The organism is Raineyella sp. (assembly GCF_034933565.1).
In the GTDB taxonomy this organism is placed as follows: domain Bacteria; phylum Actinomycetota; class Actinomycetes; order Propionibacteriales; family Propionibacteriaceae; genus Raineyella.
The window spans coordinates 1-81,995 of sequence record NZ_JAYFNG010000027.1; the positions used below are offsets into that span (position 1 = coordinate 1).

Genomic DNA, 81,995 nt, shown 5'->3' on the forward strand with positions numbered 1-81,995 from the left:
GCCGGCCGGGACGGGACAACTGTTCCCCTCCCGGCCGGCGGCCGGCCGTGTTCCCCCGGGACCGTTCCGGCGCCGCCCCGGACCGCTCCGGCGTTATTCGGCCGCGATCGCGGCGAGCCGGCCGACCGTCTCCCGGAGCGAATCGGCCGTCGGCGGACGGGTCGTGTAGCTGCTGTCGGCGTGCAGGTTCATCGCGCTGAAGACCAGCGACACGGCGAGCCGGGCCTGCACCGGCGTGGTGCGGCGTTCGGCGAGCGCCAGCACATCGTGGCGCACCCCGGAGGTCCACTGGTGCAGGGCGGCGAACAGGTCCGGCTCGCACTTCACCAGGGTGCGGATCCGGGCCAGATGGTCGTCGCCGTCATCGGCGAGGTGGGCGACGACCTCACACAGGTCCCCGACCAGCGGGCCGGTGCTCTCGAGGAAGCGCCGCTCCACCTCCGCGCTGACCGTGGTGCCGGGGAGTCCCAGGGTCGCCGCGGCCTTGGACGGGAAGTAGTTGAAGAACGTCCGGTCCGAGACGTTGGCGCCGGCGCAGATGTCGGCGACGGTGACGTGCGCGTAGCCGCGGTCGGCGACCAACGCGTACGCCGCGAGGTGGATCGCCTCACGCGTCTGCTGCTTCTTCAGCTGGCGCCACGAGCACGGCCTCTCCGCCCCCCCGGGGCCGCCCGCCGACGCACCGCCCGCCGACGCGGAGCCGGGGGCGGCGCCGGTCGCGGTGTGGCCGGCCGCGGTGGAGCCGGCGGCAGTGGTCGGGGCGGGCGCTGTGGGATCGACGATCATCAGGATCTCCTCCCGGCGGGACGCCGGTGCCGGTCGATCGGTCTCAGGCCTGCTGGGCGGCGGGGGCCGCCGTGGCCTGCGCGCCGGCCCTGTCGGCCTGCTCCTGCAGGGCGGACCGGGTGCGCAGCGGCGGTGTCCGGAAGAACCAGGTCAGCACGAACGCCAGCAGCGCGACACCCAGACCGACCCAGTAGATCGTCACGGCCGAGGCATTGAAGCCCGCCATGAACGGCCGGGTGAGGCGCGGGTCGGCACCCTTGAGGAAGGACGTGTCCGAGGTGGCCGAGGACGACGTGGCGGCCTGCTGCGCATTGTCGATCCGGTCGATCATCGTCGGCACGACCTTGTCGACGACGGTCGTACGCTGCGCCGGGTCGGTGTAGTCGACCGCCAGCCGGCCGTCGATGACCGAGACTCCGGCCTGCCGCGCGGCGGCCTCGAGCGCCTTCTGCTCGGCGGCCGGCCGGGCGGCCGCGACCTGCTGCTGGATGATCGTGGGCGCGGCGGCGGCCGGGATGCGGCCGGCGGCGACCTGCTGCTCGACCGCGGCCGTCACCTGCTCGGTGACCGCCCGGTCGGCGGCCTGCTCAGCGGCGGCGGTGCCCTGGTCGAGGCCGGTCCGGACCTGGGTGGTGATCGGGGTGACGATCGGGGTCCAGATCTGCTTCATCACTCCCGCGTTGGCGGGGGCAGCGGCGACCGACGGGGTCAGCGCCGCGTCGAGGGCCTTGCTGAGGTCGTCCTTGTTCGTCATCGCGGCGGTGATGTTGGTCGGCATCAGGGCGAACAGCACCGACAGCAGGACGGCCGTGCCGAGCGTGCCGCCGATCTGGCGGAAGAAGGTCGACGAGCTGGTCGCGACACCCATGTCCCGCACCGGCACCGCGTTCTGCGTGGCCAGGGTGAGCGCCTGCATCAGCTGGCCCATGCCGAGGCCGATCAGGAACATCCCGATCATCATGAACCAGAGCGGCCGGTCGATGGTGAGGAAGGTGAGGAGGTAGTAGCCGGCGCTGAGCACCAGGGTGCCGGTGATCGGGAAGATCCGGTAGTGGCCCGTCCGGGCGATGAGCTGGCCGGACACGATGGAGGCGATCATCAGGCCGCCGACCATCGGCAGCGTGGCGAAGCCGGACTCGGTCGGGGTGAGCCCGGTGACCAGCTGCAGGTAGAGCGGCAGCGTCAGCATGGCGCCGAACATCGCGAACCCGACCAGGAAGCCGAGCACGGTGGCCATCGAGAAGGTCTGCGAGCCGAACAGCCGGATCGGGATGATCGCGTCATCGCCCATCACCGACTCGATGACGATGAACGCCACCAGGCCGACGACACCGATCACGTAGCAGGCGATCGCCGCCGCGGAGCCCCAGCCCCACTCGCGGCCCTGCTCGGCGACGAGCAGCAGCGGGACGAGCGTGAGGATGACCGCGGTGGCGCCCCACCAGTCGATCCGGGCGACCGTACGGTCATGGAACCTCGGCAGGTGCAGGAAGGCGATCACCATGGCCAGGGCGATGATGCCGATCGGCACGTTGATCAGGAACACCCAGCGCCAGCCGGTGATCCACAGGATCCGGCTCGCGCCGGAGAAGACGCCGCCGATCAGCGGGCCGACGACGGCCGAGACACCGAAGACCGCCAGGAAGTAGCCCTGGTACTTCGCGCGCTCACGCGGGGCGAGGATGTCGCCCATGATGGCCAGCGGCAGCGACATCAGCGCGCCGGCACCGATGCCCTGGAAGGCGCGGAACGCCGCCAGCATCTCCATCGAGGTGGAGAACGACGACAGGAACGACCCGAGGATGAAGACACCCAGACCGAAGATGTAGAGCGGCCGGCGGCCGAAGAGGTCGGACAGCTTGCCGTAGATCGGGGTGGAGATCGTCGAGGTGATCAGGTACGCGGTGGTCACCCAGGCCTGGTGATCCAGGCCGTGGAGGTCGTCACCGATCGTCCGGATCGCCGTCCCGACGATGGTCTGGTCGAGCGAGGAGAGGAACATCCCCGCCATCAGCGCGTAGATGACGAGCAGGATCTGCCGGTGGTGCATCACCGGGTCGGACGGAGCTGCGCTCCGCGCGTCGGCCGTGGGCGGGGCGACGACGTCGGTCATGGGGAGAACCTTCCGGGACACGGGAAACGGGCGAGGGACGCCCACACGGGATGCCCGCGCCGTTGCAGACCCTGAAAGATTACAGGCTCTGCAAAAAGACGTCCACGACACACGCCTCGTCGGTGGCACGCCCCGATGTCAGCCCTCCGGACGCGGCCCCCGCCCCTGCGTCAGTCCTCCAGGAGCGCCTCGTCGGCCCGTACGTGCTCCATCCCGTGGGCCGCGGCGACGGCCGCGTTCGTCACCATCCCCCGGTGCACGTTGAGCCCGGCGCGGAGCTGGTGATCGGTCGTCAGGCCGTCGATGCCGCCGTTGGCCAGCCGGACGAGATAGGGCTGAGTGGCGTTGGCCAGCGCCCGGGTGGCCGTCGCGGCCACCGCGCTGGGCATGTTCGCCACGCAGTAGTGCAGCACGTCGTCCACCCAGTAGGTGGGGTCGTGGTGCGTGGTCGGGTGACTGGTGGCGAAGCAGCCGCCCTGGTCGATGGCGACGTCGACCAGCGCCGCGCCGCGCGGCATCAGTCGGAGCTGGTCGCGCGAGACCAGCTGCGGGGTCAGCGCACCGGGCACCAGCGCGGCACCGATCACCAGGTCGGCCCGGGCCAGTGACTCCTCGACGGCGAGCCGCGACGAGTGCCGGGTGGTCAGGGCCGCGCCGAAACGGGCGTCCAGGTGGGCCAGCCGGTCCAGGTCGACGTCGAGCACGGTGACGTCGGCGCCCATCCCGAGGGCGACCCGGATGGCGTTGCTGCCCACCACCCCGGCCCCGATCACCAGCACCCGGGCCGCCGGGACCCCGGGCACGCCGCCCATCAACAGGCCCCGGCCGCCATGGATGCCCTCGAGCAGCCGAGCGCCGATCTGGGCCGAGAGCCTCCCCGCAACCGCCGACATCGGCGCCAGCAGCGGCAACCGGCCCTGGTCGTCGGTGACTGTCTCGTACGCCACGCAGCTCGCCCCGGAGGCGAGCAGGCCACGGGTCTGGGCCTCGTCGGGGGCCAGGTGGAGGTAGGCGAAGAGCACCTGCCCCTCGCGCAGCCGGGCGATCTCCGGCGGCTGCGGCTCCTTGACCTTGCAGATCAGGCCGGCCCAGTGCCACAGGGCGTCCACGTCGTCGGTGATCCGGGCACCGACCCGCCGGAAGTCCTCGTCGGTGATGTCGGAGGCCAGTCCGGCACCCGCCTGGACCACCACCTCGTGGCCATCGGCCACCAGTTCGCGGACCCCGGCCGGGGTGACCGCCACCCGGTACTCCTCCGGCTTGGTCTCGGTCGGCACAGCGACGCGCATCGTCCACTCCGTTCAGCCGTTCGGGCGGGATCATCCGGTGAGGATGGGTCCGATTCTGCTCCCGCGGCCCTGTCCCCGCCGACGTTTCGCTGGTTAGGGTGAGCCATGCGTACGGTCTTCTACACCGCCAGCACGCTCAACGGCTTCCTCGCGGGCACCGGCGACGACCTGCAATGGCTGTTCGACGTCCCCGAGGAGGACGGCGGACCCGACCCGGCGGCCTTCATCGGCTCCACCGCCGCCGGGGTCTGCGGAGCCGCCACGTACGCCTGGGTGCTCGCCCACGAGGCCCCGCCCGACGTCCCGGGCAGCTGGAACGACGCGATGATCGGCACCAGCCCGCTGTTCCTGTTCACCCACCGTCACCCGCCGATCCCGGAGGGCGCCGACATCCGGATCCTGTCCGGCCCGGTCAGCGACCACCTGGCGACCCTGGCGGCCGAGGTGGGCGACGGCATCCTCTGGGTGATCGGCGGCGGGGACCTCGCCGGTCAGTTCCTCGACGCCGGGGCGCTGGACGAGATCCGGGTCGACATCGCCCCGGCCACCGTGGCGGCGGGCAAACCGCTGCTCCCCCGCGACCTCGGCCCCGACCGGCTACGTCTGGTGTCGGCGCAGCGTTCCGGGCAGTTCGCCCACCTGACGTACGAGGTGCTGCCGGCCGATGGCCCGGAGCGACCGATCGGCACGGACTGACCAGGCACGCCACGCGCCGAGCGGGCAGGCCGGGCCGGCCGAGGCCGGCTCAGGCACCGCCGAGCGGTGCCGCCGCCCGGTGCACAGCGGCGCTGAGCCGCTCGATCCGTGAGGAGCCGAGCTTCCACACCTGCCAGTAGAGCGGGACGTCGCGGTGGCCGTGCGGCACGATGATCTCCAGCGACCCGTCCGCCGGCGCCGCCCCCATCTGCACCTCGGGGACCAGGCCCCAGCCGAGGCCGGCCCGGGCCGCCTCCAGGTACGCCTCCGAGGACGGGATCTGGTGGGCGAGCGGCAGCTGCTCGACGCCCCGGGCGCGGAGGAACTTGTTCTGCAGGTCGTCCTTCGGCCCGTAGCGCAGCACCGGCATCCGGCCCCACTCGACGATCCGCTTGCCACCCCGCAGCCGGGTGTGGCGGTCGAGCAGCGCGGGGGCGGCCACCGGCTGGTAGCGGATCGCGCCGAGCTTCTCCGTACGGCACCCGGTGACCACGCGCGGCGCGGCGGTGACGGCACCGACCACGTCGCCGCGCCGGAGCAGGTCGCTGGTGTGCTCCTCGTCCTCCAGCTGCAGGCGCAGGACGGTGTCCGGCCACCCGGCCGCATCCCGCAGCACCGGGCGGAACCAGGTGGCCAGCGAGTCGGCGTTGACCGCCAGCGGCAGCATCGCCTGGCCGGGATCACCGGTGCCGAGGGCCTCGCGGGCCTCGGTCTCCAGCAGGGCGACCTGGCGGGCCATCCGGAGCAGCACCGCGCCCGCCTCGGTGGCTGTGCAGGGCACCGTACGCCGCACCACGACGTTGCCGACCGACCCCTCGAGGGCCTTGATCCGCTGGCTGATCGCCGACGGCGACACCTTCAGTTCGTCCGCGGCGGCCTCGAACGTGCCCTCGTCGACCACCGCCAGGAGTGCCCTGAGCTGCTCGAAATTCATGAAGCAATACTAATGCGACTGAAGAATCCCACGTTTGTCTTATGATCCTTCGGCCCCTAGCGTCGGAGGTGAGGGGCCCTGCGCCCCGGCCCGCCGGTCGCTCCGACGGGTTGATCGGACGCCGGTCGCACCGGCGCAATGGACCGCCGGTCGCACCGGCCAGGGCAGCTGTGCCGGCCGAGGCCGGCCGGAACGTCGGAGGTGGATGATGATCGGGATCGGCACGTGGGTGACCGGGTTCGTGGCGAGCTTCACGCTCGTGGCGATGATCGGCGCGCAGAACACGATGGTGATGCGGCAGGGCATCCGCCGCGACCACGTGGGGCTGGTCGTCCTGATCTGTATCCTCAGCGAGATCGTGCTGATCACCTCGGGCACGGCCGGGGTCGGCGCGGTCGCCGCGCACCATCCGGTGGTGATGGAGGTGCTCGCCTGGGTCGGCGCGGCCTACCTGCTGGGCTACGCCGTGATGTCCTTCCGGTCCGCGGCCCGGCCCCGGGCGATGGTCGTCACCGGCTCGGGCTCGACCCGGGCGGTCGTCCTCGCTGTGCTCGGCGCGACCTTCCTCAACCCGCAGACCTACCTGGACACGATGGTGTTGATGGGCAACCTGGCGAACCACTTCGGTGACCCGGGGCGGTGGGTCTTCACCGCCGGCGCGCTGTCGGCCAGTGCCCTGTGGTTCGTGATCCTGGGGTACGGCGCCCGGGCCCTGTCCGGGCCGCTCGGCCGGCCGAGCACCTGGCGCTGGATCGACACCGGCGTGGGCGTGATGATGCTGGGCCTGGCCGGCAAACTGGTGCTGGCCGCCTGACCCGGCCTCCGGTACGGCACTGCGCGACGCAGCAGCACTGCACGTACGACAACTGCGCGACAGCGCAGGGCAGCGCGTACGGCACCACAGGCACGCACCATGCGGCATGGCACGGCAGCGCACTGCGCGGCGGGACACCGTACGACACCGGCCGAGGGGGGAGGACAATCTCGGCATGAGCCCGCTGCGCCGCCTCGCCGTCTTCGCCGCTGCCCATGACGGCACCGACCCCGCCCTGCGGGGCGCCGCGTACGACGTCGGGGCCGAGCTGGCCCGGCGCGGGATCGGCCTGGTCTACGGGGCGGGCGGGGCCGGACTGATGGGCGCGCTCTCCCAGGGCGCCCTCGACGCGGGCGGTGAGGTGATCGGCGTGATCCCCGAGGAGATGATCCAGCGCGAGTGGGGCCGCCACGACCTCACCCAGCTGCGGGTGGTCCGGACGATGCACGAACGCAAGGCGATGATGGCCGAGCTGGCCGACGCCTTCCTGGCGATCCCCGGTGGGCTGGGGACGCTGGAGGAGATCGTCGAGGTGTGGAGCTGGAACTACCTCGGCATGCTCGACGAACCGGTCGGCTTCCTCAACATCGGCGGCTTCTGGGACCCGTTCCTGTCGACCGTGCGCGGGATGGCCGAGGCCGGCTTCGTGCAGCGCTCCGCCGTCAGCCGGCTCGTGGTCGCCCCCGATCTCGACCAGGCGCTGGCCGGCCTGGAATCGCTGGCCGGCTGACCGTTCCCGGCCGACCCGGTCCCGGCCCACCCCCGTCCGGCGGAGCCATCTCCCGGCCGACCCGTTCCCGGTCGCACGTTCCCGGTCGCACGTTCCCCGGCCGGGCCGGGCGGCGAGCCGCAGGGGCCGACCGGCTTCGGCCCCGGGGCAGGATGGGGGCATGGCTGAGACGATGCGCGCGATGAAGTACGACACCTACGGCGGGCCCGAGGTGCTGCGCCTGACCGACCTGCCGCTGCCCAAGGTCGGGCCCGGTGAGGTGCTGGTGCGGGTCAGGGCCGCCGCGGTCAACCCGGTCGACTGGAAGCTGATGAAGGGTGGTCTGGACGCCCTGATGGACGTACGGTTCCCCGTCGTCCCGGGCTGGGACGTGGCCGGCGTCGTCGAGCGGGTGGGCATCGACGTGCCCGAGTACGCCGTGGGCGACGAGGTGTTCGGCTACGCCCGCAAGGACTACGTGCACGGCGGCACGATGGCGCAGTACGTGACGCTGGCCGTCCGCCACCTCGCTCGCAAGCCGGCCGGGCTGTCCTGGCCCGAGGCGGCGGCTACGCCGCTCGCCGGCCTCACCGCCTACCAGGTGCTGACCCGGCTCGGGCTGCGCCGGGGCGAGACCGTGCTGGTCCACAACGCCTCCGGCGGCGTCGGCTCCGCCGCGGTCCAGATCGCCCACGGCCTCGGCGCCCGGGTGCTGGGCAGTTGCTCCGCGGCGAGCGCCGCGCGGGTGCGGGCCCTGGGTGCCGAGCCGGTGGCGTACGGGGCGGGGCTGGCCGAGGCGGTCCGGGCGCTGGCCCCGGGCGGGGTGGACGTGGTCGCGGACTTCGTCGGAGGCGTGTTGGACGTGACCCGCGCGGTGCTCAAGGACGGCGGGCGCCACGGCTCGATCGCCGATCCCGGGGCGATCGCCGCCGGCGGTCAGTGGATCTGGGTGCGCCCCGACGCCGCCGACCTCGCCACCCTCGCGACGATGCTGACCGAGGGCCGGCTGCGGGTGGAGGTGGCCGAGACCTTCCCGCTGGAACAGCTGGCCGAGGCCTACCGCCGCAGCATGACCGGCCACGTCCACGGCAAGATCGCGATCACCGTCGACTGACCGTACGGATCGGCTGCCGGTCACGCCGTCCCGTCGACGGGTCGGACCCCGGCCTGGACGGCGGCCCGGTCGGCCAGGCTGTCACCGGCGCCGTCGTAGAGGTGGAAGACCGCCTCGACGCCCAGCGCGCGGATCTCCCGGACGTCGTCGTCGTTGTGCGCGACGACCGCGACGGTGCCGCGGAACCCGCTGGCCTCCACCTGGTGCAGCGCGAACAGGTTCGACCCGTGCTCGGGCATCGCGAGCACCACGATGGCGACGGTGTGGCTGGGGTGCAGGCGTCGCCAGAACTCGGCGTCGGTGGCGTCCGCAACGATGACGTGCATCCCGCGACGTTGCAGGTCCGCCGCACGGTCGAGATTGTTCTCCACGCCCACCACGCTGAGCCCGTACTCGTGCGTCAGGTGGCCGTACGCCGAGGCGCCGATCCGGCCCATGCCGAGCACGATCGCCCGTACGTCGCCGAGGGCCACCGGCCGGTCCTCGGGGATGATCCGGGTGGCGGCCCGGCTGGGCAGCGCGTCGGTGAGCCACTCGATCAGCCGGGTGCCGCGACGGTTGGCGACCGAGGCGAGGATGAAGCTGCCCGCGACCGCCACCGACAGGGCCGGCAGCCAGTCGGCGCCGACCAGACCGTGACCGGTCGCGAACGAGGTGACGATCAGGCCGAACTCCGAGTACGTGCCGAGGATGAAGCCCGACAGCACGGCAGTGCGGTTGCGCAGCCCGAAGAGGCGTTGCAGCACGATGTAGAGCAACGCCTGGACCGGCAGCAGAAGCAGCAGCACCAGGCCCATCAGCACCGACGGCACGGTGAGCTCGCTCGTCACCCCGATGGTCAGGAAGAAGCCGACGAGCAGCACCTCCTTGATGCTGAACAGGGCGGCCGACAGGTCCCCGGCCCGCTTCGACGAGGCCAGCAGCAACCCGACCACCAGGGCACCGAGGTCACCGGTGAGGCCGGCCCAGTCGAACAGCCAGGCGCCCGGCCCCAGCGCGACGGCGATCCCGAACAGCACCTGCAGCTCGTCACGGCCCAGCCGGTTCCAGATCCGGCGCAGCAGCAGGGTCAGCGGCCACAGCAGGGCCAGCGCAAGGATCCGCGGTCCCGGCTGCCAGCCTTCGCGGGCCGCCAGGAAGCCCACCGCGACGATGTCCTGCAGCACCAGGATGGCCAGGGCCGTCCGGCCGTAGAGGGATCCGTCGTCGGAGCGCTCCTCGAGCACCTTCGCCGCGAAGACCGTGCTGGAGAAGGACAGGGCGAAGCCCAGCAGGAACAACGACCCGGCCGCGGTGTCCTGCAGCATCGGCGCGCCGATCACCGCCAGCAGGCCGAGGAACCCGGCACCGATCAGGGTGCTGAACAGCATGTGCGGCAGCGAGGTGCCCCACGCCACCTTCCGCAGCAGCGTACGGGGATCGAGCCTCAGGCCGATGGTGAACATCAGCATCGTCACCCCGAGGTCGGACAGCAGTTGCAGGTACGGCAGTGTGCCGACCCCGAGCGCCCTGAGCACGAAGCCGGCGGCGAGGAAGCCGACCAGCGGCGGCAGCCGGAGCAGGGTGGCCCCGTACCCGAGCGCGAACGTGAGCGTCAGGTAGACGACCGCCGTGTCCATCCGCCCCACCCCCGTCGAGGTCCTGCCGGGCCTGCAGCGGGCCCGCCGGTGTCGTCGGCCGCCGTGCCGGCCGGTGCCCCATTCTACGGAGCGGCGGTCCCACCACGGGGCCGCCGGAGCGGCGGCCCCGTGCCCGAGGGCGGCGGAACGGCCCCGCGACACCGCCCCCTCGCCCGAGCAGGCGTCCCGCGGGAACGGGACCCGGTTCCGGCATGACCGAAGCGCCCCCCTCGCCCCAGCAGGCGTCCCGCTGGTCGCCCGGAGGCCGTCCCGCGGCCCAGTGGCAGGATGGCCGATATGACGAGCGGCACCCGACAGACACCCGGTTGGCCGCTCGCCCTGGTCCTCGCCTCGATCATCTCGGTCCAGTTCGGCGGTGCCCTCGGCGCGACGCTGATCCCGCTCACCGGGGTGATGGGGGCGGCGCTGCTCCGCCTCGCGCTCGCGGCCGTCGTCATGCTGGCGCTGGTCCGGCCCTCCCCGCAGGGCCATCCCGCCCGCGACTGGTGGGTCGTGGCCGGGTACGGGCTGAGCCTGGCGGTGATGAACTCGGCGTTCTACGGCGCGATCGCCCGCCTGCCGATCGGCGTGGCGGTCACCCTGGAGTTCCTCGGCCCGCTGACCCTGGCCGCGGTCACCTCGCGGAGCGTACGCGACCTGCTGGCGGTCGCCCTGGCGCTGGCCGGGGTGGTGCTGATCTCCGGGGCACTGTGGACCCCGTGGGCCGATCTCGACCTGCTCGGTATCGGCCTGGCCCTGCTGGCCGGGGCCGGGTGGGCGGCGTACATCCTCGCGTCGGGACGCACCGCGCAGCGCTTCGGCGGGATCGACGGGGTCGCCTGGGCGATGCTGATCGCGGCGGTGCTGGTGACGCCGTGGGGGGTGGCGGACGCCGGCGGGCGGCTGTTCGGCGGCGCGACCGTCGTCCGTGGCCTCGGTGTCGCCCTGCTGTCCTCAGTGATCCCCTACTCCCTGGAGAACGTCGCCCTGCGCTGGATCGCGCCCAACGTGTTCGGGATCCTGCTGTCCGTCGAGCCGGCTTTCGCCGCCTTGGCCGGACTGGTCGTCCTCGGCCAGCAGTTGTCCGCCCCGGAGTGGGCGGGAATGGGGCTGGTGGTCGCGGCGAGCATCGTCATCCGGTCCACCTCCCGCCCACCGCACGACGCGGCCCGCCAGTGAGCGTCGCGCCCGCCGCCGGACGCGGCATGCCGGTGCCTGCGCCCACCGGCGTCGGCGACCGTGCCACCTCGACCGTGCCACCGCGACCACGCCGGGCCGACCGTGCCACCGCGACCGTGCCGGCCCGGCCCACCGGATCCGCGCCGACCCGGGCTCGCCCGCCCACGGCCGAGTCAGCAGAATGGGGAGCCAGCACCACCGTACGAACATCATGAACCGCCGTGCGAACACCACAACCAGCACACGAACACCACAATGGGCGAACATCACAATGGGAACGCCATCACCGATCCGCCTGCAGGAGGCCCGACATGTCCACGACCCGGAGTCTCGAGGCGACCACCCTGGCCACCCCGTTCGGCGCCTTCACGGCGTTCTGGACCCCCGACGACGATGTGCTGCGGGCGTGCGGCTTCGGGGAGCTCAGCGACATCGCCGAGGTGCTCCCCCGGCCCGCCCGCCGGCTGCCGATCCACCCCCACGACGGCGACAGCCCGATCCGCCGGGCGGTGGGCGACATGCTGGACGGCGACCTCGGCGCCTTCGACGCCCTGCGGGTCAATCAGCCCGGCACCCCGTTCCGGCAGAGCTGCTGGTCGACGCTGCGCGGCACCGACCCGGGCGACCGGATCACCTATCGTGACCTGGCCGACCGGGCCGGACGGGCCCGCAAGGTCCGGGCCGCGACCCGCGCCTGCCTGCACAACCGGCTGGCCTGGATCGTCCCCTGCCACCGGGTCGTCCGGTCGACCGGCGGACTGGGCGACTACCGCTACGCGATGGAGATCAAGGCCGCCCTGCTGGACTGGGAGTCCGACCACTGCTGAGCCGTGTTCTCGTAGGATGTCGACGACATGACGTAGTACGCGCGCCGTAGGAATCGTGTCGTCGTACGCGACGACGCAGGCACGTACGACGTAGGACCTCGCCTCGCGGAGAACTCCATGAACGCCAGCAGCACCCCCGCTCCCGCCACCGTCACGCTCTATCGTGTCGCCGCCGTGATCACCTTCGCCGCCGTGGCGCTGGGGTCGCTGGTCTGCGCCACCGACTCGAGCGCCGCGTGCCCGAACTGGCCGGGCTGCTACGTCGGCCAGTTGATGCCGCAGGCGGCTCTCAACCCGGTCATCGAGTTCGTGCACCGGGTGATCGCCGTGAGCACCGGCCCGGTCCTGCTCGCCGCCGCCCTCGTCGGGCTGCGGCACCGTCGTGACCTGACGGTCTCGGTGCTGCCGTGGGTGGCCCTCGCCGGCGCGTTCGCCGCCGGGGTGTTCGGCATGCTGACCATCCGGGTGGGCCTGACCACCCCGCAGGCGGCGTCCGACCTGGGCGCTTCGCTGATCGCGATGATCGCCATGACCACTGCGGCCGTCGCCCTGTCCCGCACCCCGCGCCGGGCCTGGCTGACACCGACCGGCCGGTACGCCTGGGCGGCCGTCGGCACGCTGTGGCTGCTCCACGTCACCGGCGTGTTCGCGGCGGGCAAGGGCTCGCTGACCCGGTGCGTCAGCTGCCCGGTCTGGGGCATCGTCGAGATCGACGGGCCGGTCTGGCTGCAGGCCGCCCGGATGGCGCTCGCCGCCGTCGCGATCGGGCTGATCGTCGCGGCGATCGGCACCGGCGTCCGGACGTCGGGGCTGCGTCCGCTGACCCTCCTCGCCGGGGTCCTGCTGGTGGTCGAGCTCGGGGTGGGCCTGGTGATCCTGGCCCGCGGGACCACCCACGCCCTCTCGTCGATCTATGCGGTGAGCATGGTCTGCCTGCTGTGGACCACCGTGCTGATCGCCGCCCGGGCGACCTTCACCCGGGTGTCCGGGGACGGGGCCCCGGCGGCGACGCGGCCGGTGCAGGAGTCGGCGCCGGCGGCCTGACGCCCCTCGGGGCTGGGCTCCACCGCGGGTACGTTGGACCTATGAGCACCACCTCGGCCAGCACCGATTTCACCCGCCGCCTGCACGAGGAGTGCGCGGACGACTGGGCGGACGCCACGGGGCACCGCTTCGTCGACGAGCTGTTCACCGGGACGCTGGCGGATCCGGTCCTGGTGGCCTACCTCGTGCAGGACTACCAGTTCTTCGACCCGTTCATCCGGCTGCTCGGCGAGGCCGTCGCGACCGCCCCCACCGCCACCGCCCGGCTGCGGCTGGGACGGCAGTTGGGCATGATCACCACCGAGGAGAACGGCTACTTCGAACGGACGCTGAACGCCTTCGACGTCAGCCTCGACGACCGGCTGCACCCGCACCTGAGCTGCGCGACCGTCGACCTGCTCGACCTGATGTACGAGGCGATCGAGTCGCACTCCTGGCCGCAGGTGCTGTCGGTGCTGCTGGTGCTGGAGTGGGTCTACCTGGACTGGGCCGAGGCACCGCAGCGTACGGTCACGGCCACCCGCAGCGAGCACGTCGAGTGGATCGACCTGCACCGCGGCCACGAGTTCCGCGACTGGGTCCGGTTCCTACGCCAGCAGCTCGACGCCGCCGAACCGAGCGCCGAGAGGGCGGTGGACCGGTGCCGTTCCCTGTTCCGCCGCACCGTACGGGCCGAGGTGGGCTTCTTCGACGCAGCGTACGCAGCGGTCGCGCCGTGCGAGGAGTCCCCGAAGCACGGGCCGGTCGGTGTCCTGGACACCGACTTCAACCGGATCGTCCCGCCCGCCGGCGCGTGACCCCGGGCCGGGACCTCCGCCGGGCCGGGCCCCCGCCCGCTCTCGACCCGGGCGGGCTCTCGACCGGGGCGGGCTCTCGGCCGGTCCTCAGACCCCGGCGAGCACTTCGGCGATCGCCCGCAGCTCGACACGTAGCTCCTCGGGCTCGATGACAGTGAAGACCTCGGGCAACAGCAGGAGCTGTCGGGCGATCCGGGTGGTGCTGGTGCCGCTGATCATCACCCGGGACCAGCCGCTGTCGAGCGGCTCGATGAAGCCCACCCCGTCCGGCAGCCCGGCCCGGACCCGGGTCGGTGGCGCCTGCACCTCCACCACCGCCACCACCGGGGCGGGCAGGTCGTCCGGGACCACGTCACGGGCCCGACGCGGCCGGCGGTGCCGCTCGGCGTCGAACGCGATGGTGGTGACCTCGGAATCGATGATCCGCTCCACCGGCCAGGTGACGATCCGACGCAGATCCCGGTCGTAGCCCATCAGGAACCACTGGCCCATCCTGGCCCGCACGACCAGCGGCTCGATCCGGTGCGGCGCGCCCAGTCCGTGGTCGGTGAGCACGGCGAACCGCAGCACGCGGCCGTCCCGGATGCCCTCGGTGATCACCGCCAGGGTGGCGGCAAGGTGCTCGCCCAGGACGGTCTGCTCGGTGTCGTGGGCCGCCACTGCGGCGCGGACCCGCTCCGGGAGCACCTGCTCGATCTTGGCCAGCGCCCGCAGCGTCCCGTCCTCGGCGAGCGGGGTCGGGGCCAGCAGCGAACGGCGTAGTGCGATGGCGGTCGCGGTGGCCTCCTCATCGTCCATCACGAGCGGCGGCATCGCGCGCCCGGCGGTCAGTCGGTAGCCACCGCTGTCCCCGCGGACGTGCTCGATCCCGTAGCCGAGGTCGCGCAGCCGGGTGATGTAGCGGCGGATCGTCGGTGGCGTCACGCCCAGTGACGCGGCGAGATCGCCCGCCGGCCATCGGGTCCGCGACTCCAGCAGACGCAGCAGGGTGATGAGGTTGTCGGTCAGGTCCCCCATGTCTCCATGGTGGACGTGGCCTCTGACAATTGTCCGGCCGACCTGGCCGGCGGGTCCGGCCATCGGGTCCGGCCGGCGGGCCGGGTAGGTCGGGCAGGACGGGCAGGCCCGGCCCGGCGGGATCGGGCGGGGCGACGGATCGGCCCCGCAGAGCGGCCCGGGCTCGGCCCGCCGGTCAGGTGCGTCGCAGCCGGACGGCCTTCGGCGAGGTGTAGGCACCGGCCTCGACCAGGGCGACCCGGGCCGCGGCCGCGGCACCGGTCACCGCCATCGCCGGTTCGCCGTTCACCGTCTCGATCGACAGCGTGTCGACGGCCCCGCACTGCACCCCGGCGGCGAGGGCCTCGGCGGCCTCGGCCAGCCGCCGCCGGTCGGTGTCGAAGGCGAGCAGCGTACGTCCCCCGCGCTCGACGAACAGTACGGGTGAGCCCGCGACGAGCACCACCAGAGCACCGGAACGGCGGCCGGGCCGGGCACCGGCCGCGAATCCGGCCGCGGGTCCGGTCGCGGGTCCGGCCGTGGATCCGGTCGCGGGTCCGGCCGTGGGCCCGGCGGCGGGCTCGGGCCAGGCGAGGGCGGCACCGTACGGGTTGGCCGGATCCGTCGCCGCGAGCAGCACCGCGCCCGGGGCCTCCGCCCGACGCAACAGGTCGACGGTGCCGGCCTCGGCGAACTGCGCCGGCCCGAGGTCCGCCACGAAGTAGCCCCGCCGGCACCGACCGTTCTCCTCCAGCGTGGTGAGCACCCGGTACTGCCCGGCGAAGCCGCCGGCCAGTCCCTCGCATTCGACGCCGCCGCGGGTCACCACGCCGTGCCGGTCCAGGAGCAGCTGGGCGAGCTCGCTCGCCCGGACGGTGGCATCGAGCGGCCGGGGCCGGACGACGGACCAGCGGCCCGGCAGCGGAGATCGCGTCGCCATGGTCGGCCGCATCCGCATCCGGGCCGGTCGCCCGGGCCGCCCTCGGGTCGGGACGGGCACGGTCCGGTGGGTGCTCCGGCCGGCCCGCAGCATGGCTCGCACCGACGCGTACGTGTCGGAGGTGACCAGACCGGCCCAGGCCAGCGAGGTCACCGCCTCCGCCACCGCGGCCACCGTCAGCGGTGCCGGGGTGCCTCCCGGGGCCCCGACCTCGCCGGCGGACAGCACCTCACCGGGGCGCGCATCGCGCCGGCCCACCCCACCCGGGTGGTCCGGATCGGACGCCCCGCCCGGAGGCGGCGCCGGGCCGCGCTCGGCGGTCTCCCGTTCCAGCGCGTCGAGGATCTCCTCGACGCGGAAGGCGCCGCCGCGTTCCTGCAGCAGGCCGTGGATCCGCCGGGCGAGCGGGTCGGTGATCGCGTCGGCCCGCTCCGCCAGGTCCTGGGGCAGGGTGAGATCACCGGCCTCCGCCAGGTGCAGGGTCAGCCAGCCGTCGCCCCCGGCGAGCGCACCGTCGCCGACCCAGATCACCTCGCCGCCGGCCACCAGCCCGTCGAGCAGGCCGGGGCTCCAGTCCTCGAGGCGCACCGGCAGGACGAGCGATTCCCACGCCGAGGCGGGCAACCGGACCCCGGCCAGCTGGTCGATCACGGTGAGCAGGCCGTCGGCACCACCGACCCTGTTCCCCGGCCCGACATGTTGCCAGACCTGGAGGAAGGACGCGTAGCGGTCGGCCGCGACGGGGCGCACCTGGGCACGCAGCGCGGTCAGGGAGCGCCGCCGGATGACCCGCAGCACCTCGGCATCGACGTACTGGGAGTCGGCGAAGCCACCCGGCGGCCCGGGCCGTCGCCGGAACTCGCCGGCCACCAGTCGCCCCTCCTCGACCAGCCGGTGCACCGTACGCTGCACGACCGCGACCCCCAGCCCCACCCGCGTCGCGACATCGGGGACGACGAACGGGCCGTGGGTGCGGGCGAACCGCGCCACCAGATCACCCACCGGGTCGGCCACCGTGGCCAGGTGTGCCGCGGGGACACCCGCCGGCAGCACCGTGCCCAGGGCGTCCCGCAGCCGGGCGGCGTCCTCGACCGCGGCGACCCGCGACAGGCCGCCGATCTCCACCCGGACGGCCCGGCCCGCCGCCAGCAGCGCCGCGAGGCAGGACCCGGCGTCGACGTCCTCACCGGTGAGCCGGTCGGCCAGTTCGTCCTCGGTGAGCGGCCCGAGCAGCCGCAGCAGGTCCGCGGTCCCCTCCACGCCGCGCAGCCGACGGTCGGTGGCGGTGTGCTGCAGCTCGGCCTCGACCCGATCGATCACCGCCGGGTCGAGCAGGTCGGCCAGGTCACCGGTGCCCAGCAGTTCACCGAGCAGCTTCTGGTCCAGGCCGAGGGCCGCCGCCCGACGCTCGGCCAGCGGCACATCGGTGTCGTACAGGAACTGGCCGACATAGCCCATCAGCAGCGACGCCGCGAACGGTGACGGTCTGACCGTCTCGACCGGCACCAGCGCCACCTCGCGACGGTCGATCCGGGCGAGCAGGTCCTGCAGCGCCGGGATGTCGTACGCGTCGAGGAGGACCTCCCGGAGCGCCTCCAGCACGATCGGGAACGTGGGGTGGCGGGACGCGACCCGGAGCAGCTGCGCGGAGCGGTGCCGCTGCTGCCACAACGGCATGCGTCGGCCGGGGTCGCGGTGCGGCAACAGCAGCGCCCGGGCGGCGCACTCCCGGAACCGGGCGGCGAACAGCGCCGAGTGTTCGGCCTCGGCCGAGATCGTCCGGGCCAACTCGTCGGGGTCGAAGCGGAACAGGGCGTCGTCCGGCGGGGCGGCGTCGGTCGCGGCGACCCGCAGCACGATGCCGTCGTCGGCGGCCATCGCCTGCGGGTCGACCCCGTACTCCTCGCGGATCCGGCGGGCGACCGCCAGCGCCCACGGTGCGTTGACCGGCTTGCCGTACGGGCTGTGGCAGACCACCCGCCAGTCGCCCAGCTCATCGCGGAAGCGCTCCACCACCAGCCGGTCGTCGGCCGGGACCACGCCGGTGGCACGGCGCTGGTCGCGCAGGTAGTCGAGCAGGTTGTCCGCCGCCCAGGCGTCCAGGCCGGCCTCGCGCAGGTCGCCGCGGACCGGCTCCACCCCCTCGGCGGCGGCACGACCCTCCAGCTCCCGCACGTACGCCCCCATCGCGGCGCCGAGGACGGCGGGCCGGCCGTCGTCCTCGCCGTGCCAGAACGGCAACCGGCCCGGGATGCCGGGGGCGGGCAGCACGGACACCCGGTCGGGGGTGATCTCCTCGATCCGCCAGCTGGTGGCACCCAGCGCGATCACATCGCCGACCCGCGACTCGAAGACCATCTCCTCGTCGAGCTCACCGACCCGGCGCGGGCCGCGGGTCTCGTCCCCGGCGACCAGGTAGACCGGGTAGAGGCCCCGGTCCGGGATCGTCCCTCCGCTGGTGACCGCCAGCCGCTGCGTCCCGGGCCGGCCGGTCAGGGTGCCGCGGGCGCGGTCCCAGACCACTCGGGGCCGTAGCTCGGCGAACTCGTCGGAGGGGTAGCGGCCGGCCAGCAGGTCGAGGGTGACCTCGAAGGCGCTGCGGGGGAGGTCGGCGTACGGTGCGGCCCGGCGGACGGTGTCCCACCACTTCTCGACGTCCAATGGGCCCAGCGCGCACGCGGCGACGGTCTGCTGGGCGAGGATGTCCAGCGGGTCGGCGATGACGTGCAGCGGCTCGATCGCCCCGGCCTTCATCCGCTGCCCGACCACCGCGGCGTGGATCAGGTCGGCCCGGTGGGTGGGGAAGATGATGCCGCGCGAGACCTCCCCCACCCGGTGGCCGGCGCGGCCGACCCGCTGCAGTGCCGACGCGACGGAGAACGGTGCCGCCACCTGGATGACGAGATCGATGGCACCCATGTCGATGCCGAGCTCGAGGGAGCTGGTGGCGACGACGCAGCGCAGCCGCCCGGCCTTGAGATCCCCCTCGATCCGGGCCCGTTGTTCCTTGGCGACCGACCCGTGGTGCGAGCGGGCCAGCACCGGTGGGTCCTCATCGTCGCCGAGCTCGCCGGCCGCCCGCAGCCGCTCGGCGTACAGCTCGTTCATCCGGGTGGTGATCTTCTCCGCGGAGCGCCGGGAGTTGGCGAAGACCAGGGTGGACCCCTGGGCCAGCACCAGGTCGACCAGCCGCTCCTCGATGTCGGGCCAGATCGAGTGGATCCGCTGCGGGTCGTCGTCGGCCGTACGGTCCCGCGACAGGTCGGCCATGTCCGGCACCGGCACGGTGATGGTGAGGTCCCAGACCTTGTCGGAGGGGGGTCGGACGATCCGGACCGGGCGGCGACCGCCGAGGAACCGGGCCACCTCCTCGGCCGGCTCGACCGTCGCGGACAGCCCGATCCGCTGGGCCGGGGTGGGCAGCAGGTCGTCGAGCCGCTCCAGGGACAGCGCCAGGTGCGCGCCGCGTTTGGTGCCGGCGACCGCGTGGACCTCGTCGACCACCACGGTCCCGACGCCGGTGAGCGTCTCCCGGGCCGATGAGGTCAGCATCAGATAGAGCGACTCCGGGGTGGTGATCAGGATGTCGGGCGGCTCGCGCACGAGGCGGCGCCGATCGGTGGGGGTTGTGTCGCCGGAGCGGACGCCGACCCGGACGTCACGCACCGGCTCGCCGCGTTCGGCGGCGACCCGGCGGATCCCCGCCAGCGGGTGGTGCAGGTTGCGCTCGACGTCGACCCCCAGCGCCTTGAGCGGGGAGATGTAGAGCACCCGGGTCCGCGGGGTCTCCGGGTCGTCACCGGAGTGGCCCTGCTCGGATGGCCGGCCACCGGACGGTCCGTCCACCCCGGGCCCGGCCGGGTCGGCGCCCACCCGGGGCCCGGTCCCGGCCGGGTCGGCCAGCATCAGCCGGTCGATCGCCCAGAGGAACGCGGCCAGTGTCTTGCCCGAGCCGGTCGGGGCGATCACCAGGGCGTGGTGCCCGGAACTGATCGCCGACCAGGCCCCCGCCTGGGCCGGCGTCGGCTGCCCGAACTCGCCCTCGAACCACTGACGGGTCGCGGGGGCGAAGCGGTCGAGCGCGGGCATGGGTCCAGTGTGGCACCGGCCACTGACACCGGCCCCGGGGTGCCGGGCACTCAGGCCGGCACGTACTCCCCGGCGCCCAGCTCGCGGAGAGCGGCGCGCAGCTCGGTGGTGGCCCGGTCCATCTCCGTCTCCGAGACGTCGATGGCCCGCAGGGTGTATCCGCTCATGTCGTCGGCACCGAAGACGTGGATGTGCAGGTGCGGCACCTCGAAACCGGCGATCAACAGGCCGGCGCGGGCGGCCCCGGTGACCTTCACCATCGCCTGCCCGATGAGCCGGGAGACCTCGGTGAGGTGGGCCCACAACGCCGGATCCGCCTCGGTCCACCGGTCGACCTCCTGGATCGGGACGACCAGGGTGTGGCCCCAGGCGACCGGGCCGATCGACAGGAAGGCGGCCACCGTGTCGTCGCGGTAGACGAAGCGGCCGGGCAGTTCACCGGTGATGATGCGCGTGAAGACAGTTGCCATGCAGTGAGCCTACGGATCCGCGGCCGTTCCGGGGAGGGGGACACGGTGGTCCGTACGGTCCGCGGCACGCGACGATGCGCTGACGAACGACGCACCGGTGAACGACGCACTGACAGCCGACGCACCAGCAGACGATGCCCGACGGACCGGACCCCACCGACCGGACCCGACCGGCGCGACGACCCGCCCGACGGAGGACCCATGACCGAGACCGCACGCCGCGAGGCGATCATGCCGAACACGCTCCCGGCCGCCCCGGCGGTGAACAACACCTACTCCTACGGCGTGCGGGCGGGTGACACCCTGTACATCGCCGGGATGGTGTCCTTCGCCGCCGACGGGTCGATCGTCGGCGAGGGGGACATCGCCGCCCAGGTCGACCAGGCGCTGCACAACATGGCCGAGGTGGTCACCGCCGCCGGCGGCACGATGGATGACGTCGTCGCCACCACCACCTATCTGGTGGACGTGACGGCCGCCCCGGTGGTGAGCGCGGCGCGGGCCCGCTGGTTCACCGGCCCGGTCAAGCCGACGCACACGGTGGTGGGCGTCGCCGCCCTCGGCCGCCCGCAGTTCCTGGTCGAGATCGAGGCCGTGGCCCACCTGGGCTGAGAACACCTGGCTGAGAACACCGGGCAGAGGACCGTCCTGACGCCCACCGGCCGCACCGGAGGTGAGCGATCTCACGGGCTGCGCCGGGAGGGCACGATTCCACCGCGGGACAGCACCCCGGAACAGCACCTCGAGACGCGGTCGCCAGGTCGCACCCCGTATGCTGCGGGCCATGCCAGACAACGCGCAGCAGACGACCAGCAGCGGCACCACCCCTGCCGACGAGTCGCCCACGACGGCCCACCGCGAGAAGGGCCCGGCCGGCACGCCCACGCATCCTCTCGCCCTGGCCCCGGTCAAGTCGCCGCCGCATTCGGTGGACGGCTTCGTCGCGGCCTTCCTCGGTGAGCTGAACACGACGCAGGGCGTGCAACTGTCGCATTCCAGCATCAACGACCAGTACCTGGCACTGGCCGGCACCGTCCGCCAGTACCTGATGGCCCGCTGGCTGGAGACGAGCCGCAAGACGCACGAGGCCAAGGCCAAGACGGTCGGCTATCTCTCCGCGGAGTACCTGCTCGGCCGCCAGCTCGGCAACGCCCTGATGGCCTCCGACCTGAACGAGATCGCCGAGAAGGGCCTCGAGCAGTGCGGCATCGATCTGGCCACCCTGCGCAGCCAGGAGGTGGAGCCCGGCCTCGGCAACGGTGGCCTCGGGCGGCTCGCCGCCTGCTTCATCGACTCGCTGGCGACGATGAACGTGCCCTGCATCGGCTACGGCATCCGCTACGAGTACGGCATCTTCCGCCAGACCTTCGTGGACGGCCGTCAGGTCGAGCAGCCCGACACCTGGCTCGCGCTCGGCTCGCCGTGGGAGTTCCCGCACCCCGAGGAGTCGGTGCAGGTGAACTTCGGCGGTCACACCGAGCGGACCGTCGACGAGGACGGCCGGGAACGGACCACCTGGGTGCCCGCCTGGAACGTGCTGGGCGTGCCGTACAACTACATGGTCCCCGGCTACCTCAACGGCCGGGTCAACCCGCTGCGGCTGTGGAGCGCGCAGGCGACGAAGGCCTTCGACCTGTCGATCTTCAATGCCGGTGACTACGCCGAGGCGGTGCGGGCCCAGACCTTCGCCGAGAACATCTCCAAGGTGCTCTACCCCGAGGACTCCACCCCGCAGGGCAAGGAGCTGCGACTGCAGCAGCAGTACTTCTTCGTGGCCTGCTCGCTGCGCGACTTCATCGACAACGAGCTGGAGGAGGACTTCGACCTCCACAACCTGCCGGACCGGATCATCTTCCAGCTCAACGACACCCACCCGGTGATCGCGGTGCCGGAGCTGATGCGCATCCTGATGGACGAGCGCGGCTTCGAGTGGGAGGAGGCCTGGGAGGTCACCCACCGGTGCTTCGCCTACACCTGCCACACGCTGCTCCCGGAGGCCCTCGAGGTGTGGTCGACCGACCTGCTCGGCCGCCTGCTGCCGCGCCACCTGGAGATCATCTACGGCATCAACGAGCACTTCCTGGCCGAGGTCCGCGAGACGTTCCCGGGCGACGAGCTGCGCGCCGGCCGGATGTCGATCATCACCGAGTACCCCGACCGGGGCATCCGGATGGCCCACCTCGCCACCGTCGCCGCGACCAAGGTCAACGGTGTCGCCGAGCTGCACAGTCAGCTGCTGCGCGACAAGGTGCTGCCGGACTTCTCCGCGCTGTGGCCGGAGCGGTTCACCAACGTGACCAACGGTGTCACCCCGCGCCGCTTCGTCAAGATGGCCAACCCGAAGCTCTCCGACGTGATCACCGACGCGATCGGTTCCGGCTGGGTCACCGACCTGGAGCGCCTCAAGGAGCTCGAGACGTACGCCCTGGACGAGGACTTCCTGGTCGCCTTCCGGGAGGCGAAGGACTGGAACAAGCATCGGCTCACCACCCTGCTGCGGACGCGGGACGGGATCGATCTGCCCGACGGCCACCTGCTCGACGTGATGGTCAAGCGGCTGCACGAGTACAAGCGCCAGACGCTGAAGCTGCTGCACGTCGTGTCGCTCTACGAGCAGGTGCTCTCCGGCAAGGTGGCCGCCGCCGACCTGACGCCGCGCACCGTGGTGTTCGGTGCGAAGGCCGCTCCCGGCTACCGGATGGCGAAGGACATCATCCACCTGATCAACCGGGTGGCCCACACGATCAACACCGACCCCTGTGTCGAGGGCCGGCTGAAGATCGCCTTCCCGGCGAACTACAACGTCACCCTCGCCGAGAAGCTGATCCCGGCCGCGGACCTGTCCGAGCAGATCTCCCTGGCCGGCATGGAGGCCTCCGGCACCGGCAACATGAAGTTCGCCCTCAACGGCGCCCTGACGGTCGGCACCGACGACGGGGCGAACGTCGAGATCCGCCGCCTGGTCGGCGACGAGAACTTCTTCCTGTTCGGGATGAGCGAGCCGCAGGTCGCCGAGCTCGGCGCCCACGGCTACAACCCGGGCGAGTACTACCAGCGCAACGCGTCGATCCGGGCCGCGATCGACCTGATCAACTCCGGGGCGTTCAGCGACGGCGACCGCGGCATGTTCGACTCGGTGACGGTGTCGCTGACCCACCACGACCGGTTCATGGTGCTGGCCGACTTCCAGTCGTACGTCGACGCCCAGGCGAAGATCGAGGAGAAGTACGCCGACCAGGACGCCTGGACCCGCTCCGCGGTGCTCAATGTGGCCCGCTGCGGCTACTTCAGCTCCGACCGCTCGATGCGGGACTACATCCGCAACATCTGGCACACCCAGCCGATGCTCTGAGCGGACCGTGCGTGTCGTCCCGGTCGCCGGGACGACACGCACCGGACGGCCGTCCGGATGCCACGGGACAGTCCGGGACTGTCATCCCGGGCGACGCGTACCCGGGCGACACGTACGGGACGGCGCCACCGCGCCGCGGATCGGCGGGTGGCGGGTGGCGACAGGTCAGCGGGTGGCGACCGCCTGCAGCACTGCCTCGCGCGCATCGGCCGAGCGGGCCGGCAGCACCGGAATGCCCATCTTGCCCAAGGTGTGCAGCATGCCCTGGCCCATGTGGTCGACGACGACGGCCTCAACGGCGTTCTCCCGCAGGAACCGCACGATCCGGGCGTGGTGCGACCCCTCGGTCCCCTCGTCGTGGGCGACGTCCCAGCCGACCCGGTGGACCACCCAGTCGGTGACCTGCCCGGCATCGACCGTGGCGACGGCGACCATCGGCGCCCGCCCCCAACGGGGCTCGACCTGACCGTCCGACGTGACCGGGATCGCGATGTTCATGCCCTCACTGTAGGACGACACTGTCGTGACGGCGCTGCAGGGGACGGCAGCGGGGCAGGGCACCGCGCCGGGCGGTCCCCTGCTGTCCGGAGCGCGCGGACGCCAGCACCGGCACGGCGGGCACGGCAGCCCCCGCGTGCCCGGTGCTGCGGCACCTGACGGCTCCCCCCGTTCCGTGGCCCGATGCTGCCCCTGTCGGCGCACCGGCCCGGAAACCTAACCTGGCGGTCATGTCGTCGCCCCTGAGTCCTGCCCGTCCACGCGTCTGGCCGCTGTACGTCGGCGGATTCCTCGGGCCGTTCGGCGGGGCGGTGACCAACACGATGCTCCCGGAGCTGGCCCACGGGCTGGGCACCGACCTCACCGCGGCGTCCTCGGCGGTGACCTGGTACATGCTGCCGTTCTGCCTCGCCCTGCTCGTCTCCGGCTCCCTCGCCCAGCGCTGGGGACGGGGCCGTACGATCCGCGGCGGGTACGCCGTCTACCTGGCGGCCTCCCTGGTCTGCGTCCTCGCCCAGGGCCTCCCCGCGGGGGCGGTGGTCCCGGTCTTCATGGCCGGGCGGGCCCTGCAGGGGGTCGGCAATGCCTTCACGACCCCGGTGCTGGTGTCGCTGCTGAGCGAGTTCGTGCCCGGGGACCGGCTGGGACGTTCGTTGGGCCTGTTCGCCTCGATGCAGGCCGCGGGGCAGGCGTTCAGCCCGCTGGTCGGCGGCGTGGCGGCGGACACCGACTACCGGTTCGCCTTCGTCGTCACCGGGCTGGCGGCGCTGGTCCTCGGGCTGGTCACCCCCTCCGGGCGGGCCGGCAGCGGCCGGGCGGGCGGGCCGACCGACTGGCGGGCGCTGGCCAACCCGCGGGTGGCGCAGTCCTCCGCGGTGGCGTTCGCCGCCCAGGTGAGCGCCACCGGCGTCACGGTGCTGGCGGCGCTGATCGCCACCGACCGGTTCGGGCTCTCCCCCACCACCCGCGGCCTGGTGGTCGCGTTCTACGGCGTCGCGGGGCTGGCGAGCGGTAATCTGGCGGGCCGCCTCGCCGACAGCTGGGGGATCCGGCGGCTGGGTGTCCTCTCGCTCCTCGTGCTGGCCGTCGCGATGGCCCTGGTCGGGCTGGCGCCATGGCTGGCGCTGCTGGTCGTGCTGGTGGGGGCGATCGGCGCCGCGGGCACCGCGAGCCGGATCCTGACCAACACCCTCGCCCTGCGCAGCACCCCGCAGAACACCGGCGGCGCCACCTCGGTGACGATGGCGGTGCAGTTCCTCGGCTCCGCCGTGGTGCCCGCGCTGCTGCCGCTCTACGCGATCGCGCCGGCGCTGGCCACGGCGGCAGCCGGTGCCGTCGCCGCGCTGGGGGCGGTGGTCGCCGCCGTCCCCGTCCGTCCGGCAGCCGACGACGGAGCCGTCCGCCGGTCCTGATCGGCGGCCCGACGGGAGTGACCGTACGGCCCCGAAGGCCCCCGTACGGTCCCCGAAGGTCCGCCGAGGGGGTGAAATCGGCCCGGAACCCACCGGAAACCCCTGGGAAACGGCGTGTCTGCGCGGTTCTCCGTTGCAGTGACCCTCTGCGGTCACTAGCATCCTGCGTTGTTACGACATGTGCGTTGTGTCGATGCGCAGCGCCGAACCCTGACGAGGTCGCCTGCGACCGCGTCACGGACCATCACTGAAGGAGACACATGAACCGCACCGAACTCGTGGCGGCCGTCGCCGAGCGCGCCGGACTGTCGAAGGAAGACGCCAACCGTGCCATCACCGCCCTCGACGACGTCCTGCAGGAGGCCGCACGTGGGGGCCAGAAGGTCCAGATCCCGGGCCTGCTGACCCTTGAGGTCGTCGAGCGCGCCGCCCGCAGCGGCCGCAACCCCCGCACCGGCGAGACCATGGAGATCGCGGCCAAGCGGGCCGTCCGCCTCACTCCGGGCGCCGCGCTGAAGCGCGCCGCCAACGGCGAGGAGTGATCCCCTCGGGCGTCACCCCTGACGTCCACCCCTGATCCTCCACAGCGGCGGGTCCGGCCAGTGCCGGGCCCGCCGCTGCCGTTCCCGGACCGTACGCGCGGCCGCGAGCCGGCGCTACGCGCATCCGGCCGGACGAGAGCCGGTCGGACGAGAGGCGGTCGGACGAGAGCCGGTCGGACGAGAGGCAGCGGTCGGATGCAGCGGCCGGGCCCGCTCCGGGCCAGCCGCGCCCGTACGACCCTCAGGCCGTCCGACGGCGCAGGGTCGGCGCGGCGGCCAGGGCGACCACCAGCGCCAGGCAGGCCCCGGCGAGGGTCACGGCGAAGCCACCCGGGGAGCCGGCGCGGTCCAGGCCCACGCCGGCCAGGCTCGACCCGAGCGAGACGCCGGCGTTGATCGACGTCGCCACCCAGGCGAACCCCTCGGTGACCCGGTCCGCCGGGACGAGGTGCTGCACCAGCGTCTGGCCGGCGACAAAGGTCGGCGACAGCGCCAGGCCGGTGAGGAACATCAGCAGCGCCAGCATCTCGATCGAGGTCGCGAAGAAGAACGACCCCGCGCCCAGCCCGATCAGCACCGTCCCGGCGGCGAAGTGCTGCCACGGTGCCCCACGCCAGCGCCGGCCCCCGTAGACCAGCCCGGCGAGGAACGAGCCGAACGAGAACACCATCAGCGCCGGGCCCGCCGACGACGGACGGCCCAGCTCCTTGGCGTACGCCACGGTCGAGACGTCCACCCCACCGAAGACGATCCCGAGCATCAGGTACGCGGCGAAGACCAGCCACAGCACCCGGATCGACAGCAGCGAGCCGGCCGTCCCCCTGACCGGGGCGCCCGAGGCGGGCGGTTCGGTCGCCCGCTGGGTGAGGAACAACCAGCCGCCGAGGATCTGGATGCCCCCCGCCAGGACCAGCGGCAGCCACGGCGCGACGGCGGTGGCCAGCCAGGTGGCCAGCACCGGCCCGACCATGAAGGCGATCTCGTCCAGCGCCGCCTCCATCGAGAACGCGGTGTGCAGCTGGGAGGCGTTCCGGGCGACATGGGTCCACCGGGCCCGGACCAGGGTCGGCATCGATCCCTGCGCCCCGCCCGCGACGACCGCCAGCACGATCAGCACCGCCCCCGGCGCGTGCTGCGCGGCGGCGTACGTCAGGCCCAGGCCGGCCAGTCCGGACAGCGTCACCGCGGGCAGCATGACCCGGGACTGGCCGTACCGGTCCACGGCACGCGAGATCTGCGGTGCCCCGATCGCAACCGCGAGGACGTAAGCCGCGGTCGTTGCGCCGCCGAGGGCATAGGATCCGTAACCGGAAGAAATCAGTATGACCATCGCCAGGCCGGTCATGCCGATCGGAAGACGGGCCATCACGCCCGCCAGGGAGAACCGCCACGCACCGGGTAGACCTAGGACTTCTCGGTATCGCTTGAGCACCCTCACATGGTGCCACCACGGTGATTCACCCTCCCGATTCCTCCCCGGCCCCGCTCACCCCGGGAGCCTGCACGACGCGGTGATCCCGCGTACGTCCGGGGAGGCCGCCGGCGCTCTTTGCCCCCATGTCCGTCTCCGGGCCGCCGCGCCACCGTGGTCGCGGCCACCCGACGACTCCAGGAGTTGTCATGTCAGTCACCCGCGACGCGGGCCAGAAGCTGAAGACCGACCCGTCCCTGCCCCCGGTCGCCGTGATCGAGCCGCCGGGGATCTCCACCGGGCAGAAGATCCTCTTCACCGTCCTCGGCATCGTCGGGGCCGTCGCCTGGTACTTCATCGCCACCCTGCGTGGCGAGCACGTCAGTGCGGTGTGGTTCGTCCTTGCCGCCGTCTGCACGTACCTGGTCTTCCTGCGCTTCTACGCCAAGCTGATCGAACGCAAGATCCATCGCCCCGACGACACCCGGGCGACCCCGGCCGAGGAGTTCGCCAACGGGCGTGACTTCGAGCCGACCAACCGTGCCGTCCTGTTCGGCCACCACTTCGCCGCCATCGCCGGTGCCGGCCCGCTGGTCGGCCCGGTCCTCGCCGCCCAGATGGGCTACCTGCCCGGCACGATCTGGATCATCGTCGGCGTGGTGCTCGCCGGGGCGGTGCAGGACTACATGGTGCTGCACCTGTCGATCCGCCGGAACGGGCGCTCGCTCGGCCAGATGGCCCGCGACGAACTCGGCACCGTCGGCGGCTGGTTCGCCATCGTCGGCGTGTTCACCATCATGATCATCCTCATCGCGGTGCTGGCGATCGTCATCATCGGCGCCCTGGCCTCGTCCCCGTGGGGCGTGTTCTCGATCGCGATGACGATCCCGATCGCCTTCCTGATGGGTGTCTACATGCGTTTCATCCGGCCCGGCAAGGTCGGCGAGGCGTCCGCCATCGGCGTGGTGCTGCTCGTCCTCGCCATCGCCGGCGGCTCGATCGTCAACACCCATCCCGCCCTCGCGCAGGTCTTCACCCTGACGCCCGTCCAGCTGGCGTACGCCATCGCCATCTACGGCTTCCTGGCCGCGATCCTGCCGGTCTGGCTGCTGCTGGCCCCACGCGACTACCTGTCGACCTTCATGAAGGTCGGCACCATCGTCTTCCTGGCGCTGGCCATCCTGGTCGTCCGCCCGGTCATGTCGATGCCGGCTGTCACCCACTTCGCCCTGGACGGCAAGGGCCCGGCCTTCGCCGGCAACCTGTTCCCGTTCCTGTTCATCACCATCGCCTGCGGCGCACTGTCCGGCTTCCACTCCCTGATCTCCTCGGGCACCACCCCGAAGATGATCCAGAAGGAGTCGCAGGCGCGGATCATCGGCTACGGCGGCATGCTCACCGAGTCGTTCGTGGCGATCTCGGCACTGATCACCGCCGCGGTGATCGACCAGCACCTCTACTTCGGCATGAACGCCCCGCTGGGCCTCACCGGCGGCACTCCGGCCACCGCTGCGGCGTACACGAACGGTCTGCACCTGGTCAGCGGCTCCGGCGCACCGTTGCCGGCCGCGACACCGGATCTGTTCTCCCAGGCAGCGGCCGAGGTCGGCGAGAAGTCGATCATCTCCCGTACGGGTGGCGCGCCGACCCTCGCGCTCGGCATGGCGCACATCCTCAGCCAGATCCCCATCGTGGGTGCGGCGAAGGCGTTCTGGTACCACTTCGCGGTGATGTTCGAGGCGCTGTTCATCCTCACCACCGTGGACGCCGGCACCCGCGTGGCGCGCTTCATGCTCTCCGACTCGCTGGCCAACATCCCCGGCTGGCGCAAGTTCCGGGATCCGTCCTGGCGCCCCGGCGCCTGGATCTGCACCGCGATCGTCGTCGTGGCGTGGGGCTCCATCGTGGTGATGGGTGTCACCGACCCGCTGGGCGGCATCAACATGCTCTTCCCGCTGTTCGGCATCGCCAACCAGTTGCTCGCCGCCATCGCGCTCACCGTCGTCTTCGTCGTGGTGATGAAGAAGGGCCTGTTCCGGTGGGCCTGGATCCCCGCCCTGCCGCTGCTGTGGGACCTGTTCATCACGATGTGGGCGTCGTGGCAGAAGATCTTCTCCCCCAACCCCTCGCTCGGCTACTGGGCGCTGAACGCCGCGGCCCGCGCGGCGAAGGCGAAGGGGGCACAGACCTTCTCCACAGCGAAGAGCCCGCACGAGATCGACATGGTCATCCGCAACACCGCCGTGCAGGGCACCCTGTCGATCCTGTACGCGGCCCTGGTGCTGATCGTCTTCCTGATCGGCGTCGCGATCGCGATCAAGGCCTTCCGCAAGGGTGGCCTGCCCGACGCGGAGGCCGAGGGGGTGGCGTCGAAGATCTTCGCGCCGACCAGTTTCGTCCCGACTAAGCTGGAGAAGGAAGTGCTGGCCGAGTGGCAGGCGGCCGGCCTCAACCCTTTCGGCGACGACCGGCTGCCCGGCATGCACCACGCCAGCCAGCAACAGACGGTCCAGGAGGAGAAGGAACTGTGACCGACATTCGCCCCGAGCGGGCCGGTGGCCGCTTCGCCGTCGTGATCGAAGCGGCACGTGCCGACGGCTCTGCCCCGGTGCACGAGCCGTCTGAGGGTGACATCGTCCAGCGCGCCTGGCGTGGCACCGTCGCCGTCGTCCGCGGGCTCGCGGGGCTGGACAAGTACGACCGCTACGTCGGCCACCAGCTGCGCACCCACCCTGACGAACCGCTGCTGACCGAAGCGGAGTTCTGGCGCTGCGCCTGGGAGTCCGAAGGACGCAATCCCAGGGCCCGCTGCTGCTGACCACTCCACCACCCACCGGGAACGGGGGCGGCTCCCACCGTAGGAGCCGCCCCCGTTCCGGTCCGCCGCCCCGTTCCGGTCAACCGTCTCCGTTCCAGCCAGCCGCCGCCGTTCCGGTCAGCCGCGGCCCGCCGGCCGGCCGCAGCTGACCGGAGGCGCAGCGGCTGCAGGAAAACTCGGCGGCCGTCCCCAGTCGCCGTCCTCTCGTCCCCAGCCATCCTCTCCGGACAACCGTGAAGGTATCCGGTGGATCCCCGCCGAGCACCGCGCTCCGCGGGGAAGCGGCATCGTCCCGGCCCGAAGGACGGCCCGGAGGCCCCCTCCACCGTTCCGCCCGAAGATTGTTGGTGATTTACTGTCACCATGTCGTCGACCAATGAAGGTTCCGTGGACACTTTCGGTCCAGGTGGCTCCCAGTCGGCACTGCGCAGCGCCAACGAGGCGCGGGTCCTGGAGACCTTGCGCAGCCGCGGCGCCCTGACCCAGGCCGAGTTGGCCCGGCGTACGTCACTGGCCCCGTCGACCGTGTCGAAGATCGTCCACACGCTGCTCGAGGCGGGCGTCGTCGACATGGAGGCCGACAAGCAGGGCCGCCGCGGCCAGTTGGTCACCCTGTCCTCGTCGGCCGGCCTGGTGGTCGGGATCGACATGGGGCGCGACCACGTCCACGTGGCCCTCGCCAACCTTGCCCACCAAGTGGTGGCCGAGCAGCACCGTACGCTCCCCCAGGGACACTCGATGGCGAAAGGGCTCGGCTCCGCCGACGAGACCATCACCGAGCTGCTCGACGGTCTCGGGATCCCCCGCGAACGCGTGGTCAGCGCCTGCCTGTCCATCCCCGCCCCGGTCGATGCCGAAGGCATGATCAGCGCCACCGCCCTGATGCCGGGCTGGACCGGGGTGAGCCTGGCCACCGCCGCCGAGCGCGCGCTCGGCCTGCCCGTCCTGGTCGAGAACGACGCGAACCTCGGCGCCCTCGGCGAGGCCACCTGGGGTGCCGGCCGCGACATCAGGAACGTCGTCTATCTCAAGCTCGCCGCCGGCATCGGCGCCGGCCTCATCCTCAACGGCGAGATCTTCCGCGGCGCCACCGGCACCGCCGGCGAGATCGGCCACACGACGGTGGTCGAGAACGGCGCCGTCTGCCAGTGCGGCAACCGCGGCTGCCTGGAGACCGTGGCCAACGCCCCGCACGTGATCGACCTGCTCACCCCGACCCACGGCCGCCTCGGCATCCCCCGGATCGTCGAACTCGCCCGGGCCGGCGACCCCGGCTGTCGTCGGGTGCTCGGCGACACCGGCCGCGTGGTCGGCCTGGCCGTCGCCAACCTGTGCAACCTGGTCAACCCGCAGCGCCTGATCGTCGGCGGCGAACTGTCCGCGGCCGAGGACCTGCTGCTGCGCCCGATGGGCGAATCCGTACGGCTCAACGGGATCCCGGCGGCCGTACGGTCCCTCGAGATCGTCCGGGCCGAGCTCGGCGCCCGGGCCCACGTGCTGGGCGCCGTGGCGTACGCCCTGGCCCACGTCACCCCGGAGGCCCTCACCGCCACCGCGACAGGGGCGGCCACCGACCGGGAGGCCGTGGGTGAAGACGGCACCGACCGGGAGGCCGTGGGTGAAGACGGCACCGGCCCGGATGCCCACGACAGGTCGGTGGCCGAGCCGGCACCGACGCACCGCTGACCACCGCTGACCACCCGGAGACACCGATGTCCACGCTGCACACCCTGCACCCCTCGCCCGACGCCACCACCGCTCCGACGACGATCGGGGTGGACATCGGCGGGACCAAGATCGCCGCCGGCGTGGTCAACGCGTCGGGCACGATCCTCGCGACGGTCCGTCGCCCGACCCCGGCCCGCGACACCGGCGAGGTGGTCACGACGATCGTCGCCCTGATCGACGAGTTGCTCAGCGGCCCCGGCGCCCCCGGCGACGTCGGGGCGATCGGGATCGGCGCGGCCGGGTTCGTCGACTCGACCCGGTCGACCGTGCTGTTCGCCCCGAACCTCGCCTGGCGCGACGAGCCGCTGCGCCGCGCGATCGAGGACCGCTGCGGGCTGCCGGCGGTGGTGGAGAACGACGCCAATGCGGCGGCCTGGGGCGAGTTCCGGTTCGGCGCTGCCCGGGGCGCCGACTCCGCAGTGGTGATCACCGTCGGCACCGGCATCGGCGGCGGGGTGATCCTCGACCACCAGCTGGTCCGCGGCGGCCACGGCGTCGCCGCCGAGATCGGCCACCTGACCGTCGACCGGCGCGGCCGGCGCTGCGGCTGTGGCCGACGCGGCTGTCTGGAGGCGTACGCGAGCGGTCGTGCGCTGGTCCGGGAGGCCAAGGAGATCGCCGCCACCTCACCGCACCACGCCGTCCGACTGCTCACACTCGCCGGCGGCGACCCCGACCGGATCACCGGCCCGCAGGTGACCCAGGCCGCCCGGGAGGGCGATCCCGCGGCGCTGGAGTGTTTCCGGGAGATCGGCGACTGGCTCGGCGCCGGCATGGCCGACCTCGCCGCGGTGCTCGACCCGGCGATGTTCGTCCTCGCCGGCGGGGTCAGCGAGACCGGTGACCTGCTCCTCCGACCGGCCCGCGCGGCCTTCCTCGAGTCGCTCACCGCCCCCACCCATCGCCCGGTGGCCGAGGTGCGCCTGGCCACCCTGGGCAACGCCGCCGGCATCATCGGCGCCGCCGACCTGGCCCGTACGCACTGACCACGGGCCGCCGACCGCGGCGCGGCCGGGCAGGATGCGGCTCCATACCGGCCGGGCCGGACCACGAGTCCATGCCGGTCGGGCCGGGGTCGGGTCCATACCGGCCGGGCCGGGTGCGGCTCCATACCGGCCGTTTGCCGCCACAGTGACCCCGCTCGCGGGGTCCCGACCCGGGCATCCGTCCGGGGGTCGGGGCCGCCCGTCCGGTCCACATGGCGGGAGGGCCGCGACGAGATGTTCGCCACAGCCCGCGTGACAGTACGACGTGATCCGTACGTCACGCCGAGCCGGTGGACCACCCGGGAAGGTGGTCCACGCTTCCCCCCGCCCGGCACCGCGTCCGCCGCCGGAAATCCCATACGACGGTCCGTAGTAATCTGACCCCATGCAGAGCCGCAAGGACGTCACCAAGCTCCCCGACCTCGGCGCTACGCAAGGACGGGTCACCCCCCAGCGAACTCGCCGACCGGTCTATGTGGACCTGCTCCCCCCGTGCAACGCGGGGTGCCCTGCCGGTGAGAACATCCAGAACTGGCTGTATCTGATCAAGCAGGACCGCGCGCACGACGCCTGGCGCCAGCTGACGGACGACAACCCCTTCCCGGCCATCCACGGCCGGGTGTGTTATCACCCCTGCGAGGTCGCCTGCAACCGGGCGGAGCTGGACCAATCCGTGTCCATCCACGCCGTCGAGCGTTACCTCGGCGACCTGGCGATCGAGAACGGCTGGGAGTTCGACCGGCCGACCCATCCCACCGGCAAGAAGGTGCTGATCATCGGCGCCGGCCCCTCCGGCCTGTCCGCCGCCTATCACCTGGCCCGGCTCGGCCACCAGGTGGAGATCCGCGACGCCTCCGACAAGCCCGGCGGCATGATGCGCTGGGGCATCCCGGAGTACCGCCTGCCCCGCCACGTCCTGGACGCCGAGATCGACCGGCTGGTCGATCTCGGCGTGACGATCTCCTGCCACCACCCGGTGCACGACCTGGCCCTCGAGATGGCCCAGGGCGCGTTCGACGCCTGCTTCATCGCGATCGGCGCCCACCTGTCCAAGAAAGTCGACATCCCGGCCCAGGACACCTCCAAGATGGTCGACGCCGTCTCCTTCCTGCGCGACGTCGCGGGTGGCGAGCGCCCGCTGATCGGCCGCAAGGTGGCCGTCTACGGCGGCGGCAACACGGCCATGGACGCGGCCCGTACGGCCCGCCGGCTGGGCGCCGACGAGACCACGATCATCTACCGCCGCACCCGCGAGCAGATGCCCGCCCACGCCGACGAGGCGGAGGCGGCCGAGCGCGAGGGCGTCCGGATCAACTGGCTGCAGACCATCACCGAGGTCGGCGACGACCTCACCGTGGAGATCATGGAGCTCGATCCCGACGGCCGCCCGCGTGGCACCGGCCGGTTCGAGAAGCTCGACGCCGACACCGTCATCATGGCCGTCGGCCAGAAGCCCGACACCGGCTTCCTGCACAACATCCGCGGCCTGCGGTTCGTCGACGACACCCTGCAGGTCGACCCGAAGACGCTGATGTCCGATGTCCCCGGCATCTTCGCCGGCGGCGACGCGGTCCCCTCGGAGCGTACGGTCACCGTCGGCACCGGCCACGGCAAGCGGGCGGCGCACAACATCGACATGTACCTCAGCCAGGGCCAGGTCGCCGAGGCGCCCAAGCATCCCACGGCCAGCTTCGACAAGCTGAACCTGTGGTACTTCCGTGACTCCGACTCCCAGCGCACCCAGCCCGAGCTCGACCCCGAGACCCGGCTGTCCGACTTCGGCGAGATCGTCGGCGGCCTGACCCCCGAGCAGGCGATGTTCGAGGCCCAGCGCTGCCTGTCCTGCGGCAACTGCTTCGAGTGCAACGGCTGCCTGGGCGCCTGCCCGGAGGACGCCGTGATCCGGCTCGGCAAGGGCCACCGCTACCGCTTCGACTACGACAAGTGCACGGGCTGCGCCACCTGCTACGAGCAGTGCCCGGTCCATGCGATCGAGATGGTGCCCGAGGGCGTCGCCCTGCCGCCCGACCTGGCGGCCGCCGCACAGTCCCACGAGGCCTCGACCAGGATTGGACTCTGAGCCATGCGCAAGATCATCGACGGTAACGAGGCCGCCGCCTCGGTCGCCTACCGACTCAACGAACTGTGTTCGATCTACCCGATCACCCCGTCCTCGACGATGGCCGAGCTCTGCGACGAGTGGTCCGCCCGGGGCCTGCGCAACGTCTGGGACACCGTGCCCAGCGTGATCGAGATGCAGTCCGAGGGAGGCGCCGCCGGCGCCATGCACGGCGCGCTCCAGGGCGGTGCGATGAGCACCACCTTCACCGCCTCCCAGGGCCTGCTCCTGATGATCCCGAACATGTACAAGATCGCCGGCGAGCTGACCTCCACGGTCTTCCACGTCGCCGCCCGGGCGCTCGCCACCCAGGGCCTGTCGATCTTCGGTGACCACCAGGACGTGATGGCCGTACGTCAGACCGGCTTCGCGCTGCTGGCGTCCTGCTCCCCGCAGGAGGCGCACGACATGGCGGCCGTCGCCGAGATGGCGACGCTGCGCTCCCGGGTGCCGTTCCTGCACTTCTTCGACGGTTTCCGGACGTCGCACGAGCTGAACACCGTCGAGATGCTCTCCGACGACGACCTGCGGGCGCTGGTGCCCAAGGAGCTCGTCCGCGAGCACCGCCGCCGGGCACTCGACCCCGAGCATCCGTTCATCCGCGGCACCGCGCAGAACCCGGACGTCTACTTCCAGGCCCGCGAGTCGGCCAACCCGTTCTACCAAGCGGTGCCGGGCATCGTCGCCCGGGCGATGGACGACTTCGCCGCCCGGACCGGCCGGCGCTACGACCTGGTCGAGTACACCGGTGCGCCCGACGCCGACCGGGTGATCGTGCTGATGGGGTCGGCCGTGCACACCGCGCGGGCCACCGCCGCGTACCTCAACGCCCACGGGCAGAAGGTCGGCGTCGTCAACGTACGCCTCTACCGGCCGCTGCCGACCGCCGAGCTGCTCGCCGCGATCCCCGCGACCGCGCAGCACGTCGCCGTGCTGGACCGCACCAAGGAGCCGGGCGCCGGCGGCGAGCCGCTGTTCCTCGACGTGGTCACCGCGCTGGGCGAGGCGTACGCCGCCGGCACCCGGGCGACGATGCCGAAGGTCCACGGCGGCCGCTACGGCCTGGGGTCGAAGGACGTCACCCCGGCGATGCTGGTCGGCGTGTTCGACGAGCTGCGCGCCGACCAGCCCCGGCCCCGGTTCACCGTCGGCATCGACGACGACGTCACCCACCTCTCGGTGTCGTACGACGCCGACCTGGACATCGAGGACCCGCAGACCCGCCGGGCGGTGTTCTACGGCATCGGCTCCGACGGCACCGTCGGCGCCAACAAGAACACCATCAAGATCCTCGGCGCGGACGACGACCGCTACGCCCAGGGCTACTTCGTCTACGACTCGAAGAAGTCCGGCTCCCGGACGACCTCGCACCTGCGCTTCGGCCCCAAGCCGATCGACGCGCCGTACCTGGTGGCGAAGGCCGACTTCATCGGCATCCACCACTGGTCGATCCTGGAGAACGTCGACACCCTGACCTTCGCCCGCCGCGGCACCGTGCTGCTGCTCAACAGCCCGTACGGCACCGAGGAAGTGTGGGACCGGCTGCCGCAGCCGATGCAGGAGAAGATCCTGGCCAAGGACATCGAGGTGTACGTCATCGACGCCACCGCGGTGGCCCGCAGCGCCGGGATGGGCAACCGGACCAACACCGTGCTGCAGGCCTGCTACTTCGCCATCTCCGGGGTGCTGCCGCGCGAGGAGTCGATCAAGCGGATCAAGGACTCGATCACCAAGACGTACCTGCGCAAGGGTGAGGAGGTGGTGAAGAAGAACCACGCGGCCGTCGACATGGCCGTCGAGCACCTGCACAAGGTGACGACCCCGGGCCGGGTCACCTCCACCCACGGTCTGCGCAACCCGATCCCGGCCGATGCCCCGGAGTTCGTCCGCACCGTCACCTCGGTGATGATGGCCGACCTCGGCGACACCCTGCCGGTCAGCGCCCTGCCGGTCGACGGCACCTACCCGTCCGGCACCACGCAGTACGAGAAGCGCAACGTCTCGGAGATCGTCGCCGAGTGGGACCCGGAGACCTGCATCCAGTGCGGCAACTGCTCGATCGTCTGCCCGCACGGCGTGATCCGGTCGAAGTTCTACGCCCCCGAGCTGCTGGAGAACGCCCCGGCCGGCTTCCGGTCCGCGGAGCTGGCCGCCGCTGGTCTGCCCGACACCCGCTACACGCTGCAGGTGTTCGCCGAGGACTGCACCGGCTGTGGTCTGTGCACCGAGGCCTGCCCGGTCTCCCCGCTCGGCCAGCCGCACCGCAAGGCGATCAACCTCTCACCGGTGCTGGGGCGCCTGGAGCAGGAGAAGGAGAACATCGAGTTCTTCGAGACGCTGCCGCAGAACAACCGCACCCGGGTGGACTTCGGCACCGTCCGCGGCACCCAGTTCCTGGAGCCGCTGTTCGAGTTCTCCGGCGCCTGCAGCGGCTGCGGCGAGACGCCGTACATCAAGCTGCTGACCCAGCTCTTCGGTGACCGCGCGACGGTGGCCAACGCCACCGGCTGCTCCTCGATCTACGGCGGCAACCTGCCGACCACCCCGTGGTCGAAGAACGCCGAGGGCCGCGGCCCGGCCTGGTCCAACAGCCTGTTCGAGGACAACGCGGAGTTCGGCCTGGGGCTGCGCCTGGCGGCCGACGTGCACACCGCGCAGGCCCGCAAGATGACCGGTGAGCTGCGCGAGCAGGCCGGCCCCGAGCTGATCGACGCCCTGCTCGACGCACCCCAGTTCAGCGAGTCCGACTTCGCCGCCCAACGGGCCCGGGTCGACCTGCTGAAGACCCGGCTGGACGAGCTGGAGGCCGACGGCCTGGACGAGTACCACCAGGAGAAGGTCAACAACCTGCGCTCGGTGGTCGACCACCTGATCCGCCGGTCGGTCTGGATCGTCGGCGGCGACGGCTGGGCCTTCGACATCGGCTCGGGCGGCCTGGACCACGTGCTCGCCTCCGGGCGCAACGTCAACATCCTGGTGCTCGACACCGAGGTCTACTCCAACACCGGCGGCCAGGCCTCGAAGGCCTCCCCGCTCGGCGCGGTCGCCAAGTTCGCCACCGCGGGCAAGGTGACCCAGTCGAAGGACCTGGCGATGCAGGCGATCGCGTACGGCAACGTGTACGTCGCCCGGGTCGCGATGGGCGCCGACCCGCAGCAGACGCTGAGGGCGTTCCGCGAGGCCGAGGCGTACGACGGGCCGTCGCTGATCCTGGCCTACAGCCACTGCATCGCCCACGGCATCGACATGCGCAAGGGCCTCGACCAGCAGTACCTGGCGGTGAACACCGGCCACTGGCCGCTGATCCGGTACAACCCGGTGATCCGCGACGAGGGCGGCAACCCGTTCCTGCTCGACTCGCCGCGGCCGCGGATCCCGCTGCGCGACTACCGCGCCAAGGAACTGCGGTTCCGGATGCTGCAGAAGGCCGACCCGGCCGAGGCCGAGCGGCTGCTCGCCCTGGGCCAGGAGGCGGCCTCCCGACGCTGGCAGTCGTACGAGGAACTGGCCACCCGCGGCGCCGACGAGTTCGCCGCCGATGCACGGAAGGGACTGTGAGATGAAGCTCGCGACGACATACCTGGGGCTGCCGCTGCGCAACCCGCTGGTCGCCTCGGCCGGCCCGCTGTCGCAGACCGTCGAGGGGATCAGGCGCCTCGCCGACGGCGGCGTCGGGGCGGTGGTGCTCTACTCGGTGTTCGAGGAGCAGATCCGCCGCCAGGCCGAGGCCGACCGGGCCCTGGAGGAGCTGCACGCCGATGCGTTCGGGGAGGCCCTGTCGTACTTCCCCGACCTGCCCGGGCTGGCCGACGGTGACGTGCCCGCCGACTACCTGCGCCTCCTCGAGGACGGGGCGGAGGCGGCCGGGGTGCCGATCATCGGGTCGATCAACGGGTCGACCCGGGGCGGCTGGACCCAGTACGCCCGCCAGCTGCAGGACGCCGGGGCGGCGGCGATCGAGCTCAACATCTACTTCGTGGTCGGCGACATCTCGCTGTCCGGCCGCGAGGTCGAGCAGCGCCACCTCGACATCGTCCGGGCAGTCAAGCAGGCGGTGTCGATCCCGGTCGCGGTGAAGCTGTCGCCGTACTTCAGCTCGGTCGGCAACATGTGCCGGCAGCTGTCGGAGGCGGGCGCGGACGGCCTGGTGCTGTTCAACCGTTTCCTGCAGCCGGAGGTGGACGTCGACGCCCTCGACGTCGAGCCCGAGGTCGAGCTGTCGTCCCAGTACGAGGGCCGGCTGCCGCGCACCTGGATCGCCGCCCTCCGCGGCAAGGTGTCCGCGTCGCTGGCCGCGACGTCCGGCGTACGTGACGCCGACGACGTCGTGCGCTACCTGCTCGCCGGGGCCGACGTGGTGATGAGCACCTCCGCGCTGGTGCGCAACGGCACCGAGTACAGCGGGCAGATGCTGGCCGGTCTGGAGGACTGGATGGCCGCCAAGGGCTTCGACTCGGTGGACGACTTCCGGGGCCTGCTGGCCGTACGCCACCAGGACGAGAACGCCTACCAGCGCGCCGGCTACGTCACCGCCCTGGAGAAGGCGAAGAGCACCTACGGCTCACTCTGACCCTCGGACCGACCGGGTCCGGCCCCGCGGCCCGACCCGGTCGGTCCGGCCCGTCGACCTGGTCGACCGGCCTGACTCGGTCGGTCCGGTCGGTCGACCTGGTCCCTCGGCCGGACGATCAGCGGGAGGCGCCCTGTGCGGCCGCGACCAGCTCGCGGAGGGCCTCGAGGTGTCCGTCGAGGGCGCGACGGCCGGCTGGGGTGATCCGGACCCAGGTACGGGCGCGTCCGGACTGCCCGGCGGGCTTGTCCAGGACGACGTAGCCGGCCTCGGTGAGGACCTTGAGCTGCTTGGACGCCACCGAGTCGGTGACGCCCAGGTGGTCGCGCAGGACACCGAACTCGACCGTGTCCGCTACCGCCAGCAGAGCCAGCGCCTTGAGCCGGTGCGGGGCGTGGACGATGTCCGGATCGGACAAATGTGGCACAGACCACACTCCACCCCGTCTGCGTCACCTAGACTCGCAGCGCTCCCGAACCCTGGCCGTCCTGGTCGTACCCATGACTTGAGCGGCCACTCAATTGAGCATTCACTCAAGGTCTCAGCCGAGACTCGCCCCTCTGATTCACAGGAGAACCATGAGCGCAGTTCATCCCGACCCGACCGTCACCGCGCGGCAGCGACGCGACAGCCGCCGCGCGTACGCCGCCAGCTTCCTCGGCACCACGGTGGAGTTCTACGACTTCCTGCTGTACGCCTCCGCCGCCGGCCTCGTCTTCCCGAAGATCTTCTTCAGCGACCTCGACCCCCGCCTCGGCGCCACCCTCTCGTTCGTGATCCTGCTGTCCGGCTACCTGGCCCGCCCGATCGGCGGCCTCGTGTTCGGCCACTTCGGCGACCGCTTCGGCCGCAAGAACGTCCTCTTCGTCACCCTGCTGCTGATGGGCTTCGTCTCGGTCGGCATCGGCCTGCTGCCCACGTACGCCGCCATCGGCGTGGCCGCGCCGCTGGCACTGGTCGTGCTGCGGATCGTCCAGGGCCTGGCGATGGGTGGTGAGTGGGGCGGCGCCACGCTGATGTCGATGGAGCACGCCGGTCAGAAGTCCCGCGGGCTCGGCGCGAGCATCGCCACCGTCGGCGGCCCGGCCGGTGCCGTGCTGGCGACCGTCGTCCTCGCCCTGTTCTCCCGGATGCCCGACGCCCAGTTCCTCAACTGGGGCTGGCGCATCCCGTTCCTGTTCTCGGCCGTCATCGTGCTGATCGGCCTCTACCTGCGACTGCGCGTCACCGAGTCCCCTGATTTCCAGAAGGCCCTCGAGGCCGCCGAGGACGCCCATGACAAGGCCCTCCCGCTCGCGACCGTGGTCACCCGGTTCCCCGGCCAGGTGCTGCTCGGCACCTTCGCCGGCGCCGCCCCGCTGGCCATCCAGGGCCTGCTCGGCAGCTTCATGGTGCCGTTCGTGGTCTCCCAGCACCTCGTCGACCGGCAGACCGCGCTGCTGATGCTCGCCGCCGGCTACCTGGCGCAGATCCCCACCCTGCTGCTCTTCGCCCATCTGTCGGACCGGTTCGGCCGCCGCCCGGTGATGATCGTCGCCGGCATCGTCAGCGCGCTGCTGGTCTTCCCGGTGTTCGCCCTGTTCACCTCGGGCCGCCCGGCCCTCGTCCTGGTCGGCTTCCTGCTCGGCCTGATGGTGCTCCAGTCCTCGATGTTCGGCCCGCTCGGCGCGTTCCTCAGCGAGAAGTTCTCCACCGAGGCCCGCTACACCGGTGCCTCGCTGAGCTACCAGCTGGCCTCGATCGCCGGCGCCGGCACCATCCCGCTGATCGCCACCCGGATCGTCACCCCCGAGCACGGCCTGTCCTACCTCGGCTGGTACCTGATCGCCCTGTTCGCGCTGGCCGTCGGCGCGGTGCTGCTGTCCCGGGAGACCGCCGGGCGGACCCTGGACGCGGACACCACGCCCGCCCGGGTCCAGGGCGACGACCCGGAACTGGAGACCGTCTGATCACCGCCCGCTGATCAGGGCCGGCTGATCACGCCCCACCGATCAGGACGCGCCGCCTGCGGTGCACTGATCACGGCGTACTGATCACGGCGTACCGACCCACGACTCGCGGCCGCACCTCCCGTTCACCCGAGCGGGAGGTGGGGCCGCGGCGTACGAACGGGGACGCCGGACAGGCCGGCGGATCGGTTCAGACAACGGGGGCCGGGTGGACCGGGCGGACAGCCGGGTCAGAAGGTCGAGGCGTCGATCGCGAAGCGGTACTTCACGTCCGACCGCATCATCCGGTCGTACGCCTCGTTGATCCGGTCGGCCGCGATGACCTCGACCTGGGCGCCGATGGTGTTCTCCGCGCAGAAGTCGAGCATCTCCTGGGTCTCGGCGATCCCGCCGATCAGCGACCCGACGAAGGAGCGCCGCTGGTTGGTGAACATCCGCACCGGCGCCTCGAACGGCTGCTGCGGCAGGGCGACGTTGCACATCACCCCGTCGACCCGCAGGGTGCTCAGGTACGCGGCGAAATCCAGCGGAGCAGCGACTGTGTTGAGCACGAAGTCGAAGCGGCGCCGGGCACCGGCCAGGGCGCCCTCCTCGGAGGTCGCGACGTAGTCCGTGGCACCGAACCGGAGCGCATCGGCCTTCTTCGACGGGCTGTGCGAGAGCACGGTGACCTCGGCGCCCATCGCCGCGGCGATCTGGACGCCCATGTGGCCCAGCCCGCCCATCCCGACGACGGCGACCCGGCTGCCCTCGCCGATCCCCCAGTGGTGCAGCGGGGAGTAGGTGGTGATCCCGGCGCACAGCAGCGGCGCGGCCATCTCCCGCGGCAGGGTCTCGGGGACATGGACCGTGAACGCCTCCCGGACGACGATCTGCTGCGCGTAGCCACCCTGGGTGTACTCGCCGTCGGGCATCGTCTGGCCGTACGTGAGGACGCGGCGGTCGCAGAACTGTTCCTCCCCCGCCAGGCAGTACTCGCACTCCCCGCAGGAGTCGACCATGCAGCCGACACCGGCCACATCGCCCACCCGGAACCCGGTCACCTCGGAGCCGACCGCGGAGACGACGCCGACGATCTCGTGGCCGGGCGCCAGCGGCCACTGCCGCTCCCCCCACTCACCGGTGACCGTGCTGACATCGGAGTGGCAGATGCCGCAGTAGGAGATGTCGATCCGGACGTCATCGGGGCGCAGGTCGCGACGCTCCACGGTGAAGGGCTCGAGTGGCTTGCCGGCCCCGGGCGCTCCCCAGGCACGTACGGTGGTGGACATCTGGCCTCCTGTCGGTGCGGACAGCTTGCACGTTAGTCGCCACCGGCCGACGCGGCCAGCCCCGACCGACGGTGCACCATGCCGATCAACGGACCACCGACCGACGGCCCCCCGACCGACGGCCCCCCGGCCGACCGGCCACCGGAACCACCCCGGGCCGACCGGCCACCGGAGCACCACGGCCCGGTCAGCGCCAGGGGGCCAGGATCTCCTCCAGGTAGCGGCGCGCCCCGACCATCGCCGGGCCGTACCAGGTGATGCTGCGCCCGTCGAGGCAGACGCTCGGGACCGGATGCTCGCCGCCGCGGAAGACCTCGGGCCCGTCGTCGGGGCCGAACGCGTACGGCTCGTCGGGCAGCAGCACCAGATCGGCGGCGGCCCGGATGGCCGCGACGTCGACGTGCGGGTAGCGGTCGGCACCGCCGAACGCGTTCGCGAAGCCGAGTCGCTCCAGCACGTCCGAGGTGTACGTACGCCCACCGACGACCATCCACGGATCACGCCAGATCGCGATGGCCACCGTGGGACGCGATGCCGTCGGCTGCGGGCCGGTGGGCTCCGAGCCGGTCGGCTCCACGCCGACAGACTCCGGGCCGGTGGACTCCACGCCGACAGACTCCGAGCCAGCCGACTCCACGTCTGCAGACTCCGCGCCGGCATCGCCGGCGACAGCTGACCCGGTGTCGCCGGACGGGCCCCAGACCCGGGCCGCCTCCACCAGCCAGCCCGGCTCCCCGACGCCCAGCGCCGCCACGAACAGCCGTCGCATCGACGCGATGGCCTGGTCCACCGACTCGATCACCGTCACCCAGACCGGGATCCCCCGTTCCCGGAGGCGCTCCACATCGAGGCGGCGGTTCTCCTCCTGGTTGCACACCACGAGATCCGGCTCGAGGGCGGCGATCGCGGCCAGATCGGGGTTCTTGGTGCCGCGCACCCGGGCCACACGCAGGTCGGCCGGCCGGGTGCACCAATCCGTGGCACCGACCAGGCGCTCCGGGAGCGTCGTGGCGATCGCCTCGGTCAACGACGGCACCAGCGAGACGATCCGGCGCGGCCCGTCGGCCGGCAGCGGCACCGGCGCGCCGAGGTCGTCGAGGAGCGTACGGGCCGCGACAGTCATGCCACCGAGCCTAGTGACACCACCGTGATCCTGGGACCGTGATCGTGGGTCCGTGGCCGTGGCCGTGGTCGTGGGCAGCCGGCCCGGGCAGCCGGCCCGGTATGGCCGATGCGGCCGGGCAGCCCGGCCACGTCGGCGGTCGGCGGCAGGTCGGGCGCAGGTCGGCGACAATGGGCGCATGCAGAGCACATCCGGCCCCCGCACCCCCGGCCAGGACCCGCAGGACACCCCGCCCGGCGCAGCCGACGACCCGATCAGCAGCGCGGCCGACGAGCAGACCATCAAGCTCGGCCAGTTCCTCAAGTGGGCCAACCTGGCGGAGTCCGGCGCCGAGGCCCGCGAACTGGTGCAGGGCGGCTACGTACGCGTCGACGGGGAGGTGGAGACCCGTCGCGGCCGGCACCTGCATGTCGGCCAGCAGGTGACCCTGGCCTACCCGGGCGAGGACGAGATCACTGTCGTCGTCGAGGACCTCTGACCGCGGCGCGGACCGGACCCGGAGCCGGGCCCCGCACCCGGAACCGGAACTGAGCCCGGCCGGAGCCGGCAGAGCTATGCGTCGACGGAGCCGGCCTCGGTGGCGCCCGGCCGATCGGTCGCCTCGGCGGCCGCCAGGCTCTGGCCGGTGACGGCGATCGCCTCGTCCTCGTTGCCGAGCACACCGGTGCTGCGGATCCGGTCGACGTACTGCTTGGCCTCGGCCAGCCCCGCCCCGGTGCGCTCGCGGTAGAGCATCACGGCATCGATGTAGCTGCGGTGGACGAGTGCTTCCTGCACCGCCTCCCCCAGGGACTTCTCGCTGGCGTCGCGACCGGCACGCCCCAGCAGCCAGGCGACCTGCTGCTCCAGCTCGTAGACGCGGTCGCGCAGGCGCTCGATCTCGGCACGCACGTCGAACATCCCTTCGGGACCAGAAATCTCCACGGGCCCACATTAGAGGGGAGGGGTCCCCCTCGACACCCCTTCCGGCCGTGTCCGGCCGCGACGCTCGACCAGACACACACCCCGCTCACAGCTCACCCACAGGATTATTGGCCCCACCCATCGTTCGCCGTGGCAGTCTCTGACTATGACCGACCGTTCCCACGGCACTCTGTCCCGTCCCGACGGCTCGCCCATCCGTATCCTCGCGGTGGACGACGAGCCGGCGCTGACCGAGCTGCTCTCGATGGCGATGCGCTACGAGGGCTGGGAGGTGTGGACCGCCGCCAGCGGTCAGGAGGCCGTACAGGTCGCCCACGAGATCCGCCCCGACGCGGCGGTCCTCGACATCATGCTCCCGGACTTCGACGGCCTCGAGGTGATGCGCCGCATCCACGACGACCAGCCGGGCCTCCCGGTGATCTTCCTGACCGCCCGCGACGCCGTCGCCGACCGGATCGAGGGCCTCACCAGCGGCGCCGACGACTACGTCACCAAGCCGTTCAGCCTCGAGGAGGTGATCGCCCGGCTGCGCGCCCTGCTGCGCCGGACCGGCGCCTCGCAGGCGCTGAACGCCTCCACCCTCGTCGTCGGGGACCTGACCCTGGACGAGGACTCCCACGAGGTCACCCGCGGGGGCGACTCGATCCACCTCACCGCCACCGAGTTCGAGCTGCTCCGCTATCTGATGCACAACCCGCGCCGGGTGCTGAGCAAGGCGCAGATCCTCGACCGGGTCTGGAACTACGACTTCGGCGGCCAGGCGAACATCGTCGAGCTCTACATCTCCTACCTGCGCAAGAAGATCGATGTCGGGCGCCAGCCGATGATCCACACCCTGCGCGGCGCGGGGTACATGCTGCGCCCGGCCGACGAGTGACCGGGCAGATGAGCGACCGGACCCGTGACCGGGCAGATGACTGAGCACATGACCGGGTCGAGGGGTGAGGGGCCGAAGAGCGACCGGGCCGATGGGTGACCGGCCGGCCCGGGCCCTGGAGGACACCGGCAGCCACCGGCTGGCCGTCACGCTCCCCGCCCGCGGCACCCTGGCCCGCCAGCTGGTGGTGCAGGTCAGCGTCATCATCGCGCTGGTCGCCATCACTCTCGGCCTGGTCACGACGATCGTCGCCCAGCGCGTGCTGATGCGCCAGCTCGACGACCGCCTCGCCGGCGTGCTGACCCGCCAGCAGAACGCCGTCAACAATCCCGGCCAGGGCTACCCCGGCGGGGTGGACCTGCCCGGTCAGCCGATCGGCACCGTGGTCGTCGTCGTGCCGCCGACCAAGATCGCCCAGCAGGGCATGCTCACCCCGGAGGGCATCCGGCCGGTCCCGAGCGAGGCGGCACTGGTCGCGCTCTCCGCCGTGGCGCCGGACTCCGGGGCCCACAGCCTCGTCCTGGACCAGCTCGGCCCCTACCGGGCGATGGCCGTCACCGATCACCGCGATGTGGTGGTCGTGGGTCTCCCGCTGACCGAGACGCGGTCGGCGGTGATCAAACTGGTCTGGACCGTCGCGATCCTGTCCGTCCTGGCCACCGCGGCGAGCGTGATCACCGTCTACGTCGTCGTGGTGCGCAAGACGCGGCCGCTGACCGACCTGGCCGCGGTCGCGCGCGAGGTCTCCGCCATGCCGCTGGAACACGGCAACGTCGACCTGGGGCTGCGGGTCCCGGCGCCGCGCTACGCCCACGCCGCCGAGGTGGCCGAGGTGGGCGACGCCTTCAACCAGATGCTGGGTCACGTCGAGTCCGCCCTGCAGGCCCGCCAGATCTCGGAGTCCAAGGTCCGCCGGTTCGTCGCCGATGCGTCCCACGAGTTGCGCACCCCGCTCGCGGCGATCCGCGGCTATGCCGAGCTCACCCGGCGCGGGCGGGCGACCATGCCCGCCCAGATCGCGCACTTCCTGGACCGGATCGATGCCGAGGCCGAGCGGATGTCCGGCCTCGTCGAGGACCTGTTGCTGCTGGCCCGGCTGGAGAACCAGGTCGCACCGGAGGTCGAGCCGGTCGATCTCACCGAGATCGTCGTCAACGCCGTGACCGACGCCCAGGCGGCCGGCCCCGACCACCGCTGGTCGCTGGACGTCCCGACCGACCCGGTGACGGTGATCGGCGACCACCGCCGGCTGCACCAGGTGGTGGCCAATCTGCTGGCGAACGCCCGGACGCACACTCCGCCCGGCACCCGGGTGATGACCCGGGTGACGGTCGCCGCGGCACCCCCGATGATCGGGACACAGGCCCGGACCGCGGCGTTCGGGGAGCCGTCCCCCGGGACCGTACGCGAGGCGGTGCTCACCGTGCACGACAACGGGCCGGGGATCCCCAACGCGATGATCAAACAGGTCTTCGACCGGTTCGTCCGGGCCGACTCCTCACGCGCCCGGATCCGGGACGCCTCGGCGGCGCACAACGGTGGTAGCACCGGCCTGGGCCTGTCGATCGTGGCCGCCGTCGTCGCCGCGCACGGCGGGCAGGTCACGGTGACCTCCCGCTGTGCCGAGGACCTGTCCGGCCCGGCGGCCCAGCATCCCGACACCTGGACGACCTTCACCGTACGGCTCCCGCTGGCCCCGGTGCCGCGTCCGACTCCGGCCTGATCGCTGGGCACGGGGCGGCGCCCGGATCCGGATCGACAGGCCGGGCCGGGCACCCGTCGGCCCGACGGCCCCGATGGGCCGAGCGGCTACTCCGCTGCCGGTGCGGCTCCGGGCGCCGCGTCCGGCGGGGCCTGCTGCTCGAGCCGGTGCTGTTCGGCGGCGATGTTGGTGTGCGCCGGATCGGTCCACCAGGCCCGCGCGGGTCGCGTACGGTACAGCGGGTCCAGACCGTCCAGGTGCTGCAGCACGGCGAGGCGGCCGCGGCGGAAGTCCTCGGCCGACACCCGCTGGTACTCCGCCCGGACCTGCCGGGAGTACTCCAGGTAGCGGGCGTCGTCGGCACCGAGGATGGCAAGGTCCGCATCGACCAGGACGTTGCCGGCCGGGTCGTCGTCCGCCGGGGTGTGGTCGGCGGTGAGCCGCACCAGCCGGGCCACCTCGGCGACCTCGGCGGCCGGGACGAGCCCGTCGAGCGACCGTTCGGCGAGCTGGGCCGAGGCCTCCTCGTCCTCCCCCGGGCGGCACTCGTACACGGCGTCGTGGAACCAGGCGGCCAGCCGGAGCGTACGTCCCGGGTCGGCGCCGTGGCGCAGGTCGGCGACCAGCCCGTCCATCGCCTGCTGCAACTCGGCCAGGTGCTGCGGGGTGTGGTAGCGCCGATGCGGCTGGGACCAGCGGTCCAGCAGCTCCTCGCCGAGATCGACGGCGTGCGGCAGCAGGGCGGCCCAGCCGGCCCGGAGCCGGTCGTCGCGGCGTCGGGCGGCGGCCAGCACCTGCGGCTTGGGCCGGCGCAGCCGGGCCCGACGCAGGGCCCGGACCACCTCGGTCGGGCTGACCTCGCGCGCCCCGGCGGCCACGGCGGCCGGATAGTGCGAGGCCGGCAGGTCGTAGTGGTCGCGGTCGAAGGCCCGCGCGGACACACCGATCCGGTCGGCGAAGGCGTGCAGCTCGGCCAACGAGGTGTCGGACACCAGGTGGGAGAACATCGTGCCGTGGGCGGGCCACAGCGGCGGGTCGACGAGGAGCATCGGATTCCTGCGGGTCAGGGTCGGGAGATACGTACGGGCTGGCGCCAACCTACCCGCCCGGTGTCGGAGGCGTGTGCGACGCTGATGGCATGGAGCTGACCCGGATCACCCTGGCACGGATGATCGACCACACCCTGCTGTCCCCCACCGCCACCGACGCCGATGTGGCCGCGGCGGTCGAAGAGGCCGCCCGACTGGGCACCTGGTCGGTCTGCGTGTCGCCCGCCCGCCTCCCGTTGGCCGTCCTGCCGCCGCAGCTGCACCTGGCCGCCGTCGCCGGGTTCCCCTCGGGCCAGCACACCCCGCAGGTCAAGGCGACCGAGGCCGCCGCGGCGGTGGCCGCCGGCGCCGACGAGATCGACATGGTGATCGACATCGGCCGGCTGCTGGCGGGCGACGAGGCGCACACCGAGAAGGAGGTCCGGGCCGTCCGGGAGGCGGTGCCGGCCCCGGTCGTGCTGAAGGTGATCCTGGAGACCGCCGCCCTGCCCGACGAGCGGATCGTCGCCGCCTGCGCCGCCTGCGAGCGGGCCGGGGCCGACCTCGTCAAGACATCCACCGGCTTCCACCCCAGCGGCGGGGCGACCGTCCACGCGGTCGAGGTGATCCGGGCGGCGGTCGGCGATCGGCTCGGCATCAAGGCCTCGGGCGGCATCCGCGACTACCCGACCGCCCTCGCCCTGGTCGAGGCCGGCGCCACCCGACTGGGGCTGTCCCGCAGCCGAGCGGTGCTGGCCGGCGCCGCCGGCTGAGCCGTCAGCTGAACCAGACCAGCTTCACCACCGCCACCACGCTGACCAGCACGATGAAGACCCGCAGCAGGGTCGGCGACAGCCGGCGGCCGATCCGGGCGCCCAGCCAGCCGCCGCCGAGCGCGCCGACGGCGAGCAGCCCGGCGACCTCCCAGCGCACCTGGTGCCAGGCGACGACGAGGAAGACCAGGGCGGCGAGGAAGTTCGCCGCCGGGGCGAGGATGTTCTTCACCACGTTGATCCGCAGCAGCGACAGCCCGGTCAGGGCGCTGAGCAGGCCGATCAGCAAGACCCCTTGCGCGGCACCGAAGTAGCCGCCGTACATGCCGGTGAACAGCGCGCCGACCATCAGCCCGCTGCGGCGCCCGCCGGTCAGCTCGGCGTCCGCGTGGTGGGCCCCGATCCAGCTGTTGATCCGTCGCCCGAAGATCACCAGCAGGGCGGCGAGGACGATCAGCACCGGCACGATCGCGGCGAACGCCTGCGGCGGCAGCACCAGCAGCAGGCCGGCGCCCACAGCCGACCCGAGCAGCTGCAGCGGCAGCATCAGCCGGACGACCGGCCCGACCGCAGGCATCTCCTGCCGGGCGCCCTGCGCGGCGGTGAGACCGCTGAAGCTCAGGCCGAGGCTGTTGGAGATGTTCGCGGCCACCGGCGGGTAGCCGAGGAACAGCAGGGTCGGGAAGGTGATCAACGTCCCCGACCCGACCACGGTGTTGATGGTGCCCGCGGCGAGGCCGGCCGCGACGATCACGATCATTTCGAGGGGCGACACCGGGCCACGGTAGACCGGCAGGGAGTCATCGTCTACGACGTTATGTAGACTCATCACCCGGAAGTCCCACTGCCCGGGAAAGCCGGTCGAATGCCGGCGCTGACCCGCAACCGTAGGCCCCACCACCGGATCCCGGCGACGACGCTGCCGGCGGCACCGGGGCGAGCCGGATGACCGGACCGTGGGCTGCTCATGAACTCGTCGTGGACTGCGAGAGAGCCGGCCGTCCTGGCCTGCGCGCATCCACATCGTCGCCAGGAGGCCCGATGTCCGTACGTCATCCCTCGTCCCTGCGTCGCTGGGTGCTTGTCGCACTCGCCGCGCTCGCCCTGCTGGTCGCCCCGTTCGGCACCGGTGTGGCACGCGCCGAGGACGGCTACCGGTTCTGGGGCTTCTACCAGGTCGACAACGGCCAGTGGGCCTTCGCCCAGGGCTCCCCGGGCACCACGGATCCGGCCGACGGGTCGGTGCAGGGGTGGCGCTACGCCGTGGCCGGCATGACGACCAGCCGCCCGCCGCGGACCGGCCCCGACTTCAACGGGATCTGCGGCAAGGTGCATCCGGTCGACGGGCAGAAGCGGGTCGCCGTGGTCATCGACCCGGGCACCGCCGAGGACGCCCCGCGCGGCTCGGCCCCGGGCACGGTGACCGCGACCTGCGTCGTCGCCCCGACCACCGCGACCGCCACCCAGGTGCTGCAGACCGCCACCACCGTCCGGGCCGACTCCGCCGGGATGATCTGCGGCGTCGCCGGCTACCCGGCCAACGGCTGTGGCGACCCGGTCGCCGACATCAACGTGCCGGCCACCGATCCCGGCGTCGTCGCCGAGCTGACCGCGCCGGCCGGCAATGTCGCCAAGGGCACCCCGGTCTGGGCCTGGATCGTGGTCGGCGGCATCGTCGTCGTCCTGGCCGGTGCCGGCATCGTCGTCGCCCGCAAGCGGCGTACGGCCTGACGCCCGGGTCCGCGGACACGATCACGACAGCCACGATCACGACACCCAGCGCCACGGCCGCGACCCCCGCGCCACGCACCGCCACGATCACGACCCCAGCGGCCGCGACACGCGCCACCCCAGCCACCACCAGCACCCGTCAGGACACCTGCCCGTGACCATCGGCCGGCCAGCCGGCGCCCACGACCCACGCCACCCCCGGGACCTGCACCCGGCGGCGTGGTGGTCCTGGGCGCTCGGCCTCGGCGTGGCGGCGAGCCGCACCGACAACCCGGTGCTGCTCGTCCTGCTGGCGCTGGTCGCCGGACTGGTGGTGACGCTGAAGCGCACCGACGCCCCCTGGGCCAGGGCGTACGCCCTCTTCGTCCGGATCGCCCTGGTGGTGCTGGCCCTGCGGGTGCTGTTCCAGGCCGTCCTCGCCACCCAGACCCAGGGCACCCATGTCCTGGTCGACCTGCCGCTCGTCCCCCTGCCGGACTGGGTGATCGGGATCAAGCTCGGCGGCGAGGTCACCTGGGAGGCGCTGCTGTCCTCGCTGTACGCCGGCGGGCAGCTGGCGGTCATCCTGGTCTGCTTCGGCGCCGCCAACGCGCTGGCCGCCCCGCGCCGGATGCTGCGTCTCGCCCCGGCGGCCCTCTACGAGGTGCAGGTCGCCCTGGTGGTGGCCCTCACCTTCGCCCCGCAGCTCGTCGTCGACGCCCGCCGGGTGCACAACGCCCGCCGGCTGCGCGGACGCCAGGTGCGGGCCCGCGACTTCTTCCGGACCACGGCGATGCCGGTGCTGGAGTCCGCCCTGGACCGCTCCGTCGACCTCGCCGCCGCAATGGACGCCCGCGGCTACGGCCGGATGCGCCACCTCGGCCGGCGGCGCCGGCTGGTCAGCGGGCTCAGCGTGCTCGGCTCGCTGGGCCTGCTGATCGGCCTCTACGGGCTGCTGTCCGCCTCGATCGCCCCGGCCCTGTCGCTGGGCGGCGTCCTCGGCGGCACCGCCCTCGTCACCGCGGCACTGCTGGTCGGCCGCTCCCGGGCGATCCGCACCCGCTACCGGCCCGATCCCTGGGCGCTGCCCGAATGGCTCGTCACCGGCTCGGGTGTCGTCGTCGCCGGCACGCTGCTGTGGTGCTCGTTGCGCGGGGTCGGCGGGCTCACGATGCCGAGCGCCCTGTCGGTCCCCCCGCTGCACCCGGTGCCGCTCACCGCGGTGCTGATCGGGCTGCTGCCCGCCGTGGTGGCGCCCGATCCGCCGTACGCCACCGTCCCCGAGCCGGATCCTCGCGCCCCGATCGCCCCCGCGGCCCCCGGCGACCCGGCGACACCCCAGGCCTTCCGTCACCCGGCGACGCCCGCGGCCCCCGACGACCCGGTGGCTCCCCAGGCCTCCCGCACCCCGACCGTACCGACCACGGAGGTGGTCCCGTGATGCTCGATTTCGACCACGTCTCGCTGCGCTACAGCGGCTCCGGCGCCCCGACCCTCGACGACGTCGACCTGCACCTGGAGGAGGGCGAGCTGGCCCTGCTCGTCGGCCCCACCGGGTCGGGCAAGTCGACCCTGCTGCGCGCGGCGAACGGGCTGGTGCCGCACTTCACCGGCGGCCTGCTGACCGGCAGCGTACGGGTCGACGGGCGTGACACCTCCTGCTGGCAGCCCCGCGACCTGGCCGACGTCGTCGGTCTGGTCGGGCAGGACCCGGCCGCCACCTTCGTCACCGACACCGTCGAGGACGAGCTCGCCTACACCATGGAGTCCCTCGGCGTCGGCCCCCAGACGATGCGGGTGCGGGTCGAGGAGACCCTCGACCTGCTCGGCCTGGCCGACCTGCGCCGCCGCCCGCTCGGCACACTGTCCGGCGGGCAGGCCCAACGTGTCGCGATCGGCGCAGCGCTGACGGCACACCCGCGCATCCTGGTCCTGGACGAGCCGACCTCGGCGCTCGATCCGCAGGCCGCCGAGGAGGTGCTGGCCGCCGTCCGCCGCCTGGTCGACGACCTCGCGATGACCGTCCTGATGGCCGAGCACCGGCTGGAGCGGGTGATCCAGTACGCCGACACCGTCGCCGAGATCGCCGCCGGCCGGATCGTCCGGGCCGGTGACCCCCGGGAGGTGATGGCCTCGGCCACCGTGGTGCCCCCGATCGTCCGGCTCGGCCGGCTCGCCGGCTGGGACCCGCTGCCGCTGTCGGTCCGCGACGCCCGGCGCCACGCCCGGGCACTACGGGCCCAGCTGCCCGACGTGCCGCCGCAGCGCCTCGAGGGGCCTGCTGCTCCGGGCCGGGTGCTCGCCCACGCCGACGGCCTGTCCGTACGGTACGGGCGGGTGGAGGCCCTGCGCGGCCTCGACTTCGAGGCCCGGGCCGGCGAGATCTGCGCCCTGATGGGCCGCAACGGCGCGGGCAAGTCGACCCTGTTGTCGGTGCTGGCCGGGCTGACCGCCCCCACCACCGGGACGGTCGACGTCGACGGCCTGGTGCCGCGGCGGGCCGCCCCCCACGAGCTGGTCCGGCGGGTCGGCATGGTGCCCCAGGACCCGGCCGACCTGCTGTACGCCTCGACCGTCGCCGAGGAATGCGCCACGGCCGACCGCGACATCGACGCGGCACCGGGCACCACTGCGGCGCTGCTGGCCGAGCTGGCTCCCGACGTGCCCGCCGACCGCCACCCCCGCGACCTGTCCGAGGGGCAGCGGATGTGCCTCGCGCTGGCCGTCGTCCTCAGCGGCGCCCCGGCGCTGCTGCTCCTCGACGAGCCGACCCGGGGCCTGGACTACACCGCCAAGGAGCGGCTGTGCGCCGAACTGGCCCGCCTCGCTGCCGAGGGCCACGGCATCCTGCTGTCCACCCATGACGTCGAGGTGGTCGCGGCGGTGGCCGACCGGGTGGTCGTCCTGGCCGACGGCGAGGTGGTGGCGGACGGGCCGGCCCAGCGGGTGGTCACCGGATCCCCGATGTTCGCCCCACAGGTGGCGAAGGTCCTCGCACCCCTCCCCTACCTCACGGTGGGCCAGGTCTCCGCCGCCCGGGCGGCGGCATGACCCGGCAACCGGGCGGCACTGCCGACGGCCCCGACGGCACCACGACACCGGAGCCGAACGACACAGCACCGGAGCCGAACGACGGGGCGCGTGCGGCCACCGGAGCGTCGGCACCGCGCCGTACGCTCATCGTCCTCGGCGCCCGGTCGACCGCGGTGCTGGTGGCGGCCTCGCTGGTCGGGCTGCTCGGCTTCGCCTGGCCGTTCCTCGCCCCGGTCGCCCAGGCGGGTGGCGCGAGCGCGGTCAGCCACAGCCAGGACGCGCCCTGGCTGTTCGTCCTGGTGCTGCCCCTGCTGGCGGGCGTCGTGCTGGCCCAGTTGTCCGAGGGCGGGATGGACGCCAAGGTCGTCGCGCTGCTCGGGATGCTGACCGCGGTCGGGGCCGGGTTGCGGGCGATCTCCCCTGGCGTCGCCGGGCTGGAGCCGAGTTTCTTCCTGTTGGTGCTCGCCGGATACGCGTTCGGGCCGGGCTTCGGCTTCGTCCTGGGTGCCCTGGCCATCGTCGCCGGCGGCCTGATCACCGCCGGGGTCGGGCCGTGGCTGCCGTTCCAGATGTTCGCGGCCGGCTGGGTCGGCGCGTTCGCCGGGCTGCTGCCCGGCGCCGGGCGCCTGCCCGGCACGGTCCGGCACCGGCACGTGGCGCTGCTCGCGGCGTACGGCCTGGTGGCGGGCCTGGCGTACGGCGCGGTGATGAACCTGTGGTTCTGGCCGTTCACCACCAACGGCACCGGCCTGTCGTACGTCCCCGGCGATCCGGTCGCCGCCAACGCGGCCCGTTACCTGGCGTTCTGGGTGGCCACCTCACTGGGCTGGGACCTGCCCCGCGGGGTGGTCACCGCGGTGCTCGTGCTCGCGTTCGGCCGTGGTCTGCTGCGGGCCTTCGCCCGGGTGGCGCGCCGGGCGGCGTTCGGGGCCCCGGTGTCCTTCGGGCCCGACCCGGGCAGCGGACCCCGGGCCGGGTGCATCTGACCGTGAATGTGCCCTCCGACCGCTCCGGACGGTACGATACAAAGTGCTGACAAGCGTCGATTCCGCGGCTGGGGGCCGAGGTCCGAGGAGTCCTGAAATGCCGAACCTGCGTGTCGACCGGCGACGGGAGCTGCTCCTGGAAGCCGGCGAACGGGTGATCGCCCGGGTGGGGCTCGAGGGAGCCACCACCCGCGCCGTCGTCACCGAGGCGGGGATGCCGTTGGCGTCCTTCCACTACGCGTTCAGCAGCCGGGCGGAGTTCATCCGGCTGCTGATCAACCGACACATGGCACCGCAGCCGGCCCCGCTGCCTCGGGACGGGAGCTTCGACGAGGCGCTCACCACCTTCCTCACCGCGCTGGCCGGGCAGGACGCGGTGGACGGCGACGTCCCCGCCTCGCTGGCGTTCCACGCCATGCGTCACGACGAGCTGCGCACCATGGTCACCGAGGGTGCCACACAGTTCGACAAGGAGCTCGCCGGTGGCTTGGCCACGCTCGCCGCCGAACACGGCCGGGAGTGGCTGGTGGATCCGCACCGGCTGGCCACGCAGCTCAACTGCTGGCGCTTCGGGTCGGCCATCCGCAGGGCGTTCTTCGGCCGCATCCGGGAGTCTCCGGAGACCGCAGAGCCCCCCGAGATCCCGGAGACCCGGGACGAGTCACCCGCGCCCGCACCCGGGGCAGCCGCCCAGAGGACGGCCGCCCCGCACGACGAGCTGGACGTCTCCATCTGCGTGGCGATGCTGCTCGGCCTGAGCCGACCGCTCGACGCCCCGGCGTCCGCCTGAGGCGCCGCGCGGGATCAGCCGCGCCGTACGAGGTCCCGTCACGGGATCAGGTGAGCCGCAGCGGGTTCCCCGTCCGGGATCAGGCGATCGGCGTGCGGTGGAAGTTCAGGTACGAGCGGCTCGGGGTCGGGCCGCGCTGGCCCTGGTAGCGCGAGCCGTACTTCGTCGACCCGTACGGCGCCAACGCGGGTGAGGACAGCCGGAAGAAGCACAGCTGGCCGATCTTCATCCCCGGCCACAGCTTGATCGGCAGCGTCGCGACGTTCGACAGCTCCAGCGTGACGTGCCCGCTGAAGCCGGGGTCGACGAAGCCGGCCGTCGAGTGCGTGAGCAGTCCCAGCCGGCCGAGCGACGACTTGCCCTCCAGCCGTGCCGCGAGCGTGGTGCCGAGGGTGATTACCTCGTACGTCGAGGCGAGGACGAACTCCCCCGGATGCAGGATGAACGGCTCGTCGGGGCCCTCGGGCTCCACCAGCCGGGTCAGTTCGGCCTGCTCGACCGCGGGGTCGATGTTCGGGTAGCGATGGTTCTGGAAGATCCGGAAGAACTTGTCGAGCCGTACGTCGACACTGGCAGGCTGGATCATCGCCGGGTCGTACGGGTCCAGGCAGATCTGTCCCGACTCGATCTCCGCGGCGATATCACCGTCCGACAGCAGCATGGTCCGAGCCTAACGCCACACCGAGGGGGCGGTGGCAGGCCCCCGATCCGTGGGCGTCCCGGCGTCCTCGCTGCCGTCCGCACCCGGCTCGGCACGGTCATCCGCGACGTCGGCATCGGCATGCTCCACGACCTCGGCATCGTCACCGTCACCGTACGGAACGTCGGCATCCGCATCGGCATCGTCACCGTCCGGCTGCCCGTCCTCGCCGGGACGCTGCGGGTCGTCCTCGCCACGCAGCCACCGCGCCGGGTCCAGGATCACCCGGTCGAGCGCCTCGTACGCGGCACCGGTGGCCGACAGGGCCGGCCCCATCGGCGCGAGCACCACCTCGGGGGCGGCCAGCGGGTCGGACAGCAGCCGGTGGCGCATCTCCTCGGCGATCGGGGCACGCAGGTGCTCCCCGATCACCGCCAGGTCGCCGCCGAGCACCAGGGTGGGCAGGTCGAGCAGGTTCACCACCCCGGACAGCACCGACCCGAGCGCGTGGCCGGCCGCCTCGACCGCCTGCACCGCGGTCGGGTCGCCGCTCTCCACCCGGCCGAGCAGAGTGTGGACCGAGGCCCGCGGTGGCAGCCCGGCGGCGTGCAGCAGGCTGTGCCGGCCGATGTACTGCTCGAGGCAGCCGTGCGACCCGCAGCGGCAGGGCGGCCCGGCCGGGTCGACCGTCATGTGGCCGATCTCACCGGCCCAGCCGTGCGCGCCGAGGAACTCGCGGCCGTCCAGCCGGATCGCCGCGCCGACGCCGATCTCGCCGTGCAGGTAGACGAAGCTCGGCCACGGGCCGGGCCGGCCCGGACGGGTCTGGGCGACGGCCCGGGCGGCGAGGTTCGCGGAGTTGCCGATGCTGAAGTCGACCCCGGGACCGATCACCGGCGCCAGCAGCGGGTACGGGTCGAGATCGGTCCAGCCCAGGTTCGGGGCGACCAGCAGCCGGCCGTCGCGCCGGTCCACCAGCCCGGGCAGGGACAGCGTCGCCCCGGCGAGCACCAGGCCGGGAGCCAGGTCGTCGAGGATCTCGCGGATCATCACGCCCAGGTGGCGCAGCACCTTGCCCGGCTCGGCGCCGACCAGCGCTCCCTCGTCGAGGCTCTCCGCCAGCACCCGGCCGGACAGGTCGACCAGCCGGGCGGCGAGCATCCCGACGCTGATCTCCATCCCGAGCCCGACGTAGGAGTTGCGGGCCGGGATCAGCGGCACCGCAGGGCGCCCCCGGGTGGCGGTGTTGACCGGCGGCAGCGCCTCGATGATCCGGCCCTCGATCAGGGCGTCGACCAGCCGCGAGGAGGTCGACCGGGTCATCCGCGCCTCCACGGCGAGCCGCGCCCGGGAGATCGGCTCACCGTCCTCGCCGTGGGCGAAGACGTGCCGGGTGATCAGTTCCAGATTGGCTTCCCGCAAGGACCCCTGTCGCACTCCCCGGTCCACGCGGTGCCGTTGCCCGGCCATGGTCAGGCGCGGTCGATGAGGATCGTGACCCCGTCCCCGAGGTCGAGGATCCACCCCGGCTGCACGGCCACCGGCTCGCCGGGGACCAGCTGGTGGCGCTGCCCGGCCAGCGACGGGTCCCCGCCGATCGGGCCGGTGATCAGCACGGTGCCGTTCGTGGAGTGCAGGTCGGTGACCTGGACCGTACGCCCCACCGGCTCGACCTTCACGTGCGTACGGCTGATGTCGTGCGACGGGCTCGGCACGGTCATCAGCTTCGCCACCACGCCGGGGCCGGCACGGTCCGGGCTCGGCGCCCGGCCGATCAGCACCATCCGGTCGACGGCCACCGGGGCACCGGTGATCGGGCGCAACAGGGCCATCACCGGCGACGGCTCGACGCTCGGCCCCTCGCCGGTGCGGTCCGCGGCGGACCGGTCGGTCGGGGCGGACGGCTGGCCCGCGGCGGAGGTGTCGAGGAGCTGGGTCGAGGCCTCGGCGGCCGCACCACCGAGCACCTGGGTGGCCGAGTCCGGCCCGACGGGTGCCGGCGCGACCGGTGCCGGCGGGACGGGTACGGGGACGACGGGAACCGGGGCGGGTGCCGGCGGGACGGGTGCCGGTGCCGGCGGGACGGGTGCGAGACCCGCCGGGGCACCGGTGTGGTGGGCGGGTTCGTCGTTCTCGGGGTGCATCGGGTCGTAGACCTGCCCGTGCTCGGTCTCCGCCTCCGGATGGTCGACGGCAGGGGCCTCGGGGACGGTGGGGAGAGCTCCGGTCGTCCGGCCCGGACCGGCCGGCTCGACCACTGCGGCCCGCGGGGGCGGGACCGGGACGGTGACCAGGCGGTCCTGACTGGTCTCGACCAGCAGGGAGTGGGCGCGGACCGCGCCGACCACCAGCGGCAGCACCAGCGCATCCTCGGGATCGGGGCCCCCGTCGGCGGCCTGGATCCGCACGGAGCTGACGTCACCCAGACCGCTCTCGCTCCAGGTGCGGACGCCTTCGCCGCTGGCGATGACCTCGCCGGTGGCGGTGTCGACCACCTGCAGCCGGCCACGCACCAGGCTGTGCATCGACCCGGCGTCCCAGAACAGCGCCGCCATGTCCGGCATCTCGGTGACCCCGGCACGGCCCAGCTCGGTGACCAGGTCGTCGATCGACACGGTCGGCACGATGCTCTCCCACACCGTGGTGACGAACTCGGCCACCCGGGCCGGGGCGGGGGGCATCACGACGAGAGCATCGGGGCCGGCGAGCACCACCCAGTCACCCGGTGCGTACGTGACGCGCCAGGAGCCGATGGTCGCCCCACCCTGGGGGTCGCTGCTCTGCTGCGGGTCCTGAACCGTCATCACCCATCCTGTACGTCGACGACAACTACCGACACATTGTCACGAGCACCGTAACCCAACGCGAGATCGAGCAGCGTCTGACAGGCCGATTCCGCCTCCGGACGGCCGATCAGGACGTCCTCGATCTCGGCCAGCGGGACCGCGTTCACCAGACCGTCGCTGCACAGCATCAGCCGCTGCCCCGGCACCACCGGCAGCAGCCGGACGTCCGCCTCGGACTCCTGCTCCGAGCCCATCGCGCGGGTGATCACGTTGCGCAGCGGCATCAGCTCGGCCTCCCGGGGGTCCAGCACGCCGGCATCGATCATTTCCTGCACCAGCGAGTGGTCGACGGTGACCTGGCTGACCGCACGGCCCTGCGGTCCGTCGTTCACCAGGTAGCACCGGGAGTCCCCGACGTTGAGCACCATCCAGGTGTCCTCGCCCGCCACCCGGACGCCGACCACCGCGCAGAGCGTGCTGCCGGCCCCCGGGTTGTCATCGTGCAGCGCGACGACCCGCTGGTGGGCGGCCCGCACCGCGGCGGACACGGTGTCGACGTCGAGCTCGCGGCCCACCAGTGAACCGAACTCCTCGACGATCGCCCGGCTGGCCAGTCCGCCGCCGGCCTGGCCTCCGATCCCGTCGGCGACGAGGAACACCGGTGGCGCGGCCAGGACCGCATCCTGGTTCTCCTGGCGCACCGGTCCCTTGTCGGTCCGTGCCGCGTAGGTCAGTGTCTGCACTCCCGTGATCCTAGTGAAGGCCACGAACCGCCCGGACGGATGACCGGGCGATGGAGACCCGACCGTGACCACCCGGGCACGTACGTCCCCCGGACCGGCGGACGCCACAGGGGCCCGGGGTCACGATCGGCGAGCAGATCCGTACGTCCCGCGGACCGGCGGACGCCATCCACGCCTGCGTACGCACGCAGCCCGCCGAGAACGGGCGTGGCGCCGCCCCGGCCGGTTCCCCGGCGGGGGCGGCGCCACCTGTGCAGGGCATGTCTCGTGGATGGTCCGGACGTGCCGGCTCAGGCGCGCTGCTCCAGTGCCGCCCGGGCCGCGGCGAGGCGGGCGATCGGGACGCGGAACGGGGAGCAGGACACGTAGTTCATCCCGATCTCGTTGAACAGCTCGATCGACTGCGGGTCGCCGCCGTGCTCACCACAGACACCGGTCTTCAGGCCGGGCTTCCTGCTGCGGCCCTTCTCGACGCCGATCCGGACCAGCTCGCCGACACCGTCCCGGTCGATCTGGGCGAACGGGTTGGCCGGGATGATGTCGTTGTCGATGTAGGCGTTGAGGAACGAGCCCTCGGCGTCGTCACGCGACAGGCCGATCCCGGTCTGGGTGAGGTCGTTGGTGCCGAAGCTGAAGTAGTCGGCGTAGTCGGCGATCTGGTCGGCGACCAGAGCGGCGCGCGGCAGCTCGATCATCGTGCCGACCGTGTAGTCGAGCGGCACCCCGCCGGCGGCGATCTCCTCGTCGGCGACCCGGACGATGATCTCCCGCAGCCGCTTGAGCTCCTCCGGGTAGGCGACCAGCGGGACCATGATCTCCATGATCGGCTCGAAGCCGCGCTTCTTGACCGCGACGGCGGCCCGGACGATGGCCTTGGTCTGCATGTCCGGGATCTCCGGGTAGAGCAGCGACAGGCGGCAGCCGCGGGTGCCGAGCATCGGGTTCGCCTCGGAGAGCTTCTTCACCCGGGCCAGCAGCGCCTCCTCCTTGGCCAGTTCGTCGGCGGGGGCGCCGGTGAGCCTGAGCTCCTGGACCTTGAGATTCTGCTCGACCAGGCCGGGCAGGAACTCGTGCAGCGGCGGGTCGAGCAGCCGGATGTTCACCGGCAGGCCGCTCATCGCCTCGAAGATCGCCTCGAAGTCGGCCTGCTGGAGGGGCAGGATCTCGGCCAGCGCCGCGGCCCGGTCGGCCTCGTTGTCGGCCAGGATCATCCGCTGCACGGCGGGCAGCCGGATCTCATCCATGAACATGTGCTCGGTGCGGCACAGGCCGATGCCCTGGGCGCCGAACTCGCGCGCCTTCGCGGCGTCGTGGCCGTTGTCGGCGTTGGCCCGCACGGTCAGCGACCGCACCTCGTCGGCCCAGCCGATGATCCGCTCGAAGTCCTCGCTCATCGACGGCGGGATCAGCTTCACCGCCCCGTCGAACACCTCGCCGGTGGTGCCGTCGATGGAGATGACGTCGCCCTCGTGCCAGGTCCGACCGTTGACCGAGAAGACCTTGTTGGCGGCGTCGATGGACAGCTCGTGGGCGCCGGCGACGCAGGGCCGGCCCATGCCGCGGGCGACCACCGCCGCGTGGGAGGTCATGCCGCCGTGCGAGGTCAGCACGCCCTGGGCCTGGATGACGCCGTGGATGTCGTCCGGGGTGGTCTCCCAGCGGACCAGCACGACGTCCTCACCGGCCTTGCCGCGCGCCTCGGCGGTGTCGGCGTCGAAGACGACCACGCCGACCGCGGCGCCCGGGGAGGCGTTCAGGCCGACGGTGACCGGCTCGGGCTTGGCCTCGGGGTCGATGCCGGGGTGCATCAGCTGGTCCAGCTGGTTGGGCTCGATCCGGCGGACCGCCTCGTTCTTGTCGATGATGCCCTCGTCGACCAGGTCGCCGGCGACCTTGATCGCCGCCCGCGCGGTGCGCTTGCCGTTGCGGGTCTGCAGCATGTAGAGCTTCTCGTCCTGGATGGTGAACTCCATGTCCTGCATGTCCCGGTAGTGCTTCTCCATCCGGTCCATGGTGTCCAGGAGCTGGTGGTAGGCCTCCGGGAGGACCTGCTCCATCTCGGCCAGCGGCCGGGGCGTACGGATGCCCGCGACGACGTCCTCGCCCTGCGCGTTGGTGAGGAACTCCCCGTAGAGCTCCTTCGCGCCGGTGGAGGGGTTGCGGGTGAAGCACACCCCGGTGGCGGAGGTCTCGCCCATGTTGCCGAACACCATCTGCATCACGTTGACGGCGGTGCCGAGCTCGGCGGAGATGTTGTTGGCGCGCCGGTAGACCTCGGCACGCGGGTTGTTCCAGGACCGGAAGACGGCGTCCACGGCGCGGCGCAGCTGCTCCATCGGGTCGGTCGACCAGGCGCCGCCCAGGGCCTCGGTGGAGAGCTGCTTGAACTCGGCCACCAGCTCCTGCAGGTCCTCGGTGCTCAGGTCGGTGTCGCTGGCGGCACCCTTGGCCTGCTTCATGGCGGTGAGGGCGTCCTCGTAGATGTGCGGGGCGATGCCCTCGACGACCTCGCCGTACATCTGGATGAAGCGGCGGTAGGAGTCCCACGCGAAGCGGGCGTTGCCGGCCTCGGCAGCCAGCGCCTCGACGGAGGTGTCGTTGATGCCGAGGTTGAGGATGGTGTCCATCATGCCGGGCATGGACTGCACGGCACCGGACCGTACGGAGACCAGCAGAGGCTTCTCGGCCCCGCCGAGCGTACGGCCCGTACGCTCCTCGAGGCGGTGCATCGCCTCCTCGATCTCGCTCCACAGAGCCGCCGGCCACTGACCGGTCTTCATGGTCTCCACGCACGCGGTGGTGGTGACGGTGAACGCGTCAGGGACCGGAACCCCGATCCGGTACATCTCGGCCACACCGGCGCCCTTACCACCGAGGAGCGGCTTCATGTCAGCGTTGCCCTCGGCGAGGTCGTAGATGTAGCGGCTGTGTGGGGCCTGATCAGTCATCAGCTTCTCCTCGTTCGTGCCGGACCTCGATGTCCGGCGACGTTCAGCCCGGTGGTCAGCCGGTGATCAGCACTCTAGGCGAGCGCCGGACCATGCCCCTCTCGAGGCGGCCATGGGGTGCCCGGGCGCTCCGACGGGCACGGGGGGAGGCCCTCCGAGGCGGTCCTCCGGGCGCCCGACGTGGGGACCGGTACGCCGGAAGCAGGGGCCGACACGCCGACGGCGGGGGCCGGCGCCTCGGAGGCCGGAGCAGGCCCCTCGGAGGCCGGAGCAGGCGAGCCCTGTCGGACCGACAGGGCCGAGCGCGGCGTGGCCCGCGGCTCGCCGGGGATCTCCCGCAGGTGGCCGCCGGCCTGCTGGGCCCGGCGCTCGGCGATCTCGATGATCTTCGCGGCGTTCTCCTCCAGCGCGACCGAGGTGGTGTTGACCACCACGGCGCCGAGCCGGCGCTCCATCGCGACGATCTGGTCGACCTCGTCGTACACCCGGGCCAGGTCGGCGTACCCGTCCTTGCGGGAGCGCAGGCCGGTGCCCATGCCGAGCCGGCCGATCCGCTCGCGGCGGATCTCGACCAGCCGCTCGGGGTCCATCGTCAGCCCGACCAGGCGCCAGCGGTCGACCAGGGCGAGCTGGGGCGGCGGGTCGATGCCGAGCACCAGCGGGACGTTGGCGGTGCGGTAGCCGAGGTAGCCGAGGTACATCGACAGCGGGGTCTTGCCGCTGCGCGACGCGCCGAGCAGGACGATGTCGGCCTGACCGAGGGACTCCAGGTGCTGGCCGTCGTCCTGCTGGATGACGTACTGCATCGCCGAGATGCGGGTGAAGTAGTCAGCCTCGACCCCGACCGGACGCATCGGCACCAGGTCGGCCTCGGTGCCGGTGATCTCCTCGATCGCGGCGAGGGTCGGGCCGAGCAGGTCGGAGTGCCGGATGCCCAGCCCGTCGCAGGCCCGGTTGACCAGGTCGCGCAGGTCCGGGTTCACCAGGGTGGTGATGACGATCCTGGCGGCCGTACGACCCTTGAGGCTCTCCACGACCGAGACGACGCTCTCGACGGAGCTGATCCGCGGGTGGCGGATGATCCGGAAGCGTCGGGACGGGAACTGGGCCTGCGCCGCGCGGGCAAGGCGAGCCGCCGTCTCCCCGGTGGAGTCGGCAATGACATGGACCTCAAGGACTTCGCCCGCCACGATCAGCACATTAGCGCTCGCCCCCGAGCGACCTGCAGGGACTCCCGCCCTCACGAACGTCCTCCGAGCGCCCTCCCCATGTCCGCTCCGCCAGACCGGCCCCCGGGACCAGCCGCGCGTCCGGCACCCGCCGCACCATGTGGCTCCGACAGGTCGGGCTACCGCCCGCCCGGCACTAGGCTGGCCCCGTGCACACCCCGGACGCCGTCGACGAGCTGATCCTCACCGAAGCGGCCACGGTCGACGGCTCCCCGACCGGCTCCCGGGCGACCGGCACCCCAGCGACCGGCGCCACGAGTGGGGCCGATGCCCCGGTGCTCTGCCTCGACGCGCCCGCCCTCGCGGTGGCCCTGGCCGGGCAGGGACGTACGGTCCTGCACCGGGCCGACCTGCTGGCCGACGAGCTCGACGTGGCGGCCGGTGCCACCGACGCCGGCGCGGCGGTCGCGCCCCGGGTGGTGGAGTCCTGGGACGACCCGGGGCTGGCCGACGTACGCCTCGTGCTGCTGCGCCTGCCGGCCAACCTGAACGCCCTCGACGAGCTGGTCGAGGCCGTCGCCGCGCACTGTCACCCCGAGGTGCGGATCGTCGCCGGGGCCCGGGTGAAGCACATGACCCGCGGGATGAACGAGGTGCTCGCCGCGCACTTCGCCGAGGTCCGGGCCAGCCTCGGCGTCCGCAAGTGCCGGGTGCTGCACGCCGCCGCGCCGCTGCCCGCCGCCCGCACCGCCGCGGCGGCCTGGCCACGGTCGGCGGCACTGCCCGAGGCCGATCTGACGGTCGTGACGTACGGCGCCACCTTCGCCGGCAACCGGCTCGATCCGGGCACCCGGCTGCTGCTCGACCGGGTCGACGGCCTGCGGCCCGCCGCCGGCGCGGACCGGGCGGTCGACCTCGGCTGCGGCTCGGGGATCCTCGCAGCGGCCCTGGCCCGGCACGGCTGGCGGGTCACCGGCGTCGACACCTCCCGGGCGGCCGTCGCCGCCACCGCGGCCACCGCCGCGGCGAACGGTCTGACCGTCGCGGTCCGCCGCGCCGACGCCCTGGCCGACTGGCCCGCCGCGGACCTCGACCTGGTGGTGTGCAACCCGCCCTTCCACGTCGGGACCGCCAAGGACTCCACCCCGGCGTTCCGGATGATCCGGACCGCCGCGCGGGCGCTGCGGCCCGGCGGCGACCTGTGGTGCGTCTACAACGCCCACCTGCCCTACCTGCCGACGCTGCGCCGCGACGTCGGCCCCACCGAGATCGTCGCCCGCGACCGGAGCTACCTCGTCACCCACAGCGTCCGGGCCCGGTGACCGACGACCCAGTGGCCGACAACCCACCCACATTTCTCCAGGCCTCATCGGGTTTAATGGCGGGGTGAGCTCTCTCGTCACCCCCCGCACCCACACCCGCGCCCGCCGGCACGGGACCAGCGGCTGGGTGCCGAACCAGCACGGCGCCTGGGCGATGGTGACGGTCCCCTGGTTCCTCGGCACCTGGCAGCGCTTCCGGGACGGCGAGGGCGCTGCGTACGCCCTTGTCCTCGGGCTGTTCTGGCTGGTCGGCTACTTCGCCTTCCACGCCGCCTCGCAGTGGCTGAAGTCGCGCCGCCAGCAGCGCTACCTGCGCCCGCTGGTGACGTACGCGGCCGTGGCCGGCGTCCTCGGGCTGGTCACCTGGTGGCTGGCCGGGCCCGGCTTGATCGGCTGGGCGATCCCGTTCCTGCCGGTCCTCACGGTCGCCCTGGCCCTGGCGGCCCGACGGCACGAACGCGCACTGATCGGCGGGCTGCTGACCGTCGCCGCCGCCAGCCTGGTGGTGCTGGTCGCCCGGTTCGCCTCGCCGATGGCAGTGATCGACGGCTGGGGCAGCCCGCAGGTCGACCGGGCGGTGGCCCTGGCCCTGGTCTGCTTCGCCTATTTCGGCGGCACCGTGTTCTTCGTGAAGTCGATGATCCGCGAGCGCGGCAACGGGGGCTTCCTGGCCCTCTCCGTCGGCTGGCACCTCGCCGCCACCGCCGTCGCGCTGGCCGGTGCGGCCCTCGGCGGGTACGCCGGCTGGGCCTGGTTCTTCGCCGTCACGGCCGTACGTTCCCTCGCGCTGCCGCTGGCCGGGCCGATGCGCCGCGACGGGCTCCGCCTGACGCCCAAGCAGCTCGGGCTGGCCGAGGCGGTCTTCAGCGTCGCCCTGGTCGCGCTGGCGATCGTGAGCGCCTGAGCCGACCCCGCGACGGTCCGGGCGCACGACCAGCCCGGACATCCGGGACACGCCGACTTTCCTCCCTCGGTGACCCCTGCTACTTTCGAAGTGTTCGTGGGGGAGTATCCCGACACATCAGACGTCAGCACGTCGCGGTCGTACGGCCGGGGCCGGATGGTGTGGTCGACCGCAGGCAAGCACCTGGCGGCTCGGCGGAGAGACTCGCGAGACCGACATCCGTCGTCTCCGAAAGGACCCCTCATGGAGGTCTCCTCGCTCATCCGGGCACTCCCGTCCGCGTCGTCGGTGTCGTGCCGGCCACCACCGGGGAGGCCCACCGCGCGTCGATCCGACCGCCCGCCGAAGCGGATGCCTCGCCCACCCCGAGCGGACGCCGGCCCATCCCCGATGACCCCAGGGGCGAGTTGCTCGACAGGCGCACCCCCTCGGTCCGCACGGCCCGTCACCCAGCTCGACCCCACGCCCCCCGCAGGCACGACCCATCAACCCGCCCACCCCGGGCCCACCAGCCACCGGACCGCTCCGGTTCTCGACACCGGTCGGACACGCGTGATTGGTAGGATCCCAGGGTTCCGCCCGGCGAGCGCTCGCCCGGACGGCGGGACCGGCGGTCGATGGTCGTGGGCCCGGCTGTGAAAGCCCGCCCACCCTTCCCGAAAGGACCATTGCATGGAGGTTTCCGGCCTCACCTGGGCACTCACCACCCTCTTCGTGGTGGGGATGCTGTTGTTCGACTTCCTCTTCCATGCACGCCGACCGCACACCCCGAGCATCCGCGAGTCGGCGCTCTGGTCCGCCCTCTACGTGTCGATCGCCCTCGCGTTCGGCCTCTTCGTCCTGGCCAACTGGGGCGGGCACTACGCCACCCAGTACTACGCCGGCTACATCACCGAGCTGTCGCTGAGCGTCGACAACCTCTTCGTCTTCCTGATCATCATGGCGTCGTTCAAGGTGCCACGACAGTCCCAGCAGGAGGTCCTGCTCTTCGGCATCGTGGTGTCACTGATCTTCCGGTCGGCACTGATCTTCGTCGGCGCCGCGGCGATCAACGCGTTCTCCTGGGTCTTCTACATCTTCGGGCTGATCCTGCTGGTCACCGCCGGCTCCACCCTCAAGGAGGCGATCGGCTCGGACGAGGAGGATGAGTCGGAGAACTTCTTCATCCGCCTCGTCCGCCGCCTCTTCCACACCTCCGACACGTACGACGGCAACAAGCTGTTCACCGAGGTCGACGGGAAGCGCGCGCTCACCCCGATGCTGCTGGTGATGATCGCCATCGGCGGCACCGACGTGCTCTTCGCCCTCGACTCCATCCCGGCGATCTTCGGCCTCACCCAGGAGGTCTTCCTGGTCTTCACGGCGGTCGTCTTCTCCCTGATGGGGCTCAAGCAGCTGTTCTTCCTCATCGACGGGCTGCTCGACCGGCTGATCTACCTGTCGTACGGGCTGGCGGCGATCCTCGGCTTCATCGCGGTGAAACTGGTCCTGCACGCCCTGCACCAGAACAACCTGCCGTTCATCAACGACGGCGAGCCCGTCACGGTCGTCGAGATCACCACCCAGATGTCATTGGTCTTCATCATCGGGGTGCTGGCCGTCACCGTCGCCTTCTCACTGCTCAGCCCGCGGGGCCGCGCCATGGCGATCATCCGCGCCACCGAGGACCTGGCCGAGAAGTACCTCGCCCTGCCTCCCGAGGCATCGGCCGAGGAACGGACCCGGATCAACAACCAGCTCGCCGCCAAGCTCAGCAAGATGCCGCAGATCCCCGACCAGCTGAAGTCCGAGCTGATCGAGAACGAGCAGCACTACCGCGACCTGCTGCGCCGGGCACACGGCCGCCACGAGAAGTTCCTGGCCCGGGCGGCCGAGGAGGACTGACCCCGTCCGGCCTTGTCAGACACGCCTGACCGGCCACGTCATCAGACCGCCCGCTCATCAGGCAGGCCTGTCCGGCCACCTCACCGGGCCGCAGGGTCAGACCATCGGGCCCCGCGGTCCACTCCACGGCACACTGCGGGGCCGGGCGAGGGCCCGGCCACCGTACGTGGCCCCGGCGAGCGGGCATGTCCTGTTCCGGCACGAGGAACCGTGTGGCACAGGACACATCCGCATCGTTTTGTCCGCCCCAAGCAGTCAGGCAGGATACCGACCAGTAAGTTTGGACTGCAAAGCCGCGCCTGACTTGGAGGACATTCATGGGCAATCGGATCCACAACGCCGCGTACCAGAGCAAGGTGATGAGCGCTGAGGACGCCGCCGCGCTGGTCAATGACGGAGACATGATCGGGGTCTCCGGCTTCACCGGCTCCGGCTACCCGAAGGCGGTGCCGATCGCTCTTGCCGCCCGCGCCAAGGCGCTGCACGCCGCGGGCAAGCCGTTCCGGGTCAGCCTCGGCACCGGCGCCTCGACCGCTCCCGAGCTGGACGGCGAGCTGGCCGACGCCAGCGCGGTGAACTTCCGGACGCCGTACCAGTCCGATCCGGAGACCCGCAAGAAGATCAACACCGGTGAGATCCAGTACTCGGATGTCCACCTCTCGCACATCGCGCCGCAGTTCCGCAACGGGTTCCACGGCAAGATGCACCTCGCCATCATCGAGCTGAGCGCCATCAAGGCCGACGGCTCGCTCGTCCCGTCCTCCTCGATCGGCAACAACCAGGCCTGGCTCGATCTGGCCGACAAGGTCATCCTCGAGGTGAACTCCTGGCAGTCCGAGGACCTCGAGGGCATGCACGACATCATGAGCGGCCTGCACCAGGTCCCGCTCGACTTCGCCATCCCGATCTACCACCCCGGTGACCGGATCGGCGGCAAGTACCTGACCGTCGACCCGGCCAAGGTGATCGCGGTCGTCGAGAACGACACCCCGGACCGCAACTCGCCGTTCAAGCCGCTCGACGACGTCTCCAAGTCGATCGCCGGCCACCTGCTCGACTTCCTGGATCTCGAGGCGAAGGCCGGGCGCCTGCCCAACCCGATGCCAGCGATGCAGTCCGGCGTCGGCAACGTCGCCAACGCGGTCCTCGCCGGCCTGCTGCACGGCCAGTTCGAGAACCTGACCTCCTACACCGAGGTGATCCAGGACGGCATGGTCGACCTGATCGACGCCGGCAAGCTCGAGGTCGCCTCGGCCACCGCGTTCTCGCTGTCGCCGGAGTACGCGGCGAAGATGAACGACAACGCCAAGTTCTACCGCGAGAAGATCATCCTGCGTAACCAGGAGATCTCGAACAACCCCGAGGTCATCCGCCGACTCGGCGTCATCGCCATGAACGGCATGATCGAGGCCGACATGTACGGCAACGTGAACTCGACCCACATCATGGGCTCGCGGATGCAGAACGGCATCGGCGGCTCGGGCGACTTCGCCCGCAACGCCGGCCTGACCGTCTTCGTCAGCCCGTCGACCGCCAAGGGGGGCGCCATCTCGGCGATTGTCCCGATGGTGTCGCACGTCGACCACACCGAGCACGACACCGACCTGGTCATCACCGAGTACGGCGTCGCCGACCTGCGCGGCAAGTCGCCGCGTCAGCGCGTCCCCGAGATGATCAAGGTGGCCCACCCGGACTACCGTCCGATGCTCCAGGACTACTACGACGTCGCGGTCAAGGTCGCCAACGGCCAGCACACCCCGCACGACCTGTCGCAGGCGCTCTCCTGGCACCAGCGGATGCTGTCCACCGGCACGATGAAGGCCTGAACCACCAGCACGACCACCCGTTGACGGCCGTACGGCCGCCGACGACCGCCAGGGGCGGGATCCGGACGCCGGGTCCCGCCTCTGCGGCGTCCACCGACGGACTAGGCTGTCGGACGAGCGGCCCCGGGGGGACGGGCTCGCCAGGACGCGCCCCGGGCGGGCCCGGGTCGTACGCCCCGTACGACGCCGATCCGCACACCACGGCGCCGACGGTCCTTGCGGACCGGACGCACCGGCGCGGATCTCGACAGACAGGACGACCACGACCGCTTGGCCCGTGTCGGGGACGCGGGCCGCACGATCCCCCGGAGGCAGGATGGCCAGGAGCATCTTCCAGATCGAGCTCAGCAGGGCCGTCGACCCTCTCGTCCTGGCCGTGGACATCGGGTCCACCGCGAGTCGTGGCTCGGTCTACGACGCGCACGGCCGACCGGCCGGGCAGCGGGTCAAGGTGGCGCACTCCTTCACCAGCCGCCCCGACGGGACCTGCATCATCGACCCCGACCAGGTGCTGGCCGAGGTGATCGAGATCATCGACAGCCTCGCCACCAAGGACCTCAAGGGCCGGATCAAGGGCGTGGCACTGGACAGCTTCGCCTCGTCGCTGATCGGGATCGACCGGCAGGGCCTCGCGCTGACCCCCTGCATCACCTACGCCGACGCCCGGTCGGCCCAGCAGGTCGATGAACTGCGCCGGCTGGTCGACGAGGACGCGATCCATGAGCGTACGGGCGTACGGCTGCACTCCTCCTACCTGCCGGCCCGGCTGCGCTGGCTCTCCGCCTCCGACCCGCGCACGTTCGACAAGGTCGACCGTTGGGTGACGCTCGGTGAGTACCTGCACCTCCACCTGCTCGGCCGCACGGCGGTCGCGACCTCGGCGGCGTCGTGGAGCGGGCTGCTCGACCGGCGCACCGGCCAGTGGGACCCGGAGATGCTCGCGCTGTGCGGGATCACCCCCCGGCACCTGTCCACCGTCCGCGACCCCGACCAGCCGCTGGAGGCCGCCGACAACCGGCTGGACGCCCGCTGGCCGGCCCTGAAGGGCGCGTTGTGGTTCCCCGCGATCGCCGACGGGCTGGGGGCCAGCATCGGCGCCGGGGCGACCGACAACCGGACCATCGGCGCCTCCGCCGCCACCTCGGGCGCGCTGCGGGTGATGGTTTCCGGCCCGCTGGACCAGGTGCCGACCGGGCTGTGGTGCTACCGGGTCGACCGGCGCCGCTCGTTGCTCGGCGGCGCCGTCAATGATGTCGGTCGCGCCCTCAGCTGGGCCACCAACACCCTCGCCCTGCCCCCCGAGCCGCTGCTCGGCCGGGCCCTGCTCGCCGAACCGTCCGAGGCGACGCCGCTGGTGCTGCCGTTCTTCACCGGCGAGCGCTCCACCGGCTGGGCCTCGCACGCCACCGCGCTGATGGCCGGCGTGCACGCGACCACCACCCCGGTCCAGCTCTACCGCGGCGTGGTCGAGGGGATCGGCCTGACGTACCGCCGGATCGCGGTCCAGCTCGTCACCCACGCCCCCGGCGCGGTCCGTGTCCTCGCCCAGGGTCGGGTCACCCAGGACCGGCCCGAACTGCTGCAGATCCTCGCCGACGTGATGGGCCGCCCGGTCGCCCCGGTGACGATCAAGCGGGCGACGCTGCACGGCTCGGCGCTGCTGGCGCTGGAGATGCTGGCGCCGGGCCTGGAGCGTACGCCCCCCGACATGGGCACGATCGCCGAGCCGCACCGGGACCGGGCGGCGTACTACGCGGAGCGGATGGCCCGCTTCTCCGAGCTGTACGACAAGGTGATTGCCGAACGCTGGTAGGCGCGCGACGGGGCGAGCCCTTCCGGGGCTCGGACACTCTGCGCCGGACATCCTCGGGCGCCGGACATCCCGGCAAGCTGGACATCCCCGGGCGCCGGGCGTCCCCGGGCGCCGGACATCCCCCGCGGCGTCTCCGCCCTGCGCGATCAGGGAGGCTGGACATCCCCGGGCGCCGGGCGTCCCCGGGAGCCGGACATCCCCGTCCCCGGGAACGGCTGTGCCGTGCAGCAGTGCGTCCGGGTCCGGTGCCCGGGCCCCGGACCCCGCGGCGGAGCAGAATGCGGCCTGTGAGCGAGACCGGCGAACTGACCCTGCAGATCCACGGCGCGACGGCGCTGATCACCATCGACCATCCCCGCAAGCGCAATGCGATGACCACGCAGATGTGGTCCGCCTGGCCGGCCCTGATGGAGCGTGTCGTGGCCGATGACTCGGTCCGGGTGGTGGTCGTCACCGGGGCTGCCGGGCACTTCTGCGCCGGTGCCGATATCAGCGAGCTCGACGCGATCCTCGACAACGACCGCCCGACCGACGCCCACGAGGCGATCGCCCGGTGCCCCAAGCCGACGATCGCGGCGATCAACGGGTCCTGCGTCGGCGGCGGCGTGCTGATGGCGGGAGCCTGCGACATCCGGATCGCCGGGCTGTCGTCGCGGTTCGGAGTGCCACCGGCCAACCTGGGGCTGGTCTACCCGCCGATCCCGCTGGAGCGGTTGGTCCGGCTGATCGGCCCGGCCGCCACGAAGTACCTCGTTTTCACCGCCGAGCTGATCGGCGGGGAGCGGGCGCGTCACATCGGGTTCATCGACGAGCTGCTGCCCGACGACGTCGTGCTGCACCGTGCCCTGGCCCTGGCCGACGACATCGCCAGGCGTTCCCAGCTGTCGATCCAGGCGACCAAGGACCTGGTGGACCGGATGGTCGGTCATACGCTCACCGACGACCGGGTCGCGGCCTGGATGGACCAGGTAGCGTCCAGCCCGGACTTCGCCGAAGGGACCTCCGCGTTCCTCGAGCGTCGCAAGGCGCACTTCACCTGGAACGGCGCCGGCCTGCCGGAGTGAAGCGCGATCCGCCCGCCTGCCGACGTGCGCCGCGATCCGCCTGCGGGAGACCCTGACCCGCCGACCTGCGCCGCGATCCGCCCGCCGGAGACCCCGACCCGCCGACCTGCGCCGCGATCCGTCTGCTGGAGATGCCGACCGAACCGGGGCGTCGGCCGGGTGTCAGCGACCGGCGTCCGGCGTGTCCCCGAAGCGGAAGCTGGCCGAATCGACAGCGCCCATGAAGTCGGGCTCGTGGTAGACGCGTACGCCCGGCTCGTCCTCGGCGGCCCCGACCGCGACCATCAGGGGGACCAGGTGGTCCTCCGACGGGTGGCTGGCCCGCGCACCGGGCGCCTCGGCCCAGTGGACCAGCCGCTCCGTACGCTCCGCGATCGGGCCCTCGACCAGGGTCGTGTTGAGCCAGTCACCGAACGCTGTGGAGGCGGGACCGGCGCCCGGGCCGAAGTTGCGCAGGTTGTGGTAGGTGAAACCGCTGCCGAGGATCAGCACGCCTTCGTCGCGCAGCGGCGCCAGCGCCCGGCCGACGGCCAGATGCGCGGCGGGGTCGTAGCCCCGCTTGAGCGACAGCTGGAGCATCGGCACGTCGGCCTCGGGGTAGGCGACGTACAGCGGGGCGAACATCCCGTGGTCGTAGCCGCGCCGGCCGTCGTACCGGATGGTGATGCCGGCGTCCTCGAGCAGCTGCCCGACCCGCGCGGCCACATCGGGGGCCCCGGGCGCCGGGTAGCGGATCCGGTAGGTGAACTCCGGGAAGCCGCTGTAGTCGTAGACCATCGGCGGGTGCTCGGCGGTCTGGACGGTGAACTCGGGCTCCTCCCAGTGCCCCGAAACCACGAGGACGGCGCGCGGCGTGAGGCCGAGCGCGACCGGGATGGCCTGCAGGGAAGCCTCCAGCTTGTCCATCCCCGGCATCAGGCCCTTGATCCACGGCCACGGTCCGCCGCCGTGCGAGACGAAATAGGTGGGCAATCGCATGCTCATGCTGACTCCTGACGTCGTCGGCCGTACGGTGTCAGCGTAGGAGACGCTCATTCAATGATCAACCATCTCGCACGCACCGGGTCTTGAGGGCACCGGGTCTCGCGCACCGGGTCAGAGCGCCCAGTAGGGGCCGGGCCGACGCACCGCCTCAGAGCGCCCAGCCGGGGCCCGGCCGACGCACCGCCTCAGACGCGTCCTGGAATATCAAACGCGACCGAAGATCCGGTCGCGAACAGTATCTGCGGCAGCGTCTGTATCTGCCGCAGCGTCTGGCTCTGCACCCGCACCTGCACCTGCACCTGCACCTGCACCTGCGGCAGCGTCCGGCTCTGGGGCAGCGTCCGGCTCTGGGACGCCCGCGCCGGCGATGCGATCTACCCGAACCGGCGACGTGATCCGTGGACGTTCCCGCGGGAACGTCCACGTCGCACCGCAGCGCCCTGTGGTGCCTGCGGTGTCAGCAGCCAGGCCGCGCCGGCGCCTGAGTCCCCGGTGCCCTCGGCGCCCGGACCGGACCTGCGCTCAGAAGCCGCCCAGCCCCCGGACCCGAAGTTCGTCGGCGACCACCGGCGGGATGCCCGCCTGGGCGGCCAGCCGCGGCCAGGAACGGCGCAGCACCTGGCGGACGTCACGGGGGTCGAGACGGCCGAGCGCCGCGAGGGACGCGCCCGAGGGGGCGGCCGGGCACTCGGCCAGGAGATCCGCCCAGTCCTCAGCCGGCAGGCCCCGCCATGCGGCGAGCCGGGCCCGGACGTCGGCCGGGTCGGCGCCGGGGTCGGCGGCGACGGCCCGCAGGGCCGCCTGCAGACCGGCCACGAACGCGGGGCGGTCGTCGGCGAACCGGGCCAGGTCCTCGGGGGCGTCGGTCCAGCCGGCGAGCCAGGCGACCACCGCGGCATGGACGACGGGGCCCCACTCTTCGGTGAGGACCCGCCATTCGTACGCCTCCAGCGATCCTTCGCGTGACCCGTCGAGCGAGGCCAGAGCCGAGGCGAGCTTGCGGTCGGCGACGACCGGACGGTAGTCGGCGGCGTCGTGGCTGAGCGGACGGGCGACGAGCCGCAACAGGTTGCGGGAGTCCATCGTCGCGCAGATCACCCGCTGCGCCCGGGCCTGCATCGCCGGATCGCCCTGGACCGGCGCGAACCAGGCGTACATCTGGTCGGTCAGCACCGGCACCGCGGTCCACAGCGTGCGGTACGGCAGCCGGCGGCGGGCCCGGACCACCTCGGCCAGCCGGGTCATCGCGTACGGGCCGGTGAGCAGCCGGGCGAAGACCGACGGGCCGACCTCCTCGGCGAGCAGGTCGAGGGCGCGGCCGTCGAGCGGCACCGCCGGGTCGATCACCAGAGCGTCGAGCCGGGCGACGAACGTGTCGACACCGTCCGCCTCGGCGCACTGCCCGGGATGCTCCAGATAGGTGCGCGCCAGCGCCGCGGCCCGGTCACTGACGTCGATCGGCCCGCCGTCCAGGTCGATCGGGCCGGCGGGCGCTGCCGCCGGGCGCCGGTCAGGCTCCGCTCCCGCCGCGCCGAAGGCGGCGGCCGGTCGGTCGGTCGCGTAGGCCTCGCCCGCACGGGCGCCGTACGGGTCGCCCGCACGAGGGCCATACGGGTCAGCCGCACGAGTGCCGTACGGGTCGCCCGTACGAAGGCCGTGCCCGTCGCCCGGACGGTCGGTGCCGTACCGATCGGCCACCGTCCCCGAGCCGGCACCGGAGAACGGCGCGACCAGCAGCCCGACCCCCGGCCCGCCGGTCTCCGCCGGATCGTCGGGCTGGGCGACGAAGGTCGACCACCACAGGTCCGCCGCGACCTTGCGGGGCAGCGCGTGGGCCAGCGCGGACAGGGTCTCCACCCCGGCCGCCCGGTCCGTCGCCCGCAACAGCAGGGGCGTACGGTCCGTGAGGTGGCCCAGCAACGCGGCGAGCAGGTCCTGGCGGACACCCTCCGGGTCGGGCCGGGTGCGGCGCGCCGGCAGCCCGAGCACCTCCAGCACGCCACCGACGGGCTGTTCCTCGCGGCGCAACAGTGCGCCGTCGCGGGCGAGGTCGAGCAGGTCCTGGGCGCACTGGCGGCCGGTGGGATCCAGCAGACAGTGCGCCGCGAACGTGCCCGGCCGCCCGACCCGACCGAGGTAGACCTTGGAGACGAGCAGGGTGCCGTGCTCGGTGGGTCGCGCCTCCAGACCGCAGGGCGGCTCGGTGCCGCGCATCACCTCGGCGTCCGAGCCCCGCGGCAGGAACGCCCGCGCGGCGTCCGGCAGCCACGCCACCCCGTCGACGAGCGGCCAGCCGGCGGAGCTGCCGAGCACACCGAGCCCGTTGCTGGTCGGGCCCCAGCCGATCACGGCCTGCTGGATCTCAGCCATGGACCCGCTCCGGTCCGAAGAGGGCGGCCGCCCCGGCCAGCAGGCCCATGTCGTGCAACAGGCCGAGCAGCGGCTCGTGCACCCGGATCGGGGCGATGGTGTCGAACATCCCGAGGTTGTTCACCGGGCAGCCGGTCGCCGACACCGCGTGGTAGCGGATCAGCAGCGAGAAACGCTCCGCCTCGGCGAGGATCGCCGGCCCGTGCTGGGCCAGCAGTTCGTACGGCCAGCGCGACTGGCGGCGCAGATAGCCGTCCTCGTGCCCGTAGAACCGGGGATCGAGGGGGATTGACTGGCCCGGCCGCGGCTGGCGGGCCTCCAGCGGGGCGAGCTCGTCACATTTGGCGACCACCACCCCGGTCGGGACCGGCTCGCGTCGGCCGTCGGCGACGGCCCGGGCGGACTGCAGGGCGGCGACCACGGTGCCGGCACCGGGAGCGGTGGCCCCCTCGATCCCCGGCGCCAGCGCGAACCCGGTCTCCGGGCCGAAGGCGAGGTTGACCGGAGAACAGAACACCAGCGCGCCCGACATCACCGACAGGTACGGGTTGAGGTCGGCGCTGGAGCGGGCGTCCCGGTAGCCCTCCCCCGCGGCGTCGAAGAACAACAGGTTGACGTCCTCGTCCGGGGCCCAGTCGCGGTGCATCCGGACGACCAGGGGGGCGGTCCGTTCCAGCCGGGTCTGCTCCGGCGGGCGACGCATCGCCAGCGGGGTGACGTAGTCACGCTGATAGACGCCCTTGGACCGCTCCTCGACGGTGAACGTGAGGCCCATCGCAGCCAGGTCGGTCATCGCGACGATCCGCTGCAGCAGCACCGCCAGGTAGGTCGACTTCGACACCGACGAAGGCCCGACCAGGCCGATCGGCAGGGTCTCGCGGCGCAGGAACTCCGCCGGCATCACATGCCCGCGGGGGCAGCGGTGGTGGACGCCGAGGCGCAGCATCTCGAGATGCTCGGCCCGCTCCCGGTCCCGGTCGGGCGCGGTCGCCCCCAGCAGCGAGCGCACCCCCCGGACGACCGTACGGACCGCATCGCGGCGCGGCGGGCTCCACGGCTCACTCTGCGCGGTGTAGGTGGTGAACTCGTGGGCGCGGTAGTGCGCGGCGCACTGGGGACACAGATAGCGGGTCATCAGCGCGCCACCACGAGGACCATCACCAGCACAGCGACCCCCACCCCGACCAGCCGCAGGATCCGCAGCCGGCGGCCGTAGCGGACCTGGGCGGTGTGCCGGGCCAGCTTCGCCAACCGGCGTCGTTCCGCCTCGTCGAAGGACGACACGCTCATGGGAACACCAATCTTCCGAGGGCCAGCAGCGCCACCCCGGCCACCAGACCCAGGGCCGTGCCGGCGAGTGCGGCCGCGGCGAGGTAACCGGCCCAGTGGCCAGGGCCGAACCGTTCGGCCCCCAGGTAGCCCTCGACGCCGAACAACTGGCGCCACCAGGCCGCGAGCTGGGCCGGCACCGAATCCGGGTCGGCCGTGTCGGCGGGCAGCCCGGGCCGAGGTGGAGCGGCGGGCGGCAGCGGAGGCTCGTCCGCGGCCAGCGGCAGGTAGACCGCCTGGGTGGGCGCGACCCGGGTCATGCCCGCGTCCTGGGGCGTGGCCGGCCCGGTGCCATGCCCGCTCGGCGAGGCGTACGCCCCGGGCCCGCTCGGCGAGGCGTACGCCCCGGGCCCGTTCGATGGGGCGTACGGTGCCCCGACGGGCGGGAAGCCGTAGCTGCGCATCGCCGTGGCGTCGGGGTCCTCGGGGTCACGGCGGGGCAGTTCGAAGGTGGTGGTGGGCGCCTGCACCGGCCCCGCCGGGCGGGCCGTGCTGCCCGAGGTCAGCCGGCTGTGCAGGGCGCGGGCGCTCGGCCGGTTGTCGGAGCGCACGGTGAGCGCGAGGCGGACGCACTCGCGGACGACCGGATCGGTGATCGTCGCCAGCACGGCCTCATCGGCGCCGCGGCCCGTGCCGTACGCGTCCTCGTACTCACGCGGATCGTCGAGGGCCCCGACGAACGGGTGACGATTGGGCGCGTACATGTCGAGGACGGTCAGGCCCCAGGAGAAGACGTCGGCGGCCTGGTCGATCCGCGGGGAGAGGAAGTGCTCGGGACTGGCGAACTGGAAGGTCGCGTGCCGCCAGGCCGGGCCGTCGTCCCCGGTCGCGCCGCCGGACTCGTAGTCGATGAGCTCCACCCCGGTGATCTCCCGGCCGGAGACCTGGACGATGACGTTCGCCGGCTTGATGTCGCCGTGGTAGAGCGGATGGCCGTTGTAGGTGCGGGTGTGCAGCTCGACGATGCGCTCCAGCATCAACCGCGCCAGCACGGCCCGGTTGCCCTCCAGCCCGCCCTGCGTACGGGTCTGGGTGAGGGTGAGGCCATGGATGTAGCGCCGGACCACCCAGGCGTACCCGCCGCCGACCCCGGTGGCCGGCACCCCGCCGGGGAGCAGCCCGTTGCGCCGGGCCGCCTCCTCCTCGTTCGCCAGCAACCGGGCGGCCTGCGGCCCCACCACGGCGGCGCCCGCGTCGGGGCGGCCGACCGGGGAGGTGGCGGTGCGGATCACCTTGATGACGTACGCCTCGGGGCTCTGACCGGGCCGCAACTGGCCCCAGTAGCCGAGGAACGGGGTGAGCTTCTTCTCGTCGATCGGGGTGGACGCCGGCCGCAGCCGCCGGGTCAGGTCGATCACCGGCTGGCGCCCCGCGGCGTCGACCAGCGCACCGGGATCGTCCGCGCGGGGCTCGAAGAGCACCCCGGTCGCCTCGACGGTGGTCGTCTGACCGGGAACCATCGCCCCACCTCCCGTCGGTGTCCCACCGTGTCGTCTCTCGAGGCCCCATGCTAGGTTCCCCGGTGGCGCCGGGCCCGGTCCAGCGGCGCCGGACGGGACGTCGGAGGGACCGTTCAGGGATCCCCCTGGGGCCCCGTCGGGGACCCGCCCGGGACCCGCTCGTCGATCCCTCGTCGGCACCGCCCGGCTGCCCGCCGATCCCGTCCGCCGGATCGTCAGATCCTGTCCGACCGCTCGTCAGATCCGCTCGTCAGATCGTCGACCCCGCCCGGCGCAGCCGTCAGGAGTTCACAAGAACGCCGGGGGGACGGGCACAGAATCGGCACAGCATCCGGTTGTGGTCTGTAGTCATGCAGGAGCCCACGTACCGATCAGCCACGACGACCGCCTTCGGCAGCACCGGGGCCGGCGCCCGGGCCGACGTCGCCATGGCCCCGGGCACTCCCCCACAGGTCGGTGCCGAGCCGCCCCGCCGCGCGATCGGGCCCGCACAGGTCCCGACGCGGCCGGCCCGGGGCCGGCGTACGCCGCTCAGGGTCGAGGCCGAGCGGGACAACGCCCACGGCCGCGCCTCCACCTGGTTCCTCACCGCGGTCGGCGCGATCGGCGGGGTGGTGCTGGGCCTCACCCTCGAGGCGGTGCTCCCGCTCACCGGGACGCTGTCCAACCTCATCTACGTCGTCTCCGTGCTGGCGGCCTCCGTCGGCACGTACGGCGTGCTCGTCCTCCTGCTGCTGATCGCCAGGCTGCCCGTGCTGGAACGCTCGATCGGCCAGGACCACCTGGTCACCTGGCACAAGCGGATCGCTCCCTGGGCGATGTGGCTCGTCTTCGTCCACATCGTCCTGGTCGTGCTCAGCTACGGGATGGACGCCAGGCACAACTGGTTCGCGGAGCTGTGGAGCCTCACCACCACCACGCCGTGGATCCTGCCGGCCCTGGCCGGCACGGCAGCGATCGTCGCCGCCGGGTACACGTCCTGGAAGCGGGTGCGGCGCACCCTCAGACACGAGACCTGGTGGACCATCCACCTCTACACCTACCTCGGTGTCGTGCTGGCCTTCGCCCACCAGATCACCGCCGGCGGCCCGTTCCTGTCCGGCTGGTCGCGCGCCCTGTGGGTGGCCCTCTACATCGCCGTCTTCGGCGCCATCATCGGCTTCCGGGTGCTGCGCCCGCTCTACCGTTCCCTGCGCCACGGCCTGCGGGTCGCGGCCGTCGTCCCCGAGGCACCGGGGGTGGTCAGCATCTGGGTGCGTGGCCGTGACCTGCACCGGCTCGGGGCCCAGGAGGGGCAGTTCTTCAACTGGCGCTTCCTCCACCCCGGCCTGGGCTACGACGCCCACCCGTACTCGATCTCGGCGCTGCGCGGCGACACGATGCGGCTCACCGTCAAGGCGCTCGGCGACGCGTCGGCCGCGATGGCCGGTCTGCGGGTCGGCACCCGGGTGCTCGTCGAGGGGCCGTACGGGGCGGTCACCCCCGGCCGGGTCGCCCCCGATCCCGAGGACCGCACCCGACGCACGGTACTCGTCGCCGGCGGCGTGGGTGCCGGACCGGTCGCCGCCCTGGCCGACCGGGTGGCCGGCGAGGCACCGCTCGACATCATCTACCGGGCCCGGTCGATGGACCAGATGCCCCACCGTGACGAGCTGTGGGAGCTGCAGTCCAGGCCCCACGTCCGGGTGCACCTGATGCCCGGTCATCGCAGCGCCTACCCGCTCAGCCCCGAGCACCTGCGGGCCACGGTCGGCCGGCTCGACGACGCCCAGGTGTACGTCTGCGGCCCGGCCGCTCTGAACCGGCAGGTCGTCCGGTCGGCCCGAGCGCTGGGTGCCCGCCCCGAGAACATCCACCACGAGATCTTCGACCTGTGAGGCGACCACGATGAAGTCCGCGATCACCACCGTCCTGGTCACCGGGGCCACCGTCGCCGGCGTGGCCGGCGTCCTGGTCCTCAGCCCGGGCCACGCCGCCCTGTCCGCACTCGGTGGGACCATCAGCCGGCTCGGCACCGACTCCGACCGGTCCGCAGCCGACCAGCAGTCCGGGTCCCGGCTCGCCGGCTCGGCCTTCCCCGGCAACAGCGCCCGGTACTCCGACGACGAGAAGTCCGACGACTCCGACTCCGACTCCCACTCCGATTCCCACTCGGACTCCGACTCCCACTCCGATTCCCACTCGGAGGACTCCGAGTCCGACGCCCACTCCGGCGCCAGGACCTCCCGGTCGGCGGGCTCCGGCACCACCACCGGCACCGGTTCAACAGGCAGCACCGGGGCCACAGGCAGCACCGGGGCGACCGGCTCCGGCACCGCCTACACCGGGTCGGCGTACCAGTCCCCGTACGGCCCGATGCAGGTCGCCATCACCGTCTCGGGCACCCGGATCACCGGGATCCGGTGGGCCCAGGTTCCGATGAGTGACAGCCACTCCTCCCGGATCAACAACTACGCGGCACCGCTGCTCGTCGAGCAGGCGATGACCAGCCAATCTGCCACGGTCGACGGCGTCTCCGGCGCCACGTACACCACCGATGGCTTCCGTACGTCCCTCCAGTCCGCGATCCAGAAGGCAGGTCTGTGATGTCCGACGCCACCCCCGGCACCCCCCGCCCCGAGCCCGCTGCTGGCCCCGGCGACGCGTCCCACCTCGAGTCCGGCGCACGACCCCGGCCCGGCGCCCATCCCGGGTCCGGGGGACGTCCCGAGTCCGCCCCCGGTGCCGCGGGCCCC

The 81,995-nt window shown here is 72.5% G+C and carries 64 protein-coding genes, 1 pseudogene and 1 riboswitch; of the genes and pseudogenes, 37 read left to right on the forward strand and 28 right to left on the reverse strand.

Features of this window, described 5'->3' with window-relative positions; genetic code table 11:
• Positions 1-93: 93 nt before the first annotated feature.
• From VB059_RS08610 to ald, 3 genes are all read right to left on the reverse strand, one after another.
• Positions 94-786, reverse strand: a complete 693-nt coding sequence (locus VB059_RS08610) for a TetR/AcrR family transcriptional regulator (protein ID WP_323421608.1) — start codon at positions 784-786, stop codon at positions 94-96.
• 43 nt (positions 787-829) lie between these two features.
• Entirely contained in the window at positions 830-2,899 is a 2,070-nt protein-coding gene (locus VB059_RS08615; RefSeq protein ID WP_323421609.1) for an MDR family MFS transporter, read from the reverse strand.
• Positions 2,900-3,069: 170 nt separating this feature from the next.
• Positions 3,070-4,188, reverse strand: a complete 1,119-nt coding sequence (gene ald / locus VB059_RS08620) for an alanine dehydrogenase (RefSeq protein WP_323421610.1) — start codon at positions 4,186-4,188, stop codon at positions 3,070-3,072.
• Positions 4,189-4,293: 105 nt separating this feature from the next.
• Between ald and VB059_RS08625 the strand changes: the two genes are divergently transcribed.
• Complete coding sequence (locus VB059_RS08625) at positions 4,294-4,884, forward strand: dihydrofolate reductase family protein (RefSeq protein WP_323421611.1); 591 nt, start codon at positions 4,294-4,296, stop codon at positions 4,882-4,884.
• 49 nt (positions 4,885-4,933) lie between these two features.
• Here the strand turns inward: VB059_RS08625 and VB059_RS08630 are convergent, their stop codons facing one another.
• The gene (locus VB059_RS08630) at positions 4,934-5,818 is read right to left on the reverse strand and encodes a LysR family transcriptional regulator ArgP (protein ID WP_323421612.1); all 885 of its coding nucleotides are present in this window, start codon (positions 5,816-5,818) and stop codon (positions 4,934-4,936) included.
• Positions 5,819-6,026: 208 nt separating this feature from the next.
• Between VB059_RS08630 and VB059_RS08635 the strand changes: the two genes are divergently transcribed.
• The 3 genes from VB059_RS08635 (at position 6,027) to VB059_RS08645 (ending at position 8,455) form a co-directional block, all read left to right on the forward strand.
• On the forward strand, positions 6,027-6,632 hold the full coding sequence (locus tag VB059_RS08635; RefSeq protein ID WP_323421613.1) for a LysE/ArgO family amino acid transporter: 606 nt from the start codon (positions 6,027-6,029) through the stop codon (positions 6,630-6,632).
• Positions 6,633-6,807: 175 nt separating this feature from the next.
• Positions 6,808-7,362 carry a TIGR00730 family Rossman fold protein gene (locus VB059_RS08640; RefSeq protein ID WP_323421614.1) on the forward strand — a complete coding sequence of 185 codons (555 nt, stop codon included), beginning with the start codon at positions 6,808-6,810 and terminating at the stop codon, positions 7,360-7,362.
• Positions 7,363-7,522: 160 nt separating this feature from the next.
• A complete protein-coding gene (locus VB059_RS08645) occupies positions 7,523-8,455 on the forward strand; it encodes an NADP-dependent oxidoreductase (protein ID WP_323421615.1) in 933 nt (310 codons plus the stop codon).
• Between the two features lie 20 nt (positions 8,456-8,475).
• Here VB059_RS08645 and VB059_RS08650 read toward each other — a convergent pair whose 3' ends face one another.
• Entirely contained in the window at positions 8,476-10,074 is a 1,599-nt protein-coding gene (locus VB059_RS08650) for a cation:proton antiporter family protein (RefSeq protein ID WP_323421616.1), read from the reverse strand.
• A gap of 297 nt (positions 10,075-10,371) precedes the next feature.
• Between VB059_RS08650 and VB059_RS08655 the strand changes: the two genes are divergently transcribed.
• The 4 genes from VB059_RS08655 (at position 10,372) to VB059_RS08670 (ending at position 13,921) form a co-directional block, all read left to right on the forward strand.
• Complete coding sequence (locus tag VB059_RS08655) at positions 10,372-11,253, forward strand: EamA family transporter (RefSeq protein WP_323421617.1); 882 nt, start codon at positions 10,372-10,374, stop codon at positions 11,251-11,253.
• 311 nt (positions 11,254-11,564) lie between these two features.
• Entirely contained in the window at positions 11,565-12,080 is a 516-nt protein-coding gene (locus tag VB059_RS08660; RefSeq protein ID WP_323421618.1) for a methylated-DNA--[protein]-cysteine S-methyltransferase, read from the forward strand.
• Positions 12,081-12,197: 117 nt separating this feature from the next.
• Complete coding sequence (locus tag VB059_RS08665) at positions 12,198-13,124, forward strand: cytochrome C oxidase subunit I (RefSeq protein WP_323421619.1); 927 nt, start codon at positions 12,198-12,200, stop codon at positions 13,122-13,124.
• Positions 13,125-13,165: 41 nt separating this feature from the next.
• On the forward strand, positions 13,166-13,921 hold the full coding sequence (locus VB059_RS08670; protein ID WP_323421620.1) for a TenA family protein: 756 nt from the start codon (positions 13,166-13,168) through the stop codon (positions 13,919-13,921).
• An 87-nt stretch (positions 13,922-14,008) separates the two neighbouring features.
• On the opposite strand, the gene VB059_RS08675 is transcribed toward VB059_RS08670, so the two are convergent.
• The 3 genes from VB059_RS08675 to VB059_RS08685 all read right to left on the reverse strand — a co-directional run bounded on the left by VB059_RS08675 (position 14,009) and on the right by VB059_RS08685 (position 20,416).
• Positions 14,009-14,938: a helix-turn-helix transcriptional regulator gene (locus VB059_RS08675; RefSeq protein WP_323421621.1), complete on the reverse strand. Its 930-nt coding sequence runs from the start codon at positions 14,936-14,938 to the stop codon at positions 14,009-14,011.
• A gap of 175 nt (positions 14,939-15,113) precedes the next feature.
• A complete protein-coding gene (locus VB059_RS08680) occupies positions 15,114-19,946 on the reverse strand; it encodes an ATP-dependent helicase (RefSeq protein WP_323421622.1) in 4,833 nt (1,610 codons plus the stop codon).
• 50 nt (positions 19,947-19,996) lie between these two features.
• Entirely contained in the window at positions 19,997-20,416 is a 420-nt protein-coding gene (locus tag VB059_RS08685) for an HIT family protein (RefSeq protein ID WP_323421623.1), read from the reverse strand.
• A gap of 201 nt (positions 20,417-20,617) precedes the next feature.
• Between VB059_RS08685 and VB059_RS08690 the strand changes: the two genes are divergently transcribed.
• Entirely contained in the window at positions 20,618-21,028 is a 411-nt protein-coding gene (locus tag VB059_RS08690; protein ID WP_323421624.1) for a RidA family protein, read from the forward strand.
• A 172-nt stretch (positions 21,029-21,200) separates the two neighbouring features.
• Entirely contained in the window at positions 21,201-23,768 is a 2,568-nt protein-coding gene (locus tag VB059_RS08695; protein ID WP_323421625.1) for a glycogen/starch/alpha-glucan phosphorylase, read from the forward strand.
• A 165-nt stretch (positions 23,769-23,933) separates the two neighbouring features.
• Here VB059_RS08695 and VB059_RS08700 read toward each other — a convergent pair whose 3' ends face one another.
• Positions 23,934-24,266: a NifB/NifX family molybdenum-iron cluster-binding protein gene (locus tag VB059_RS08700; protein ID WP_323421626.1), complete on the reverse strand. Its 333-nt coding sequence runs from the start codon at positions 24,264-24,266 to the stop codon at positions 23,934-23,936.
• 230 nt (positions 24,267-24,496) lie between these two features.
• On the opposite strand from VB059_RS08700, the gene VB059_RS08705 reads away from it, so the two are divergent.
• Together VB059_RS08705 and VB059_RS08710 are read left to right on the forward strand one after the other, a co-directional pair.
• A complete protein-coding gene (locus VB059_RS08705) occupies positions 24,497-25,678 on the forward strand; it encodes an MFS transporter (RefSeq protein ID WP_323421627.1) in 1,182 nt (393 codons plus the stop codon).
• A gap of 260 nt (positions 25,679-25,938) precedes the next feature.
• Complete coding sequence (locus VB059_RS08710) at positions 25,939-26,220, forward strand: HU family DNA-binding protein (RefSeq protein WP_323421628.1); 282 nt, start codon at positions 25,939-25,941, stop codon at positions 26,218-26,220.
• A 241-nt stretch (positions 26,221-26,461) separates the two neighbouring features.
• On the opposite strand, the gene VB059_RS08715 is transcribed toward VB059_RS08710, so the two are convergent.
• A complete protein-coding gene (locus VB059_RS08715; protein ID WP_323421629.1) occupies positions 26,462-27,658 on the reverse strand; it encodes an MFS transporter in 1,197 nt (398 codons plus the stop codon).
• Between the two features lie 182 nt (positions 27,659-27,840).
• Between VB059_RS08715 and VB059_RS08720 the strand changes: the two genes are divergently transcribed.
• The 7 genes from VB059_RS08720 to VB059_RS08750 all read left to right on the forward strand — a co-directional run bounded on the left by VB059_RS08720 (position 27,841) and on the right by VB059_RS08750 (position 39,852).
• Complete coding sequence (locus VB059_RS08720) at positions 27,841-30,162, forward strand: carbon starvation CstA family protein (protein ID WP_323421630.1); 2,322 nt, start codon at positions 27,841-27,843, stop codon at positions 30,160-30,162.
• Entirely contained in the window at positions 30,159-30,449 is a 291-nt protein-coding gene (locus tag VB059_RS08725; protein ID WP_323421631.1) for a YbdD/YjiX family protein, read from the forward strand. The genes VB059_RS08720 and VB059_RS08725 overlap by 4 nt, the downstream gene beginning before the upstream one ends.
• Positions 30,450-30,836: 387 nt before the next feature.
• Positions 30,837-32,135 (forward strand): ROK family transcriptional regulator, encoded by a 1,299-nt coding sequence (locus tag VB059_RS08730; protein ID WP_323421632.1) that lies wholly within the window; start codon positions 30,837-30,839, stop codon positions 32,133-32,135.
• A 26-nt stretch (positions 32,136-32,161) separates the two neighbouring features.
• Positions 32,162-33,163, forward strand: coding sequence for an ROK family glucokinase (locus VB059_RS08735; RefSeq protein ID WP_323421633.1), 1,002 nt, complete (start codon positions 32,162-32,164; stop codon positions 33,161-33,163).
• 385 nt (positions 33,164-33,548) lie between these two features.
• Entirely contained in the window at positions 33,549-35,243 is a 1,695-nt protein-coding gene (locus VB059_RS08740; RefSeq protein ID WP_323421634.1) for an NAD(P)-binding protein, read from the forward strand.
• Between the two features lie 3 nt (positions 35,244-35,246).
• Positions 35,247-38,840, forward strand: coding sequence for a pyruvate:ferredoxin (flavodoxin) oxidoreductase (gene nifJ, locus VB059_RS08745; RefSeq protein ID WP_323421635.1), 3,594 nt, complete (start codon positions 35,247-35,249; stop codon positions 38,838-38,840).
• 1 nt (position 38,841) lies between these two features.
• Entirely contained in the window at positions 38,842-39,852 is a 1,011-nt protein-coding gene (locus VB059_RS08750; protein ID WP_323421636.1) for a dihydroorotate dehydrogenase-like protein, read from the forward strand.
• Positions 39,853-39,970: 118 nt separating this feature from the next.
• On the opposite strand, the gene VB059_RS08755 is transcribed toward VB059_RS08750, so the two are convergent.
• Positions 39,971-40,279: a transcriptional regulator gene (locus VB059_RS08755; RefSeq protein WP_323421637.1), complete on the reverse strand. Its 309-nt coding sequence runs from the start codon at positions 40,277-40,279 to the stop codon at positions 39,971-39,973.
• Between the two features lie 151 nt (positions 40,280-40,430).
• Between VB059_RS08755 and VB059_RS08760 the strand changes: the two genes are divergently transcribed.
• Positions 40,431-41,801, forward strand: a complete 1,371-nt coding sequence (locus VB059_RS08760) for an MFS transporter (RefSeq protein ID WP_323421638.1) — start codon at positions 40,431-40,433, stop codon at positions 41,799-41,801.
• A 230-nt stretch (positions 41,802-42,031) separates the two neighbouring features.
• Here VB059_RS08760 and VB059_RS08765 read toward each other — a convergent pair whose 3' ends face one another.
• Both VB059_RS08765 and VB059_RS08770 read right to left on the reverse strand, forming a co-directional pair.
• A complete protein-coding gene (locus VB059_RS08765) occupies positions 42,032-43,072 on the reverse strand; it encodes an NAD(P)-dependent alcohol dehydrogenase (RefSeq protein WP_323421639.1) in 1,041 nt (346 codons plus the stop codon).
• Positions 43,073-43,259: 187 nt separating this feature from the next.
• Positions 43,260-44,195 (reverse strand): helical backbone metal receptor, encoded by a 936-nt coding sequence (locus VB059_RS08770; protein WP_323421640.1) that lies wholly within the window; start codon positions 44,193-44,195, stop codon positions 43,260-43,262.
• A 253-nt stretch (positions 44,196-44,448) separates the two neighbouring features.
• Here VB059_RS08770 and VB059_RS08775 point away from each other — a divergent pair, with 253 nt between their 5' ends.
• Positions 44,449-44,673 (forward strand): RNA-binding S4 domain-containing protein, encoded by a 225-nt coding sequence (locus tag VB059_RS08775; RefSeq protein ID WP_323421671.1) that lies wholly within the window; start codon positions 44,449-44,451, stop codon positions 44,671-44,673.
• 74 nt (positions 44,674-44,747) lie between these two features.
• On the opposite strand, the gene VB059_RS08780 is transcribed toward VB059_RS08775, so the two are convergent.
• Entirely contained in the window at positions 44,748-45,119 is a 372-nt protein-coding gene (locus VB059_RS08780; protein WP_323421641.1) for a hypothetical protein, read from the reverse strand.
• A 145-nt stretch (positions 45,120-45,264) separates the two neighbouring features.
• On the opposite strand from VB059_RS08780, the gene VB059_RS08785 reads away from it, so the two are divergent.
• Both VB059_RS08785 and VB059_RS08790 read left to right on the forward strand, forming a co-directional pair.
• A complete protein-coding gene (locus VB059_RS08785; RefSeq protein WP_323421642.1) occupies positions 45,265-45,996 on the forward strand; it encodes a response regulator transcription factor in 732 nt (243 codons plus the stop codon).
• Between the two features lie 91 nt (positions 45,997-46,087).
• On the forward strand, positions 46,088-47,719 hold the full coding sequence (locus VB059_RS08790; RefSeq protein ID WP_323421643.1) for a HAMP domain-containing sensor histidine kinase: 1,632 nt from the start codon (positions 46,088-46,090) through the stop codon (positions 47,717-47,719).
• A gap of 86 nt (positions 47,720-47,805) precedes the next feature.
• Here VB059_RS08790 and VB059_RS08795 read toward each other — a convergent pair whose 3' ends face one another.
• Positions 47,806-48,747: a DUF4031 domain-containing protein gene (locus tag VB059_RS08795; protein WP_323421644.1), complete on the reverse strand. Its 942-nt coding sequence runs from the start codon at positions 48,745-48,747 to the stop codon at positions 47,806-47,808.
• An 89-nt stretch (positions 48,748-48,836) separates the two neighbouring features.
• Here VB059_RS08795 and deoC point away from each other — a divergent pair, with 89 nt between their 5' ends.
• Positions 48,837-49,499, forward strand: a complete 663-nt coding sequence (gene deoC / locus VB059_RS08800; RefSeq protein WP_323421645.1) for a deoxyribose-phosphate aldolase — start codon at positions 48,837-48,839, stop codon at positions 49,497-49,499.
• 4 nt (positions 49,500-49,503) lie between these two features.
• On the opposite strand, the gene VB059_RS08805 is transcribed toward deoC, so the two are convergent.
• Entirely contained in the window at positions 49,504-50,274 is a 771-nt protein-coding gene (locus tag VB059_RS08805) for a sulfite exporter TauE/SafE family protein (RefSeq protein WP_323421646.1), read from the reverse strand.
• A gap of 41 nt (positions 50,275-50,315) precedes the next feature.
• Positions 50,316-50,473, forward strand: a riboswitch (cobalamin riboswitch).
• 67 nt (positions 50,474-50,540) lie between these two features.
• On the opposite strand from VB059_RS08805, the gene VB059_RS08810 reads away from it, so the two are divergent.
• The 5 genes from VB059_RS08810 (at position 50,541) to VB059_RS08830 (ending at position 56,018) form a co-directional block, all read left to right on the forward strand.
• Positions 50,541-51,230, forward strand: coding sequence for an SCO2322 family protein (locus VB059_RS08810; protein ID WP_323421647.1), 690 nt, complete (start codon positions 50,541-50,543; stop codon positions 51,228-51,230).
• A gap of 154 nt (positions 51,231-51,384) precedes the next feature.
• Complete coding sequence (locus VB059_RS08815) at positions 51,385-52,650, forward strand: energy-coupling factor transporter transmembrane component T (protein WP_323421648.1); 1,266 nt, start codon at positions 51,385-51,387, stop codon at positions 52,648-52,650.
• Positions 52,650-54,260 carry an ABC transporter ATP-binding protein gene (locus VB059_RS08820; RefSeq protein ID WP_323421649.1) on the forward strand — a complete coding sequence of 537 codons (1,611 nt, stop codon included), beginning with the start codon at positions 52,650-52,652 and terminating at the stop codon, positions 54,258-54,260. Before VB059_RS08815 ends, VB059_RS08820 begins: the two co-directional genes overlap by 1 nt.
• Positions 54,257-55,228 (forward strand): ECF transporter S component, encoded by a 972-nt coding sequence (locus VB059_RS08825; RefSeq protein WP_323421650.1) that lies wholly within the window; start codon positions 54,257-54,259, stop codon positions 55,226-55,228. The genes VB059_RS08820 and VB059_RS08825 overlap by 4 nt, the downstream gene beginning before the upstream one ends.
• Before the next feature lie 97 nt (positions 55,229-55,325).
• Complete coding sequence (locus tag VB059_RS08830; protein ID WP_323421651.1) at positions 55,326-56,018, forward strand: TetR/AcrR family transcriptional regulator; 693 nt, start codon at positions 55,326-55,328, stop codon at positions 56,016-56,018.
• Between the two features lie 79 nt (positions 56,019-56,097).
• Here VB059_RS08830 and dcd read toward each other — a convergent pair whose 3' ends face one another.
• The 6 genes and pseudogenes from dcd to VB059_RS08860 form a co-directional block, all read right to left on the reverse strand.
• Positions 56,098-56,679 carry a dCTP deaminase gene (gene dcd, locus VB059_RS08835; protein ID WP_323421652.1) on the reverse strand — a complete coding sequence of 194 codons (582 nt, stop codon included), beginning with the start codon at positions 56,677-56,679 and terminating at the stop codon, positions 56,098-56,100.
• 9 nt (positions 56,680-56,688) lie between these two features.
• Complete coding sequence (locus VB059_RS08840) at positions 56,689-58,080, reverse strand: ROK family protein (RefSeq protein ID WP_323421653.1); 1,392 nt, start codon at positions 58,078-58,080, stop codon at positions 56,689-56,691.
• A 50-nt stretch (positions 58,081-58,130) separates the two neighbouring features.
• Positions 58,131-59,462, reverse strand: coding sequence for an FHA domain-containing protein (locus VB059_RS08845; protein ID WP_323421654.1), 1,332 nt, complete (start codon positions 59,460-59,462; stop codon positions 58,131-58,133).
• The gene (locus VB059_RS08850) at positions 59,462-60,187 is read right to left on the reverse strand and encodes a PP2C family protein-serine/threonine phosphatase (protein WP_323421655.1); all 726 of its coding nucleotides are present in this window, start codon (positions 60,185-60,187) and stop codon (positions 59,462-59,464) included. The genes VB059_RS08845 and VB059_RS08850 overlap by 1 nt, the downstream gene beginning before the upstream one ends.
• 290 nt (positions 60,188-60,477) lie before the next feature.
• A complete protein-coding gene (gene ppdK, locus VB059_RS08855; RefSeq protein ID WP_323421656.1) occupies positions 60,478-63,135 on the reverse strand; it encodes a pyruvate, phosphate dikinase in 2,658 nt (885 codons plus the stop codon).
• 305 nt (positions 63,136-63,440) lie between these two features.
• Positions 63,441-64,325, reverse strand: a pseudogene (locus VB059_RS08860) (pyruvate, water dikinase regulatory protein); the annotation flags it as partial.
• Positions 64,326-64,513: 188 nt separating this feature from the next.
• Between VB059_RS08860 and VB059_RS08865 the strand changes: the two are divergent.
• The 6 genes from VB059_RS08865 (at position 64,514) to VB059_RS08890 (ending at position 73,117) form a co-directional block, all read left to right on the forward strand.
• Positions 64,514-65,626 (forward strand): class I SAM-dependent methyltransferase, encoded by a 1,113-nt coding sequence (locus tag VB059_RS08865; protein WP_323421657.1) that lies wholly within the window; start codon positions 64,514-64,516, stop codon positions 65,624-65,626.
• 64 nt (positions 65,627-65,690) lie between these two features.
• On the forward strand, positions 65,691-66,530 hold the full coding sequence (locus tag VB059_RS08870) for a YwiC-like family protein (protein WP_323421658.1): 840 nt from the start codon (positions 65,691-65,693) through the stop codon (positions 66,528-66,530).
• Between the two features lie 672 nt (positions 66,531-67,202).
• Positions 67,203-68,414, forward strand: a complete 1,212-nt coding sequence (locus VB059_RS08875) for a TerC family protein (protein ID WP_323421659.1) — start codon at positions 67,203-67,205, stop codon at positions 68,412-68,414.
• 317 nt (positions 68,415-68,731) lie between these two features.
• Positions 68,732-70,240: a succinate CoA transferase gene (locus VB059_RS08880; RefSeq protein WP_323421660.1), complete on the forward strand. Its 1,509-nt coding sequence runs from the start codon at positions 68,732-68,734 to the stop codon at positions 70,238-70,240.
• A gap of 316 nt (positions 70,241-70,556) precedes the next feature.
• The gene (locus tag VB059_RS08885; protein ID WP_323421661.1) at positions 70,557-72,053 is read left to right on the forward strand and encodes a gluconokinase; all 1,497 of its coding nucleotides are present in this window, start codon (positions 70,557-70,559) and stop codon (positions 72,051-72,053) included.
• Between the two features lie 287 nt (positions 72,054-72,340).
• Entirely contained in the window at positions 72,341-73,117 is a 777-nt protein-coding gene (locus tag VB059_RS08890; protein WP_323421662.1) for an enoyl-CoA hydratase/isomerase family protein, read from the forward strand.
• A 162-nt stretch (positions 73,118-73,279) separates the two neighbouring features.
• On the opposite strand, the gene VB059_RS08895 is transcribed toward VB059_RS08890, so the two are convergent.
• The 6 genes from VB059_RS08895 to VB059_RS08920 all read right to left on the reverse strand — a co-directional run bounded on the left by VB059_RS08895 (position 73,280) and on the right by VB059_RS08920 (position 79,260).
• Positions 73,280-74,101, reverse strand: coding sequence for a class III extradiol ring-cleavage dioxygenase (locus tag VB059_RS08895; RefSeq protein ID WP_323421663.1), 822 nt, complete (start codon positions 74,099-74,101; stop codon positions 73,280-73,282).
• Positions 74,102-74,286: 185 nt separating this feature from the next.
• Complete coding sequence (locus tag VB059_RS08900; RefSeq protein WP_323421664.1) at positions 74,287-74,412, reverse strand: hypothetical protein; 126 nt, start codon at positions 74,410-74,412, stop codon at positions 74,287-74,289.
• A 211-nt stretch (positions 74,413-74,623) separates the two neighbouring features.
• The gene (locus VB059_RS08905) at positions 74,624-76,471 is read right to left on the reverse strand and encodes a hypothetical protein (protein WP_323421665.1); all 1,848 of its coding nucleotides are present in this window, start codon (positions 76,469-76,471) and stop codon (positions 74,624-74,626) included.
• Positions 76,464-77,606 (reverse strand): hypothetical protein, encoded by a 1,143-nt coding sequence (locus VB059_RS08910; RefSeq protein ID WP_323421666.1) that lies wholly within the window; start codon positions 77,604-77,606, stop codon positions 76,464-76,466. Before VB059_RS08910 ends, VB059_RS08905 begins: the two co-directional genes overlap by 8 nt.
• The gene (locus VB059_RS08915; RefSeq protein WP_323421667.1) at positions 77,606-77,761 is read right to left on the reverse strand and encodes a hypothetical protein; all 156 of its coding nucleotides are present in this window, start codon (positions 77,759-77,761) and stop codon (positions 77,606-77,608) included. Before VB059_RS08915 ends, VB059_RS08910 begins: the two co-directional genes overlap by 1 nt.
• Positions 77,758-79,260 carry a hypothetical protein gene (locus tag VB059_RS08920; protein ID WP_323421668.1) on the reverse strand — a complete coding sequence of 501 codons (1,503 nt, stop codon included), beginning with the start codon at positions 79,258-79,260 and terminating at the stop codon, positions 77,758-77,760. The genes VB059_RS08915 and VB059_RS08920 overlap by 4 nt, the downstream gene beginning before the upstream one ends.
• A gap of 350 nt (positions 79,261-79,610) precedes the next feature.
• Here VB059_RS08920 and VB059_RS08925 point away from each other — a divergent pair, with 350 nt between their 5' ends.
• Together VB059_RS08925 and VB059_RS08930 are read left to right on the forward strand one after the other, a co-directional pair.
• Positions 79,611-81,137, forward strand: coding sequence for a ferredoxin reductase family protein (locus VB059_RS08925; RefSeq protein WP_323421669.1), 1,527 nt, complete (start codon positions 79,611-79,613; stop codon positions 81,135-81,137).
• Positions 81,138-81,147: 10 nt separating this feature from the next.
• Positions 81,148-81,846, forward strand: coding sequence for an FMN-binding protein (locus VB059_RS08930; protein WP_323421670.1), 699 nt, complete (start codon positions 81,148-81,150; stop codon positions 81,844-81,846).
• Positions 81,847-81,995 lie beyond the last annotated feature (149 nt).

Bases quoted from the DNA above. Each gene is read 5' to 3' on its own strand.
- VB059_RS08610 (WP_323421608.1), bottom strand. From the start codon at position 786: ATGATCGTCGATCCCACAGCGCCCGCCCCGACCACTGCCGCCGGCTCC.
- VB059_RS08615 (WP_323421609.1), bottom strand. From the start codon at position 2,899: ATGACCGACGTCGTCGCCCCGCCCACGGCCGACGCGCGGAGCGCAGCT.
- ald (WP_323421610.1), bottom strand. From the start codon at position 4,188: ATGCGCGTCGCTGTGCCGACCGAGACCAAGCCGGAGGAGTACCGGGTG.
- VB059_RS08625 (WP_323421611.1), top strand. From the start codon at position 4,294: ATGCGTACGGTCTTCTACACCGCCAGCACGCTCAACGGCTTCCTCGCG.
- VB059_RS08630 (WP_323421612.1), bottom strand. From the start codon at position 5,818: ATGAATTTCGAGCAGCTCAGGGCACTCCTGGCGGTGGTCGACGAGGGC.
- VB059_RS08635 (WP_323421613.1), top strand. From the start codon at position 6,027: ATGATCGGGATCGGCACGTGGGTGACCGGGTTCGTGGCGAGCTTCACG.
- VB059_RS08640 (WP_323421614.1), top strand. From the start codon at position 6,808: ATGAGCCCGCTGCGCCGCCTCGCCGTCTTCGCCGCTGCCCATGACGGC.
- VB059_RS08645 (WP_323421615.1), top strand. From the start codon at position 7,523: ATGGCTGAGACGATGCGCGCGATGAAGTACGACACCTACGGCGGGCCC.
- VB059_RS08650 (WP_323421616.1), bottom strand. From the start codon at position 10,074: ATGGACACGGCGGTCGTCTACCTGACGCTCACGTTCGCGCTCGGGTAC.
- VB059_RS08655 (WP_323421617.1), top strand. From the start codon at position 10,372: ATGACGAGCGGCACCCGACAGACACCCGGTTGGCCGCTCGCCCTGGTC.
- VB059_RS08660 (WP_323421618.1), top strand. From the start codon at position 11,565: ATGTCCACGACCCGGAGTCTCGAGGCGACCACCCTGGCCACCCCGTTC.
- VB059_RS08665 (WP_323421619.1), top strand. From the start codon at position 12,198: ATGAACGCCAGCAGCACCCCCGCTCCCGCCACCGTCACGCTCTATCGT.
- VB059_RS08670 (WP_323421620.1), top strand. From the start codon at position 13,166: ATGAGCACCACCTCGGCCAGCACCGATTTCACCCGCCGCCTGCACGAG.
- VB059_RS08675 (WP_323421621.1), bottom strand. From the start codon at position 14,938: ATGGGGGACCTGACCGACAACCTCATCACCCTGCTGCGTCTGCTGGAG.
- VB059_RS08680 (WP_323421622.1), bottom strand. From the start codon at position 19,946: ATGCCCGCGCTCGACCGCTTCGCCCCCGCGACCCGTCAGTGGTTCGAG.
- VB059_RS08685 (WP_323421623.1), bottom strand. From the start codon at position 20,416: ATGGCAACTGTCTTCACGCGCATCATCACCGGTGAACTGCCCGGCCGC.
- VB059_RS08690 (WP_323421624.1), top strand. From the start codon at position 20,618: ATGACCGAGACCGCACGCCGCGAGGCGATCATGCCGAACACGCTCCCG.
- VB059_RS08695 (WP_323421625.1), top strand. From the start codon at position 21,201: ATGCCAGACAACGCGCAGCAGACGACCAGCAGCGGCACCACCCCTGCC.
- VB059_RS08700 (WP_323421626.1), bottom strand. From the start codon at position 24,266: ATGAACATCGCGATCCCGGTCACGTCGGACGGTCAGGTCGAGCCCCGT.
- VB059_RS08705 (WP_323421627.1), top strand. From the start codon at position 24,497: ATGTCGTCGCCCCTGAGTCCTGCCCGTCCACGCGTCTGGCCGCTGTAC.
- VB059_RS08710 (WP_323421628.1), top strand. From the start codon at position 25,939: ATGAACCGCACCGAACTCGTGGCGGCCGTCGCCGAGCGCGCCGGACTG.
- VB059_RS08720 (WP_323421630.1), top strand. From the start codon at position 27,841: ATGTCAGTCACCCGCGACGCGGGCCAGAAGCTGAAGACCGACCCGTCC.
- VB059_RS08735 (WP_323421633.1), top strand. From the start codon at position 32,162: ATGTCCACGCTGCACACCCTGCACCCCTCGCCCGACGCCACCACCGCT.
- VB059_RS08740 (WP_323421634.1), top strand. From the start codon at position 33,549: ATGCAGAGCCGCAAGGACGTCACCAAGCTCCCCGACCTCGGCGCTACG.
- nifJ (WP_323421635.1), top strand. From the start codon at position 35,247: ATGCGCAAGATCATCGACGGTAACGAGGCCGCCGCCTCGGTCGCCTAC.
- VB059_RS08750 (WP_323421636.1), top strand. From the start codon at position 38,842: ATGAAGCTCGCGACGACATACCTGGGGCTGCCGCTGCGCAACCCGCTG.
- VB059_RS08760 (WP_323421638.1), top strand. From the start codon at position 40,431: ATGAGCGCAGTTCATCCCGACCCGACCGTCACCGCGCGGCAGCGACGC.
- VB059_RS08765 (WP_323421639.1), bottom strand. From the start codon at position 43,072: ATGTCCACCACCGTACGTGCCTGGGGAGCGCCCGGGGCCGGCAAGCCA.
- VB059_RS08770 (WP_323421640.1), bottom strand. From the start codon at position 44,195: ATGACTGTCGCGGCCCGTACGCTCCTCGACGACCTCGGCGCGCCGGTG.
- VB059_RS08785 (WP_323421642.1), top strand. From the start codon at position 45,265: ATGACCGACCGTTCCCACGGCACTCTGTCCCGTCCCGACGGCTCGCCC.
- VB059_RS08790 (WP_323421643.1), top strand. From the start codon at position 46,088: ATGGGTGACCGGCCGGCCCGGGCCCTGGAGGACACCGGCAGCCACCGG.
- VB059_RS08795 (WP_323421644.1), bottom strand. From the start codon at position 48,747: ATGCTCCTCGTCGACCCGCCGCTGTGGCCCGCCCACGGCACGATGTTC.
- deoC (WP_323421645.1), top strand. From the start codon at position 48,837: ATGGAGCTGACCCGGATCACCCTGGCACGGATGATCGACCACACCCTG.
- VB059_RS08810 (WP_323421647.1), top strand. From the start codon at position 50,541: ATGTCCGTACGTCATCCCTCGTCCCTGCGTCGCTGGGTGCTTGTCGCA.
- VB059_RS08820 (WP_323421649.1), top strand. From the start codon at position 52,650: ATGCTCGATTTCGACCACGTCTCGCTGCGCTACAGCGGCTCCGGCGCC.
- VB059_RS08825 (WP_323421650.1), top strand. From the start codon at position 54,257: ATGACCCGGCAACCGGGCGGCACTGCCGACGGCCCCGACGGCACCACG.
- VB059_RS08830 (WP_323421651.1), top strand. From the start codon at position 55,326: ATGCCGAACCTGCGTGTCGACCGGCGACGGGAGCTGCTCCTGGAAGCC.
- dcd (WP_323421652.1), bottom strand. From the start codon at position 56,679: ATGCTGCTGTCGGACGGTGATATCGCCGCGGAGATCGAGTCGGGACAG.
- VB059_RS08845 (WP_323421654.1), bottom strand. From the start codon at position 59,462: ATGACGGTTCAGGACCCGCAGCAGAGCAGCGACCCCCAGGGTGGGGCG.
- ppdK (WP_323421656.1), bottom strand. From the start codon at position 63,135: ATGACTGATCAGGCCCCACACAGCCGCTACATCTACGACCTCGCCGAG.
- VB059_RS08875 (WP_323421659.1), top strand. From the start codon at position 67,203: ATGGAGGTTTCCGGCCTCACCTGGGCACTCACCACCCTCTTCGTGGTG.
- VB059_RS08880 (WP_323421660.1), top strand. From the start codon at position 68,732: ATGGGCAATCGGATCCACAACGCCGCGTACCAGAGCAAGGTGATGAGC.
- VB059_RS08885 (WP_323421661.1), top strand. From the start codon at position 70,557: ATGGCCAGGAGCATCTTCCAGATCGAGCTCAGCAGGGCCGTCGACCCT.
- VB059_RS08895 (WP_323421663.1), bottom strand. From the start codon at position 74,101: ATGAGCATGCGATTGCCCACCTATTTCGTCTCGCACGGCGGCGGACCG.
- VB059_RS08905 (WP_323421665.1), bottom strand. From the start codon at position 76,471: ATGGCTGAGATCCAGCAGGCCGTGATCGGCTGGGGCCCGACCAGCAAC.
- VB059_RS08910 (WP_323421666.1), bottom strand. From the start codon at position 77,606: ATGACCCGCTATCTGTGTCCCCAGTGCGCCGCGCACTACCGCGCCCAC.
- VB059_RS08915 (WP_323421667.1), bottom strand. From the start codon at position 77,761: ATGAGCGTGTCGTCCTTCGACGAGGCGGAACGACGCCGGTTGGCGAAG.
- VB059_RS08920 (WP_323421668.1), bottom strand. From the start codon at position 79,260: ATGGTTCCCGGTCAGACGACCACCGTCGAGGCGACCGGGGTGCTCTTC.
- VB059_RS08925 (WP_323421669.1), top strand. From the start codon at position 79,611: ATGCAGGAGCCCACGTACCGATCAGCCACGACGACCGCCTTCGGCAGC.
- VB059_RS08930 (WP_323421670.1), top strand. From the start codon at position 81,148: ATGAAGTCCGCGATCACCACCGTCCTGGTCACCGGGGCCACCGTCGCC.